The sequence below is a fragment of the Acinetobacter calcoaceticus ANC 3811 genome, from assembly GCF_000399665.1.
In the GTDB taxonomy this organism is placed as follows: domain Bacteria; phylum Pseudomonadota; class Gammaproteobacteria; order Pseudomonadales; family Moraxellaceae; genus Acinetobacter; species Acinetobacter calcoaceticus_B.
Map to the genome: position 1 here is coordinate 750,802 of NZ_KB976986.1, position 115,343 is coordinate 866,144.

The 115,343-nt window shown below is 37.5% G+C and carries 118 protein-coding genes, 1 other RNA gene, 1 pseudogene and 1 riboswitch (2 of these 121 only partly in view); of the genes and pseudogenes, 67 read left to right on the forward strand and 53 right to left on the reverse strand.

Annotated elements, in window-relative coordinates; translation table 11 throughout:
- Positions 1-187: the 5' end (the start) of an aminotransferase-like domain-containing protein gene (locus F935_RS04765; RefSeq protein ID WP_016137863.1), read on the reverse strand. 1,205 nt of this gene lie to the left of the window's left edge; the window shows 187 of its 1,392 coding nt (coding positions 1-187); the start codon lies at positions 185-187; the stop codon falls past the left edge of the window.
- Positions 188-310: 123 nt separating this feature from the next.
- On the opposite strand from F935_RS04765, the gene F935_RS04770 reads away from it, so the two are divergent.
- Positions 311-1,174: a DMT family transporter gene (locus tag F935_RS04770; protein WP_016137864.1), complete on the forward strand. Its 864-nt coding sequence runs from the start codon at positions 311-313 to the stop codon at positions 1,172-1,174.
- 2 nt (positions 1,175-1,176) lie between these two features.
- Here the strand turns inward: F935_RS04770 and F935_RS04775 are convergent, their stop codons facing one another.
- Genes F935_RS04775 through tusD form a run of 4 tightly spaced genes read right to left on the reverse strand, consistent with a single transcriptional unit; the run spans position 1,177 to position 2,572 of the window.
- On the reverse strand, positions 1,177-1,488 hold the full coding sequence (locus F935_RS04775; RefSeq protein ID WP_016137865.1) for a TusE/DsrC/DsvC family sulfur relay protein: 312 nt from the start codon (positions 1,486-1,488) through the stop codon (positions 1,177-1,179).
- Positions 1,489-1,506: 18 nt separating this feature from the next.
- Positions 1,507-1,791 (reverse strand): hypothetical protein, encoded by a 285-nt coding sequence (locus F935_RS04780; protein WP_016137866.1) that lies wholly within the window; start codon positions 1,789-1,791, stop codon positions 1,507-1,509.
- Positions 1,792-1,808: 17 nt separating this feature from the next.
- Positions 1,809-2,159 carry a hypothetical protein gene (locus tag F935_RS04785; protein ID WP_016137867.1) on the reverse strand — a complete coding sequence of 117 codons (351 nt, stop codon included), beginning with the start codon at positions 2,157-2,159 and terminating at the stop codon, positions 1,809-1,811.
- 44 nt (positions 2,160-2,203) lie between these two features.
- The gene (gene tusD, locus F935_RS04790; RefSeq protein ID WP_016137868.1) at positions 2,204-2,572 is read right to left on the reverse strand and encodes a sulfurtransferase complex subunit TusD; all 369 of its coding nucleotides are present in this window, start codon (positions 2,570-2,572) and stop codon (positions 2,204-2,206) included.
- Positions 2,573-2,637: 65 nt separating this feature from the next.
- Here tusD and F935_RS04795 point away from each other — a divergent pair, with 65 nt between their 5' ends.
- The 7 genes from F935_RS04795 (at position 2,638) to F935_RS04825 (ending at position 9,650) form a co-directional block, all read left to right on the forward strand.
- On the forward strand, positions 2,638-3,645 hold the full coding sequence (locus F935_RS04795) for an NAD-dependent epimerase/dehydratase family protein (RefSeq protein WP_016137869.1): 1,008 nt from the start codon (positions 2,638-2,640) through the stop codon (positions 3,643-3,645).
- 116 nt (positions 3,646-3,761) lie between these two features.
- Positions 3,762-5,156, forward strand: coding sequence for a class II fumarate hydratase (fumC, locus tag F935_RS04800; protein ID WP_004643127.1), 1,395 nt, complete (start codon positions 3,762-3,764; stop codon positions 5,154-5,156).
- A gap of 202 nt (positions 5,157-5,358) precedes the next feature.
- On the forward strand, positions 5,359-5,676 hold the full coding sequence (locus tag F935_RS04805; protein ID WP_016137870.1) for a hypothetical protein: 318 nt from the start codon (positions 5,359-5,361) through the stop codon (positions 5,674-5,676).
- A gap of 416 nt (positions 5,677-6,092) precedes the next feature.
- On the forward strand, positions 6,093-6,323 hold the full coding sequence (locus F935_RS18870) for a hypothetical protein (RefSeq protein ID WP_005306296.1): 231 nt from the start codon (positions 6,093-6,095) through the stop codon (positions 6,321-6,323).
- 302 nt (positions 6,324-6,625) lie between these two features.
- Positions 6,626-7,171 (forward strand): cysteine hydrolase family protein, encoded by a 546-nt coding sequence (locus F935_RS04815; protein ID WP_016137871.1) that lies wholly within the window; start codon positions 6,626-6,628, stop codon positions 7,169-7,171.
- A gap of 329 nt (positions 7,172-7,500) precedes the next feature.
- Positions 7,501-7,992 (forward strand): hypothetical protein, encoded by a 492-nt coding sequence (locus F935_RS04820; RefSeq protein WP_016137872.1) that lies wholly within the window; start codon positions 7,501-7,503, stop codon positions 7,990-7,992.
- 150 nt (positions 7,993-8,142) lie between these two features.
- Positions 8,143-8,230: riboswitch (glycine riboswitch) on the forward strand.
- A gap of 175 nt (positions 8,231-8,405) precedes the next feature.
- Complete coding sequence (locus tag F935_RS04825) at positions 8,406-9,650, forward strand: D-amino acid dehydrogenase (protein ID WP_016137873.1); 1,245 nt, start codon at positions 8,406-8,408, stop codon at positions 9,648-9,650.
- 44 nt (positions 9,651-9,694) lie between these two features.
- Here the strand turns inward: F935_RS04825 and F935_RS04830 are convergent, their stop codons facing one another.
- Positions 9,695-10,339, reverse strand: a complete 645-nt coding sequence (locus F935_RS04830) for an A1S_1983 family putative colistin resistance protein (protein WP_016137874.1) — start codon at positions 10,337-10,339, stop codon at positions 9,695-9,697.
- Positions 10,340-10,438: 99 nt separating this feature from the next.
- Here F935_RS04830 and ispF point away from each other — a divergent pair, with 99 nt between their 5' ends.
- Positions 10,439-10,930, forward strand: coding sequence for a 2-C-methyl-D-erythritol 2,4-cyclodiphosphate synthase (ispF, locus tag F935_RS04835; protein ID WP_016137875.1), 492 nt, complete (start codon positions 10,439-10,441; stop codon positions 10,928-10,930).
- Here the strand turns inward: ispF and F935_RS04840 are convergent.
- The 5 genes from F935_RS04840 to glnL all read right to left on the reverse strand — a co-directional run bounded on the left by F935_RS04840 (position 10,918) and on the right by glnL (position 16,166).
- Positions 10,918-11,442: a protein tyrosine phosphatase family protein gene (locus tag F935_RS04840; RefSeq protein WP_016137876.1), complete on the reverse strand. Its 525-nt coding sequence runs from the start codon at positions 11,440-11,442 to the stop codon at positions 10,918-10,920. The genes ispF and F935_RS04840 overlap by 13 nt on opposite strands.
- A gap of 200 nt (positions 11,443-11,642) precedes the next feature.
- On the reverse strand, positions 11,643-12,557 hold the full coding sequence (argF, locus tag F935_RS04845; RefSeq protein ID WP_016137877.1) for an ornithine carbamoyltransferase: 915 nt from the start codon (positions 12,555-12,557) through the stop codon (positions 11,643-11,645).
- Between the two features lie 112 nt (positions 12,558-12,669).
- Positions 12,670-13,323, reverse strand: coding sequence for a TetR/AcrR family transcriptional regulator (locus F935_RS04850; protein ID WP_016137878.1), 654 nt, complete (start codon positions 13,321-13,323; stop codon positions 12,670-12,672).
- 253 nt (positions 13,324-13,576) lie between these two features.
- Positions 13,577-15,070 (reverse strand): nitrogen regulation protein NR(I), encoded by a 1,494-nt coding sequence (gene glnG / locus F935_RS04855; RefSeq protein ID WP_016137879.1) that lies wholly within the window; start codon positions 15,068-15,070, stop codon positions 13,577-13,579.
- On the reverse strand, positions 15,057-16,166 hold the full coding sequence (gene glnL, locus F935_RS04860) for a nitrogen regulation protein NR(II) (protein ID WP_016137880.1): 1,110 nt from the start codon (positions 16,164-16,166) through the stop codon (positions 15,057-15,059). Before glnL ends, glnG begins: the two co-directional genes overlap by 14 nt.
- Positions 16,167-16,508: 342 nt before the next feature.
- On the opposite strand from glnL, the gene rimO reads away from it, so the two are divergent.
- The 12 genes from rimO (at position 16,509) to lpxA (ending at position 28,862) form a co-directional block, all read left to right on the forward strand.
- The gene (gene rimO / locus F935_RS04865; RefSeq protein WP_016137881.1) at positions 16,509-17,852 is read left to right on the forward strand and encodes a 30S ribosomal protein S12 methylthiotransferase RimO; all 1,344 of its coding nucleotides are present in this window, start codon (positions 16,509-16,511) and stop codon (positions 17,850-17,852) included.
- Between the two features lie 50 nt (positions 17,853-17,902).
- The gene (gene pyrH, locus F935_RS04870) at positions 17,903-18,631 is read left to right on the forward strand and encodes a UMP kinase (RefSeq protein ID WP_003652185.1); all 729 of its coding nucleotides are present in this window, start codon (positions 17,903-17,905) and stop codon (positions 18,629-18,631) included.
- An 85-nt stretch (positions 18,632-18,716) separates the two neighbouring features.
- The gene (gene frr, locus F935_RS04875; RefSeq protein WP_016137882.1) at positions 18,717-19,271 is read left to right on the forward strand and encodes a ribosome recycling factor; all 555 of its coding nucleotides are present in this window, start codon (positions 18,717-18,719) and stop codon (positions 19,269-19,271) included.
- A 4-nt stretch (positions 19,272-19,275) separates the two neighbouring features.
- On the forward strand, positions 19,276-20,028 hold the full coding sequence (gene uppS / locus F935_RS04880) for a polyprenyl diphosphate synthase (RefSeq protein WP_016137883.1): 753 nt from the start codon (positions 19,276-19,278) through the stop codon (positions 20,026-20,028).
- Positions 20,028-20,852 (forward strand): phosphatidate cytidylyltransferase, encoded by an 825-nt coding sequence (locus tag F935_RS04885; protein ID WP_016137884.1) that lies wholly within the window; start codon positions 20,028-20,030, stop codon positions 20,850-20,852. The genes uppS and F935_RS04885 overlap by 1 nt, the downstream gene beginning before the upstream one ends.
- Positions 20,853-22,049: a 1-deoxy-D-xylulose-5-phosphate reductoisomerase gene (gene ispC, locus F935_RS04890; RefSeq protein ID WP_016137885.1), complete on the forward strand. Its 1,197-nt coding sequence runs from the start codon at positions 20,853-20,855 to the stop codon at positions 22,047-22,049.
- A gap of 1 nt (position 22,050) precedes the next feature.
- Entirely contained in the window at positions 22,051-23,406 is a 1,356-nt protein-coding gene (gene rseP, locus F935_RS04895; RefSeq protein ID WP_016137886.1) for an RIP metalloprotease RseP, read from the forward strand.
- 37 nt (positions 23,407-23,443) lie between these two features.
- Positions 23,444-25,969, forward strand: coding sequence for an outer membrane protein assembly factor BamA (gene bamA, locus F935_RS04900; RefSeq protein WP_016137887.1), 2,526 nt, complete (start codon positions 23,444-23,446; stop codon positions 25,967-25,969).
- 40 nt (positions 25,970-26,009) lie between these two features.
- A complete protein-coding gene (locus F935_RS04905) occupies positions 26,010-26,510 on the forward strand; it encodes an OmpH/Skp family outer membrane protein (RefSeq protein WP_016137888.1) in 501 nt (166 codons plus the stop codon).
- Between the two features lie 4 nt (positions 26,511-26,514).
- Positions 26,515-27,585, forward strand: coding sequence for a UDP-3-O-(3-hydroxymyristoyl)glucosamine N-acyltransferase (gene lpxD, locus F935_RS04910; RefSeq protein WP_016137889.1), 1,071 nt, complete (start codon positions 26,515-26,517; stop codon positions 27,583-27,585).
- 6 nt (positions 27,586-27,591) lie between these two features.
- Positions 27,592-28,077 carry a 3-hydroxyacyl-ACP dehydratase FabZ gene (gene fabZ, locus F935_RS04915; RefSeq protein ID WP_003652176.1) on the forward strand — a complete coding sequence of 162 codons (486 nt, stop codon included), beginning with the start codon at positions 27,592-27,594 and terminating at the stop codon, positions 28,075-28,077.
- Positions 28,074-28,862 (forward strand): acyl-ACP--UDP-N-acetylglucosamine O-acyltransferase, encoded by a 789-nt coding sequence (lpxA, locus tag F935_RS04920; protein ID WP_016137890.1) that lies wholly within the window; start codon positions 28,074-28,076, stop codon positions 28,860-28,862. Before fabZ ends, lpxA begins: the two co-directional genes overlap by 4 nt.
- 58 nt (positions 28,863-28,920) lie before the next feature.
- On the opposite strand, the gene F935_RS04925 is transcribed toward lpxA, so the two are convergent.
- Positions 28,921-29,787, reverse strand: a complete 867-nt coding sequence (locus tag F935_RS04925; RefSeq protein ID WP_016137891.1) for a YbgF trimerization domain-containing protein — start codon at positions 29,785-29,787, stop codon at positions 28,921-28,923.
- 313 nt (positions 29,788-30,100) lie between these two features.
- Here F935_RS04925 and ffs point away from each other — a divergent pair.
- Positions 30,101-30,197, forward strand: an RNA gene (ffs, locus tag F935_RS18240) — signal recognition particle sRNA small type.
- A 15-nt stretch (positions 30,198-30,212) separates the two neighbouring features.
- On the opposite strand, the gene F935_RS04930 is transcribed toward ffs, so the two are convergent.
- The 4 genes from F935_RS04930 to F935_RS04945 all read right to left on the reverse strand — a co-directional run bounded on the left by F935_RS04930 (position 30,213) and on the right by F935_RS04945 (position 33,045).
- Entirely contained in the window at positions 30,213-30,695 is a 483-nt protein-coding gene (locus F935_RS04930) for a regulatory protein RecX (RefSeq protein ID WP_016137892.1), read from the reverse strand.
- A 59-nt stretch (positions 30,696-30,754) separates the two neighbouring features.
- On the reverse strand, positions 30,755-31,801 hold the full coding sequence (gene recA / locus F935_RS04935) for a recombinase RecA (protein ID WP_016137893.1): 1,047 nt from the start codon (positions 31,799-31,801) through the stop codon (positions 30,755-30,757).
- A gap of 145 nt (positions 31,802-31,946) precedes the next feature.
- Positions 31,947-32,375: an RNA-binding S4 domain-containing protein gene (locus F935_RS04940; protein WP_016137894.1), complete on the reverse strand. Its 429-nt coding sequence runs from the start codon at positions 32,373-32,375 to the stop codon at positions 31,947-31,949.
- Positions 32,359-33,045: an HAD-IA family hydrolase gene (locus F935_RS04945; protein WP_016137895.1), complete on the reverse strand. Its 687-nt coding sequence runs from the start codon at positions 33,043-33,045 to the stop codon at positions 32,359-32,361. Before F935_RS04945 ends, F935_RS04940 begins: the two co-directional genes overlap by 17 nt.
- Positions 33,046-33,434: 389 nt before the next feature.
- On the opposite strand from F935_RS04945, the gene F935_RS04950 reads away from it, so the two are divergent.
- Positions 33,435-33,728 (forward strand): hypothetical protein, encoded by a 294-nt coding sequence (locus tag F935_RS04950; RefSeq protein WP_016137896.1) that lies wholly within the window; start codon positions 33,435-33,437, stop codon positions 33,726-33,728.
- Here F935_RS04950 and F935_RS04955 read toward each other — a convergent pair.
- The gene (locus F935_RS04955) at positions 33,710-34,249 is read right to left on the reverse strand and encodes a GNAT family N-acetyltransferase (protein WP_016137897.1); all 540 of its coding nucleotides are present in this window, start codon (positions 34,247-34,249) and stop codon (positions 33,710-33,712) included. The genes F935_RS04950 and F935_RS04955 overlap by 19 nt on opposite strands.
- Before the next feature lie 29 nt (positions 34,250-34,278).
- Positions 34,279-34,500, reverse strand: a pseudogene (gene gigD, locus F935_RS04960) (Lrp/AsnC family transcriptional regulator GigD); the annotation flags it as partial.
- On the opposite strand from gigD, the gene F935_RS18245 reads away from it, so the two are divergent.
- From F935_RS18245 to F935_RS04975, 3 genes are all read left to right on the forward strand, one after another.
- Complete coding sequence (locus tag F935_RS18245) at positions 34,486-34,878, forward strand: hypothetical protein (RefSeq protein ID WP_016137898.1); 393 nt, start codon at positions 34,486-34,488, stop codon at positions 34,876-34,878. The pseudogene gigD and the gene F935_RS18245 sit on opposite strands and share 15 nt — an antisense overlap.
- Positions 34,879-35,445: 567 nt before the next feature.
- The gene (locus F935_RS04970; RefSeq protein ID WP_016137899.1) at positions 35,446-35,730 is read left to right on the forward strand and encodes a ubiquitination-like system serine protease family protein; all 285 of its coding nucleotides are present in this window, start codon (positions 35,446-35,448) and stop codon (positions 35,728-35,730) included.
- A gap of 548 nt (positions 35,731-36,278) precedes the next feature.
- Positions 36,279-37,460, forward strand: a complete 1,182-nt coding sequence (locus F935_RS04975; RefSeq protein WP_016137900.1) for a S8 family peptidase — start codon at positions 36,279-36,281, stop codon at positions 37,458-37,460.
- Positions 37,461-37,504: 44 nt separating this feature from the next.
- Here F935_RS04975 and F935_RS04980 read toward each other — a convergent pair whose 3' ends face one another.
- A complete protein-coding gene (locus F935_RS04980; RefSeq protein WP_016137901.1) occupies positions 37,505-38,959 on the reverse strand; it encodes a SulP family inorganic anion transporter in 1,455 nt (484 codons plus the stop codon).
- Between the two features lie 225 nt (positions 38,960-39,184).
- Positions 39,185-39,817, reverse strand: a complete 633-nt coding sequence (locus F935_RS04985; RefSeq protein ID WP_016137902.1) for an SOS response-associated peptidase family protein — start codon at positions 39,815-39,817, stop codon at positions 39,185-39,187.
- Between the two features lie 419 nt (positions 39,818-40,236).
- On the opposite strand from F935_RS04985, the gene F935_RS04990 reads away from it, so the two are divergent.
- The gene (locus tag F935_RS04990) at positions 40,237-41,679 is read left to right on the forward strand and encodes a glucose/sorbosone family PQQ-dependent dehydrogenase (protein ID WP_016137903.1); all 1,443 of its coding nucleotides are present in this window, start codon (positions 40,237-40,239) and stop codon (positions 41,677-41,679) included.
- Positions 41,680-41,736: 57 nt separating this feature from the next.
- Here the strand turns inward: F935_RS04990 and F935_RS04995 are convergent, their stop codons facing one another.
- The 4 genes from F935_RS04995 to F935_RS05010 all read right to left on the reverse strand — a co-directional run bounded on the left by F935_RS04995 (position 41,737) and on the right by F935_RS05010 (position 45,877).
- Positions 41,737-42,180, reverse strand: a complete 444-nt coding sequence (locus tag F935_RS04995) for a universal stress protein (protein ID WP_004791904.1) — start codon at positions 42,178-42,180, stop codon at positions 41,737-41,739.
- A 139-nt stretch (positions 42,181-42,319) separates the two neighbouring features.
- Positions 42,320-44,416: a sensor domain-containing protein gene (locus F935_RS05000; RefSeq protein ID WP_016137904.1), complete on the reverse strand. Its 2,097-nt coding sequence runs from the start codon at positions 44,414-44,416 to the stop codon at positions 42,320-42,322.
- 601 nt (positions 44,417-45,017) lie between these two features.
- On the reverse strand, positions 45,018-45,233 hold the full coding sequence (locus F935_RS05005) for a hypothetical protein (RefSeq protein ID WP_016137905.1): 216 nt from the start codon (positions 45,231-45,233) through the stop codon (positions 45,018-45,020).
- Positions 45,234-45,412: 179 nt separating this feature from the next.
- Positions 45,413-45,877 (reverse strand): MarR family winged helix-turn-helix transcriptional regulator, encoded by a 465-nt coding sequence (locus tag F935_RS05010; protein ID WP_004791909.1) that lies wholly within the window; start codon positions 45,875-45,877, stop codon positions 45,413-45,415.
- Positions 45,878-46,637: 760 nt separating this feature from the next.
- Between F935_RS05010 and F935_RS05015 the strand changes: the two genes are divergently transcribed.
- On the forward strand, positions 46,638-47,141 hold the full coding sequence (locus F935_RS05015; RefSeq protein ID WP_016137906.1) for a peptidase associated/transthyretin-like domain-containing protein: 504 nt from the start codon (positions 46,638-46,640) through the stop codon (positions 47,139-47,141).
- A gap of 117 nt (positions 47,142-47,258) precedes the next feature.
- On the opposite strand, the gene F935_RS05020 is transcribed toward F935_RS05015, so the two are convergent.
- The 4 genes from F935_RS05020 to F935_RS05035 form a co-directional block, all read right to left on the reverse strand.
- Positions 47,259-48,953 (reverse strand): fructose-specific PTS transporter subunit EIIC, encoded by a 1,695-nt coding sequence (locus tag F935_RS05020; protein ID WP_016137907.1) that lies wholly within the window; start codon positions 48,951-48,953, stop codon positions 47,259-47,261.
- Entirely contained in the window at positions 48,940-49,887 is a 948-nt protein-coding gene (gene pfkB, locus F935_RS05025) for a 1-phosphofructokinase (protein ID WP_016137908.1), read from the reverse strand. The genes F935_RS05020 and pfkB overlap by 14 nt, the downstream gene beginning before the upstream one ends.
- Positions 49,888-49,902: 15 nt before the next feature.
- A complete protein-coding gene (gene ptsP / locus F935_RS05030) occupies positions 49,903-52,758 on the reverse strand; it encodes a phosphoenolpyruvate--protein phosphotransferase (RefSeq protein WP_016137909.1) in 2,856 nt (951 codons plus the stop codon).
- A gap of 323 nt (positions 52,759-53,081) precedes the next feature.
- Entirely contained in the window at positions 53,082-53,939 is an 858-nt protein-coding gene (locus F935_RS05035) for an alpha/beta hydrolase family protein (protein WP_016137910.1), read from the reverse strand.
- Between the two features lie 140 nt (positions 53,940-54,079).
- Between F935_RS05035 and F935_RS05040 the strand changes: the two genes are divergently transcribed.
- Complete coding sequence (locus F935_RS05040; RefSeq protein WP_016137911.1) at positions 54,080-54,535, forward strand: hypothetical protein; 456 nt, start codon at positions 54,080-54,082, stop codon at positions 54,533-54,535.
- Between the two features lie 37 nt (positions 54,536-54,572).
- On the opposite strand, the gene F935_RS05045 is transcribed toward F935_RS05040, so the two are convergent.
- The 3 genes from F935_RS05045 to brnQ form a co-directional block, all read right to left on the reverse strand.
- Positions 54,573-54,815, reverse strand: a complete 243-nt coding sequence (locus F935_RS05045) for a hypothetical protein (protein WP_016137912.1) — start codon at positions 54,813-54,815, stop codon at positions 54,573-54,575.
- 266 nt (positions 54,816-55,081) lie between these two features.
- On the reverse strand, positions 55,082-55,501 hold the full coding sequence (locus F935_RS05050) for a GlcG/HbpS family heme-binding protein (RefSeq protein WP_009392680.1): 420 nt from the start codon (positions 55,499-55,501) through the stop codon (positions 55,082-55,084).
- Between the two features lie 191 nt (positions 55,502-55,692).
- Entirely contained in the window at positions 55,693-56,994 is a 1,302-nt protein-coding gene (brnQ, locus tag F935_RS05055; RefSeq protein ID WP_016137913.1) for a branched-chain amino acid transport system II carrier protein, read from the reverse strand.
- Between the two features lie 353 nt (positions 56,995-57,347).
- On the opposite strand from brnQ, the gene map reads away from it, so the two are divergent.
- On the forward strand, positions 57,348-58,142 hold the full coding sequence (gene map / locus F935_RS05060) for a type I methionyl aminopeptidase (protein WP_016137914.1): 795 nt from the start codon (positions 57,348-57,350) through the stop codon (positions 58,140-58,142).
- A gap of 40 nt (positions 58,143-58,182) precedes the next feature.
- Here map and F935_RS05065 read toward each other — a convergent pair whose 3' ends face one another.
- Positions 58,183-59,082, reverse strand: a complete 900-nt coding sequence (locus F935_RS05065) for a LysR family transcriptional regulator (RefSeq protein ID WP_016137915.1) — start codon at positions 59,080-59,082, stop codon at positions 58,183-58,185.
- A 243-nt stretch (positions 59,083-59,325) separates the two neighbouring features.
- Here F935_RS05065 and F935_RS05070 point away from each other — a divergent pair, with 243 nt between their 5' ends.
- Positions 59,326-59,649, forward strand: a complete 324-nt coding sequence (locus F935_RS05070) for a hypothetical protein (protein WP_016137916.1) — start codon at positions 59,326-59,328, stop codon at positions 59,647-59,649.
- 47 nt (positions 59,650-59,696) lie between these two features.
- Here F935_RS05070 and grxD read toward each other — a convergent pair whose 3' ends face one another.
- The gene (grxD, locus tag F935_RS05075) at positions 59,697-60,038 is read right to left on the reverse strand and encodes a Grx4 family monothiol glutaredoxin (protein WP_004643080.1); all 342 of its coding nucleotides are present in this window, start codon (positions 60,036-60,038) and stop codon (positions 59,697-59,699) included.
- Positions 60,039-60,265: 227 nt separating this feature from the next.
- Here grxD and F935_RS05080 point away from each other — a divergent pair, with 227 nt between their 5' ends.
- Positions 60,266-61,474: an aspartate aminotransferase family protein gene (locus tag F935_RS05080; RefSeq protein WP_016137917.1), complete on the forward strand. Its 1,209-nt coding sequence runs from the start codon at positions 60,266-60,268 to the stop codon at positions 61,472-61,474.
- A gap of 55 nt (positions 61,475-61,529) precedes the next feature.
- Here the strand turns inward: F935_RS05080 and F935_RS05085 are convergent, their stop codons facing one another.
- The 3 genes from F935_RS05085 to F935_RS05095 form a co-directional block, all read right to left on the reverse strand.
- Positions 61,530-61,961, reverse strand: coding sequence for a CBS domain-containing protein (locus F935_RS05085; RefSeq protein ID WP_016137918.1), 432 nt, complete (start codon positions 61,959-61,961; stop codon positions 61,530-61,532).
- A 147-nt stretch (positions 61,962-62,108) separates the two neighbouring features.
- Positions 62,109-62,483, reverse strand: coding sequence for a DUF2750 domain-containing protein (locus F935_RS05090; RefSeq protein WP_016137919.1), 375 nt, complete (start codon positions 62,481-62,483; stop codon positions 62,109-62,111).
- A gap of 389 nt (positions 62,484-62,872) precedes the next feature.
- Positions 62,873-63,106: an SEL1-like repeat protein gene (locus F935_RS05095; protein WP_003652111.1), complete on the reverse strand. Its 234-nt coding sequence runs from the start codon at positions 63,104-63,106 to the stop codon at positions 62,873-62,875.
- 217 nt (positions 63,107-63,323) lie between these two features.
- Between F935_RS05095 and F935_RS05100 the strand changes: the two genes are divergently transcribed.
- From F935_RS05100 to F935_RS05125, 6 genes are all read left to right on the forward strand, one after another.
- Positions 63,324-63,683 (forward strand): hypothetical protein, encoded by a 360-nt coding sequence (locus F935_RS05100; protein WP_016137920.1) that lies wholly within the window; start codon positions 63,324-63,326, stop codon positions 63,681-63,683.
- 104 nt (positions 63,684-63,787) lie between these two features.
- The gene (locus F935_RS05105) at positions 63,788-64,114 is read left to right on the forward strand and encodes a hypothetical protein (protein ID WP_004791944.1); all 327 of its coding nucleotides are present in this window, start codon (positions 63,788-63,790) and stop codon (positions 64,112-64,114) included.
- A gap of 120 nt (positions 64,115-64,234) precedes the next feature.
- Positions 64,235-65,347 (forward strand): signal recognition particle-docking protein FtsY, encoded by a 1,113-nt coding sequence (ftsY, locus tag F935_RS05110; protein ID WP_016137921.1) that lies wholly within the window; start codon positions 64,235-64,237, stop codon positions 65,345-65,347.
- A 186-nt stretch (positions 65,348-65,533) separates the two neighbouring features.
- Positions 65,534-66,130: a nitroreductase family protein gene (locus tag F935_RS05115; RefSeq protein ID WP_016137922.1), complete on the forward strand. Its 597-nt coding sequence runs from the start codon at positions 65,534-65,536 to the stop codon at positions 66,128-66,130.
- Between the two features lie 218 nt (positions 66,131-66,348).
- Positions 66,349-67,017 carry a YccT family protein gene (locus F935_RS05120; RefSeq protein WP_016137923.1) on the forward strand — a complete coding sequence of 223 codons (669 nt, stop codon included), beginning with the start codon at positions 66,349-66,351 and terminating at the stop codon, positions 67,015-67,017.
- A 78-nt stretch (positions 67,018-67,095) separates the two neighbouring features.
- Positions 67,096-67,620, forward strand: coding sequence for a GNAT family N-acetyltransferase (locus F935_RS05125; protein ID WP_016137924.1), 525 nt, complete (start codon positions 67,096-67,098; stop codon positions 67,618-67,620).
- A gap of 13 nt (positions 67,621-67,633) precedes the next feature.
- Here the strand turns inward: F935_RS05125 and F935_RS05130 are convergent, their stop codons facing one another.
- From F935_RS05130 to F935_RS05165, 8 genes are all read right to left on the reverse strand, one after another.
- The gene (locus tag F935_RS05130) at positions 67,634-67,933 is read right to left on the reverse strand and encodes a cyd operon YbgE family protein (protein ID WP_016137925.1); all 300 of its coding nucleotides are present in this window, start codon (positions 67,931-67,933) and stop codon (positions 67,634-67,636) included.
- The gene (gene cydX / locus F935_RS18250; protein ID WP_000270276.1) at positions 67,934-68,035 is read right to left on the reverse strand and encodes a cytochrome bd-I oxidase subunit CydX; all 102 of its coding nucleotides are present in this window, start codon (positions 68,033-68,035) and stop codon (positions 67,934-67,936) included.
- A 10-nt stretch (positions 68,036-68,045) separates the two neighbouring features.
- Positions 68,046-69,191, reverse strand: a complete 1,146-nt coding sequence (gene cydB, locus F935_RS05140; RefSeq protein ID WP_016137926.1) for a cytochrome d ubiquinol oxidase subunit II — start codon at positions 69,189-69,191, stop codon at positions 68,046-68,048.
- On the reverse strand, positions 69,188-70,774 hold the full coding sequence (locus tag F935_RS05145; RefSeq protein WP_016137927.1) for a cytochrome ubiquinol oxidase subunit I: 1,587 nt from the start codon (positions 70,772-70,774) through the stop codon (positions 69,188-69,190). Before F935_RS05145 ends, cydB begins: the two co-directional genes overlap by 4 nt.
- On the reverse strand, positions 70,774-70,968 hold the full coding sequence (gene cydP, locus F935_RS05150; RefSeq protein ID WP_016137928.1) for a cytochrome oxidase putative small subunit CydP: 195 nt from the start codon (positions 70,966-70,968) through the stop codon (positions 70,774-70,776). Before cydP ends, F935_RS05145 begins: the two co-directional genes overlap by 1 nt.
- A gap of 376 nt (positions 70,969-71,344) precedes the next feature.
- Positions 71,345-71,953 carry an OB-fold-containig protein gene (locus F935_RS05155; protein WP_016137929.1) on the reverse strand — a complete coding sequence of 203 codons (609 nt, stop codon included), beginning with the start codon at positions 71,951-71,953 and terminating at the stop codon, positions 71,345-71,347.
- Positions 71,954-71,978: 25 nt separating this feature from the next.
- Complete coding sequence (locus F935_RS05160; RefSeq protein WP_016137930.1) at positions 71,979-72,287, reverse strand: Rieske (2Fe-2S) protein; 309 nt, start codon at positions 72,285-72,287, stop codon at positions 71,979-71,981.
- A gap of 16 nt (positions 72,288-72,303) precedes the next feature.
- Entirely contained in the window at positions 72,304-73,308 is a 1,005-nt protein-coding gene (locus F935_RS05165; RefSeq protein WP_016137931.1) for an adenosine kinase, read from the reverse strand.
- Between the two features lie 433 nt (positions 73,309-73,741).
- Here F935_RS05165 and F935_RS05170 point away from each other — a divergent pair, with 433 nt between their 5' ends.
- From F935_RS05170 to F935_RS05180, 3 genes are all read left to right on the forward strand, one after another.
- Positions 73,742-75,832 carry a TonB-dependent receptor gene (locus F935_RS05170; protein ID WP_016137932.1) on the forward strand — a complete coding sequence of 697 codons (2,091 nt, stop codon included), beginning with the start codon at positions 73,742-73,744 and terminating at the stop codon, positions 75,830-75,832.
- 251 nt (positions 75,833-76,083) lie between these two features.
- Positions 76,084-79,023 (forward strand): insulinase family protein, encoded by a 2,940-nt coding sequence (locus F935_RS05175; RefSeq protein ID WP_016137933.1) that lies wholly within the window; start codon positions 76,084-76,086, stop codon positions 79,021-79,023.
- Between the two features lie 20 nt (positions 79,024-79,043).
- Entirely contained in the window at positions 79,044-80,195 is a 1,152-nt protein-coding gene (locus tag F935_RS05180; protein WP_016137934.1) for a phospholipase A, read from the forward strand.
- A gap of 42 nt (positions 80,196-80,237) precedes the next feature.
- Here F935_RS05180 and F935_RS05185 read toward each other — a convergent pair whose 3' ends face one another.
- The 3 genes from F935_RS05185 to ilvA all read right to left on the reverse strand — a co-directional run bounded on the left by F935_RS05185 (position 80,238) and on the right by ilvA (position 83,936).
- Complete coding sequence (locus F935_RS05185; RefSeq protein WP_016137935.1) at positions 80,238-81,575, reverse strand: TrkH family potassium uptake protein; 1,338 nt, start codon at positions 81,573-81,575, stop codon at positions 80,238-80,240.
- 17 nt (positions 81,576-81,592) lie between these two features.
- The gene (locus F935_RS05190; protein WP_016137936.1) at positions 81,593-82,243 is read right to left on the reverse strand and encodes a potassium channel family protein; all 651 of its coding nucleotides are present in this window, start codon (positions 82,241-82,243) and stop codon (positions 81,593-81,595) included.
- Positions 82,244-82,388: 145 nt separating this feature from the next.
- Positions 82,389-83,936, reverse strand: coding sequence for a threonine ammonia-lyase, biosynthetic (gene ilvA / locus F935_RS05195; RefSeq protein WP_171068104.1), 1,548 nt, complete (start codon positions 83,934-83,936; stop codon positions 82,389-82,391).
- Positions 83,937-84,037: 101 nt separating this feature from the next.
- Between ilvA and rpiA the strand changes: the two genes are divergently transcribed.
- Positions 84,038-84,709 carry a ribose-5-phosphate isomerase RpiA gene (gene rpiA, locus F935_RS05200; protein WP_016137938.1) on the forward strand — a complete coding sequence of 224 codons (672 nt, stop codon included), beginning with the start codon at positions 84,038-84,040 and terminating at the stop codon, positions 84,707-84,709.
- Positions 84,709-85,389: a M48 family metallopeptidase gene (locus F935_RS05205; RefSeq protein WP_016137939.1), complete on the forward strand. Its 681-nt coding sequence runs from the start codon at positions 84,709-84,711 to the stop codon at positions 85,387-85,389. The genes rpiA and F935_RS05205 overlap by 1 nt, the downstream gene beginning before the upstream one ends.
- Here the strand turns inward: F935_RS05205 and F935_RS05210 are convergent.
- Positions 85,386-86,900: a hypothetical protein gene (locus tag F935_RS05210; RefSeq protein ID WP_016137940.1), complete on the reverse strand. Its 1,515-nt coding sequence runs from the start codon at positions 86,898-86,900 to the stop codon at positions 85,386-85,388. The two genes, F935_RS05205 and F935_RS05210, sit on opposite strands and share 4 nt — an antisense overlap.
- Positions 86,901-87,084: 184 nt before the next feature.
- Here F935_RS05210 and argC point away from each other — a divergent pair, with 184 nt between their 5' ends.
- The 6 genes from argC to F935_RS05240 all read left to right on the forward strand — a co-directional run bounded on the left by argC (position 87,085) and on the right by F935_RS05240 (position 93,529).
- Positions 87,085-88,140, forward strand: coding sequence for an N-acetyl-gamma-glutamyl-phosphate reductase (gene argC, locus F935_RS05215; protein ID WP_080645536.1), 1,056 nt, complete (start codon positions 87,085-87,087; stop codon positions 88,138-88,140).
- Between the two features lie 75 nt (positions 88,141-88,215).
- A complete protein-coding gene (locus tag F935_RS05220) occupies positions 88,216-88,974 on the forward strand; it encodes a DUF6776 family protein (protein WP_080645537.1) in 759 nt (252 codons plus the stop codon).
- 9 nt (positions 88,975-88,983) lie between these two features.
- Complete coding sequence (gene clpS / locus F935_RS05225) at positions 88,984-89,397, forward strand: ATP-dependent Clp protease adapter ClpS (protein ID WP_016137942.1); 414 nt, start codon at positions 88,984-88,986, stop codon at positions 89,395-89,397.
- A gap of 9 nt (positions 89,398-89,406) precedes the next feature.
- Positions 89,407-91,683, forward strand: a complete 2,277-nt coding sequence (gene clpA / locus F935_RS05230) for an ATP-dependent Clp protease ATP-binding subunit ClpA (protein WP_016137943.1) — start codon at positions 89,407-89,409, stop codon at positions 91,681-91,683.
- A 3-nt stretch (positions 91,684-91,686) separates the two neighbouring features.
- A complete protein-coding gene (locus F935_RS05235) occupies positions 91,687-92,049 on the forward strand; it encodes a YnfA family protein (RefSeq protein ID WP_016137944.1) in 363 nt (120 codons plus the stop codon).
- 424 nt (positions 92,050-92,473) lie between these two features.
- Positions 92,474-93,529, forward strand: a complete 1,056-nt coding sequence (locus F935_RS05240; RefSeq protein ID WP_016137945.1) for a 3-deoxy-7-phosphoheptulonate synthase — start codon at positions 92,474-92,476, stop codon at positions 93,527-93,529.
- Between the two features lie 44 nt (positions 93,530-93,573).
- Here F935_RS05240 and F935_RS05245 read toward each other — a convergent pair whose 3' ends face one another.
- Positions 93,574-94,491 carry an alpha/beta fold hydrolase gene (locus F935_RS05245; RefSeq protein ID WP_016137946.1) on the reverse strand — a complete coding sequence of 306 codons (918 nt, stop codon included), beginning with the start codon at positions 94,489-94,491 and terminating at the stop codon, positions 93,574-93,576.
- A 2-nt stretch (positions 94,492-94,493) separates the two neighbouring features.
- On the reverse strand, positions 94,494-95,054 hold the full coding sequence (locus F935_RS05250; protein WP_016137947.1) for a PadR family transcriptional regulator: 561 nt from the start codon (positions 95,052-95,054) through the stop codon (positions 94,494-94,496).
- Between the two features lie 135 nt (positions 95,055-95,189).
- Here F935_RS05250 and F935_RS05255 point away from each other — a divergent pair, with 135 nt between their 5' ends.
- The 4 genes from F935_RS05255 to F935_RS05270 all read left to right on the forward strand — a co-directional run bounded on the left by F935_RS05255 (position 95,190) and on the right by F935_RS05270 (position 99,560).
- Positions 95,190-97,214, forward strand: a complete 2,025-nt coding sequence (locus tag F935_RS05255) for an NADPH-dependent 2,4-dienoyl-CoA reductase (protein ID WP_016137948.1) — start codon at positions 95,190-95,192, stop codon at positions 97,212-97,214.
- A 69-nt stretch (positions 97,215-97,283) separates the two neighbouring features.
- Positions 97,284-97,691 (forward strand): nuclear transport factor 2 family protein, encoded by a 408-nt coding sequence (locus tag F935_RS05260; protein ID WP_009392648.1) that lies wholly within the window; start codon positions 97,284-97,286, stop codon positions 97,689-97,691.
- Between the two features lie 38 nt (positions 97,692-97,729).
- Positions 97,730-98,446, forward strand: a complete 717-nt coding sequence (locus F935_RS05265; protein WP_016137949.1) for an SGNH/GDSL hydrolase family protein — start codon at positions 97,730-97,732, stop codon at positions 98,444-98,446.
- A 19-nt stretch (positions 98,447-98,465) separates the two neighbouring features.
- Entirely contained in the window at positions 98,466-99,560 is a 1,095-nt protein-coding gene (locus tag F935_RS05270; RefSeq protein ID WP_016137950.1) for a YheT family hydrolase, read from the forward strand.
- A 63-nt stretch (positions 99,561-99,623) separates the two neighbouring features.
- On the opposite strand, the gene F935_RS05275 is transcribed toward F935_RS05270, so the two are convergent.
- A complete protein-coding gene (locus tag F935_RS05275) occupies positions 99,624-100,469 on the reverse strand; it encodes a metal-dependent hydrolase (RefSeq protein WP_016137951.1) in 846 nt (281 codons plus the stop codon).
- A gap of 244 nt (positions 100,470-100,713) precedes the next feature.
- Positions 100,714-101,187, reverse strand: coding sequence for a hypothetical protein (locus F935_RS05280; RefSeq protein WP_035366066.1), 474 nt, complete (start codon positions 101,185-101,187; stop codon positions 100,714-100,716).
- A 223-nt stretch (positions 101,188-101,410) separates the two neighbouring features.
- On the opposite strand from F935_RS05280, the gene F935_RS05285 reads away from it, so the two are divergent.
- From F935_RS05285 to eno, 3 genes are all read left to right on the forward strand, one after another.
- Positions 101,411-103,048: a CTP synthase gene (locus F935_RS05285; RefSeq protein ID WP_016137953.1), complete on the forward strand. Its 1,638-nt coding sequence runs from the start codon at positions 101,411-101,413 to the stop codon at positions 103,046-103,048.
- A 30-nt stretch (positions 103,049-103,078) separates the two neighbouring features.
- A complete protein-coding gene (gene kdsA / locus F935_RS05290) occupies positions 103,079-103,936 on the forward strand; it encodes a 3-deoxy-8-phosphooctulonate synthase (protein WP_016137954.1) in 858 nt (285 codons plus the stop codon).
- Between the two features lie 61 nt (positions 103,937-103,997).
- The gene (gene eno, locus F935_RS05295; protein WP_016137955.1) at positions 103,998-105,287 is read left to right on the forward strand and encodes a phosphopyruvate hydratase; all 1,290 of its coding nucleotides are present in this window, start codon (positions 103,998-104,000) and stop codon (positions 105,285-105,287) included.
- Positions 105,288-105,501: 214 nt separating this feature from the next.
- Here the strand turns inward: eno and F935_RS05300 are convergent, their stop codons facing one another.
- Positions 105,502-106,179: a DUF421 domain-containing protein gene (locus F935_RS05300; RefSeq protein ID WP_016137956.1), complete on the reverse strand. Its 678-nt coding sequence runs from the start codon at positions 106,177-106,179 to the stop codon at positions 105,502-105,504.
- Between the two features lie 239 nt (positions 106,180-106,418).
- Between F935_RS05300 and F935_RS05305 the strand changes: the two genes are divergently transcribed.
- The 11 genes from F935_RS05305 to pcaH all read left to right on the forward strand — a co-directional run.
- Complete coding sequence (locus F935_RS05305; protein WP_016137957.1) at positions 106,419-106,841, forward strand: VOC family protein; 423 nt, start codon at positions 106,419-106,421, stop codon at positions 106,839-106,841.
- 252 nt (positions 106,842-107,093) lie between these two features.
- Positions 107,094-107,483, forward strand: a complete 390-nt coding sequence (gene ftsB, locus F935_RS05310; protein WP_004643028.1) for a cell division protein FtsB — start codon at positions 107,094-107,096, stop codon at positions 107,481-107,483.
- The gene (gene ispD / locus F935_RS05315; RefSeq protein ID WP_016137958.1) at positions 107,449-108,165 is read left to right on the forward strand and encodes a 2-C-methyl-D-erythritol 4-phosphate cytidylyltransferase; all 717 of its coding nucleotides are present in this window, start codon (positions 107,449-107,451) and stop codon (positions 108,163-108,165) included. Before ftsB ends, ispD begins: the two co-directional genes overlap by 35 nt.
- A 341-nt stretch (positions 108,166-108,506) precedes the next feature.
- Positions 108,507-109,178 (forward strand): 3-oxoacid CoA-transferase subunit A, encoded by a 672-nt coding sequence (locus F935_RS05320; protein ID WP_005305950.1) that lies wholly within the window; start codon positions 108,507-108,509, stop codon positions 109,176-109,178.
- An 18-nt stretch (positions 109,179-109,196) separates the two neighbouring features.
- Positions 109,197-109,850: a 3-oxoacid CoA-transferase subunit B gene (locus tag F935_RS05325; RefSeq protein WP_016137959.1), complete on the forward strand. Its 654-nt coding sequence runs from the start codon at positions 109,197-109,199 to the stop codon at positions 109,848-109,850.
- Between the two features lie 12 nt (positions 109,851-109,862).
- Entirely contained in the window at positions 109,863-111,074 is a 1,212-nt protein-coding gene (gene pcaF / locus F935_RS05330; RefSeq protein ID WP_016137960.1) for a 3-oxoadipyl-CoA thiolase, read from the forward strand.
- 2 nt (positions 111,075-111,076) lie between these two features.
- On the forward strand, positions 111,077-112,435 hold the full coding sequence (gene pcaB, locus F935_RS05335; RefSeq protein WP_016137961.1) for a 3-carboxy-cis,cis-muconate cycloisomerase: 1,359 nt from the start codon (positions 111,077-111,079) through the stop codon (positions 112,433-112,435).
- Positions 112,432-113,217: a 3-oxoadipate enol-lactonase gene (gene pcaD / locus F935_RS05340; protein WP_016137962.1), complete on the forward strand. Its 786-nt coding sequence runs from the start codon at positions 112,432-112,434 to the stop codon at positions 113,215-113,217. Before pcaB ends, pcaD begins: the two co-directional genes overlap by 4 nt.
- A 42-nt stretch (positions 113,218-113,259) precedes the next feature.
- Positions 113,260-114,615: a 4-hydroxybenzoate transporter PcaK gene (locus F935_RS05345; protein WP_016137963.1), complete on the forward strand. Its 1,356-nt coding sequence runs from the start codon at positions 113,260-113,262 to the stop codon at positions 114,613-114,615.
- Positions 114,616-114,630: 15 nt separating this feature from the next.
- A complete protein-coding gene (gene pcaC / locus F935_RS05350; protein ID WP_005306044.1) occupies positions 114,631-115,044 on the forward strand; it encodes a 4-carboxymuconolactone decarboxylase in 414 nt (137 codons plus the stop codon).
- 10 nt (positions 115,045-115,054) lie between these two features.
- Positions 115,055-115,343, forward strand: partial view of a protocatechuate 3,4-dioxygenase subunit beta gene (gene pcaH / locus F935_RS05355; RefSeq protein ID WP_016137964.1) — the beginning only. The gene runs 437 nt beyond the window's last position; the window shows 289 of its 726 coding nt (coding positions 1-289); its start codon is at positions 115,055-115,057; its stop codon lies off the right edge, out of view.

The window sequence follows — 115,343 nt, forward strand, 5'->3', positions numbered from 1 at the left end:
TTGATTCGATTTTGCCTAAAGCAATTAATCTTTCATACGCTTCTACAACAGTTGATACTGAAAAGCTAAGATCATTTGCTAACTTGCGAACAGAGGGTAAGCGTGCTCCGGGCATTAAAGATCGATTTTTTATTTGTTGCTCAATCTCTGAAATGACAATTTCAATTTTTGTTTTGCTCTGGTTCACGGGCTTACAATCTCAACTGTACTGGTTGTGAGTACATAACAGTTCTTTTAAATTGTACTGCTCTGTATCTGGTTTTATCACCTTAGCACAGCTTAAATTCTTCGTATAGTGACGGAGAAAATTATGAATAGGTTTATGAATGGCTGGGTAAATGGTTTTATTGGCGTGGCTATTTTTGCAGGGTCACTACCCGCAACACGTGTAGCTGTAATGGGGTTTGAACCGGGCTTTCTAACCGCAGCACGTGCGGCAATTGCTGGTATTTTAGGACTTATTCTTATATCGGTTTTAAAACAAAAGAAACCAGCCAAACAAGATTGGTGGCCTCTTGCCATTGTTGCTATAGGGGTGGTGATTGGTTTTCCGTTATTTACCGCCCTCGCTTTGCAATATATGAATGCAGCTCATTCCATTGTCTTTGTTAGTCTTTTGCCGCTTGCAACTGCAATATTTGCTGTGTTGAGAGGTGGAGAAAAACCGAATCAATTTTTCTGGATATTTGCAGTCTTGGGGAGTGGGGTTGTTTTCGCTTATATGTTTTTTATTTCTGGTGATACATCACTTGGAATAGGGGACTTTTATATGTTGATGGCGATTATTTTCTGTGGCTTTGGCTATGCAGAAGGGGGTGTACTTTCAAGAAAAATAGGCGGGTGGCAGGTCATTTGTTGGGCACTCATTTTGTCATTACCCTTCATGCTGTTTCTTACTATTTTTTATATGCCTACTTCATTCCAGAATATATCGGCATCAGCTGTAGTTGGCCTCATTTATGTGTCTTTGTTTAGCATGCTTATTGGTTTCTTTTTTTGGTATAAAGGACTTGCCCAAGGTGGTATTGCTGCGATTAGTCAACTACAACTCTTACAGCCTTTAATGGGGCTAGCCATTGCGGCAGCCTTATTGCATGAACATGTGAGCTGGTCAATGTTAGTGGTTACAGCAGCAACCCTTTTATGCGTCGCTGCTGCTAAAAAGTTTGCTTAGCTTTATAAACAATTTGCTGGTTTAGGAACACCTGCCAAACGACTTAAATGGCGGGCAACTAAACCAGTATTAAATTGTTGCTGTAAAACGGCATTATTAATATCTGGACTTACTGTTTTCATTAAAAATTTGATGAGTGGACGGGTTGCAGGAGAGTGCCCAAACTGTTGATAAAACTGACGCACAGCAGCTAAAACTTCGAAATGCCACTCGGTCAATTCAATATCAAGTGACTTGGCAAGCTCTTGTGCAACTTCAGGATTCCAGATCGTATAATCAACCAAATGACCATCTTGGTCTAATTCTAAATTCATGAAACCAGCCTAAATATATTATTTAAAAGAAATACAGCGATTAAATGTTAAAACAAGATCTGCAAATTGATCATAGTCCAATACATTTATCTGAGCTAAAGTATCCGTATCGATTAAGTCTTTTTCGATACTCAAGCATGAAACAGATGCAAACTGTTGAATCAATTTAGAAGAAAGTCGTGCAACAGAATCACCCATAAAAATAATCTGGTCACCTGCCTGATAAAGATTACCTAATTCATCAATAACATTCGGCGTATTGTGATAAGTAGATTGCACGAGATAAAGTGTTGATGGATTCATTAAATTTACACCTTCATCTACCAATATAAGACATGGTCAAAAGACTGAATGAACTCATTATTTAACTGAATAAATTCGAGCTCTTGTTCTGTTTGTTGAACAAAAGGATTTTGCTGATTTTTGCTTTCGATAAGAATCGGACTTAAATCATAAAATTCAAAGCTTTCGACCATATTTGATGCGACTTTGAAAGCATGATGAAGTTGGCTAAAGCTTAAGTCATTTTGTAAAAGGCTAAGCGCAGCATCTTTCAATAATACTTTGACTGGCGAGCCAAAGGTTGCTAAAACCATAGTAGCGGAAAGGCTTTCATTGATTTGAAGACTGGTTAAGTTGGCTTGGCTTAAAATAACGAGTACAGATTTCACACAATATACCTTTTAAAAGCAACAATCTAAGCAAACAAAGTAACTTAAAATTGAATAAGACGAGATGCTGACTGTACCGCATCAGCAAGTTCACCTAACCCGATGAGTTGAAAGTCTTTGGCAAGGTTGTAATGAGTAAGGTGATGGCGACTGGCATTTTCTGCATCGGTAATACCACGAGCGAGGGCAGCACTCACACATACAGGAAGTCGAATCGCAAGCTTTTGCCATTCATGCGTTAAATTACGCTGGTCGTCAGGAACCCATTGAAAATCATTAGCAACCTGCACGCCGTCTTGGTAAAAGAATACACGAAAGTCTTCATTTTTACTTTTGAGTGCCTGAGCAAGTCCTAAAGCATGCCAAGCATGAATGGAAGTAGGAGCAGAGGTAATTAGTAGTAATGTACTCATTGAGAATTCACTATGGTCATACGTCTAAATGGGCGTAGATGCATTAAGATAAAGGTAAGTATACAATGATTTTAGTGACAGGTGGTTTAGGCTTTATCGGTTCACACATTGCTTTGAGTCTAATGGCTCAGGGGCAAGAAGTGGTAATTGTCGATAATTTGGCTAATTCGACCTTGCAAACGCTGGAACGGCTAGAGTTTATTTCTGGTATGTATGTTCCATTTGTTAAACTTGATGTACGTAATACGCCAGCATTGAATAAGGTCTTCGAGCAATATTCAATTGATGCAGTTATTCATACTGCTGGGTTTAAATCAATTGAAGAATCTAATCTTAAACCTCTTGAATATTATAATGATAATGTCAGTTGCATCATGAGTTTACTACGTGCCATGCAACGCACAGGTGTTCGTCACTTTATTCATCTGTCTAGCCTTGCAGCTTATGGAAAATCTGGACTGCAATTAAGTGAAACAGAAGAATTTAATTATACTTATCCTAATCCCTATATTAAGTCTCAACAGATGATTGAAGAAATTATCCGTGATACTTATAAAATTGATCATGAGTGGAAAATTGCGATCTTGCGCTTATCTAATATTATAGGTGCATTTGAACATGGGGTACTCGGAGAGTATGTCGCACAGCTTCCTAAAAATATTGTACCGCTTGCCATGCAAGTTGCTGCAATGCAACGTGATTTGATTGAATTACAAGATCAAGCTGAAACATCAGATCATACGACTGAACGCAGTTTTCTACACGTTTTAGATGTGTGTGAAGCTGTGACTGCAAGCTTACATTGGCTACGTGATCAAACACATTGTTGTGAGGCATTTAATATTGCCCATGACCAAGTTCACTCTGTTCGTCAATTACTAGATGAAATTTCACAAGTAACCCAAGCTGAAATTCCGACTCAACCCGCAATTTACAAACATGTTGAGTTAGGTCAAGTTGGGGCAGACATAACTAAAGCAAAAACATTATTGAATTGGGTACCTAAACGACCGTTAAAACAAATGATTGAAGATGAATGGCGCTTTTATCAAAATACATTAAATGGAAGATAAGATAATGATTCTTATTTACAATAATGGAATGCTTGAGTACGATACTAAAAATTAACTAGCCAGAGCAAATACTTGCTTCAGCCCGTAAGTTCTTTAACCAGACAACTGAGGTTTCTATGCAAACACGAATTGAACATGACACTATGGGTGAGATTGAAGTTCCAAATGAAGCATTGTGGGGAGCACAGACTCAACGCAGCTTACAGAACTTTAAAATCGGGCAAGAACGATTACCCCGTGCCATGATTCGAGCAATGGGGCTGGTGAAAAAGGCTGCTGCAATAACCAATGCTGAACTTGAACAGTTACCACAAGATTTGAGTCAATATATTGTGGGTGCGGCTGAAGAAGTAATTGATGGTAAGTGGGATTCACAGTTTCCTTTAGTGGTCTGGCAGACGGGTTCTGGTACCCAAAGCAACATGAACTGCAATGAAGTTATTGCAAATATTGCTAACCAAAAATTAGGTCAAGTATTGGGTGCACAAAAACCTGTACATCCAAATGATCATGTCAACCGTGCTCAATCAACGAATGATTCATTTCCAACGGCAATTCATGTAGCAGCAAGTTTGCAAATCAATGAATTACTTATTCCTGCCGTAGAGCAGCTTAAAGCGACTTTGCAAAAAAAATCAGATGAGTTTCAGTCTATTGTTAAAATTGGTCGTACCCATTTACAAGATGCAACTCCATTAACACTAGGTCAAGAATTTAGTGGCTATGTCTCTCAGCTTGAGCATGGATTAGTTCGTTTGCAACAGGCATTGACAGGTTTATATGAATTACCATTAGGTGGTACAGCGGTAGGAACAGGGCTAAATGCACATCCTGACTATGCAGTGAAAGCAGCCGATCAGCTTGCTTTGCTTACAGGCTTACCATTTGTGACTGCTCCAAACAAATTTGAAGCATTGGCAGGACGTGATGCAGCTGTTTTTGCTTCTGGTGCATTAAAAACGCTTGCAGTTAGTTTAAATAAAATTGCGAATGATATTCGTTGGTTGGCGAGTGGTCCACGCTGTGGTTTCGGTGAAATCCGTATTCCAGAAAATGAACCTGGTTCAAGCATTATGCCGGGTAAAGTAAACCCAACACAAAGTGAAGCAATGACCATGGTTGTTGCACAAGTGCTTGGAAATGATACGACCATTAATGTGGCTGGTGCTTCCGGTAACTTTGAATTAAACGTATTTATGCCTGTGATTGCTTATAACTTATTGCAGTCTATTCAATTGCTTGGTGATGCATGTAATAGTTTTAATGACCACTGTGCGGTAGGAATTGAACCTAATCAGGATAAAATTGATCACTTCTTACATAATTCGCTCATGTTGGTCACTGCTTTAAACCCAGTGATTGGCTATGAAAATTCTGCAAAAGTTGCCAAGACTGCCTATAAGGAAAATAAAACTTTGAAGCAGGTTGCTGTTGAGCTTGGTTTAGTTACAGCAGAGCAATTTGATGAAGTGGTTAAACCTGAAAAAATGGTTTCACCAAATAGTAAATAATCTCTTCTAATGGCTTTTTTATTCTTAAATACTTCTGTAATATCCGCGAGTTGCTAAGTACAACAAAAGTCCTGAATGATCAGCGCAAAAAATCATAAGGGGAAGGCCTACTTGAAAAAGTAGGCTTTTTTTATACCTTGAAATATGGATGTCATATCTAGGCTTTATTTTTGCTACGTTATTTTATTTTAAGTTCAAATAAATGGGAAAAACTAAATCAATAGTTGTTTTAGCAGTAATAACTTGTACCTTGTCGGGTTGTCTACAAATGTTTCCACCTACTGTAGCTGAGCTGAATCCTGGGGTTTATCAACTTCATGCTCAAAGTAATGCATTTGGTTCAAGAAAAGCTTTGAGGGCAAAGTTAATCGGTAAAGCAGAAGAAATATGTAAAGATAAGGGTTTTGATGAGTTGGATAGCAATAACAAAATCGTAAATCATCATACTGTCTATAATTCAGGAATGCTTATTCCAGTAAATACCAAAGCAGCCGTTTTGAAAATTAAGTGTAAAGATTAATTTAAATAGAAGTTAAGCCATTAGAAAGTTAATTCTGTCAAACGTATGACGGTATAAGAAAACCAAGCAGGTATCGACTAATGGCGGGGTTTTTTATTATTAAGTATTTCTGTAATATCTGTATATAAATTTAGCGCTAAATGATTGGTGTTAGAAATCAAAAGAAGGGATGGATCTTTTCAAGCTAGCATAAATTTATATGTTTTTTGGTTTTAAATATTTGAATTATTTTATTTTTAATTCGATTTATATTGATGGAGTTTAGGTGTTATCAAATTGGAAAATGACTGTATGCATCTTTCCAATTCTAGTTTTAAACAACTTTTTCGTTAGGCTTATTTCTGGGTGAAAAGAGGAAGCAGCCTTTTTTATTAATTAAGAAAAAACATAATTTTTTAGATGGAATTTAAATATTGATGTACACAATTAGATATGTTCATCGGAACAACACTTACTATATCGCTTCGAATATCGAAGGAAATTTTATTATTCTTGAATCAATGGATTCAGAATTTCGTATGGGTCATCAAATTTCTTATGACGGAGAGAAGGTATTTAACCTTACTTTGAATGATGAAACTGATGCAGTCATTAAATTAGAGAGTAATGAAAAAACAGCATACGAATACTTACTTTCAGTTAAATAAATCAGTTTTTATGATGAATTATTTCTTTAAGAACTAGGTGCGCTTAAAAGATATTTCATACAATAAAAAGTTAAAAAGTTTTAATTTTATTGAAAAAGCTATGGTATGGTTATTTAAGCTTTAATTTTGGGCAGTTAAAACAAATGAACTGTTTATTGAATAAAATCACGACCACCACCACGACCTCTAAAGAAGGCTGCGTGTGATTTTTTATTAAAGTGACTTAATAAGATAACCAAACCCAGCCAATAATGGCTGGGTTAATTTTTCTCTGCTCATTATTGGTTTTACAGAGAAAGATTATGGAAAACCTCAGTAGTAACTCAAAATCGGCTTTACTCGTCATTGATATGCAAAATGGCCTATTTGGTGGCCAGTCTAAGCCGCATAATGCTCAACTTGTACTTTCAAATATTCTTAGCCTTATTGAATATTGCCGCTTGAATGAGACACCGATTATCTTTATTCGGCATGTCGGTGAGAAAGACACGCTATTAGATCCAAATGGACCGAACACTCAGTTGATTAAAGAGTTATCCGTTAATGCAAATACAGATACAGTCATTGAAAAAATGTATCCGAGTAGCTTTAAAAATACTGCTTTAAAAGAAGTATTAGAGAAACTTGATGTTGATGAAATCATCATTACTGGGATGAAGACTGAGTATTGTATTGATACTACTATTAGAGTTGCTTCAGAGTACGGATATAAATTGATGTTAATCTCAGATGCCCATACAACAACTGATTCAGTAGCATTAAATGCTCAGCAAATAATTGACCATCATAACCAAGTTTTAAGTAATGCTTTTGCTAAGTTAAAAACGGCAGAAGAGTTCATTTCTTAAATTTAATTTAGAAGAAAAGCGAACAACCTCATTCAAAAATCTGATTAGTTGTATCTATTAAGGTATAAGAAGCCCTACTAAAGACTAGTTGTTGGTCGGCTTTTAGCATTAACAAAAATTGAACCTGTATCAACAAGAGCTCTTTTCGGAGGGCTTTTTATCAAGACGGAGTAAGTTTCACTAATTAATGGCGAATTAGCGTTGAATAAGCTGTCATAATTGTTAAAATGCCCACCTTGTCCTGTTTTTATATTGTTTTTGTTTTGCATTTATTTTGCAAGATTGAAGATAAAGTAGTTGAAAACAGAAGCTTAGCTAAGGATTTTTGAATGCTCTCTATTTATTTAACAGATACCCAACAACATGTGCAATTTAATGATTATCCCGGTGATCAGCCTGTTAAGTTTCTGTTAAATCTTAAAAAGATTTTCCCAAGTACAGGTGACCTGTTATTGCCAGTTTTACCTGATGATAATGATTTAGAAAATGTAACATGGGAATCAACTTCAGAAGATTTTGATGTCTTTAAAAAGCTATTGGCTGGATGGGGTGTTATTGAACTCCGTTTAAATGCAATTACGGCTTATAAAGATAAAAACTTTGCGAATGAGTTGGTGAAACAAGCTCAAGCGAAACGTAAGAAAACAGCACAAAAAAATCATGAACTTTCTTTGGTTGCACTTGATTATATTTTTATGCATGAAGTTCACGCATTGATTGATGCGGAATTGGTCACTATTGGTGAGAAATTTTATTTACCAACCTTGCGTGAGCAATGGAAGGGCACAGTTTCAGACCCAGTGCTGAATGGAAAATTCTAATTAAACACAAAAGGTGAATTTATAAAAATTCACCTTTTTTATTTCTATAATTAAATTAATAACTTATAAATTGATAATTGCTGGTACAAAAGTTTACAAGAAAAGAATGCGTTTTTTTTAAAGTGGCAGATACATTGCTTATATAAATACAAAATTATTGCGGGAGAGAGGTTCGAAAGAACCCGCCGAAGGAGCAACAAGCCCGGAAACTCTCAGGCAGAAGGACTGTAATAATTAAAAAATCTGGAGAGAAGCTTAGATTTATAAGAATTGAAAATAATAACTTATAAATTATAAACTCACCGAAGGGGAAGATCTAAACGTTAAAAGGTAACGTTGGGGTCGAAACTCTCAGGTACCAATGACAGATGGGCTGTACTGATGAAATGTTTTGCATTTCTGAGGAGTCTGTTATGCCACATGTTATTGTGATAGGTGCGGGAATCACAGGGGTTACCTCTGCCTATGAATTATCACAACTGGGTTATCAAGTCACAGTGATTGATCGACATCTATATCCTGCAATGGAAACATCATTTGCCAATGGAGGGCAATTATCGGCTTGTAATGCCGAAGTATGGAACCAAAAAGCCACTGTAGTTAAAGGCTTTAAATGGATGAGACAAAAAGATGCACCGCTATTGCTGAACCCTTCATTTAGTTTGCATAAGTATAGCTGGCTCGTTGAGTTTTTATCCCATATTAAACACTATGAAGCGAATACGATTGAGACAGTCCGATTGGCATTACTGGCTCGTAAGCGCTTGTTTGAAGTTGCAGAAAAAGAGCAGCTTCAGTTTGATTTGGAAAAACGTGGCATTCTTCATATGTATCATAGTAAGGCTGACTACGAGATCGCTAAACAAGTTAATGATGTCTTGAATAAAGGCAAATTGGAGCGCTATTCGGTTTCACCTGATGAGATGAAAACCATAGAGCCATCATTAACAGGTGAATATTTTGGTGGTTATTACACACCAAGTGATGCAACGGGGGATATTCATAAATATTCAACCTCTTTGGCTGAAAAGACTAAACAATACGGTGTTGAGTATAAATTCGGTCTGGAAGTTACAGATATTAAGTGTCATCCAGACAAAGTGATCGTAAGTTGTCAGCCAAGCTCAGAGCATCCTTATCTTGTTGAATCCGATAGCATTCAGATCGAAGGTGATGTGCTTGTAGTTTGCGGTGGTGTAGGAAGTTATCAGCTCGCCGATATGATTGGGGAGCGAGTAAATGTCTACCCAGTAAAAGGGTATTCAATTACTGTGCAACTAAAAGATGAGCAAAGCGTAAAGAATGCACCGTGGGTCAGCTTGCTAGATGAGAGTGCTAAAATTGTGACTTCTCGTTTAGGTAAGGATCGGTTGCGCGTGGCGGGAACTGCTGAATTTAATGGTTACAACCGCGATATACGGGCTGATCGTATTCAACCACTGGTGAATTGGGTAAACCGTAACTTTGATATTTCAACGGAGCACGTGGTGCCTTGGGCCGGTTTAAGACCTATGATGCCTAATATGCTGCCTGTGGTGAAGCAGTCTAAACAACCTCGTATTTTCTACAATACAGGACATGGGCACTTAGGGTGGACTTTATCAGCGGCTACTGCTGTTTTAGTCGGTCAGGATATTGCTCAAAAATATCCTGCCTAGAAAGTAAAAAGCCAGTGTTCAAACACTGGCTTTTATTTTACGTACTAATCATATAATCGGTAGATTCCGCTAAAACGCTCACAGCCCTTTTGTTGGGTCTTCACATTAAGTAAAGCTTTTTGAAAATTAAACTGATATTTACAGTTGTGTTCATTATCTAAAATTTCACTTTTTTGTTCAGGAGAACTATAGGCCATTAAAGAAATCGTTTGAGTTTCTTTGCGGTTATTTGGATTGCGGTATGCTATTCCTTCAATCTTAATTTTATCCTTTGCGAGCTGATGGACCTGAATGTGAACAGGCTGTGCTGCTAGATGTCCATTTTCAAACTTAAGATAATGTTGGGTAAGCGTTTGCTTAAGTGATGCATAAAAATTTAGGTCGTCATTACGTAAATCAAACTGTTGTTGAATACATGTATTACTCTTGCATTGCTGAGTATGTTTAGACCATAACTTTTGTGTATCCTGTAAAAGCTGTAAGGGGGCATCAGTAACTAAATATGCAGAAAGATATTTATTATTGAGTTCCTTTCTCGATTCACTAAATGTTTTTGAGCAGATTTTAAGCTCAGCTCCAGAATTAGAGCAGTCTGTTGATTCTGCAAAGACAAGAGATGAACATAAACAACTCAATGTCACGGCAAAACTTAATCTTTTCAATTGATTCATATCAGTATTAGACAGCATGATCGCTTATACTTTCAGTCTACGTTGCTAGGTGTACTATAGCGAAACAGAAAGGCTGAATACAAGATTTCTTAAGTTTTTATGGAAGGTAATAGTTATATGGTTGCTCAAATTCGCATTGGACAAGGAATGGATGTGCATGCTTTTGAAGCGGGGGACTTCGTTACATTGGCTGGTATTCAAATTCCCCATACACATGGCTTGAAAGCACACTCTGATGGTGATGTGGTGCTCCATGCCCTATGTGATGCTTTGTTGGGTACTTTGGCACTCGGAGATATTGGACAACATTTTCCTGACACAGACCCAGAATTTAAGGGTGCGGACAGCCGAGTATTGTTAAAGCATGTTTACCAATTAATTTTAGACCGTGGTTATCAGTTAAATAATGCTGATATTACAGTGGCTTGTGAGCGTCCCAAATTAGCTAAGCATAATTTAGAAATGCGACAAAGCATTGCTGATGTTTTAAATGTAGATATTAATCAAATCAGTATTAAAGCAACGACAACCGAAAAACTTGGGTTTACCGGTCGTCAAGAAGGTATTTTAGCTACAGCAACTGTTCTAGTCTCTCATCACACCAAGTGATCGGCTTGTTGCAAAGACTGTTGAAGCTCAAGAGTTGCCTTACGGCCTTGTAGCTGTAAGGTAATACTATGAATAAGCCCTGTCCAAGTTTCATTGGGTTCCCAAATCTCGTGGAGTAAATCTTGAGAAGTGGGCATGTCCATATTCATATAAAACTGTCTATAGACATACATCAGGCAACTAGTACTATCGTTTTTAGTGCAGTGAATCCAGACGATTTCATTCTGAACCAAATGATCAATGAGATCGAGTACCAATAAACATTGCTCGGCAGATGGAGTCTCCCAGTCAATTGGAATATGGATATAATTTAAACCGAGGTCTAAACAAATACGATCTTCATTTTCAATATGGTTTGGTGCATTACTTACAGCGAGGTTAATGACTATACTGCAACCATATTCTTTAATCAGTTTTAGTTGTTCGATTGACGGTTGAGCCGAACTAAATAAGTGCTCATGAATAACGGAAAAAGTAGGGATTTGAGCTAATGATTGTTCAAGAGTGGTCATGATCGTACTCGGCAAGAGTAAGTTTGGCTTATTGTGTTGAATGTTATACACGATTATATCTGAGAGATAAAATACAGCTAGCTTATATATTCATCAGCCTAAACAAGAATACAAAAAAAATTATAGTAAACAAAAGAAGTCATTTAAAAAAATAAAAAAACAGCACGATAAAAGTGCTGTTTTTTAGAAAGAAATTAAGCTTATTTTAGATGTTCATTTAATAAGAATTCCATCAAAGCTTTTTGTGCATGTAAACGGTTTTCCGCTTCATCCCAGACCACAGCATTTTTATGGTCCAGCATGGTTTCAGAAATTTCTTCGCCGCGATGAGCAGGTAAACAGTGCATGAATAAACATTCAGGATGAGCAAGTCCCATTAATTTTTCATTGACTTGAAAAGGAGTAAAGGCTTTTTCACGAAGCTTCTGTTCTTCTTCTTGTCCCATGCTTGCCCATACATCTGTCACAATGAGATCCGCATTTACAGCAGCATCTTCGGCATTGTCAAAAACTTCAACACAATGACCAAACTCTGCTAAAAATTCAGGTTTAGGCTCATATCCTTTCGGCGATGCAATTTTGAGTTTAAAGCCCATCATGTGTGCAGCTTCAATATATGAGTTACACATGTTGTTGCCATCACCAATCCAAGCAACAGTTTTACCTTTAATGCTACCGCGGTGTTCAATATAAGTCTGTAAATCTGCAAGTAACTGGCAAGGATGATGGTCATCTGTCAAACCGTTAATCACAGGAACTTTTGAATAAGATGCAAAACGTTCAACAATGTCATGACCGAAAGTACGAATCATCACAATATCAAGCATACTTGAGATTACACGTGCTGAGTCTTCAATTGGTTCGCCACGGCCTAATTGTGTGTCGCGAGGCGATAAGAAAATCGCGCTACCACCAAATTGGTTAATGCCTGCTTCAAAAGAGATACGTGTACGCGTGCTTGATTTCTCAAAAATCATTCCCAATACTTTACCAACAAAAGGTTGATATACCTTATTGTCATGCTGCATTTTTTTAAGTTCGCTTGCGCGTTCTAAAATGCGATTAAGTTCTAGAGTGGATAGATCACGTAAAGTCAGGAAATGTCTTAGAGCCATGTAGCTACTCCATAATAATTGTTATGAAATACAACAATTATCTGTTGTTGGCTGGGTGGATGTGGAAAAAAAGAAGTCTACTATACTATAAGCATTTTAAAATGCAAAAGAATTAGACTTTATGATGGCCTCTTAAGAAAATATCAACACAATAGTTAATATAATCAATTACTTCTTTCTCATCAGTTGGTAAAGGCATCCCCATAATTACACGCCATTCTATATCACGTAAAATTCCAAAATACATTAACGAAGAATGATCGGGAGATGTGCAAAGAATTTCTTTAGCCTGATGGGAAATTAGCAGTGCCTGAGCAATTGTGTTTTGTATATTTTGAGCGCATTTTTCGTATAGATATTTGCTCAAAGTTGCATTGCATTGTGTTTGTTCAATAATCAAACGTAAAAAAGCGATATGTTCGGGTTGAATAATATGATTATAAAAGCGAATGAGTGTTTGAATTAAATAGTTGCGTAAAGATATTTGGGATGGTTGAAAGGGCATAGAAATATCTTTAAAGAACATTTCACGGCGATAGTCGCAAATTGCGGTAAATAAGCCATCTTTATTACCGAAATATTTATAGATAGACGCTTTTGAACCACCAGCATGATTAACAATGTCATCAAGAGAAACGGCATCATATCCTTTATCCAGAAACAGCTCGGTCGCACTTAGCAATAGAGCTAAGCGACGTTCTATACCTCTGCGTGTTTGGGGTTTTTCACATACTGAAGGATGTGACTCAAGGACTGAATCATGCATAAAATTTCATAACAACGGTTAACTTTGCTTGTTTAGTATAGCAAAACTATCTTTAAGGATGGTCATCACTATTTTTTTAGATCATCTGCTGAACAGTAATTGTCTAATTTAAAAAATAAATGAATAGAAAATATAAGCTTAGAGTGGATTTTAGAAAATTTAATGATGTAACCTGATGTTCATTTTTAAATTTAATAAAAAAATAAAGCGGCCAAGAATGTCTTAGCCGCTTTTAATTTAAGGAATAAGCTTTTTAGGCTTCGGTTTGAGTAACCTTATGTTCATCTTCTTCATCATCGTCAGCAGATTCCATTCCAAGTTCTTTTAACTTGCGAGTCAAAGTATTGCGACCCCAACCCAGTAATTCTGCTGCGTGACGTTTTCGGCCACGCGTTTGTTGTAAAGCTGCATTAATTAAGGTGCGTTCAAACATTGGCGTAGCGATATCTAAAATCTTCATTTCGCCATTCTTAAGTTTTTGAATTGCCCATTGATTTAGTAATTCATCCCAATGGTGTAAAGAAATACGTTCAAATGAAGGAGCAGGTTGCCCAGAGTCGCTATTCTTTTGTAAAGGAACTTGTTTAAGTTCAGAAGGTAAATCTTCTGGATAAACTTCACGTCCAGTAATCATGACGGTTAACCAGCGACACGTGTTCTCAAGTTGTCTAACGTTACCGGGCCATGGCAACTGTTGCATATAGTCAGTTGTTTCAGTACGTAAGATCTTTGGACTTACTCCAAGTTCTTTGCCAGCACGTGCAAGAAAATGCTGAGCTAGCATTGGTATATCTTCACTACGATGAGCAAGTTTAGGAATGTGAATCCGAATTACATTTAAGCGGTGATATAAGTCTTCACGGAAGCGACCTTCATTCACCAGTTTTTCTAAATCCTGATGCGTTGCTGCAACGATTCGAACATCAACTTTAACTGGAATATGCCCACCTACACGATAAAATTCACCGTCGGCAAGCACGCGAAGTAGTCGAGTCTGTGTTTCAAATGGCATATCGCCAATTTCATCAAGGAATAGTGTTCCACCATTTGCTTGTTCAAAGCGGCCCTGATGTTGGGTAGTTGCACCTGTAAATGCGCCTTTTTCATGACCAAATAACTCGGTTTCAATCAAGTCTTTTGGAATAGCTGCCATATTTAAAGCAATAAAAGGCTTAGCGCGGCGTGGAGAATGCTTGTGTAAGGCATGCGCGACTAATTCTTTACCTGTGCCAGATTCACCATTAATTAAAACGGTAATATGAGACTGAGATAAACGACCAATAGCACGGAAAACCTCCTGCATTGCTGGAGATTCACCAATAATTTCTGTTGATTGAAGAGGCGAAGCTGTTTTTGTGGCTTCTTGTTGTTGTAGCTTGTTGATATGCAGGATTGCACGATTGACCAAGGCTAAAGCTTCATCAATATCAAAAGGTTTTGGTAAATATTCAAATGCACCTGTTTGATAGCTTGAAACAGCAGATTCTAAGTCAGAATGTGCTGTCATAATAATGACAGGTAAATCGGGATGAGAGTTTTTGACTTTAGATAAAAAAGTTAAACCATCAATTCCAGGCATTCTAATGTCAGTTAAGATGACATCGGGAGCATCATGATGCAAACGTTCAAGCGCAGTTTGAGCTTCTTCAAAATTGGTAACGTCAAAACCTTCTTCTTTAAAGGTCTTTTCCAATACCCATCGCATGGCGCGATCATCATCAATAACCCATATTTTATTTCGCGACACGGTCTGACTCCCAAGGTAAATATAAGCTAAAAATAGTTTTTCCAGGAACAGATTGGCATTCAATCATTCCGTTATGTTGATGCATAATATTCTGTGCAATACTCAGGCCAAGCCCAGTACCTTTTGCTCGTCCAGTAACCAATGGGTAAAATACGGACTCTAAGATACTCTCAGGTATACCTGGTCCATTGTCCTCAATATCGACCCGCACGGTAGATCGATTCAGCACACCATTAATTGTGACCAGTCGTTGAATGCGGGTACGTAAAATTAGCTCTGGTTCCTGATCGATAAAGAATGTTTTGTTCTCTGTTATGGCTTGAATTGCATTTACACTAATGTTGAGCATGACCTGTATTAACTGATCGCGATCGGCATTAACATCGGGTAAAGACAAATCATAGTCACGTATAATTTTAATTTTCTTCTTTGTCTGGTTTGCAATAAGAGAGCGTACTCGTTCTAAGGGCTCGTGTACGTTCACATTTTCATAGCTTGGTAGTTGTCTGGAACCTAACATGGTGTCAGCCAAATTAGTTAAACGATCTACTTCATTAATGATGACATCGGTGAATTCAGCATAAGTCTTATCATTTAAACTACGGGCGAGTAATTGGGTTGCTCCCCGAATACCTGCAAGTGGGTTTTTAATTTCGTGTGCAACGCCACGCACGAGCTGCCTAGCGACTTGATGTTGTTGAACTAGATTTTCTTCTTTTGAAATTTTTAACATGCGGTCGATTGGATTGAGCTCGATCAACAATAATGGGTGGTAGCTTTTACCTGCATTTAATTGAGAAACTGTGTAATCCACATGAAGGTCTTTAAAGTTAACATTAATGACAGCTTCTCGACGCGTATAATGTTGTCCAGTTTTTATGGTGTTTAATAAAGCTTCATGCGTATTAAAAGTATCATCGGGGGCATGGAGTAGGTTTAAAACAGGCTGTCCTGAAGCACGAAGCAAACTAATATCAAATAGTGCTTCGCAGGCAGAATTTAAATAAAAAATATTCAAGTTACTATCGATTAATAAAATCGCAGTAGTTAAGTTGTCTACCAATAGGCGATAGTCGATAGGGTTGTGTTGATCCATTAGCGAATCGTTCCTGTCTTAAAATAGCGCAATGGCATCTTCATTGATTATCGGATTTTCACCGTTATAGAACATGAACGATGCAAAATATACGCCAACTTTGTTTATGGGTTATTTTAAAGTTTTAAGGTACTTAAAAACGCGCTGAAATCGTTCTTTATATCTTTTGATCAAAACGGATAGCTCAAGTTTAGATAATAACATGATCTAAATTGGTGCAAAGGTGAGTTTTGGTGCAAATGTTGGTTGTATTTTGGTGCATTACACAAAGAGTAGGCTTTCCACCTATGCTTGAGGCAAGAAAAGACATACAATACGCGCATTCAAGTGGAGCGCAGATTCATGAAGACCCCCAAAGTCGGTTTTGTTTCTTTAGGTTGTCCTAAGGCATTGGTAGATTCTGAACGAATTTTAACTCAGTTAAAGACTGAAGGTTATCAAGTTGCATCAGATTATGATGGTGCTGATTTAGTCGTTGTTAATACCTGTGGTTTTATTGAATCTGCGGTACAAGAGTCGCTAGATGCAATTGGCGAGGCCATGAGTGAAAATGGTCGAGTGATCGTTACTGGATGCTTAGGTAAAGATGAAGATAAAATTCGTCAAATGCATCCAAACGTTTTAAAGGTTACTGGTGCAGCAGCTTATCAAGATGTAATGGAAGCTGTGCATGAATATGTACCAGCACCACCTAAACATAATCCGTTTATTGATTTGGTTCCTGAACAAGGAATTCGCTTAACACCAAAGCATTATGCCTACTTAAAAATATCTGAAGGATGTAACCATCGTTGTACCTTCTGTATTATCCCAAGTATGCGTGGTGACTTGGTTTCTCGTCCAGTTGGTAGTGTATTAGAAGAAGCTGCTGCTCTTAAAAGAGCCGGTGTTAAAGAAATCTTGGTTATTTCTCAAGATACATCAGCTTATGGCGTAGACACCAAGTACAAACTAGACTTCTGGAATGGTCAGCCTGTTAAGACAAAATTCTTCGACATGTGTGAAGCACTAGGCCAATTGGGCATCTGGGTGCGTTTACACTATGTATACCCATATCCACATGTTGATGCGGTTATCGATTTGATGGCTCAAGGTAAAATCCTGCCATATCTTGATATTCCTTTCCAACATGCAAGCCCACGCGTTCTTAAATTAATGAAGCGTCCGGCACATAGTGAAAATACACTAGAAAAAATTAAGTTATGGCGTGAAAAATGCCCTGATCTTGTGATCCGTTCTACTTTTGTGGTCGGTTTTCCTGGCGAAACTGAAGAAGACTTCCAGATTTTATTGGATTGGTTAGTTGAAGCTCAACTTGATCGTGTAGGCTGCTTTACCTATTCACCAGTAGAAGGCGCTACGGCAAATGATTTACCCGATCATGTGCCAGAAGAAATTAAGCAAGAGCGTTACGAGCGCTTTATGCAAGTGCAGCAGCAAATATCTGCTGCCAAATTACAAAAACGTATTGGTCAAACGATGACTGTATTAGTCGATGGTTTAGAAGACGAATATCCTGTTGCCGTTGCACGTTCTTATGCCGATGCTCCGGAAATTGACGGTAATGTGTTTGTAGAAGATATCGATAAGAACACTATTAAACCAGGCGATATGTTGGAAGTCGAAATTACCGATGCAGATGAATACGATTTATTTGCAAAGTTAATTAAAATTAAATCGGTTTAATCGAAATATATTTAAAGAGCATTCAGTTTAAGAGGTTTTGGAGCAAAGTCATGGCGGAAACAATTAGCCCTCGTTATTCACGTATTCTATTAAAATTATCTGGTGAGGCATTATCAGGTAATAAAGATATGGGTATTGATGCCCAAGTTTTAGATCATATGTCACTTTCAATTGCACACTTGGTTGGTTTGGGTGTGCAAGTGGGTATCGTTGTGGGTGGCGGTAATTTGTACCGTGGTAGTCAGTTGCAAAAAGATGGTCTAGTTGGCCGTGTAACAGGCGATCAAATGGGTATGCTTGCAACTGTAATGAATGGCTTAGCTATGCGTGATGCTTTAGTTCGTCGTAACATCAGAACTCGTCTTATGTCTGCATTGCCAATTGGTACAGTGGTAGAGTCTTATTCAAGTCGTGATGCGATTCGTCATTTGAGTCAAGGTGAGGTTTGTGTTTTCGTTGCGGGTACAGGAAATCCATTCTTCACAACGGATACAGCAGCATGTTTACGCGGAATTGAAATCGAAGCGAATTTGATTTTAAAAGCGACCAAGGTAGACGGCGTTTATAATAAAGATCCAAGTAAATTTGAAGATGCTGTTAAATACGATCATTTAACTTTTGATCAGGTATTAGATGAAAAACTTGGTGTTATGGATTTGACTGCTATTTGCTTGTGTCGTGACCATAATGTGCCATTGCAAGTTTTTGATATGAATAAATCAGGTGCGTTATTGTCAGTAGTAATGGGTGAAAAAGAAGGAACGCGCGTTACTAAATAATGTACGTGTTACCAAAAGCTCTTTATACTAGCGCTAAATTAAATTTGTTAAATATATCTTTGAATAAATAAGTAAGGTAGATCATATGATTAACGATCTGAAAAAAGACAGCGAACAGCGTATGTTGAAAACTCTAGAGTCTTTGGAACTCGGGTTTGCTAAAGTTCGTACTGGCCGTGCACACCCATCAATCTTAAATGGTGTGATGGTTCCTTACTACGGTTCTGATGTGCCATTAAATCAAGTAGCAAACGTGGGTATCGAAGACTCTCGTACGCTTATTGTTCAGCCATTTGAGCGTACAATGGTTTCAGCTATTGATAAGGCAATCCGTGAAAGTGATCTTGGTTTAAACCCAATTACCGCAGATGCAATTCGTGTACCTTTACCAGCATTAACTGAAGAAACTCGTCGTGATATGCAAAAAGTTGCGCGTAATGAAGCAGAAAATGCAAAAGTTGCGATTCGTAATATTCGTCGTGATGTATTAGGTGATATCAAATCATTGCTCAAAGAAAAAGAAATTTCTGAAGATGATGAGCGCCGTGCAGGTGATGATATTCAGAAAATCACTGACAAATATGTTGCAGAAGTTGACAAGCGTCTTGCAGCGAAAGAAGCAGAATTGATGAAGGTCTAATTTTATGACCGATTCTGAAGAGTATCATCTTCCCAAGCATGTTGCCATCATTATGGATGGCAACAACCGCTTTGCAAAAAAAAATCAAATGCAAAAAGGTGATGGGCATCGGGAAGGTAAAAATGTTCTTGATCCTATCGTTGAACATTGTAAAAAAACTGGTATTCGTGCTCTAACTGTTTTTGCATTCTCAAGTGAAAATTGGAATCGACCGCAGTATGAAGTCGATCTGCTTATGAGACTTCTGGAAGAAAGTATTCATGAGCAAATACCTCGCATGAAGAAATTTAATATTGCTTTGCGTTTTATTGGTGATCGGTCCCGATTATCCTCACACTTAGTTGCCTTAATGGAAGATGCAGAGCAACAAACAGCACACCATGACACTATGACTCTCACTATTGCAATAAGCTATGGTGGAATGTGGGACATTGCTAATGCAGCAAAACAGGTTGCAAAGGCCGTTTCCCGTGGTGAATTTGGTGCTGATCAAATAAATGTTGATTTGTTCGAAAAATATGTCAGTCTAAACGATCTGCCAGCTGTGGACTTGTTAATCCGCACAGGCGGAGATTATCGCATATCTAATTTCTTGTTATGGCAAGCAGCTTATGCGGAACTGTATTTTACTGAAGCTTTATGGCCAGAATTTACAGTACAAGAGTTCGATCATGCATTGAATGTTTTTTCAGGGCGTGAACGTCGTTTTGGTAAAACATCTGAACAAATTCAGCAAGAGAAAATAGAGAATTTATAATGTTAGAGCGGATTGTTACCGCATTGGTACTTGTTGCAGTTGTTTTAGGCTGTATGTTTGCTACGCAATCACATTATCCAATGTTGGTTCTTATGATTGTTGCAGCAGGGGTTGCGGGGTATGAGTGGTATAAATTAATGCCTCGCGAAACTTCAAATGCTGTAAAACCCAAAGCTTGGTGCTACGGTCTGCTTGTTGCATTTGTTTCAGGTGTTGCCTTATTTTTCCACGATATAGCATTACTTTTGTGGTCTGCTTCAATTTTGACTTGGATTGTCAGTGTATATTGGGTTAAGTCATTTCCTGAATTTGATGGCTGGTATAATGCGACCTTGTATGTGATTGGCATAATTTTAGTCTGCGCTGCGGTAACTTCAATTTTTGTAGTATGGCAAAGTTCACCATGGTGGTTAATGTATCTGTTCTTGCTCGTATGGGGCGCAGATAGTGGTGCTTACTTTGTTGGTCGCAAATTTGGAAAAAGAAAGCTAGCTCCAACTGTAAGCCCTAATAAATCAGTAGAAGGTTTGTACGGTGGTATTATTACGACTGTAATAATAATGGTAGTTGTGCAATATCATTATCTAAATTTAACTTTAATTCAGCAAATTCTGTTTCTCATATTGTCATTAATTACAGTATTTGGTTCAGTTTTGGGTGACTTATTTGAATCAATGATTAAACGTCGTGCAGGTATTAAAGATTCTGGACGTGTTCTACCTGGTCATGGTGGTGTGTTAGATCGTATTGATTCTTTACTTGCTGCAGCCCCGATTTTTGCAACGGGAATGTATATATTAAAACTTATTGGTGTAGATTTATAGATGACACAATCTGTTTGCATATTAGGTGTAACCGGTTCCATTGGTCAAAGTACCTTAAAAATTTTAAAACAACATCCTGATAAGTATTCAGTGTTTGCAGTTTCAGCTCATAGCCGAATTTCTGAGTTAGTTGAAATTTGTAAACAGTTCCAACCAAAAGTTGTGGTTGTTCCTGAGCAAAAAGTTGCCGAATTAACAACTCTACTTGCATATAATAAATTACAAAATATTGAAATTTTGGTTGATCAGCAAGGTCTGGTAACTATTGCCTCGCATCCAGATGTTGATGTTGTTATGGCTGCAATTGTTGGCGCTGCAGGTTTGTTGCCCACTCTGGCTGCTGTGAAAGCTGGTAAACGCGTTTTATTAGCGAATAAAGAAGCTTTGGTTATGTCTGGTGAAATCATGATGCAAGCAGCACGTGATCATCAGGCATTGTTATTGCCGGTAGACTCTGAACACAATGCTATTTTTCAGTCATTACCTCATAATTATTTAGAAGCCGAAAGAAATGGGCAACCACAGCAGGGCGTATCTAGAATTTTATTAACAGCCTCTGGCGGACCTTTTTTAAACCATTCCTTAGAGCAATTAAAAGAAGTTACACCTCAGCAAGCCTGTAAACATCCCAATTGGTCTATGGGGCAAAAAATTTCAGTTGACTCGGCTACTTTGATGAACAAAGGATTAGAGTTAATTGAAGCATGCCATTTGTTTTCAATATCTGAACATTTTGTTACAGTTGTTGTCCACCCACAAAGTATCATTCATTCTATGGTGCAATATGTGGATGGTTCAACATTGGCACAAATGGGTAATCCAGATATGTGTACGCCAATTGCACACGCTTTAGCATGGCCTGAGCGTTTACAGACGAGTGTTCCTGCTTTAAATTTATTTGAATATTCTCAGCTTAATTTTCAAGCACCAGATATTCAAAAATTCCCGGCACTTGATTTGGCTCGTCAAGCAATGCGTGCGGGAGGTTTGGCACCTACTATTTTAAATGCTGCAAATGAAGTTGCTGTTGATGCATTTTTAAAGGAACAAATTGGATTTACAAATATCCCACAAGTGGTAGAGCATACTTTGCAAAAATTGGAAAATTCAGTTGCTGAAAATATTGAGTGCATTTTAGCTAAAGATGAAATAGCACGACATGTAGCGCAGCAATATATATCAAGTATAGGAGGCTGAAATGAGTGCATTATTTATGATTGCAGCAGCGGCTCTTTTACTTGGTCCTTTAATTGCAATCCATGAGTTCGGTCATTATTGGGTGGCACGAAGACTAGGTGTTAAAGTTTTAGTGTATTCCATTGGTTTTGGACCTACATTACTCAAGTGGACATCAAAAAAATCTGGCATCAAATATCAACTTTCAGCTTTACCATTAGGCGGCTATGTAAAAATGCTCGATGAGCGTGAAGGTAATGTTGCAGAACAGGATTTACCTTATGCATTTAACCGCCAAAAACCATGGAAACGTATAGCAATTGTTGCAGCTGGTCCTTTAATTAACCTGATTTTTGCTGTCTTGCTTTTCTGGATCTTATTCTTACCCGCACAAGAACAACTGAACACTAGAGTTGGTAAAGTCATACCGAACTCACCAGCAGCAACCGCACAAATGCAAGTCGGTGACAAGATTATTGCTGTTGATGGGGAAGAAACACAAACTTGGGAAAAGCTTAACTTTGCTTTGATTGACCGTGTAGGTGAGACTGGTAGTGTAAATGTTGATATAGATCGTGCAGGTACTGAAAAAAATATTGTTTTACCGATTAAAGATTTCTTAAAAAATCAAAATGAATCAGCTTTAGATGTGTTAGGTTTTTTACCATACCGTCCTGTTATTCCAGCTGTTGTTACTGAGTTGACTCAAGATGGAGCTGCAATTCGTCAAGGAATGAAAGTAGGTGATCGTATTGTTTCAATTAACGGTCAAGCCATGAAAGACTGGTTTGATGTTGTCGAGGTCGTACAACATTCTCCAGAAAAATTACTTAATATTGATGTGTTGCGTAATAGTCAATTAGTCCATTTGCAAGTCATGCCTCAAGGAAAAAAAGATAACATGGGGCAAGTGAGTGGTGTCTTGGGCGTGAAAAGTGATGCGGGAAAAATTACAATTCCTGACGAATATAAGCAAACAATTCAATATACTCCAATACAAGCTTTCGAGATGTCACTAGATAAAACTGGTCAAATCTCTAGCATGATATTGAGTTCAATAGTAAAAATGGTTAAAGGTTTAATTGGTTTAGAAAATCTTTCTGGCCCAATTACAATCGCAAAAGTAGCGGGACAAAGTGCAGAAATGGGATGGCAGACTTTTATCTCATTTATGGCTTTAATGAGTGTAAGTCTTGGAATTTTAAATTTATTACCAATTCCAATGCTAGATGGTGGACATCTGGTTTATTACATTATTGAAGCTATTCGTGGGAAGCCTGTTTCTGAACAAATACAAATGTTTGGTCTAAAAATTGGTATGGTACTGCTCGGTAGTATGATGCTTTTGGCTTTATTTAACGATTTTATGCGTTTGTAAACGTATATGGATTTATAACTTACTGGAAAAAACTGGCATGCGGCACACACATTTTTTAATGCCTTTGGCACTTGTTAGCGCTATGGCAGCGGTACAACAAGCATATGCAGCTGATGATTTCGTTGTTCGAGATATTCGCGTAGATGGCTTAGTCCGTCTTACTCCTGCAAATGTTTCTACCATGTTGCCAATCAACAGTGGCGATCGCGTTAATGAACCGATGATCGCAGAAGCAATTCGAATATTGTATGCCACTGGACTTTTTGACGATATTAAAGCATCAAGAGATAACGATACTTTAGTTTTTAATGTCGTTGAACGACCAATTATTTCAAAACTTGAATTTAAGGGTAACAAACTTATTCCTAAAGAGGCTTTAGAGCAAGGCCTTAAAAAAATGGGTATTGCTGAAGGCGAGGTTTTTAAGAAGTCAGCTTTACAAACAATTGAAACTGAATTAGAGCAGCAATATACTCAGCAAGGCCGTTATGATGCTGATGTATCTGTTGATACAATAGCTCGTCCAAATAACCGTGTTGAACTTAAATTAAACTTTAATGAAGGTACAGCCGCTAAAGTTTTTAATATCAATATTATTGGTAATACTGTTTTTAAAGACAGTGAAATTAAACAAGCCTTTGCAGTTAAAGAAAGCGGTTGGGCTTCAATCGTAACTCGTAATGACCGTTATGCTAGAGAGAAAATGGCAGCGAGCCTTGAAGCTTTGCGTGCGATGTATCTGAATAAGGGTTATATCAATTTTCATATCAATAACTCACAGCTTAATATTAGTGAAGATAAGAAGAACATCTTTATTGAAGTTGCCGTAGAGGAAGGCAGTCAATTTAAATTTGGACAAACCAAGTTTTTAGGTGATGCACTTTATAAACCTGAAGAGTTACAAGCTTTAAAAATCTATAAAGATGGCGATACTTATTCTCAAGAAAAAGTAAATGCTGTTAAGCAATTGTTATTGCGTAAATATGGTAATGCTGGTTATTACTTTGCAGATGTAAATATTGTTCCACAAATTAATAACGATACAGGTGTTGTTGACTTAAATTACTATGTAAATCCAGGTCAGCAAGTTACTGTACGTCGTATTAATTTTACTGGTAACAGTAAAACTGCCGATGAAGTATTACGTCGTGAAATGCGTCAAATGGAAGGCGCTTTAGCGAGTAATGAAAAAATTGATTTGTCTAAGGTTCGTTTAGAGCGTACAGGATTCTTCAAAACTGTTGATATTAAACCAGCTCGTATTCCAAACTCACCAGATCAGGTGGATTTAAACGTAAACGTTGAAGAACAACACTCGGGGACTACCACATTAGCGGTAGGTTACTCACAAAGTGGTGGTATTACATTCCAAGCAGGTTTGAGTCAAACTAACTTTATGGGAACGGGTAATCGTGTTGCGATCGATTTATCTCGTTCTGAAACTCAAGATTACTATAACTTAAGCGTTACTGATCCTTACTTCACAATTGATGGGGTAAGCCGAGGTTATAACGTTTACTATCGTAAGACAAAACTAAATGACGACTATAACGTTAATAATTACGTTACTGATAGTTTTGGTGGTAGTTTAAGTTTTGGTTATCCAATTGATGAAAATCAAAGTTTAAGTGCTTCAGTTGGTATTGATAATACTAAAGTAACCACAGGTGCCTTTGTTTCTACTTATGTCCGTGACTACTTGAAGGCAAATGGTGGTAAAGCAACAGGTACAGAGACCTATTGCCCAATTGATAAACAAGTTCCTATAAAAGATGAAAATGGTGTTATTACCGGTACTGCTCCATGTGATGAGAAGGACCTAAAAACTTATGAAAATGCATTTGAAGGTGAGTTCTTTACCTATAACTTAAACTTAGGTTGGTCATATAACACATTAAACCGCCCAATTTTCCCAACCTCAGGTATGTCTCATCGTGTAGGTCTGGAAATTGGTTTACCAGGTAGTGATGTTGAATACCAAAAAGCAACTTATGATGCTCAGGCATTCTTTCCTATTGGTACTACAGGCTTTGTACTTCGTGGCTATGGTAAGTTGGGCTATGGTAATGATTTACCATTCTATAAAAACTTCTATGCCGGCGGTTATGGCTCTGTCCGTGGTTATGATAACAGTACCTTGGGTCCGAAATATTCAAGTGTAAATTTACAAGAAGAGCAAAAAGATGACTCTTCTCCGGAAGAAGTGGGTGGTAACGCTCTTGTACAATTTGGTACTGAGCTAGCTTTACCATTACCTTTCAAAGGTGATTGGACTCGCCAAGTGAGACCAGTTATTTTTGCTGAAGGTGGTCAGGTATTCGATACTAAGTGTGATGTTGGTTCTTATTCTATGCTTATGAATGGGCAGAAAATAGAAAACGCTAAAAAATACTGTGAAGATAACTATGGCTTCGACTTAGGTAATATGCGTTATAGCGTAGGTGTTGGTTTTACATGGATTACCATGATCGGACCATTATCTCTTAGCTATGCATTCCCACTAAATGATAAGCCTGGTGATGAAACTAAAGAGATCCAGTTTGAAATCGGTCGTACTTTCTAAGTACGACTTGACTAAACACGAAATAAGGACACAAATTTAAATGAAAAAATTAAATATATTGATGTTAGGACTAGGTCTGACAGTTTCTGCTATGACTAATGCAGCAGGTTATGGTGTTATTGATCTTGCTAAAGTTGTTGAAAGCAGTGTTTATTTGAAACAACAAAACGCAAGTTTAAATCAATCAGTTAAACCAACCACAACTCGTCTTGAGCAGTTAGGTAAAGAATTGGAAGGTCTTCAACGTCAAGCCCAAACTCAAGGGCAAAAAATGAAAGAAGATGATATTAAAAAGCTCCAAGCGCAATATCAAACAAAACTCAATGAATTTAATTCTACTCAACAAGGTTTGCAGTCTAAAGTTCAAACTAGTTTGCAAGGAATGAACTCAACTTTTGAGACTCGTGTGAAGCAAGCAGCTGAACAATTACGAAAAGAAAATAATCTTGACTTCATTTTGAATAAAAATTCAACTGTTGCCTATGACGCTAAGTATGATTTAACTGATAAAATGATACAAAAGGTTAATTCAATGAAATAAATTAATGAAAGTGCAACAATATCGTTTAGATGAACTAGCTCACCTAGTAAATGGTGAGTTAGTAGGTACGGGTAGTCTTCAATTTCTAAACTTAGCAAGTTTAGAAAATGCGGAAACTCATCAGATTGCTTTCGTGAATGGCGAAAAGTATATTGATCAAGCAAAGACTAGCCGTGCAGGTGCGTACATTGTTACAAGCCTTATCAAAGAACAGCTTACTGACAAACAAAATTTTATTATTGTTGATAATCCTTATTTAGCTTTTGCCATACTTACGCATGTTTTTGATAAAAAAATTACATCAGTAGGTATAGAAAGTACGGCTCAAATTCATCCTTCTGCGATCGTTTCTGAAACAGCATATATTGGTCACTATGTCGTAATTGGCGAAAATTGTGTGGTCGGCGATAACACGATTATTCAGTCTCACACTCGACTGGACGATAATGTGGAAATCGGAAAAGATTGTTTTATTGATGCCCATGTCACTATTACTGGTGGATCTAAATTATTTGATCGTGTGCGAGTTCATGCAAGTACTGTAATTGGTAGTGAGGGCTTTGGCTTTGCACCATATCAAGGAAAGTGGCATCGCATTGCTCAATTGGGTTCAGTTATTGTGGGTAATGATGTTCGCATTGGTTCAAATTGTAGTATTGATCGAGGTGCACTAGACAACACAATTTTGGAAGATGGGGTAATTATTGATAACCTTGTGCAAATCGCGCATAACGTTCATATTGGTTCAAATACGGCTATCGCTGCTAAGTGTGGAATTGCTGGTAGTGTTAAAATTGGCAAAAACTGTATTCTAGCAGGGGCTTGTGGTGTGTCAGGGCACCTTTCTATTACTGATAATGTGACTTTGACTGGAATGTCAATGGTCACAAAAAATATTTCTGAAGCTGGTACTTACTCTTCAGGAATTGGATTGTTTGAAAATAGTCATTGGAAAAAGACAATTGTACGCTTACGACAATTAGCAGATGTGCCATTGACCCAAATCACTAAACGACTTGATCATATACAAGCTCAAATAGAGTCTCTTGAATCAACCTTTAATTTGCGTAAATAGAATATTATGACCGAGTCAACTACACCTAAATTTGCCATCCCTGAATTACCAATGCAGATTCAAACGATTCGTCAATATTTGCCGCATCGTTACCCATTCTTATTGGTTGATCGTGTGACTGAAGTTACTGACAATAGCATTGTTGGTTATAAAAATGTTTCTATCAATGAAGAGTTCCTACAGGGACATTTCCCAGAATATCCAATTATGCCTGGTGTTCTAATTGTAGAAGCATTAGCCCAAGTTTCAGGTGTTCTAGGGTTTATTATGAACAACGAAACGCCAAAACCAGGTTCTTTATTTCTCTTTGCTGGTGCTGAAAGAGTTAGATTTAAAAAACAAGTAGTTGCTGGTGACCAACTTGTATTAAAATCTGAATTAGTAATGCAAAAACGCGGTATCTACAAATATAATTGTACGGCTACCGTGGATGGTATTGTAGCAACAACCGCTGAAATTATGATTTCACACCAAAAAACAGAGCAGGCATGAGCAATCACGACTTAATTCATTCTACGGCCATTATTGATCCATCTGCAGTGATTGCTCCAGATGTCCAGATAGGACCTTATTGCGTTATCGGTCCAAATGTGACTATTGGTGCAGGTACTAAGCTACATTCACATGTAGTGGTGGGTGGTTTTACCAAAATTGGTCAAAATAATGAGATTTTCCAGTTCGCAAGTGTTGGTGAAGTTTGCCAAGACTTGAAATATCAAGGTGAAGAAACTTGGTTAGAGATTGGTGATCATAATTTAATTCGTGAACATTGCAGTTTACATAGAGGAACTGTGCAGGATAATGCTTTAACTAAAATAGGAAGTCATAACCTATTGATGGTTAATACTCATATTGCACATGACTGTATCGTTGGTGACCATAATATTTTTGCGAATAATGTTGGTGTTGCTGGACATGTACACATAGGCGATCACACCATTATTGGCGGTAATTCTGGTATTCATCAATTCTGTAAAATCGATTCTTACAGTATGGTGGGTGGGGCATCATTAATTTTAAAGGATGTACCTGCTTACGTTATGGCTTCTGGTAACCCAGCCCATGCGTTTGGTATTAATATCGAAGGAATGCGTAGAAAGGGTTGGTCTAAAAATACAATTCAAGGCCTCAGAGAGGCTTATAAGTTAATTTTTAAATCAGGGCTTACTTCTGTTCAAGCTGTTGCACAGATTAAAAGCGATATTCTTCCGAATGTTCCAGAAGCTCAGTTATTAATTGACTCTGTTGAAAAATCAGAGCGTGGTATTGTTCGCTAATAAAATTTATTAAAAAAAGACACTGCATATTGCAGTGTCTTTTTTTTGCTTAAAATTATTACTTATTAAAAAATTTGGCTTCTTCAGATTTTGGATACTGACTTAAAATTTTAGTTTTATATTGATTTGCTGAAGCTGCATTTTTATCGACATCTTTAGCAATACTATAGAGTTGATAAAGAGCACGAGGAGCTTTACTCGAATTTGGATATCGAGTTGCTACTACATTATAGTTCTTTTTCGCCTCATTGTAGTTTACTGGATCAGTTGCTAAATTGAATTCAGCTAACCAAAAATAAGCATTTCCCGTATAAACACTATTCGGGTGGTTTTTGATAAAGTTTTGCATTGGAGCAATCGCTTTTTTGGCTCCACCTTGCTTATAGGCATCTAAAGCTACAGTGTAAGCTGCCTTTTCAAGCTCTACAGGGTTTGATTGGTTTTGTGAGGGCGGCTGCTGAGGTGCTTCTGGTTGTGGTGGTGGAGTAGTGGAAGAGGTGCTTATTGGAGCAGCATTCACTACTTTGTTATCTGCTGTAGAGGCTTCTGTGCTTGCGGTAGCTGGAGTATCACTATTTGCAGGATTATCTGATGATGCACTTTCTGGATCAACCTTCTGATTAAGTAGTTCTAAGCGCTGATCTAAATCGGTATAGCGATTAGATAAATCTTTTTTCAATTGTTCAATATCGTTAGATTGCTCTTCTAATTGCCCACGTAAGGTGCGTACATCATTCTCTAATTGTTGGTTTTTCTGCATTAATTCCCAGTTTAAATTACTAGGTACTGAATCATTATTAGAAGAAGTGTTAGTTGTACTACCACCGCTTTGGCTTAAACCACGAGACTCAATTGGAATGTTGGCATAGAGAGAGGTAGTGCTCATTAAGGCAATAAATAATAAAGAATGCTTCATCAATCGCATGAGTATAGGTCCATAATTTTATGTAAAAGCCAACTTAAAAAAGGAATATGTAAACTATTCACTTAACTATCTAAGATTTTAATTGGTCCATGCAATTAAAACAGCAAACAATATAAATGCAAGAATAGTTTACAATCTTCAAGCATATTTTATCCAAAAGAAGATACAAGAAAGAATATAGGAGAGTGATGTATAGAAATTAATGGGTTTTTGCTGATGAATTAATCAATTGAAACATAAACTTGCTTAAAACGGTGAAGAAGGCTTGCAACTATTTTAAAAATCTCTATACTCTGTTTTGCAATGGTAGCCCCGCTGGTGGCTTCGCAATTGTACTCTGTGAACCCCGCCAGGACCGGAAGGTAGCAACGGTAGCAGATCTATGATGTGCCGAAGTTTTGCTAGTGGGGCTGCCACCATTTCTTTCAGTCCACTCTCCGTTGGACAGCTTTTATAATTACATCTAAATCAAATCCTCTATATTGTAAAAATCTAATCTGTTTTGCTTTAAGCTTTGGATCTTTTTCAACTTCTTCGCCAAATTTTTTCACTTTCAGTTGATATGCTTGTTCTATCCAGTCAATATTGTGTATATCCTCTGCGATTAAATCATTTTCGATCTGTTTTGTTTTTAAAGCTTGTTTAATACGTTTCGGCCCTTTGCCTTTGCGAATCTGGCTAGCAAGCATTTGTTCAGCAACACGTTGATCACTTTGATAATTCTTTTCAGATAATTCCTCAACAAGTTGCTGGACCTCTTCAGGATTTTGCGCATAACGAGTTAATTTTTCAATAAGCTCTGCTTTGGAATAATCTCGACGGGTCAATAAAGCAAAAGCATAAGATCGTAAACGCTGACCTGTAAGCAAAGCTCGTTGTTGAGACTGTTCTTCAGTTCTTTTGAACATAGTATTAGATTTCCCTTGTAAAAAAACGCCCCGAAGGGCGTTTTAAAGCGCATGAATAATTAAGATTCTAATAAAAGATCAGCTTCTTCTTCAGCTTCAACTTGATCAGTAGTAGTACCAGTTGTTAACAGTTGTTCACGGATATTACGTTCAATCTCTCCAGCCATTTGAGGGTTCTCTTCAAAGTGACGAATAACATTGTTCTTACCTTGACCAATTTTACTACCTTGATATGAGTACCAAGCACCTGCTTTTTGTACGATATCTTGCTGTACAGCTAAATCTACAAGTTCGCCTAGCTGGTTTGTGCCTTTACCATATAGGATTTGGAAAAGAGCTTCTCTGAAAGGAGGCGCCATTTTGTTTTTAACAACTTTAACGCGAGTTTCAGAGCCGACGATTTCATCGCCTTCTTTTACTTGACCAATACGGCGGATATCTAAACGTACAGAAGCGTAGAACTTCAATGCGTTACCACCAGTTGTGGTCTCAGGGCTACCAAACATTACCCCAATCTTCATACGGATTTGGTTAATGAAAATAACCATACAGTTTGAGCGCTTAGCATTACCTGTAATTTTACGAAGTGCCTGACTCATTAGACGAGCTTGCAAGCCCATATGAGAGTCACCCATCTCACCTTCGATTTCTGCTTTAGGGGTAAGTGCCGCGACTGAATCGACAACAATCATATCAATTGCGCCAGAGCGAACCAACATATCTGCAATTTCGAGTGCTTGTTCACCGTTATCAGGCTGTGATACAAGCAGGTTATCAATGTCTACACCAAGCTTGCGTGCATATTGTGGATCTAATGCGTGCTCTGCATCGATAAATGCACAAGTACCGCCAGTTTTTTGACATTGTGCAATCGCTTGTAGAGTCATTGTGGTTTTACCAGAAGATTCTGGACCATAAATCTCGACAATACGACCTTTTGGTAAACCACCAATCCCCAATGCAATATCTAAAGTCAAAGAGCCTGTAGACACAGCTTCAACAGCTTGAACAGTGTTGTCACCGAGACGCATCACCGTATTTTTGCCAAATTGTTTCTCAATTTGACTTAGCGCGGCTTGTAATGCTTTGCTTTTATTCTCATCCATCTCAAAAACCTCAATACTCTATGTTCATCACGTTTAACCCAAGTGGATGCATTGAATCTCAACTTGTTTCACTGGGGTAATAGTGACAGATTTTTTCTATAGCTTCTATGTGTTGTATGTGTGTGTGCGACACAACTCGACGTTTTTATTCATCACCATATGACCAATTCTGATCATTTTCCTGTTTAAACCGAATAATTTGTCGACGATCCTTTTTGCCCGGTCTATGGTCAGGTCGAGCTAGATTATGCAATTTTCGTTGGGATGCAATCAACTCCCGTCTAGCAATACTTACTTCGGTTTCTTCATAAAGTTGCTGTGCGACCGGAGCTGGACCACGTGTGTTCGAAAGAGCTTTTATCACAACAGTTTTTTTATTAAAACCTTGCTGAATAATAAGTTCCATTCCAACTCGAATTTCCTTGGAAACTTTTACACGCTCATTATTGTGATGTACTTTACCTCCTTCAATCGCTGCTTTAGCAATTGAACGAGTTTTAAAAAAACGAGCAACCCATAACCATTTATCGACACGCATGGTCTCTACAGCATCGTTTTCATGCAATTTTGACATCATTATCCTTTCTATCAATTTGATTCAATATAGACAGCAAGTCTGTAAGCCGATCTAGTGCTTTAAACTCTAAATCTTGATGCTGTTTTATATCTTTTAGACTTGAGGGCTGTGAGATAGTAAACAAGTGTTGAATACCAAATTTCTCTGCTGTTTTTAATACAGGAGCCGTATCGTCAATAAAAATCGTTTCATCTGGATTGAAGGGGTGTAATCGTTGAAGCTCTTGCCAAAAATTAATATCTTCTTTGGCATAACCTACTTGTTCACTTGATATGATGACATCGAAGAAATGTTCAATTGCAATATTATCGAGTTTTAAGCGTAAGCTTGCGCAGTCAGCATTAGTCACTAGCCAACACGTATATCCCTGTTCTTTAAGTTGTTGCAAAAGTTCAATACAGCCAGAACGAGCTTGGATTTTAGATTGAAATTCTTGTTGTAGTTTGAGTACATCAACACCTACAGTTTTACTCCAATAGGTTGATGAATACCAAACAAGAGTGTGCCGATGTGATTGATAGAATTGATATAGCTTTTCTTTGCTCTCGGAAAGGGGAAGTTGATGAGTTTTAGCATGTCTTTCAGGAAGACATTCATTCCAAATGAAATCATCAAAAGCGAGATCTAAGAGTGTACCATCCATATCAAACATTATGATTTTAGACATATTTTTAGATATCTCCAAAATCATTCAAAGTAAAATTTTTAAGACACATCTACCATATATCCTTTTAAAATCATAAATTAAACACTCAAACTAATTTAAAGCTTCATCCATTAATTTTTCTAAAATTTGTACAAATTAATATGATGGATTGGGAAGATAAATGGTTTGAAATTATAACGTGGAAATTTGCAAAACAAAAAATAATAATGAGACAGTTTTAGTAGAAAATTCTTCCTTTAAATTAAAAATATTTAAAATTTATTTACGGTTTTTAGCCCCTAGGATTAAGTTTGCTTACATAGGATACGTATTGACAAACATTTTATAAATTGAAGGATACTTATTAACGTTATATTTAAAACTATTCCTATAAGAACTTAGAGAAAGCAATGAAAATTGGATTTATTGGTGGAACCAATGACGGTATCGTAATCAATGCTGCTGATGGCCTTGATACTTATAAACTTGAATGGCACTACAAAGCAGAAAAGCATTGTGAATCACAACTTACCTTAGGGCTGAATGGACCTGAGTATGATTATTACAACTTATTAATTCTAAGAAAAAATAAAGAGGCTAAACTTTTTTATGTGCTCACCACTCTGGAGAAAGAGGAAATCGCGGATAAACTCCATGAATATTGGGAATGTTCAACCTCCGTTGGCTATGATTTTGATGAGTAAGTGTTCGTGATTTCATATAGCACATGTGCTCTTAATTCATGATGAAGAGGAACTTTAGGATGTTCGAAGTTTTTAAATTTTTGCATTCCCAGTTTTTCCATGACAGCTTGAGAGGGGGTATTAATCGTTGCGGTAAATGAAACGATTTTATCTAAATTCAGTATATTAAAACCATAATCTAAAACTGCTTTTGCTCCTTCGGTTGCATAACCTTGTTTCCAAAATTCTTTTGCAAGTCGCCACCCAATTTCCACACATGGAGAGAAGTCAAATTGTTCAGGTTGGCTGTGCAAACCAATAAACCCAATAAATTGATGACTCTCTTTTAATTCTACTGCCCAAAAGCCCCAACTTTTTTCGTGAATAAGAGATGAAATTTTTTGGATTAAATTAAGGCTTTCTTGGGGTGTTAAGAGATTTGGGAAAAATTGCATAACATCTTGATCTAAGCCCATTATTATAAATGGTTCAAAATCACTTTCTTTCCACTGTCTTAAAATTAAACGCTTTGTTTCGATCATGAGATGGCTCTTTAATTAAAAATGAGAGGTTAAAGTGGTTTTTGCACAATCTTCTGTAAAATGATCTTGGAATTAATGCTGACTACACCTTTTATTTTATTTAAGGTGTTAATTACAAAATGAGAAAAAGAACTCAAATCCTTGGTCGCAACGTGTAAAACATAATTAGATTCGCCAGTAATAATATATGCATTAATGACTTCATCAAAATTTTTGATCTGACTTAAAAAAAAGTTGTGATCATTGCTAGAGCTATAGTCAATGAACATGAGATATTGGCAGAATTTCAACGAAAAAGTTTACTTAGCTACCAAGAATATACTCATAGTAGAAATATCCAATATGGCAAACATCCAAGGTCAACCTTAGATTTATTTCCTTTAAACTATGCTCTCAATCTTTCAAGCGAAGATATCTTAAAATATAGTCCTATTCATCAGTTAAATCGAGTCACTATTCCATGTTCAATTTTCTGTGGTGAACTTGAGCTCGAAGAATTGAAATGGCAAAGCCAAAATTATTTTGAAATTAAAAAAGAGCAAGATCAGGATTTTATTTCTTTTAGCCTTATTCCTAAAAATAATCAGTATTCTATTTTAGAATACTATTTTAAGTCGATATTATTTTAAGCAGTCGAATTACAATATATACAATGTGATTGTATGAGTAATTAATTTTATAGAAAGATAAAGTGTGAGGTGAATCACATCTTAACCTATTTTTTATAGAAATTATTTATTGTTGTTGACCTAACAGTGGAACTTAATTAGATTAAAAAGATAGTGCTTTCTCACTAAACAATAAATTGTTTAGCTGTTGTTTAGTTGAGTTTTAAGTCCGTAGCTTCCCAAGATGCGGACTTTTTTATTTTAATTTTAAAAACAATAAGATCAGGGGTTATTTTTGATATGGCTGTAATTATCTATCCAATGATTAATATGAATGAATAAGATAGACCTGTCATAAATAAGAAATAAACTAGGATTTTTTTCATGATTTAACTTGAATTATCATTTAATAAGTAGATTAATTAAAATATAAGCTGACTTCTCATTCATGAATTTGTCATATAGGCTTGATAAATTATAAGAAAATAAAAAGCTATAAAAAATAATTAAATAATATATATAGCATTTGAAAGTAATTGATTTAGTCGGCTCTCATGAGTTGGTTTTTTTATTTATAAAGGAGCCTTTATGAAAGTACAATATTTTGAAGGCGGCATGTATAAACATATGTGTCCAGGTTGCGGTTATCTTCACTATATTCCTGTACATTATCCTTTTTCTAATGGTAACCAATGGAATTTTAATAATAATTTGGAAAACCCAACTTTTGATCAACTCATAAGTATGTATGGGCATTGTAGTTACTTTATTAAAGGTGGCTTTATTGAGTATAGCGTTAATTGTAGACATCATTTAGCAGGATGTACGGTTGAATTGCCAGAACTAAAATTAAAAAATTATAGGTTTTATTAATTTTACTACTTTTCTTATATATTTAAGATCATTTAAAAACTTATAAACTCGGTAAGTAGTAGAGGCTTTAGTAATATATATTTACATATTCTATACTGAATATGTATAGTTAAAGAAATTGTAAATTTATTTTGGTTGAAGCTAGTATTGAAATTTGAAAAAATTTATATAACTCACTGTTTTATATTTTATTTATGGATATCTGGAAATTTTTAAGAAGTTTTAACACCATATGGAACATATCTCATTATTTCTACATTTATATTGTTTTTAATGATTATATATTTTTACATTATACATCCTAGCTAATCTAAATTATCAATAGAGTAAAATAATCTTCCATTTTTTAATTTATTTGAATTGTTTCTCACTTTTAATAGAAAAGGATAAGAGTGTTGTATAGATCCAAGTTTTATGAAAATATGACTTGGTTATAATACATGGAGAATGTAATAAAAATTCCTTTCTAAAAGATTTTAGGCTCTCAATATAAAGACTGTACTGATCATAACAACGATATCTGAAGCAAAAAATATGGAGATTTTTTTATGAAATTTTGCCAAATATCGGCTGCTTTCTTATCAATGGCCGCCGTCAACCTAGTCCATGCAGCACCAGCTACAACAAATTCTGTATTAAGTACCTCTGAAGCAAAAGGAATTATTAAAAACCAATATATTGTTATTCTCAATAAGGATGTTGGTCCTTCTAATGATTTTGCACAAAGTATTGCTAAACAACATGGGGGAAAGATATTACAGACTTATGATACTGTACTTAAAGGATTTGCAATTTATTTACCCGATGTTGCGGGTACTGCTTTTGTTGAAGCTATGAAAAAAAATCCCAAAGTTCTTTCAGTAGAAAATGACACAGTCATGAAAATTGATGCAACTACACAAAGCAATCCAGATTGGGGCTTAGATCGTATTGATCAGAAAACTTTACCTTTAAATTCCGCTTATTCATATTTGCAAACAGGCTCGGGCACAATAGCTTATATTGTTGATACCGGAATATTATCTACACATCAACAGTTCTCTGGACGGGTATTAAGTGGCTATACCGTGATATCTGATGGAAATGGTACAACGGATTGTAATGGACATGGTACTCATGTAGCAGGAACAGTGGGTGGCAGTACTTATGGTGTGGCTAAAAATGTAAATTTGGTACCAATACGAATTTTAGGATGTGATGGGTCTGGTGCTTCGAGTAACGTGATTGCGGGATTAGATTGGATATTAAAAAATGGTAAAAAGCCAGCTGTGGTGAATATGTCTTTAGGCGGCGATGCGAACACATCCTTAGATAGCGCAGTAGAAAATTTATTTAATAATGGTTATGTGATGGTTGTCGCTGCAGGAAATTCTAATGCAGATGCATGTAGTTCTTCTCCAGCAAGAGTGGGTAAAGCAATTACTGTAGCTGCTACAGATAATACTGATACACGAGCGAGTTATTCTAATTATGGAAGCTGCGTTGATATTTTTGCGCCAGGAAGCCAGATTAATTCTTCATGGATTGGAAGTAATACGGCAACTAAAGTTTTGAATGGAACGTCAATGGCTACTCCACATGTTGTTGGTGTCGTAGCTGAAATGTTGCAAAGTACACCTACAGCAACACCTCAGACAATCTCAACTAATCTTTTAAATCAAGCAAGTAGTAATGTGGTAAAAAATCCTTCTGGTAGCCCAAATCGATTGCTCTATAAATCTTCTCAATAAAAAGTAATTCTTTAAATTAGGAAAAGGTCCCGAAGGACCTTTCTTTAGATTTTTGCATGAGTACCATATTTATCAATCATGATTGAGCTGGCTTCATTTAAGCCTCGTACAGTAACCTGAATACCATTCTTTTGAAATTTATTTACTACTGAATCTAGCATTGCAACTGAAGTCACATCCCAAATATGAGAGTGGGTAAGATCAATAATAACTTCTTTAATTTCTTCTTTAAAATTAAAACGTTGCATAAATTTTTCAGATGAACTAAAAAATATTTGACCTCTTAATTCATATAGACGAGCTTGATCTTCGAATGAAGTTTCTATATGAATATCATTTTCAAGTTTATTTGCTAAGAACAGTGCCGAAAGTAATACGCCAGTTAATACACCTAGCGCTAAGTTATGGGTAGCAACCACTACAATAACGGTAGCGATCATAACGACATTACTACTTTTAGGATTGGCTTTAAAGTGGATAACTGACTTCCATTCAAAAGTACTGATTGATACCATAATCATGACGGCAACCAGAGCAGCCATAGGAATCACTTTTAACCAATCACTTAAAAATACAACTAGAATAAGTAAGAATATGCCTGCGCAGAAAGTTGATAAGCGTGTACGACCACCCGATTTTACATTAATCATTGATTGACCAATCATGGCACAACCAGCCATGCCGCCCATAAAACCTGAAGCAATATTTGCTATACCTTGACCTTTACACTCTTGAAATTTGTCACTAGGCGTATCTGTCATTTCATCAACAATTGTTGCTGTCATCATTGACTCAAGTAAGCCAACTGCGGCAAGGGCTAATGAGTATGGAAGAATAATAAGAAGAGTTTCTAAATTCAAAGGAATATTCGGAATTAGAAATATCGGTAAAGTGTCTGGTAATGACCCCATATCACCAACCGTTCGAACGTCAAAACCTAAAAAAATAGCGAGTAATGTGACTACTACAATACAAATAAGAGGTGAAGGAAAGAACTTTCCAATTTTGGGAATATAGGGGAATAGATAGATAATTCCTAAGCCGATTGCTACTAATAAGTAGACATGCCACGTCACACTTACCAATTCTGGTAATTGAGCCATAAAGATGAGTATGGCGAGAGCGTTAACGAATCCAATAACCACCGATTTGGAAACAAAACGCATGAGTTTGGCGAGTTTGAAATATCCTGCCAAAATCTGTATGGCGCCAGTTAATACTGTTGCTGCAAATAAGTATTGAAGCCCATGGTCCTTTACGAGCGTTGTCATAACTAAAGCCATTGCGCCTGTAGCCGCCGAAATCATAGCGGGACGACCACCTACGAAAGAAATAATAACGGCAATACAAAAGGATGCATATAAACCGACTTTGGGATCTACACCCGCAATAATTGAAAATGCAATTGCTTCTGGAATTAAAGCAAGACCCACAACAAGACCGGAAAGAATATCTGCGCGGACATTAGAGAACCATTGTTCTCGGACATTCGATAACATGAGAAATAGCCTAAGTTCTAAATTTTGAAAAGGCTAGTGATGTGATATATCAACACAAGCGACTACACCACATCACTAAACAATGATGAGTTATTTACAATGATAAGGGTAAATAAACTTAAGGTGGCGTAAGTGTCATGATGATAGGGAGTTTGAGGCTTTTAAAAGTGGCCGAAGAATAGCATAAGTTTTTAAGGTTGACTAACCTAAGTCGACTAAACCGTTTTAATCATCATTTTTCATTTCAGCTTTCGGCATTGAGGCAAATTCATTGGCAGGCATATTTAAGAAAAAGTCTTTTGCTTCAGAATGAGTGCAGTTGAGCCAATCAATTCTGAGATGATCTGGTATCACAATAACCGAGCGCTTTTCATCATCCGGTTTATGAAATTGTTTCATAAAAGGGTGATGATCAGCATTGATTGTTAATAGCGACATTGATCTAACTTTCTGTTCATCAATAAGTGTTTCCTCAAAGATCGCAGCCAGTGTAAAAGGTTGCCCATCTTTCCGGAAAATACCATACCAATGTGCTTTACCATTGATATATTTAGGTTCATAAATAGCTTCAACAGGAATTAGAGCAAATTGGTTATTTAACCAAGCATGTTTAAAAGAGCGCTTTTGTTGAACGGTCTCTGTTCTTGTATTATAGGTTGCATACTTGAATGAGATTTCTTTGGCATAAGGAGGCAGCATTCCAAATTTAGCTTTTCTCCACTCAAGCTTATTTTCGTTCGATAAAATGATTGGACAATCATCGCTTGGGAAAATATCCATCTTATATTCAAAAGTGGGTTCAAATAACTCTAATTGATTGGCATGTGATTTCTTAAGAGGTTTAAAGTTTGCACACATAAGACACCTTCATTGTAAAAATAGCTCTCAATTACAGCTTCTAACTTTTAGTCTTTAGTGATGTATATTTTTATAATTAGAATTGTCTCTTTGAGTATTAATTTTTAACTATCAATTACTTCGTTAATAAGTGTTTATTTTTAAAAATGCACATTTCAAAAAATATTAAGATATAAATTAATAGATAAAGTATAAAAAATAGATCAATCTTACGTTTAAGTTATTCATCTTAAAGATGACTTTATGCGAGTGTTCATCCATTTTGGATAGCTACTTTTATGCAACAGAGCCTTTCAGAAATTTAGATTTTAATAGATTCGTTATTCATCATAATACAAATCATATAGAGAACTCGTACAAACCCTTTATTAGAGGTTTAAAAATTCTCGGAAAATTTTGACAATTTATAAGGTGGACACATGAATAAACATTTATTGGCTAAAATTACGTTACTAGGCGCTGCTCAGCTACTTACGCTCAACTCTGCATTTGCTGATGTTCCTCTCACTCCATCTCAATTTGCTAAAGCAAAAACAGAAAATTTTGACAAGAAAGTTATTCTATCCAATTTAAATAAGCCACATGCTTTGTTGTGGGGGCCTGATAATCAAATTTGGTTAACAGAGCGGGCAACGGGCAAGATTTTAAGAGTGAATCCAGAGTCGGGCAGTGTAAAAACAGTTTTTCAGGTGCCTGAGATTGTAAATGATGCTGATGGACAAAATGGTTTATTAGGCTTTGCCTTCCATCCTGATTTTAAAAATAATCCTTATATCTACATTTCAGGTACATTTAAAAATCCGAAATCTACAGATAAAGAATTACCGAATCAAACGATTATCCGTCGATATACCTATAACAAAGCAACAGATACGCTTGAGAAGCCAATAGATTTATTAGCGGGATTACCTTCATCGAAAGACCATCAGTCAGGTCGTCTTGTCATTGGTCCAGACCAAAAGATTTACTATACGATTGGTGACCAAGGGCGTAACCAGCTTGCTTATTTGTTCTTGCCAAATCAAGCACAGCATACGCCGACTCAACAAGAAGTGAGTGGCAAAGATTATCATACCTACATGGGTAAAGTACTACGCTTAAATCTAGATGGAAGTATTCCAAAAGATAACCCAAGCTTTAATGGGGTAGTTAGTCATATCTATACGCTCGGTCATCGTAACCCACAGGGCTTAGCATTCACTCCAAATGGTAAGCTGTTGCAATCTGAACAAGGTCCAAACTCTGACGATGAAATTAATCTCATAGTTAAAGGTGGTAACTATGGTTGGCCAAATGTAGCGGGTTATAAAGATGACAGCGGTTATGCTTATGCAAATTATTCAGCAGCAACCAATAAAGCACAGATTAAAGATTTAGGTCAAAATGGTTTAAAAGTAGCAGCAGGGGTACCAGTAACTAAAGAGTCTGAATGGACTGGTAAAAACTTTGTACCGCCGTTAAAAACTTTATATACCGTCCAAGATACCTACAACTATAATGACCCGACTTGTGGGGATATGACCTACATTTGCTGGCCAACGGTTGCGCCGTCATCTGCTTATATCTATAAGGGCGGCAAAAAAGCAATTTCTGGTTGGGAAAATACATTATTGGTTCCATCTTTAAAACGCGGAGTTATTTTCCGTATTAAATTAGATCCAACGTATAGTGCGACTTATGATGATGCTGTGCCGATGTTTAAAAGTAACAACCGTTATCGTGACGTGATTGCAAGTCCAGATGGGAATGTTTTATACGTGTTGACTGATACTGCCGGAAATGTCCAAAAAGATGATGGCTCTGTAACGAACACATTAGAAAACCCAGGGTCTCTGATTAAATTTACATATAAAGCTCAGTAACACAGGCACTTAAAAAACCGATCTACATAAGATCGGTTTTTTTAGATTAAGAAAAAACTATTCAGTTACGACTAATACCGGTAAATGAATTTCTCCTAAAAGAGCTTGAGTCACACTTCCTAAGAAGAACTTTTTAAACCCTTTTCGACCATGAGAACCAATAACTAACAGGTCTGCTTTGAGTTCAGTCGCTGCTTTAATAATTTCTGTATGAATTGTTTGACCCTCAACAATTTTTGTTTCAACAGAAATTCCATGTTGGCTAAATTGTTCTTTCGCTTGGTCTAAAATACCCTGAATAGATGCTCTAGCTTTATTAAAATAATCCTGAGCTAATTCTGTACTATCAATGAATTCTACAGAAATAAAAGGATCTATAGTAAGCGCATATACTAGAGTCACTTTACTACCAAAGGCCTTAGCAAGTGTTGCTGCATGATTGACAGCAATGAGTGAAGTAGGAGAACCATCGACTGGAACCAAGATATGGTGATAACTCATATATTGCTCCTTATTGCCCTATGACAATGTAGGGTGCCAAAACACCGATTTATTATCTTTATGCTTATATTATGAACAACTTTTTAAGAGTTATTGTTTATTTTTAGTATGAATAGCGGCGAAAAAGTGATTAAAGATTTTATCTTAAAGCATGATAATGACTTTCTAAGTAAGGTTGATTCTGTTTAAGTATTGAAATGACTTGATTGGCATCTATAGCAGATTCAAACAAGAATCCTTGGCCTATACTATATCCAAATTGTCGAAGTAATTCTTCTTGTTCAGGAGTTTCAATTCCTTCTGCAATGAGTCCCAGTGATAAATTTGGAGCAAGTAATCCGATTGCTTGGACAATCGCATATATTGATGGGTCATGTTGCATCTTTTGTATAAAACTACAATCTACTTTTAAACTGTCAATTGGATAGTCACGAATATGGGTAAGTGATGAGAAACCTGTACCAAAGTCATCTAACGCAATATGTACGCCATGTTGTTTTAATTTATTAAGTGCACGGATCACATATTCTGAACCTCGGTCGCCCAGCATATGCTCGGTGACTTCTACTTCAATATAATGTGTTGGAATTTGAAATTGATTGATCTTTTTCAAGAGCCGCTCAGCATAGTTGTCTCTTAAAAACTCAACAGGTGCGGCATTGAGCGAAACAGGAAGAGGTTTAATGCCAAGATCTATCCATTTTGCGATATCACGTAAAACTTGATGTTGCATCGTTTCACCGATTTTACTCGCTAAATTATAATCTTTAAAAGCTTCTGCAATTTGTGATGGATAGCCTCTTTGAGCTGAAGTTGTATGCCATCGTAATAAAGCTTCAAAACCTACAACACGATGAGTTCTTAGATCTACTTTAGGTTGATAGTAGGGCTGAATAGTATGATGACGAATAAGCTGACGTGCTAAATTAAGCTGAGAAGCCACAGTCTCGGTCATTTGCATCATGCATGGATCATACATGCGAATGCCACCGCGACCACGCGCTTTTAAGTCATGCAATGCCATATCTGCACAACTAAGTAAACCTGATTGATCTACGGCATCTTGAGGATAGATTGAACAACCAATACTCATTCCACCATTTAAAACATTACCTAAATAGGTAATAGGTTGATTTAGCTGTTGAAGTAAGATTGCGGCTAGCTCGCGCACATCATTTTCAGATTTAAGGTTATTAATAATAACCGCAAACTCATCTCCACCTAGTCGTGCAACAAAGCATTTTTCATCATCAACACAATGACTAAACCGTTTGGATAAGACTTTTAAAAGATGGTCGCCTGCGCTATGCCCTAATGTGTCATTAATATGCTTAAAATGATCAAGATCAATTAATAGTAACCCCACACTTGTTTGGCTATCTTTTGAAGATGCAAGTGTACGTTTAAGTTGAAATTTAAATGAACGCCGATTACATAATCCGGTTAGTTCATCTCGTTCACTCATATTTCTAAGCTGATTTTCTGTCAAATGCTGTTGAGTAACGTTACGTGATACACAAAGTATTTGTATGATTTCACCATTTTCCCGATGAATCGGAGTCAACATATTATCCCAATATTCGGGGTCCTGATCTGGTAAACAGCTCATTCCAGCGAATCTGGCAACTTTACCTTGAAGGGCTTTTTTTAAAGCGACGCGTCCACGTTTACGAATATGAGGTGGCAAAAGCTCAAGCCATTTCATCCCAAATTTTGTTTCATCGACAGGAACCCCTAAAGCGAGGCATCCTGATTTATTCATATGAGAAACTGTGCCATCTACATTTAATACCTTAATGCAATCTACACTGATGTCTAACATTTGATTTTGTATTTCAATATTCTTTTGCAAGTTTTGTTGCTCTTGAATATCGTGATCAATATCTAAAAAGCTGACATACCATTCACTCGCTAGAGAAGAGCCGCGATATTTGGAGGCTTGAATGGAAAGTTTGCACCATCTATATTGATTGCCACTTTGTAAAAGTCGGCATTTTAATTCTATTCTTTTTTGCAGGCGAATTGCTTCGAGCCATCTATTTTTGACTTCGTCTAAATCGACAGGAGATATAAAATCTAACCATTGCTGAGGTAATGGAGAAAAAGTATCCTGCCAATATTCTGTACACTCTACATTGCAATATAATATCAAGCCATTTTCATCACTGACCCAAGTCGGTAGTGGAATCTGCTCAACAATAAAATGCTTTTGAGTGTTGTTCGACATTGAAGTCATAACATACCTAGAAAGATTGTATGGGCGGGTAATCTATTTATCAGTCGTTATTGTAATCTTTCTGTAGTACCCAAAACAGCAATAAATAAATTTCACCTGTCTTTTTTTTGAACTAAAATTGAAGTCTTAAATAAATTATATACTTAATATTTAATTTATGTTTTTGTTATTTATTAATTTTTATCTGTGTTAAGTTAAAAAAAGATTTATGCTTATTTTTGTAAAAAACTTATTAAAACAGAAGCTTATAGTTGTCTTTAGAAACCTATCTTAATAGAGTGAATGAAAATAAATTATAAAAATGATACGAAGTAAATGACGATGCTTAAAATTTTAATAAAACAAAATTTAACCAAAATATATAAAGAGGGAAAGGTTTTAAAAAGTTTGAATAAATACAATAACCACCATTAAGTTTACAAAAGTAATATGAAATAAAGGCTTATATTATCGTAAAATTCTTTTTATCAAGAAGGATATATATTTCCTTTTTGTGCATTTTATAGCCTACATTTTCCCCAAGATGTAGGTTTTTTTTATTCCTAATTTTTGATTTTATAATTTCAAACGATTAAAAATAAAAAAAAGCCAAATGGCTTTTTTATACAGTTTCAGGTTTTTGCAACTCTTGTTGAATATAAAGATTCATATAATATTGTTCAATATAATCATCAGCATAGTTGTTTGCTAAAGTTTTTGTTGCCACTTGTTCATGTTTTAAATAGCAGTTTGATTCGAGATCTTTTTCAAGTACCCACCATTGACGGTTAATACGACGCACTTGAAACTTGTCACTTTTGTATTTTCTTTTAGCCATTTTCAAAAATTTGCTATTCAGTTGTTGAAAGAGAATTTCTACTGGAGTTAAGGACTCAAGTCAACAGATGAGAAGTTAATTGCTTATTTTATGTGAAGTGTTGTTTCTCTCAATACCTAAATAAGGCATTAAAATAGAAAAGCTCTCCTAAGAGAGCTTAATAAGATATCTATTTCATATTAACGAGAAAGATTCTTTAAAAGTAATTTTAAACTTTCCATCATTTTTTCTAATTGCAAAGGGGTGATACCTTCGAAAGATTGTTCGAGTACTACGCTGGTTAGATCATTAATCTTATTGATCATTTCAGTACCTTTGTCTGTAAGTACTACGCGGGTGATTCGACCATCGGTCTGGCAAGAATAAGTTTCAACCAAACCTTCATCTTTTAAACGATAAACAATCTTGGTGGTCGTCGACATTTTTGAAATAATCATATCTGAAAGTTCAGATACACTCGCATGGGGCTTACTACTTAAAGCCAACATAATGCGTCGACGTGAGTTATCTAAGCCATATTTTTTTAAAGCATTATCAATGTTTTGTACATACTGAGCATGTACTTGAGTAATCCAATAATATGGAAAATCTTCAAGAGTAAAAGATTCTGTTGTAGGTAAAAAACGCGCATACTTCTTTGTCATTGACTTTTCCCCATACCTTGGTGGATCGCATTTCTGGTGAACTATCTTTAATAGTTGAAAAATATAGTTTCATCAAGCAAGTTATATCAGGACTTTCCTTGGTGAGCAAAATTTATATAGCTAAATTTAACAATGACATGGTTTAGAGGTCCTTATCTTGATAAACATCTCTATACTTTGCATAAACTACAAATACTCTTCTTCTATAGTCAAAAGTTTGTTGAAAATTAATGTGGCCTGATAAGTCAGCACCATTAATTCCTTAAAATCTTTAAACAGATATACAAGATTGCATTTAGGCTTGCTTGATCGTTAATTGAACGATATTTGCTTACCAGCGCATCGTAGAAAAAAAATTATGATTTGAACGTGGCATTGAACGAGATAGTTTTTGTCTCTAAAGTCATAATTATGAAAAATCAAGATATTTAAATAATAAATATTTATAAATATCATATGTTTAATTTGTTTTGAGGTCAGTGAAATTTACCATACATTTAACATGAATCATCTCTTATTTAGTGAAATAAATTTGATTTATTTATTAAATTATTGATTTTTATATATAAAATTAAATGGCTAGAGGAATGATTAACCATATATTTTTAGCTTTTTTGTCTATAAATTAAATTTTTAATAGCTCTTACTTTAGATGATTGCTTAATTGTTACTCTAATAAATTGTATTTTAATTGTTATTTTTTGTTTCATTTACTATAGTGCGCATTCCAATAAATACTGATAAAACTTTTGGCTTAATCATGAAAAAATTATTACTTACTTCGTTGATTGCTTTAACTTTGGGAATTAATGGTTGTGCAACTATTGTTTCTGGTTCTTCACAAACAGTCACTTTCACTAGTGTTCCAGAGTCTGCAACAATTGAGATTAAAAATCGTAAAGGAGTAAAAATCCATACTGGTCAAACTCCAGCTACTGTAAGCTTGAAAAAAGGAGCTGGTTATTTTAAACCTGAAAGCTATCAGGTGAGTTTTAGTAAAGCAGGTTATCAAAGTAAAACTGTAGAGGTTACTGGGACATTAAGTGGTTGGTATTTTGGTAATATTCTTTTTGGCGGTTTAATTGGAATTTTGATTGTAGATCCTGTAACGGGTGCAATGTTTAAATTAGCTCCAAAAGATGTAAATACAGTTTTAGATTCTCAGAATTTATCTTCTAAATCGCAAAAAGAGCCTACTTTAACTGTAATGTTGGCAGAGGACGTGCCAACACAGATTATGGCAAGAGCTATTCAAATTAAGTGATATGAATAATATAAAATTGATTGTTGAATACTCTTCAATTTAAGCTTTTTTAATTAAGCATATAAAACTTATAAAAAAGGGAGAATTTATATTCTCCCTTTTTTAATTATGCAGTGGTCACAATTTTTTCTTAACAATCGCATAGCTTATACCTGTAACGATACTACCTGCTGCAATGGCAGCGAGATATAGCCAAGCATGGTTAATTGCATTTGGAATCAAAAGAACAAATACGCCGCCGTGAGGAGTAACTAATTCACAATGGAATAAGGCAACAAGTGCTCCAGTCACAGCGCCACCTAAAATACACGTAGGGATTACACGCATTGGGTCTTTAGCTGCAAAGGGAATAGCACCCTCTGAAATAAAACATAAACCTAATACGAAAGCAGCTTTTCCGGCATCTTTCTCTCCTGTACTAAATTTATTTTTAGCTATGAAAGTCGCAATGGCCATACCAATAGCAGGGACCATACCACCCGCCATTGTTGCTGCCATTGGCATATAGGTATTTGTTGTCAATAATCCCACAGTAAAAGCGTAGGCTGCCTTATTGATTGGACCACCTAAATCGATACACATCATGCTTGCTAATATAATTCCCATTAACACAGCATTTGTTGTACCCATATTATTTAGGAAGTCTTTCATTAGCTCGAAAATATGTGCTACAGGTTGTCCAACCACGTAGAACATAATTAGACCAACAAATAATGTACCTAATAAAGGAATAATTAAAATCGGTTTAAGTGCTTCTAAACTTGTTGGAAGTTTAAGTTTTTTAGCAATAAATAGTGCGATATAACCCGCAAGAAAACCTGAAACAATACCGCCTAAAAAACCTGCTTGTAGCTGAGAGGCAAGTAAACCACCAATTAAGCCTGGTGCAAGACCTGGGCGATCAGCAATTGAGTAGGCAATATAACCCGATAACATCGGAACCATAAGCATAAATGCGGCAGCGCCAATTTGTTTTAATATGGAGGGTAAGCTACCTGCTTGTTCAGCAGCATTTAGACCAAAGCATAAGGAGAGAGCAATTAACAGACCTCCAGCCACCACCATAGGCAACATAAAAGAAACACCAGTTAAGAGATGTTTATATACGCCAACTTTTTCGGTTTTATCTTTATTTTCAGTCGATGCTTGTTGCTTACCTTGTTCTAAAACTTGTGCATTGCTGATTGCTTCAGCAAAAGCTTTATCTGTTTGTTTTAGAGCAAAGCCAGTACCACACCGATAAACACGCTTACCTACAAAACGGTCTGTGTTAACTTCAATGTCAGTCGCAAGAATCACAATGTCCGCTTCAGCAATAGCTTGAGCTGATAAAATATTTTTTGCACCAACAGAACCTTGTGTTTCTACTTCAATCTCATACCCAAGCTTTTCTGCACCTTGTTGTAAAGCTTCGGCAGCCATAAAAGTATGTGCAACACCCGTAGGACACGCAGTGATTGCTACAAACTTTTTAGTAGTAGTTACTGCCAAGTTATTATCGCTTAGCCAATCTTGAGCTGGCTTAAAATGATCTAAGGCATTTTTAAAAGCTGTGTGAGCATCATTTTTTATCTCTTCAATGCTAATAAAAGATAATGGATGTGTACCAAAACTATTAAGATTTTTCGGGCGTTGTCCAACAACAATGACTTGATCAAAGTTTTCATTCGCATCGAATTCATCAAGCGAAATAATGTTATTTGGATAACCCTGTTGGGATGCAACCTGTGAAAGTTTCCGAGCTAAAATCAAGGCATTGACTTGCTGTTGCGGACTATTAATGACAAATAATAAATGTTTAGCAGTTAGCATCAGATTCACTCAATGAATTGATTATAGTTTGGGCTTTTAACTGTTTTAGCGTTTCGACATTGGGAGTACGAAAGCCAATTTGTGTGACAGCATGGCTTGCGATTGCAGTAGCAGTTTTTAATGTTTCTTCAGCAGAGAAGCCATTTATTAAGCCATGAATCATGCCTGCTAAAAGAGAGTCACCCGCACCAACGGTACTTTTAACGATCACTTTAGGGGCTTTGGCATGAAACGGGTGAGTGTCGTGTAGCCAGTTTACACCGTCTTCGCCCATCGAAATAACGACATGCTCAATTTTAGCTAAGTTTTCAAAAAGTTTTTTTTGTTCAGCATAAGTCGCGGCAGGAAGCTGATAACTTTCTACTAACTCATCTGTATTTGGTTTAATCATCCAAGGCTGGCACTCAATTGCAGCGACCAATGCTTTACCACTTGTATCAAGTGCAACTTTTTTCCCTTGCTGTTGAATGAGCTTAATAAGTTGCTGTAATTCATCAACACTAAAACCTTGTGGAAGGCTCCCAGCAATGGCAACTACATCTACCTGTGGCAAAATCATTTCAATTTTTTGAAAGAGGTTCTTTTTATCTAGTTCAGAAACTAAGAAACCTTTTCCATTTAAATCGGTCATACGCCCAGAATGTTCAGCAATTTTTATATTTTGACGAGTCTCGCCTTCAATATAAATAAACTCAGGTTGGAATTGAGCGTCTTTAAAATGATCATCAAAAATTTGTTTGTTCGTCGTTCCCAGAAAGCCAGAAACGATAACTTCATGCCCCAAATCTTTTAAAACCTGTGCAATATTTAATCCTTTGCCTGCTGCATGGATTTCTACAGATTCTTGGCGATTTACCTCGCCAATCTGTAACTCATTGAGTTGTATCGTTACATCAATTGCAGGATTTAAAGTAATTGTTAAAATTTTAGCCATTACTGTTCCTAATCTTTAGAATTCTTGTTCGGATAACTGACGTACAGCAGTAGCGCTCTCACATTCTAGTGCGCGTTTTGCAAGCGATTGAGCTTGGCTGTAGTTAAGTGTACGAATTTGGGCTTTTACTAAAGGAATACTATTTGGAGACATGCTGAGCTCATCTACGCCTAATCCCATAAGAATCGGTACAGCTTTTGGATCAGCTGCGAGTTCTCCGCATATACCCACCCATTTGCCATGTTTGTTCGCAGCTTTTACAGTGTGATCAATCAATTGCAAAATACTTGGGTGGAGGCCGTCTGCTTCAGCCGAGAGGATAGGGTGACCACGGTCAATAGCTAAAGTATATTGGGTTAAGTCATTTGTTCCTATACTGAAAAAGTCTACCTCTTGAGCAAGAATAGGCGCAAGTAAAGCAGCTGAAGGAACTTCTATCATAATACCAACTTGTAAGTTGGCGCATGGATGTACAGCTTTAACCTCGTCAAGAATAGCCTTCGCGGTACGCCATTCTTCCACACGGCCAATCATTGGAAACATGATTCGTAAAGGGCGGTCATCAGCAGCTTTAAGCAAAGCGGTAAGTTGTTGACGTAACAGCTCTGGCTGTCTTAGTGTCAAACGAATACCTCTTAGGCCTAAAAATGGATTTTCTTCTTCAGCAATTGGAAGGTAAGGAAGTGGTTTGTCACCACCTACATCAAGAGTACGTACTACAAGTGGGCGACCAGCAAGGGCATCTAGCACAACACGATAATCTGCTTCTTGGGTCGCTTCACTTGGAGCACTGCTATGAGCCATAAAAACAAGCTCTGTTCTAAGTAAGCCAATTGCTTCGGCCCCACATTCTACTGCGTGGGCTGTAGCTTGAACTTTTCCTAAATTGGCAGCAACTTCGATTTGATGTTGATCTAGGGTAATCGCAGGTTCTTGGCTGTGACGCTCAGCTTCTTCACGAATTTTTTGTTGAAGCTCTCGTTCTTGTTTTGCTTGTACGATTTGCTGAGTGTTAGGGTTTAATACAAAAGTTCCTGTATCTCCATTAATTAAAAGAGAACTCTTTTGTTCAATATCTAGTACTTGATCACCAGCACCAACAATTGCAGGAATACCTAAAGCACGAGCAACAATAGCGCTATGTGCACTTGCACCACCAACAGCTGTCAAAATACCTGCAACTCGATCTTTATTAAGGCGAGCCACATCACTTGGGCCAACATCATACATGATCAAAATATAAGGCTCTTTAGGCTCTTCGATGATAACTTCGCCACAGAGTTGAGCTAAAACCCGATCGCCAATATCACGTAAGTCTGTAGCACGCTCAGCCAGTAAACGATCTGGTAAAGCTGCTTGCTCTTTAGCTGCTGCTTCAATATGTTCATGCCAAGCAGCAGGAGCAGAAAGGTTTAAGTTAATCTTTTGATAAACACCATTAATAAGATCTGGGTCGTCTAGCATTTCCAAATGTGCTTGGAAAATTTGCTTAATTTCAGCTACTTCAGATTTTGCAATAACTTGGTGAATATTGTTTTTAACTGCGTGAAGAGCAATATCAAGTTTTTCTTTTTCTGCTTTAACACTTAAGCCCATACGTTCATATTGGTAAACCTTAGGTTTGATGACATGTACGGGGCCAAAAGCTAGACCACTAGAAGCCGGAATACCTGTATTTGTACTCAATGTTTTCGGCAATGACTTTACTGTTTGAAGCGATTGAGCTTCTTGGGTATCTGAAGATTGAATTGGTTCAACCTCTTCTCCTAAACCTTGTTGCACAGCCTGAATAACTTTATCTAAAGCTTCAACAGCATCTGTTTCTGGCTCGGCAATAAAACGTAGGGTCTGGCCACGTTTACATCCTAGAGCTAATAAACGAGTCAAGCTTTTAGCTGAAACAAAATTACCATCGTCCACCGCGACCTGAATATCACCTTGAAAACTTTTAGTTAAGTTCACCAAATGAGTCGCTGGTCGAGCATGTAATCCATGGGCATTGGCTAATACAACTGAACGATGAGGCCAATCTGGAATAACATCTGCACCAATAATTTTAGCAATCTCATTTGGTGCTTGTGTTTGATCTAGCTGTGCGACTTGTTCTGGATTAAATAAAATATCAATCAGTCGGTTAAATCTTTGACTATCTAACTGCTCATTGGCAGCAATGCAGACGAGTGTATTTAGTTTTTTTCCACCAACATCTAAAGCATGGCGTGGCTTTACGATACTGATTGCTGGCTGTTGAACAAACTTACTGCTAGAAATAGACCAGATCTGGTCTTGTAACTGGATAACTTGATCTGGCTCAAGTGAGCTTAGAAAACCACATTTTACGAAATTATGTTTTTTTAGAATTTGAGAGGCTGACCACAACAAGTCTTCGATATCTTGAGATTCAATTTCAGTTTGAATTAAATTTTCGTGTAGAGTTAAAGATAAGGGTTGAGCTTGTAATAGTTCAATAATTTGCTCAGGTTGAGTCGCATTTTTTACCTGTTCACTTACATCCTGCATTAACGCTCTAGTTAATATTTGTAGTACTTGTAAATGCTCATCAGATTTTGCTGCAATAACAACAGCTAAATAAATCGTGTTTTCCCCATCCCATATTATTCCTTCAGGGAAGTGAGCTAACCGAATACCTGTTTCTAAAATAAATTCACGAGATTGAGGTGTGCCATGTGGAATAGCAATTCCTTGGCCCAAATAGGTAGCGCTTTGTTGTTCGCGATTGATGAGTCCTGTTACATATTCAGGTGTAACTAACCCATCTTTTACTAAAATATCTACTAGACACTGTAATGCATGCTTTTTATCAACAGCATGTTGATTCATATGAATATGTCGAGGCTCTAGTGCTAGCATACTTATCCTTGAACAATTTCTTAGGTTTTAACTAAAACAGAAAAAAAGAAGCTGTTTGTATTAAAATAGGTTGGTTTACCTGTTTTTAAACAACAGCTTCAGACAAATTACCATAGCAGAACTTTAAGTTTATATCGACGTATTTACGTAAATAATGCTTATTAAAAATACAAAGGAATCACGTCTTAATATATTTTAGTTTCTTATGGTAACTATAAATTTAATAAAGTTATTTTATAAAAAGGGGACTGCTAATAATAAAAAAAACCTCTACACCGGATTACGGGCATAGAGGCAAAAACTAAATGATAGAATTTAAATTACTATTGAATTTCTTGCTCTAAGAGTGACCACAGCTTTTGATGTGATTTTTTAAACATTAACATGTGCCCAATTGATTTATAGCCGAGTTTTGTCGGGTTCAGTTCTAGCATTTTAGTAGACGCATTCGGATATAAACTTAATAAATCTGCAACATTGTGTTGAGTGGCAATTTCATCATCACTTGCCCAAATAGAAGTAATAGGGCAGATAATTTCACTATGAAAGTCATGAAAGATAGTTTTACCAATCGCATTTTTCACATAGCCTGGATGACTGCAAAATTCTCTCCATTGTTGTGCGACTTTTTTTGGTAAGTTTTCACCCATTCCAATAAATTGAGTAGCACCATAACCTTTTAACGTACTAGAAATTGGGAAGATAACGTTAAACATAACAGGGGCCAGAAACTTGGTTTTACCTTTGAGTCCTTTTACATGGCCTGTAGAACCTGCCACCGCAACAACTTTTGCTACTTTATGAAAATTTGGCACAATTCCTAATAGTTGCCCACCCGCACTATGGCCAAGAAGAGTAACTTTTTCTGCTTGGGTTTTTTTCAATAAAGTTTCAATTGCGCAAGGGATATCAAGCGTTCCCCAATCATTAATACTTGCATCGCTTTGCTTTAACGGCCCATGCAATGAATCGCCAATGCCACGGAAATCAAAGCTTAATACTTCATAACCTTGTTGGCTTAACCATGTAGCAAAAGGATGATAAAAGTTTTTAGTAATACCTGTAGCTGGACAAATCAAAACGGGATTTGCCGACTTTTTTGATTGAGTTGGATAAAATTGTGCAGCAAGTTGATAACCGTCTTCGCAGGTCATCCAAAATGATTCAAAAGTGTTATCCATAATATTACTTAATGATTGCTTATTAATGACTTTAATTTACATGAGTTCCAAAACGATACTTGATTAAAGTGTGACTATAAAGTCAAGATTTATGCTATACAGCTCATTAAATTTTAATAAAACGAATAATTGGGAAAAAGATGGATTTACCGAAAGCTGTACAGTTAGCGATTGTGTTTAGTGGCATATTTTTATGGATAGGAATGTTCACTGGGGTGTGGAAATATTGGCAAATACGCCGTTCAGAGTTACATCGTGCCCACTATTATGTTGATATCGCTCATCGCAGCAGTTTACTTTATGCGGCTGCCAGCCTAATTCTTGCTGTACTGAGCTATTTTACTGTTTTAAATGAAAATATTGCTTTGAGGTGTGTACTAGCAAACGTCTTGTTTTTTAGCTTTTCGATATTGATTTATATAGTACACGGTTATTTACAGGACACGACAAATCAATTCAAAACTCCACATCGGTTAGGCAAATTTAACTTACCTTCGTGGTTAATGTCTTTAATGATGGTGGGATTGATTGTGACTGAGTTATTGGCTACAGCTATTTTAGTTATTGGAACAATTTTTTTATTTTTGGGTATATAAAATGGATGATGGCTCATCCATTTTTTAAATCTTACAATTATTGTTGACTAAGACGTCGCTTGGCTAATTTTCGCATCTTATGATCGACAAAGGCCCACAGACAAAATATGAAAGAAACCACCATCGCATACATAAAGTATTCGGGTTTTAGATTTCCTTTAATCATACCTTGAAACAGTAAAGTCAGCATAAGAGCAAGCGGTGTCACTCCATAAACAACTGAATCTTTGCTGTTCAGAGTGTTAATGAAGACTTGTTTGTTGAAATGTATTGATAACATCTCCATCCCTCCTTGTGGTTGCGCTAAAACCTAATGTTTTAGTCAAGAATAAGTTTTAAGCTTAATGTTGTACTGCTATTTTTAATTCAATTCAATAGCGAATAGAAAATTTTTTAAGCAGTTTTATAAAAACCTCTGTATTTATAAAAGCTTAAGGTATTAAAAAAGTAAATATTAAATATTTTTGTAGGAAATACTTATTTCTTTTGGAAAGAGAAACTATTTAAGTGAAAAGTAGATTAATTTCTCTTTCCTATCAATTTATCTTAGCTATTTTGCTTTTTAAAAAAGGTATCAATTGCATGTTGAGCAATTTCTGCATCTTCAAAAGATTGAACACCCGATACACCAATAGCACCTAAAATTTCACCTTCGTGAATAATTGGTTTTCCACCTTCTAACATGCCTTGAGCGCTAGGCATACTTAAGAAACCAAGACGGCCACTTTGCAGAAGTTCTTCATAAAATTTTGACGGTCTACCTGATATTGAAGAGCATTTTGCTTTTTCTAAACATAAGTGTGAACTTAAAGGAGAGGCGCCATCTAAACGTTTCATGAGTAATAAGGAGCTTGTTTCATCAACAATAGCAATGCTTACTTTAAAGTTGTGTTCAATTGCATATTTTTGAGCTTCTTCCATTAAAAACTCTGCATCTGCTAATGTTAAGTAATATTTAGTTTTCATTGTTGCTCTTCTTTCCTGAGTAAGCTAAAAATTATTTTAGTGTAATTTTACAGTAAAAATTGATTATTTCTATTGTTGATTTGTCATTAAAAACTAGTGTGGAAATAAAATGCTGGTTGGGTAAACACAGCATTCTATTCAATATATAAAATCATGTTTGGATAAAACTCGATTTCAAAAAAGCCACTAGATTAAATATTTTTGAATTTAACTTTGTCGATAATTACGGTAATTGCAAGAACAACTAAAGATGGGATCAACCAAGCTAAGTTTTGTTCATTTAATGGTAAATGTTGAAGAAATTCAGGTAAATAATCACCGAAACCTGCAACTTTAAGACCATCAATAATACCGAAAATTAAAGCAATACTCGTTACTGAACCGACAATAAAAGAAGGTTTATGCCAAAATTTCCAGAAGAAGCTCAGCATAATCACCACAATTGCTGGTGGATAGATTGCACTTAAGACAGGTACTGAAATAGCAATCAGTTTAGTTAATCCAAGATTCGAAATAATGAAAGAGAAACCAACTAAAATAAATACTAAAAGCTTGTATGGTAATTTCGTTAACTGAGCAAAGTACTCACCACACGCACAAGTTAAGCCAATTGCTGTAACCATACACGCTAGAAAAATTAGTCCAGTTAAGAATAATGAACCCATATTTCCAAAAGCATGCTGAACATATGCATGTAAAATTACCGCACCATTTGCTGCATTTGGTGCTACTTCGTGGCTACCTAGACCTAATTTGAACAAGCTCAAATAGACTAAAGTAAGACCGGCACCTGAAATGAGGCTGGCAATAATTGCATATTTGGTCACTAACTTTTTATCAGTTACACCACGTGAGTAGATCGCTTGAATAATAACGATACCAAATACTAGTGCGCCTAACGTGTCCATAGTGAGATAACCATTTACGAAACCTTCAGAAACTGGAGATGTAACGTAATGGTTAATTGGAGCAGGTACGTAACCAGAAGGTATCATGACTGCTGCAATGCCTAAAATTGCTAAAGCAATAATTTTTAGCGGGGCAAGCACATGTCCAACTGTGTCCAATAACTTGTTTGGATAAAGTGAAACTATAGTTACAAATGAAAAATAAATTGCGCTATAGATTAAAAGACTGCTACTTGAGGTTCCAAAATAAGAAGAAAAACCAATCTCATAAGAAACAGTAGCTGTACGTGGGGTAGCAAATAAAGGGCCGACTGATAAATAACAAACCACAGTTAAAATCAGACTCGCTACTCGACCTAAGGGGGAGCTAATAATTTCAATGGAACCCTGCATACGAGAGAGTGCCATAATAGTAATTACGGGTAAACCAACAGCAGTAATCAAAAAGCCCATTGCAGCTAGCCATACATGATCACCAGCTTGTTGAGCGACGATGGGAGGAAAGATAATATTGCCAGCCCCAATAAAAAGGGCGAAGGTCATAAAACCTAAGGCAATAATATCTCCAGTGCGAAGATGTTGCATAAATTGAATTTAATAAAAAAGAAGGAATTTTAGAGCAAAAGTAATCATGATCAAGCGCTAATTTATGTGAAAAAGCTTTTTTTCGGGTGGTTAAAACGATATATAGAGTTATAAACGTTTGTTTGGTTAAAGTATGTACTTGAAAAGCCATTAAAAGGCTAAAAGAACTTCTTTTTAAGTTCTGACTTTTCATAAAAAATATGTAAGAATAAAAACATAAATTTTTATTGTGAATGCTGAATATTTAAGCATTTTAGGCTTTTGGTCTGACTTATATTCATCCTAAAATATTTTGAATTACCTTAGGTTTTTGTAGGGAAGGGCATGTTTCTTGTCTGCGAGGATAGAATTGAATGAGAGCTTCTACTGTTACGATTAAAACTGAACAAGATCTGGAAAAATTAAGAGTTTCTGGGCGCTTGGCTGCGCAAGTTTTAGAAATGATAGGGGCCTATATTAAACCGGGCGTATCTACTGAATATTTAGATAACCTTTGTAATGACTATATTGTAAATAATTTAAAAGTTATTCCCGCTAATGTGGGATATCACGGTTTTACAAAAACGATATGCACTTCAGTCAATGAAGTTGTTTGCCATGGGATACCATCGCCGAATAAAATTTTAAAAGATGGCGATATTATTAATATTGATGTCGCAATTATTAAAGATGGTTATTTTGGTGATACGAGCCGCATGTATTTTGTGGGTAATGTAAATCCACAAGCGAAAAAATTAGTTGATACAACTTATGAGGCGATGGTTGCAGGTATTCACACTGTTAAGCCAGGAGCGACATTGGGTGATATTGGTTATGCTATTCAGTCGGTTGCTCACCGAGAAGGCTATAGTATTGTTCGAGAATATTGTGGACATGGGATTGGTAAGGTCTATCATGAACAACCTAATGTTTTACACTATGGACAGCGCGGGCAAGGCTTGGTCTTAAAGAAAGGAATGGTTTTTACCATTGAGCCAATGGTGAATGCAGGTAGACCGCAAGTGAAAGAGTTAAATGATGGATGGACCGTCATTACTCAAGATCATTCATTATCTGCTCAATGGGAACATATGGTTGCAGTAACAGATACTGGCTTCGAACTATTAACCCCATGGCCTGAAGGTGTGGGTAATTATCCTGCAATTTAAAAATATAAAAAAGTTCGATAAATTATCGAACTTTTTTGTTTTAACGCTCAGAAAGATGTTCTACTAAATAATCAATAAATACTCGAACAGCAGGTAGCAATCCTCGGCGTGATGGATATACGGCATGTAATATTCCATGAGGCGCTTTCCATTCAGGTAAGATTTGTATAAGTTGCCCAGATTTCAGGAAGTCTTCAGCTGCACTTTCTGGCAGTAATGCGATACCACAGTTCTGACTCGCCAATTGCGCCAACATATGTATGTTTGTGCCCATTACAATAGGGCTAACTTTGACTTTCTTCTGTTGATTGTCAGGTCCATGCAAAATGAATTGTTGATCAAGGTGATCTTCAGACAAGCTTAAAATACGATGTTCACTGAGTTGCTCTGGATTTTTGATATCTCCAAACTCATTTAAATAGGCTTGGCTTGCGAATAGGCTTTGTTCTATAAGCGCAAACTGTCGAAGAACTAAACTTGGATCATCATCAAGTTTTGAGCGAACTCGTAATGCGATATCAATTCCTTCATTAATAACATCTACTCGGCGATTACTGACCATTAGTTGCAAACGAATTTCTGGATATTTTTTTAAGAAAGCAGGTAGGATTTTTGGAAGTTGATTCTGAGCAATATCAACGGGCACACTAACCTTTACTACACCCCTAGGTTGAATACTTAAATGATCAACTAAGTCATGGGCAGCTTGCGCCGCATTCATCATGACTTGAGCATGTCTATAAATATCCATCCCAATATCTGTAACAGCAAAATGACGAGAACTACGCTGGATTAAGCGAACCCCCAAGTTTTCCTCTAAGCTGTAAACGCGGCGACTTAATTTTGATTTTGGTATATCCGTTACGCGCTCAGCGGCACTAAAACCCCCATGCTCAACAACAAGAGCAAAACAATAAAAATCATCAAGATCAGTGAGCATTAAAATATCCTATTTCTGCAACAACCATGATTTTACATCATTATTTTTGCAACGATAATTCTTATGCTAAGTTTTTTGTAAGTAGGAGATAAATTCATTATTTAATTGATAGAAAGAGTTTTGAAATTATATTGTAATTACCTTGTAATTCGAATGTAGGTATTTGAAAAGGCTTTATAGGTTGTCTATAGAACTATTTAACAATTTCTTCTACACTATATTTTTCTCTACTTTTCAAATCTAATGCCTTATCAATTGATAGAACTTAACGATGCCTCTTCAAATATTGAGTGTCCATTTTGCAAACAAGCGATAATTGACTGGGCACAAGAACAGTATGTTCAGCCATGTGAGCACACTTTATTTATTGCTATGGATTTAGGATTCGAATTTGTTGCAGATCGATTTGAAGAGTGCATGAGTCAGAGCGTGGATGAGTTACACGAAGATCCAAATATGAATATTTTTGAAGCTCTAACGACAACATCTTATGAAAATTTGATTGTTTTAAAATCTGATTTAGGTGTGGAAGGTTTATTTCGCTATGTTGGGGTAAGCGATCTTTAAAATTGAGAGTATAAAAAAGCCAATCTATTGATTGGCTTTTTTATTATTTACGCTTCTGGTGCAGCGCTATATTGTTCAACTAATGGTTTTAATTCGCCATTTTGGAACATTTCAAGCATGATATCGCTACCGCCAATAAGTTCGCCATTTACCCAAAGTTGCGGGAATGTAGGCCAATTCGCAATTGCTGGTAAGATTGCACGAATATCAGGATTTTCCAGAATATTTACATATGCAAATGGACGACCAATTTGACTGAGCGCCTCTACAGCACGTGCAGAGAAACCACATTGTGGAAACTGTGGAGTGCCTTTCATGTAAAGTAAAACGGGATGCTTCGCAATTTGATCGCGGATTAACGCTTCAGTATCACGTGCTTGTTCAGTCATAAATAGATCCTCAACTAATCTAGCAGCATTATAGGGGGTGTTTATGTTGCTTTGCAAACCACCTGAATACTTAAAGTTGCATTGAATATTCAATATTTTATTGTATAAACCGAAGTGATAGCGAAAAGCGGACGAAATTTTAGATAAATGATTGATGAGACTTTTCATCAGAGCCAGTTTTTGTTTATATAAACCCTTCTTAAAACCTCATGCAGACAGAGTTCGTTATGACTGATATTACCCTAGCTCCAATACAACCTGATCAACCATCACACTTAATGGCTACTTATGGTCGCCAAGCGATCAGTTTTGTACGAGGCCGAGGGGCATATCTATATACTGAAGATGGCACAGAATATCTAGATGCCTTAACTGGTATTGCTGTATGTGGTTTAGGTCATGCTCACCCAGTTATTGCAGAAGCAATTGCTGAACAAGCTGCAACACTTGTGCATACCAGTAATCTATTTGAAATTCCTTGGCAAACTGCCGCGGCTCAGAAGCTTGCTGAAGTTTCTGGTATGGAAGAAATCTTCTTTTCAAATAGTGGTGCTGAGTCAAATGAAGGTGCAATTAAGATTGCTCGTAAATTTGGTACCCAACAAGGTGTGCGTTTGCCAAAAATTATTGTGGCTGAACAATCATTTCATGGCCGTACTTTGGCAACACTTTCAGCAACGGGCAATAAAAAAGTACAAGACGGATTTGCTCCTTTGTTGAATGATTTTATTCGTGTGCCATTTGGTGATGTGCATGCAATTCAAGAAGCCGCTTTGCAGCATCCAGATATCGTTGCAATTTTGATTGAGCCAATTCAAGGTGAGGGTGGTATTAATACTGCTCCTCAAGGCTTTAGCTATCTTGAAGAAGTGCGCAATATTTGTAATCAGCATAATTGGTTAATGATGCTAGATGAAATTCAAACAGGTAATGGACGTACTGGTAAATATTTTGCATATCAGCACACCAATATTGTGCCTGATGTCTTGACGACTGCGAAAGGACTTGGGAATGGTTTTCCAGTTGGAGCAGTAATGACACAGGGTAAAGCTGTGGGTTTATTAGGACCTGGCAGTCATGGTTCTACGTACGGTGGTACTGTATTAGGTTCTCGTGTGGTTTATACGGTAATCGATACAATCCAAAAAGAGAATGCTGTAGAAAATGCGGCAGTAGTAGGACGCTATATTGTTGATCAACTTCGCGCACAGTTAGCAGACAAGAATGTTCAAGTGCGTGGTTTTGGGATGATGATTGGTATTCAATTACCTAAAGACTGTGCTGAACTCGTTGCGATTGCTCGTGATCAACACAAGCTTATTATCAACGTTACAGCAGGTTCTGTGGTTCGCCTTTTACCGCCTATTAATATGACTCAAGCACAGGCAGATGACTTATTAGAGCATTTAGTCGCTTTGATTAATAATTATCTTTAAATTTTAGTATGAAAAAAATGGGCTCTTATAGAGGCCCATTTTTTATTTCAAATCATTAACCAGAGATATACTGTTTTAACTGTTCAATTAAGTTTTTCTGATCTTCCATTGCTGCTTTTACCAAGTCACCAATAGAGATAAAACCAACTAATTTTTCATTGTCTAATACAGGTAAGTGACGTAAGTGGCGATCTGTCATGAGCTGTAAACACTCTTCAACTGTGTTGTTTAGGCTTACTGTAAGCACTTTAGATGTCATAATTTCAGCAACTGTGGTGCTATATGAAGAACGTTCCATCAGCGTCACTTTTCGCATGTAGTCACGTTCAGATAAAATTCCAACAACTTTTTCACCTTCGGCTACGACTAACGCACCAATTCCTTTATCAGCCATGATCTTAATTGCTTCAAGGACAGTGGCTTCTGGAGAAATTGTAAAAATATCTTGCTCTGATTTGTTTTTGATTACTTGTGCAACGATTGTCATTTCTTCTGTCCCGTGTTTTATCATTTTGTTTTAAATTAGCCTGATTTTATAAAAATGCAAAGACTTGATAGTCATTCAAATACAAGTTTTACAATCAAACGTTCAAAAAGCATTCTAATAATTATGGTTAAGAACCTAAAGAAAACTTTAGGTTCTTAACCAGTGCGGATGTTTGAAAAAGAAATGATGCATTTGCTGTGTAGATAACTTCAACTTACGATGAGAAGAATTAAACAAAGCTGGTGTAACATTGAGTCGAGTTAAGGTTGGTAATAAAGACTCGTGAAAATCCTTAGGGGTAATTCTTCTCGGCTTGTAATGTGGCCAGTGTTCTTTGGCATAGCGGTGAGCTTGCAATCCATTGAGCCAGAAAGGAAAAATAAAGTCTTCCTGGTCTGATTTAATTGCCCAGCCTTCATGAAATAACCCCCAAAGAACTCCGCAGTACATCATGGTTCTTAAAATATAAATCTTAATCATCAAGTCTTTTGAAACCGGTTGTAGATTGCTTAAACTATTCATTGTCAATTTAATGGTTCGTAACTTGTCTTGCTTATTATAGAAAAAATAGATGACATTTCAGTTTAAACAGGTATCAAATCGTAAACAAATATTCCCAGTTAAGAAAAATTCGTCTTGAGCCACGATTCAATTGGTGAAGTAAAGCTTTAGATAAATTGATAATTTGGGGCTTTTATGGGTATAAAAAATGCCATCTGAGCAAAACAAAGCGATTAAAGCGTTGGTGAAGCGCAAGAAGAGATAAGGGGTGAATTGGTTTATATCAAATTTTTACAGACATAAAAAAACGCCACCTGAGCCATGACTGAAGTGGCGAAGTAAGGCTTTAGATAAATTGATAACTTTTGATTTTTACGGGTATAAAAAAACGCCACCTAAGTGACGTCTCTTTATGCTTGCATTGTGGCTAACTTTTGCCAATATTGTGCTTTAAGTGAGTCACGTTCAACACGGAAACCTTGATAATACAATTCTGCTAAGAATAGAGCAGCTTTACCGTGCCCAGCGCGAGCAACTTCTTCTAACTGTGTAACTGCATCTTGAAAGTTCATTTGAGAATGAATAGTGTTTACTGCAGTTGCGTATACATGTTCTAAATCATGATGAGAGATACGTTGAATCATATAAAACTCCTTATTGTAATTATGATTACTTTTTTCTAAAGGCTGCTGCCTTTAAATTAATTTAACTTAGAATTATTAAACTAATATTACAAATTGATGGATTTGTCAACTATTTGCGCATTTCGCTTAGTTCACTATTAGGATACATGATTAAACATTATTCACAAATAATTTTGATTAAAATCAATATGAGAATAAAAGACAAGGAGAATAAAATATGACAAATACAATCGACGGCTTTGTTTTTGACACTCCTCCTAAAGAGGAACAAATCATAGAACTGGCCCATTATCACCGTAAATTATTAGATGAAGCTATCTTTCATGAGGAAATCCATTTAGGGGATTATTGCCTTGCACAGCGCAAAAGGGTGTTTGATTTTGCTGGGCATTTGGAACCCACCCAAAAAAGCTGGTTTTATCAAGTTTATGATGGGGAGCTTCGAAAAATTGCTGATGAAGACGAGTTGCATCCAGCAGATGCAGAAGAAGGGTTAAGTATTTTTGCTATGTTTTTAGTCTTAGTGATTATTGCAGCAATTTTATACTTTTCCGTCATTCGTTCACTAATAAGTTAAGCATACTCATACTATCCAGTAAGGTACGATTATTAACCTTACTGGATGTTTGATCTTGTACTTATGAGTATTGACCCCTACACTACACTAATTCGAGGTAGGTCATGCTCATATTCAAACAAAATTTTCTTAAATTAAAGTCTGAGTTAAAAGTTGATCAATGTTTTAACCTATTTGTGGTTATTGTCATTGGCTGTATTTTTGTGCTGTCATATTTAGCATTACTTCGGCCTATTAGTCCGGATCAATATCAACGAATTATACAACTTTCTCATCAGGCGACTTATCCAAGAACTCAAGACATGGCTGAGTTACTTATAGCTCAGTCGGAAATTCATCGGGCAGAGTATTTAAAGTTAATGCATGCTTACCAATTTGAAGGTGCTCATATTAAGCAATATCCGGCACTCGCTCAGGAAGATACTCAGTAAATGAGTGAATCAGGCTAAATCTTGGTTTACAAAGCTTTTTGAGCACTATTGTGGCAGGCAATTTTTTGAATTTATGCTAAACTTTATCTTTTTAAACGCGCTGCTTTTCAAGGAATCCGCATGGAGCAACAATCGAATATGCAAAATAAATTCTTGATAGATGCTGAGATCGGTGATGACGATGTCACATTACCTAATTTACCTGCTATCGATGTTCCCATCGTTGAATCTCCTGTTAAATCACAAGAAAATATTGAAGTTGCCAAAGTTGAATTGGCTTCTACAGATACCGAAGTTGAACAACCAAAATCTGGTTTTTTTGGCCGGATGAAAGAAGGTTTAACCAAAACTCGTCGTAATTTCGCTGATGGTATGGTCAATATCTTGATCGGCGGAAAGGAAATTGACGATGAGTTACTCGAAGAAGTCGAAGAGCAATTATTGGTTGCAGACATTGGTGTCGAAGCAACTAGAACGATCATTACCAATTTGACAGAGCGTACAGCTCGTGGTGATTTGATCTATTCCCACTCTCTATATAAAGCATTACAAGAAGAGTTGGTTGCTTTGTTGGCTCCACGTGTTAAACCTTTGCATATTGACCCTAATAAATCGCCTTTTGTGATTCTAATGGTTGGGGTAAATGGCGTTGGTAAAACCACAACAATTGGTAAATTAGCAAAGCGTTTGCAAGGTGAAGGTAAAAAAGTAATGTTGGCTGCTGGGGATACATTCCGTGCTGCAGCGACAGAACAATTACAGATCTGGGGTGAGCGTAATGATATTGCTGTTGTAGCCCAAGGTCACGGAGCTGATAGTGCCTCTGTTATTTTTGATGCCTTTGAGAGTGCTCGTGCTAAAGGAATTGATGTATTAATCGCAGATACAGCAGGTCGGTTACATAATAAAAGCAACCTGATGGAAGAACTTAAAAAAGTTAAACGCGTAATGCAAAAAATTGATGCAACTGCACCTCATGAAATTATGTTGGTGGTAGATGCGGGTACAGGTCAAAACGCGATTAACCAAGTGCAAGAGTTTGACCAGACTGTAGGTTTAACTGGTATTACAATTACCAAGTTAGATGGAACTGCAAAAGGCGGCGTGCTATTTAATATTGCAAGTCGTACTCATGTACCAATTCGTTTTATTGGCGTTGGTGAAAAAATTGATGATTTAAGACCATTCTCGGCGAAATCATTTGTTGCTGCACTATTTGAAACTGATAAATAACTGGTTATCAGTAGTAAAAAGCTTCACTAAATGGTGGAGCTTTTTTATATGTATATCTTTTTTTATTGTTGCGAAAATAAAACGAACTGTCATATTTTTAATGCTGATTATAAAAAATGAGTTCAATACACTGTATTCATTCCCAAACAACGACCCATGGTCAATCAATAGGTAGGAAATAACAAAATGTCTACTTTCTTAGATAAAATTAAAAATCGTCGTACAATTTATGCAATTGGTAAAAATGTTGCATTAGATCGCACTAAAATCGAAGAAACTATCCGTGAAGCGGTTAAACATAGTCCATCATCATTCAACTCGCAATCTTCACGTGTGGTGACACTTTATGGTGAATCACATGCTAAATTTTGGAACTTAGTTCGTGAAGCATTACGTAAAATTGTTCCTGCAGATTCTTTTGCTGGTACAAATGCAAAAATTGATAGCTTTGTAGCTGGTGTTGGAACTGTATTATTTTATGAAGACCAAGCTGTTATTAAAAGCTTACAAGAGCAATTTGAATTATATGCAGACAACTTCCCAGTTTGGTCTGAGCATTCAACTGCAATTGCTCAGTTTGCGACTTGGACAGCACTTTCTGAGCTAGGCTTAGGTGCTTCTTTACAGCATTACAACCCGATTGTTGACGCTGATGCTGCTGAAGCATTTGATGTACCTGCAACTTGGAAATTACGTGCTCAATTAGTATTTGGTTCAGTTGAAGCACCAGCAGGCGAAAAAGCATTTATTAATGATGCTGATCGTTTTAAAACTTTCAATTAATTGAAAGATAAAATAGGGCACCTATTGGGGTGCTCTTTTTTTATGGGCTTAGAATTAATAAAAAGCTTAAATCAAACAGAAATTGATAAAATTCAAATGTATATTTAATAATAATAAAACAGAAAATTAGCCGAAAAATACTCTGTCATAAAATAGTCACAATCATATTGCATATTGCTCATGATTTCATAGCTTATCAAATATAGAGAAAGAGACAGATGACTTTAAGATTAAGTGTTGCTGCAATTGGTTTATTACTCAGCGGTTCAGTATTTTCAGCAGTTGCGATTACAGCACCAGAGGAAATTGTAATCCTTGCTGTGAATGGTCAAGAAGTCAATTCTGGGTTATTTCGTTCATCTAAAAATAATTATAAAGTCGATGCGGGTGAAACCAGCTTAAGTGTGCGCTACCAAGAATATTTTGAACATTTAAATGGTGAGCATGACATTGTTAAATCTGGCGTAGTTACAATTCAAACGCCTACATTGCAAGACGGGAAAACTTATAAGCTTTCGATGGTAGATGTACCTAAAGATTATGAAAATGCGAAAAAATATGCTGAGCAGCCAACAGTTGCTTTGTACAGTGCAAATAATGAATTAATTGTGAAACAAACGGGTGCAAACAATGAAGCAAAACCATGGTTTGCAACTGGCTTACTAGGTAAGGTAAGTGATTTTACGACTAAATCATCTAAACCACAGCCTGAGGCCGTGTATGCATCGGCTAAACCTACTTACTCTCAGGTTGTACCAGCTCCAACGTCTATGCCGGTAACGGGTGTAGCACAAACGAATGATCAACGTTTAGTGGAAACTTGGCAGAAAGCCTCTAAAGCCGAGCGTCAAAAATTTATGGCATGGTTAGCTGAACAATCAAATTAATAAATTGCTATTTTAAATAAAGCCGATTTAATATCGGCTTTATTTTTAGAATTTTTATAAATAGCCTAAGTATACTTTATGACTAATTTAAATTTCCGTTTAGCTCAATTTGCCGATATTCCACAACTCGTAGATTTAATTAACAAGTCTTATCGAGAACAACAAGGTCGAAGTTGGACAACAGAGCTTGAGTGGGTAAAAGGACAACGTATTACAGAGCATCAATTAGAAGAACAGCTACAATTAGTGAATTCGACATTATTGGTAGCGGAAACTAATCCTTCTAAAATTGTTGCATGTATTGGTCTCACATTTGAAAATAATCAGGTTGAGGTTGGGACGTTTTGTACGGATCCTCATGTTCAAAATATGAGAATAGGCCGATCTGTTTTGGAATATGCAGAGCAATATGCATTGAAAGAAGATCCTCATCTGGTCAATGCTGTCATGTATGTGTTGGATGTTCGTTCAGAATTGATAGCTTATTATGAACGACGTGGATATATGAAGACGGGTAATGAACAGCCGTATCCAGTTGACGCAGATGTAGGGGTGCCAATGGTACTTATTAAATTAATTGAAATGAAAAAAGACCTCAAATGAGGTCTTTTTTTGTTTAGGTTAGAAACCAGATGTAATAGCCTAAAAGCATGAGAGGCCATGCTATCCATGGGCTAAATAGCCATTTCCATAACCAGAAGTTAGGTACGAAACCTACTCCGTAAATAAACCCACCAGAAATACCGATCATTACCAACATGAGTTGACTATGATTGTAGTGTCCGTTGGCATCTAACATCAGTGAAGGGTAAACCAACAAAATTGCAGCAAGAGGCAATGCCAACAGAAAAGAAAGGGCCATCGCAAATGCTTGAGCTTTTCGATGATTTGATGCTGTCATTGCTTTTGCCATCATTTATTCCTCATCTAGATTTTGATGATGTTCGATATAAAGTGCACTGAGTACACCTGCAAAACATGCCATCAAAATGCCAAGGATCCATGCGAAATACCACATTTGCTTCTCCTTAATACAAGCTATGCGAGTTTGACTCGATGTGTTTGTTGGTAATGACGCCCCACATTTTGTAATAAGACCAACTGGTATAGATCAAAATGAGTGGTACAAAAATGCCAGCAGCGACTGTCATCACGCCTAAAGTAAGGTGGCTTGAAACAGCATCCCACATCGTCAAGCTAGAATTAGGATTAATGCTAGATGGAAGTAAGAATGGGAATAGTGCAAAGCCTGCTGTTAAAATTGCTCCGACAATCATTAAACTTGTGCCAGTGAAACTTAAACCTGCTTTTGCTTTTGATGAGGCAAAAATTGCGATGATTGCGCCTAAGATTGCCAGAACTGGAGCAACTTTAGTCACTGGATAGATGCTGTAGTTGTTCATCCAGCCAGGGTTGCTATTGGTAACCACTTCTTTAGCTAAAGGGTTGAGTGCAGCATTTGGATTAATAGCAACTGCATAGCTATAACCGGGTACTTGCCCAAAATACAGCCATGCCCCCATAACAAGAAAACAGATTAAAAATATAGCTGCCATGATCTGCGTTGCTTTGGCAGAGCGCTGTTTTAAAGCGTCGTCTGTACGCAACATGAGCCATGCACCACCATGCGCACAGAGCATAGATAGACTGACAACACCACAAATTAAAGCAAATGGGTTGAGAAGGGCAAAAAAGCTGCCTGTATATTCAGAGCGTAGCGTGTCATCTAAACTAAATGGTAAGCCCAGAAATAAATTACCGAAGGCAACACCAAACACAAGGGCTGGAACAGCACCACCAATGCACAGGCCCCAGTCCCAAGAATTACGCCATTTTGTGTTTGCAAGTTTTGAACGGTAATCAAAACCTACTGGTCGCAAGAAAAGGGCGAATAAAACCAGCAGTAAAGCCCAATACATACCTGAGAAGGCTACCGCATATACCATTGGCCATGCGGCAAATAGTGCACCACCCGCCGTAATAAACCAGACTTGATTCCCATCCCAGTGCGGTGCAATCGTATTGATCGCAGCACGGCGTTCGCTATCGGTTTTTCCAACAAAAGGCATGAGAGCCATGGAACCCATATCGAAGCCATCGGTCAGAGCGAAGCCGATCAGTAGTACGCCAACTAACACCCACCAAATGATTTTTAATAGTTCATATTCAATCATGATAAGGCCTCCCCATTAACTGCGGTTTTCGGTTCTTGCTTTTCAAAATGATATTTACCAGTGTGCAAAGAGCTTGGTCCTAGACGAGCAAATTTAATCATTAAGTACATTTCAATAATTAAAAGTGCGGTATAGAACGCTGCTAGCGCAAGAATCGAACCCCATACATCACCAGTACTTAAACTAGAAGTAGATAGGTGGGTTGGTAAAATTTCACCAATAGACCATGGTTGACGGCCGCCTTCAGCTACATACCAACCAGTTTGTGCAGCAATCCAAGGAAGTGGCAGACCAAACAATGCATATTTAAGTAGCCAAGGTTTATTTTCAGCATTTCTTTTTGCTACAGCCCAAGTTGCTAAAATGAAAAGTAATAGCATTAAGAAGCCAGAGGCAACCATTGCACGGAAAGAGAAAAATAGCGCTGTAACATTTGGAACAGTATCTTTTACAGCAGCTTTAATATTTTGCTCGCTTGCATCAACTACATTTGGTGCATATTTTTTAAGAAGTAGGCCATAACCTAGATCTTTTTGATTTTTTTCAAATGAAGCCAATAACTCTGGTGAGCGATCACCTGCACGTAACTTTTCAAGTTCAGCATAGGCAAGCATACCGTTGCGAATACGGACTTCATGCTGTTGCATGAGGTCTTTAAGACCAGTAACTTCTTTGGTTGTTGAACGAGTTGCAATTAAACCTAATGCGTAGGGAATTTTAACTGCATAATCTGTCCGCATTTCTTCATGATTTGGTACACCAAACAAAGTAAACGGAGCAGGAGCAGGGTGGGTATCCCATTCAGCTTCAATCGCAGCGAGTTTAGTTTTTTGAACATCACCTAGCTCATAGCCAGATTCATCACCTAACAAAATCACTGAAAGTGTAGATGCAAGACCGAAAATTGCCGCAATTGCAAATGAACGACGTGCGAAAGGAAGGTCACGTTTTTTAAGCAAGTAGTAGCTTGAGATGGCAAGTACAAAAATTGCACCAGTTACATAACCTGCAGATACAGTGTGTACAAATTTAACCTGAGCTACAGGGTTAAAGATAAGTGCGCCGAAATCAACTAATTCCATGCGCATCGTTTCAAAGTTGAATGCAGCACCTACTGGGTTTTGCATCCAACCATTAGCCACTAAAATCCAGAGCGCTGACATGTTAGAACCTAGTGCAACTAACCATGTTACGCCTAGATGCTGAACCTTAGTTAACCGGTCCCATCCAAAGAAAAATAGACCAATAAATGTCGACTCAAGGAAGAATGCCATCAGGCCTTCGATTGCTAATGGAGCACCGAAAATATCACCAACATAATGTGAGTAATAAGCCCAGTTTGTTCCAAATTGGAACTCCATTGTTAAGCCAGTCGTAACCCCTAAAGCAAAGTTAATACCAAATAATTTTCCCCAAAATTTAGTCATATCTTTGTAAATTTCTTTACCAGAAATGACATAAGTGGTTTCCATGATGGCAAGGATAAATGCCAAACCTAAAGTTAAAGGGACGAAAAGAAAGTGATACATTGCGGTCATCGCAAATTGAAACCGCGAAAGATCAACCACGCTTTCAGAAATCATCAACGTGTCTCCTTAATGTTGGAAATGTTATCGCCAGCAATATGCTCAGCGACCTGATTGTCGAAATTTTTGGGGATGGTGGGAGCATCAAACCAAATATGTTTAATCATTAAAAGAAGCACTATTTTTATTATTAGAATAATAGTGATTTCTTTAATTAAACGACTATTAAGATTTTTAAAATAAAGGCTCATAAATTAAACCTCATTTGATAATAATTTTATTATTAATCAAAATATAATAAAAATAAACATTAAATATATTTAAAATGAATATTTAAATAATTAGTTTATATAAAACAAGTACTTGTTATTTTAAAATAAATATCATACTAAAATGGTTTGAATTGATTGTTAATTCCAACTAAAACACTTGTAAATAAAAAATATAAAGTTTATTAAAATAGTTTGTTTTAATTTAATACCAACTAAAATGGTTGTATATAATATTTATTAACTTTATTTCCAACTAAGGTGCTCGGAATAATAATTAATTAATTAAATAAATAAGAAAATAAGGGCGCAATAAAGCCTGCAAAAAGCAATAATGGACTACAACAATTATTAAGAATTAATCGGGTGCAAAAAGATCGTTGGATACAGAGATTTTTTTGGCCACATAATGGCTTTTATGCACTCTGACAAGAATGACTTGGGAGTGTAATTCGAGTTCGCCATATTCTGGTTCTACTTGAACATAGTGAAGTTGGCCAAATTCATCACGTACGCGTGCTTGAGCAGAAAAACCAGGTCTGGCATTACCACTTGAAATAGTAGCTAATCGACCTAAGAGGTTATAGTTAGTATGAGTAAGCTTTGGCTTAATTACTTGGTCAAGGCAGTGAATCATGAACACAGTAAAAAAGATTGCGATGACTAGTGCGGGGACGATTAAATAAAATGGTGAAATAAAGTAATGCTGTATTGCGAAGAAAGAGAGTTGTAAAAAGTAACCTGCATAACTGAAATTGATGAGTAAAAAAACGAAAATTAAAGCTTTAGAAAATTTAACATTAAGTAGCGGTGAGTTAGAAAGCCAATCCGGTGCAATTTTTTTGAGTAACTGACTTGGACGGAGTCCAATATACATACCAATGGTTTCTACCACGCTGAGCAATATCAAAGCCACTACACTTAAGTGAAATGGCATAAGATAATAATTGAAAAAGAAATCAGCCATGGCAGAAACTCTAATGTTTATAGCTTCAGTCTACGATATAGATACCGCCATCTGAATGTACTTTAAGCTCAACTTTATTTAAAAAATCACCTAAACAAGGACCTGAAATACATTCGCCAGTTTCCACAGAAAATAAAGCACCGTGGGTAGAGCATTGGATATATTCTTTGTCTTGATCTAGAAATTGATTTTCTAAATATTCAAGCTCAGTTTGTAGGTGAGGGCATAAATTCTGATAAGCATAGAATGCGCCGTCACGTTGCGTAACGAAAATAGTAGTTCCTTGTAAAGTGTCAAAAGCCCTAGCTTCGCGCTCAGGAACTTCTTCCGTCATACAGATCCTTTCCATTTCAAGCACATTCCTTCTGAAAATTTTCAAGAAGTTTAGCATAATCATTAACAGCTAAACGTGGACCAAATTGAGAGACTACTTCACTCGAAATTAAGATAGCTAACTGAGCTGCCGCATTCAAATCTTGATGGTAATTTAGGGCATATAGGAATGCGCCTGCAAATGCATCGCCTGCACCATTTGTGTCAACGGCTTCAACATGACGTCCAGCAACATGGAAATGTTGAGCTGGGTTAGAAACTAAAGCACCTTTAGCACTTTGTGTAATGACTACTGTATGATTTTTAAAACGTAATTGAGCCAGAGCATCTTCTACGGATGTTGTATTTGTATACATTAAGGCTTCTTGTTCATTACAAAATAGTAAATCTACGCCATCATCCATAAGTTCTTCCAAGCCTTCGCGAGCGTATTGCACCATCGCAGGATCTGAAAGAGATAGGGCGATTTTAACGCCATTTGCTTTTGCAATTTCTCTTGCTTGTTTTACAGCTTTACGAGCCGTTTCACTTGTAGAAAGATAACCTTCAATATAAAGCCATTTTGCTGTTTTTAATGGTTCAAAATCGATTTGATCTTGAGAGAGTTCAGCTGTAATACCCAAATAGGTGTGCATTGTGCGTTCAGAGTCTGGGCTAATGAGTACCATACAGGTACCAGTTACGCCTTCGCTAATCGATTTTGGTGTGGTCTGGATGTTAGCTTCATTTAGACCTTGCAGATAAATTGCACCTAAATCATCGTTACCAACGCGGCAACCGTAAAAAGCGCTTCCACCTAATGCACTGAAAGCTACAGTCGTATTTGCCGCTGAACCACCACTTGCTTGACCTTTGTAGTCTTGGTGCTGTTTTAACTCTGCATAAAGAGCAGATTGAGTGTCACCATCGGACAACTGCATTGTGCCTTTTTGCAGGCCTTGTTGATTCAGAAAATCATCAGACACTTTAAATTCTTGGTCGATTAATGCATTACCAATTGCAAAAAGATCTACAGTTGCCATATGTGTTGTCACAAATAAAAAAATCAGATTGCTAAGTTTACACCATTGCTTGGATTTGCTGTAGTTTGTTGAATAAAATTCAGTTAATTCAAAAATTAGAAGGGAAAATATTGTTGTTTAAATACTATTAAGATCATAAGTAGGTCAGCTCAGGCATTTTATGAGCATCTTCATTATCAACTTTAAGGAATTTAAAGATGGCTATGGAGAGAGGTCCGTTACTTTATTAAAAAATGGGGGGCTAGCGGAATAAATACACCTCATAGTAATTCTTTTTTTAATAAGATGATTTTTAAAGTTAGGGCTGATTTAACAAGGCCATTGAACTCATAGTTTTAATAAATATTATCAATTAATAATGATTCTTGCTAATATTTACAAATACAGTGTATTTCATTGAAACTTCGCATGAAATTTTTCGTAGCGAACTTACATGAAGCGTTCTATTTTATTTATTTCATCAGTTGGGGTTATGACAAGCCATGTATATGCCGTAGAGGCAGACCAACAGGCTGTAACGAATCTTCCAACAATTTCAGTAAAAGCTGAAAAGGGACAAAGCTTAAAACAAGAAGTGGGACAAGCATCAACTGCAACTAAAGGACTTATGCAATTAAAAGATGTTCCTCAAATCGTAAATGTGGTGCCTAAACAAGTTTTAAGAGAACAGACTGTAACCTCCATGCAAGGTGCCTTGCAAAACGTTGCTGGTCTGAGCTTTAGTGTAGGTGATGGGCAACGTGATCAGGTCATGATTCGTGGTTTCTCTGCAATCACAGATAACTATGTAGATGGTATTCGTGATGATGCATTGTATTTTCGCGATATGTCGAATGTTGAGCGTATTGAAGTATTAAAAGGGCCTGCTTCTGTATTATATGGACGTGGTTCTGCTGGTGGATTAGTTAATAAAATTAATAAGAAACCAACGGATGAATCTTTGCGTGAAGTGAGTCTGATTGGTGGTATAACAGGGCAACGCCGTGCAGAAGTCGATGTGAATGAAAAAGTAGCAGAGAATGTTAAGGTTCGTTTAACTGGCGCAGTTGAAGATTCAGATGGTTATCGTGATCAGGCCTTTTTAAAACGCCAAGCGATTGCTCCATCTTTACAATGGGATATTTCAGACAAGACAAAGCTTTTAATTCAGGCTGACTATTTGCATGATGACCGTTTAGCAGATCAAGGTTTCCCGACCGATCCAATTACAGGTAAACCAGTTAAAACAAACCCTAAAACTTTTTATGGTGCATTAAACGGTAAAGAAGTTGGTGATGTTGATACTGAAATTTCAAGCCAAACCATAAGCTTAGATCATGAGTTTAATGATAATCTAAAATATCATGGTGCAGTTCGTCATTATAATTATTCATTAGACCGTCAATATAGTGTTGATTCACATCCCGCTGATAAGTCACAAATTACTTTGACTCAAAATAAGCGCTTACGTAATGAAGATGGCGTGTATGTTCAGCAAGAATTAAGTAGTTTATTTAATACAGGATTTTTAAAGCACAATACTTTGATTGGTGCGGAGTATAGTAAGCAGCACAAAGATGAAATACTTTGGCAAGGAGCTAAAACCACAACTGATTTGTATAATCCTGAATTAGAGTATTGGGCTCCTATTAATACAGGCTCAACAGCTGCTCGTAATAACAACAGTAATACCTTTGAAAACTACGGTATCTATTTACAAGATTTAATGACAGTTACAGATCAGCTGAAAGTTTTAGTTGGCCTACGCTATGATAATTTGTCACAAGATCGTAATGATAAAGTGAAGTCTCAAATATTAAATAGAACTGATAACACCTATTCTCCAAGAATCGGATTCGTTTATCAGCCAGTAAGCAATATTTCCTTCTACACTTCTTATAACCGATCTTTCCAGCCTTTGGCTGATTCATTTGTTTTATATAAAAACAGTGATGATTTGAGCCCAACAAAAACTGAAAATATTGAGGTTGGTGCGAAGTGGGATGTAAATGATCAATTGAATGTGACATTGGCTTTGTTTGAAATGAGTCAGACAAATATTCAAAATCAAGACCCTACAGATTCAACACTAGCAGTATTAGCAGGTGAGCAAAAAACCAAGGGTGTTGAATTATCGGTAGCTGGTCAATTAACTGATCAATTATCAGTATTAGCTGGCTATTCTTATATGGATGGTAAGATTGAAAAATCGGCTATTGGATTGACAGGCAATCATTCTGCGCTTACGCCAAACAACACTGCTAACCTGTGGTTAAAATATCAAATTAATGATCATTGGTATGCGGCGGTAGGCGGACGTGGTGAATCATCACGCTTTAGTGCGCCAGATAACAAGAATGTTTTACCAGGCTATGCTGTTGTAAATGCAGCATTAGGTTATCAAAGTGAGCGTTACGATGTGAACTTCAACTTAAACAACCTGTTTGATCGCGATTACTTTGTTTCTGGACATAGCGGAGCCAATGATTCAAATATGATGGGCGATCCACTGAATGCTCAAATTGCACTTCGTTATCGTTTTTAAGTAAAAGTTTTTCTAAAAGCTCATCAACTTGATGGGCTTTTTTATTTATTGGGTAATATATAAATAGAATTAAAAGCTTTTGTTCTGGTAGGATAAAACGTTCATGGCTATGTGCTTGATATCAAAGCCGTGCCAATGAAAACTAATACTCAACAAAAACATAGTATTTTACTTGGCTTTTGTTCGCCAATCTCAAGCTGACTCAGGCTATAATGAGACTTATTCACTTATCCGATATGTTAGGAGATCACATGACTGTAGATGTCACTGAAACCATTTCTCAAACTGTTCACCCTGCGTTTCAGTTGCTACGTCAGCACCATGTAGAAGCATTAGATATTTTAGTGTCTGAATATAAGCATAAAGTCACAGGTGCGGTGCATTATCACTTGGCAACTGACTATGATGAGAATGTATTTCTTGTTGCTTTTAGAACACAACCTATGGACTCTAAAGGCACGGCACATATTTTAGAACATACCGCTTTGTGTGGATCTGAAAAGTTTCCGGTACGTGATCCGTTCTTTTTAATGATTCGCCGTTCTTTAAATACGTTCATGAACGCATTTACAGCAGCAGATTGGACTGCATATCCATTTGCTACTCAAAACAAAAAAGATTTCCAAAACTTACTCTCTGTTTATCTTGATGCGGCATTTGCTGCTAATTTGAATCCGCTTGATTTTGCTCAAGAAGGTATTCGTATTGAACTAGAAAATGGGCAACCTGTTTATAAAGGTGTTGTTTTTAATGAAATGAAGGGTGCGATGAGTGCACCGTCTGACCAACTTTATCATCAGTTGGCTCATCATTTATTTCCTGAAACGACCTATCATTACAACTCAGGCGGTGACCCGAAAGATATTCCTGATTTAACGTATGAGCAGCTAGTCGATTTTTACAAGGTACATTACCATCCAAGTAATGCTGTATTCATGACCTTTGGTAATCAAACAGCCTATGAGTTGCAAGAGCAATTTGAAAAACTGGCTCTACATAAATTTTCTGCTGGAACAACTCTATATTCTAAGCCCGAAAAGCGTTTAGCTGCGCCAATTGAAGTAACAGAAAACTATGGTGTTGATAGTGATGATTTAAAAGATAAAACTTATCATGTTCTATCTTGGTTATTACCAGAAGCAAATGAAGTGAAATTGCGTTTGGGAATGCGTTTGGTTGAAGGAATTTTGTTAGAAAATTCAGCTTCACCACTACGTCATTACCTAGAAACATGTGGTTATGCTCAATCAACAGGTCCATTAATGGGCGTAGATGACAGTAATTTTGAAATGACTTTCTACTGTGGTGTTCAAGGTTCAAACCCAGAGCATGCGCAAAGCTTTAAAGATGGTGTTTTAAATATTCTACGTGATGTTGCTGCAAAACCAATTGATAGTAATTTAGTCGATGCAATTTTGCATCAGATTGAGTTGCATCAACGTGAAATTAATGGTGATGGTACACCTTATGGCTTAAGTTTAATTTTAAATGGCTTAAGCGGTGCGATCCACCACAATGACCCAATTCAAATTTGGGATGTTGACAGCGCAATTGCACAAGTTAAAGAAGAATTGAAAGACCCAATGTGGTTATCAAATCTGATTCAAACGCATTTGCTTGACAACCCACATCGTGTTCAGATGACTCTAGTTCCAGACCCAACTAAGTCTGTAAAAGAGCAGGAAGCAGAAAAAGCACGTTTAGCCGCTATTGGTGAAAAGTTAACTGACGCTGATAAGGCTGAAATTGTCGCTAATACCAAGGCTCTAGAGGAGCGTCAAGATACTCCAGACAACCTTGAACTATTACCAAAAGTAGGTTTGGAAGATGTGCCTGCTGACTTGCATATTGTACAGGGTCAATTACGCGAAATTCTTTGTAATCGTATGGATACGCCGTTGAATTTGTACCATGCTGGTACGAACGGTATTTACTATCAACAAGTACTTATTCAAATTCCTGAAGATATTGTGAAGTCACCTTATTTCAATTTGCTTTCTATCTTGATGGGCGAAGTGGGTGCAGGTGAATATGACTATCTTGAACTACAAAACTTACAAACAGCTGTAAGTGGTGGTTTAGGAATGGGCGCTTCATTGCGTAGTAAGGTTGATGACAAAGATAAAATTAGTGCTTGGTTAACGTTAACGACTAAATCGTTGACTCAGAAGTTTGATGCCATTCATTTATTAAAATTAGCATTTGAACAGCTTCGATTTGATGAGAAAGAACGAATTATTGAGTTATTGCAACAACGTAAAACACGTTGGCAATCTCGCTTATCTGGAGCGGGCCATAGTTATGCAATGCAAATTGCGTCACGTAATATGAGTGCATTGGCTCAACGCGACTATCAAAACACTGGTTTAGGTGCATTAAACTGGTTAGGCGAACTTGTTACTAAGATTACTCAAGACTCTGCTGCATATGATGATTTGATCGCAGAATTAAAATGTATTCATCGTAAATTATTGCAAGCGCCTAAACAGTTCTTGCTTGTATGTGAAGAACATCAGTCTGAACGTTTGGTTGAAGAAATCCAAAATGTTTGGGATAAACTAAACGTTGATGCAACTGAAACAAAATTAACTCACGTAGAACAGGCAAATGACAATAATCATGAAGCATGGTTAATTCAGGCAAATGTTCAGTTCTGTGCTTCAGCTTATCAGGCGGTAGATGTGTCGCATCCAGATGCAGCTCCGTTAATGGTATTGGCAGCTTATTTACGTAATGGGTTCTTACACAGCGCCATTCGTGAGAAAGGCGGTGCGTATGGTGGCGGAGCAAGTTATGATGGGAATGCATGTTCATTCCGTTTCTATAGTTACCGTGACCCACGTTTAGCAGAAACTTTTAAAGACTTTGAAGCAAGTGTGCAATGGTTATTAAATACGGAACAACAGCCTCATCAGCTTGAAGAAGCGATTCTTGGCCTAGTTGCAAGTATGGATAAACCAGGTTCACCAGCGGGTGAGGCGATTACTGCATGTTATGCATTGTTGCATGCAAGAACACCAACTTTCCGCCGTATCTTACGTGAGAGATTGTTGCATGTAACATTAGATGATTTACAACGTGTTGCTCGTCAATATTTAGTTGAGCAAACTCCTGTAAAAGCTGTAGTTGCACCATTTGCTAAACGCGATGAATTGCAGCAATTAGGCTTTACCATTCAACAAGTGAATTAAAATAAAGATTGGAGATGAACATGGCGTTCAGACAATTTGAACGCACATCTTTACAGCTAAGCATGGGAATCGTGCTTAGCTGTTTGTGTGCGTCTGTGACATATGCTGACACCTTGGCACCTGTAACCCCCGCGACAGTAGATGCATGTGTTGCTCTTGCTTCGAATGCCGATCGTCTGGCTTGTTATGACTCTGTATTTAAACCGTCAGCTTTACCAGTTATTCAAGCTGCGGCTGTACCAGAGCCTGTTAAAAAAATTGATGCACCTGCTGTTCCACCTGAAACTTTTAAAGAGAAGGTTGTAGATACAGTGAGTAATATCAAAATAATTGGTAAAGCGCCGAAACTTGAACCTACTACATCTTTGTTAGATCAACGTTGGGAGTTGTCTGAAAAAAGTAAATTAGGGGTCTGGAATATTCGTGCTTATCAGCCAGTCTATTTACTACCTGTATTCTGGACCAGTGACAAAAATGAGTTGCCACATAGTCCAAACCCAAATAATACGGTGACAGAAGATCAAAATCTGAAATCAACAGAAAGTAAATTTCAGATTTCTTTAAAGACCAAAGCTTGGGAAAATATTTTTGGCAATAATGGTGATTTGTGGGTGGGTTATACCCAGTCTTCACGTTGGCAAACATTTAATGCTGAAGAGTCTCGTCCTTTCCGTGAAACGAATTATGAACCTGAAGCAAGTTTAATCTTTAGAACAAACTATGAATTGCTTGGTTTAGATGGGCGTCTGCTTGGGGTTACCTTAAACCACCAATCAAATGGTCGTTCAGATCCATTATCTCGTAGCTGGAACCGTGTGATTTTTAACGTTGGATTAGAGCGCGGTAACTTTGCTGTAATGCTTCGTCCATGGATTCGTCTTGAAGAAGACAGCAAAGATGATAATAACCCAGATATTGAAGATTACGTTGGTCGTGGTGATTTAACAGCATTTTATAAGTGGAAGGAAAATGACTTCTCTTTAATGCTGCGTCATTCACTGAAAGGCGGTGATGATTCTCATGGCGCTGTTCAATTTGATTGGGCTTTTCCAATCAGTGGCAAACTGCGTGGACACTTCCAGTTGTTTAATGGTTACGGTGAAAGTTTAATTGACTATAATCATCGAGCAACCTACGCAGGCTTGGGTGTTTCACTCATGAACTGGTACTAAGTTTTTACTTGTAAAAATGCCGCTTTAAAAGCGGCTTTTTTATTATCCAATTTGAATGTTGGCTTGAGCGTGTTTGAGCCGACTTTTTTTCGGTGTGGCGATTAAATAAGCCAGTGTTAATGGGCCGAGTCGTCCAGCAAACATCAACAAGCTTAAAATGAATAAACTACCATTATGCAGATCTGGCGTGATTCCACGAGAAAGCCCTACAGTACAAGCCGCGGAAACAACCTCAAAAAGCAAATTCATAAAATCTGCTTTAGGTTCTAAAAGCAAAATAATAAAGAATCCCATGAAAATGAGTATGCTCGTAATTGCAGTTACAGCTAAAGCTTTATACGTCGTTTCGTGTGCGACTGAATGATTAAATATTCGAATTTCATCTGTACGACGTAAAAAAGAAATAACACTGAGCACTAAAATGACAAAGGTTCCAACTTTGATTCCACCAGCTGTACTGAGTGAACCACCTCCAATAAACATAAGCAACATCATGAGTAAAGAGCTGCTGTTGGTCATTGCACCTGTATCAATAGTATTAAATCCTGATGAGCGCGGAACAGTGGCTTGAAACCAAGCATTTAAGGCTTGATCACCTACACTGAGCATTCCTAAAGTATGGGGGTTTTGAGCTTCTAAAGCCCAAATTAAAATAAAGGCAATCAGGTTAATCACTGTAATAGTTGTAAGAATCAGCTTGCTATTTGGGGTAAGTTTTTTCCATTTTTTATTTTGCTTAATGTCCATGAGAACTAGAAAGCCAAGGCCACCTAAGGTGTAAAGTATGCTAACAGTTATACAAATAATATAGTTGCTTTGAAAACTGATTAAGCTATTAGAAAATAATGAAAAACCCGCATTGTTAAATGAGGAAATACTGTAAAAAATCGCATAGTACAATCCACGTGCAAAACCGTAAGTTGGTGTAAAAGCAGTCGTGAGAATAATTGTACCGATAAGCTCAAAAATAAGAGTGTAAGTAACAACTCCTTTAGCAACAAACGTCACCTTTGAGAGGCTTGTCTGACCGAGACTATCTTGAGCCATCATTTGTTGTTTAAGACCAACTTTGGGTGACAAACTTAATGCAGCTAAGATGGCAAAAGTCATAAAACCCAAACCACCAGATTGAATCAACAACAAAATAATGGTTTGTCCGAACAGGGTAAAAGACTCATGAATATTTAAAACAGATAGACCAGTAATTGTGACTGCTGAGGTGGCTGTAAAAAGCGCGTCCATCCAGCTCACATGACCCGTATTGGCAAATGGCAGTTTTAGTAATAAAGTGCCAAAAATAATAAAGCCCAGAAACCCTAGTGCCAAGAGTGAAGGAGGGCTTAAATTTAATGTTTTATGGGGCTTGGGATATATAGACATATTCTAGATTTCGCCTCTTATAGGAAGCAATTAGAAAGTTTCTTTAACTGCGGTAAATGACCTTCTAAAATAAGAATATCATGCGTTTGCAAGGTGAAATTTTCTTCGGTCTCAAACAAAATTTGTTGCTGTCTTTTTACGAGCAATGTTTTAACCTGTGGTGCTTGCTGCATAATGCCATATAAGTTAATGCCATTAAGCTTTTCGGGAATTTCAATTTTTATAATGTAGTGGTCATCTTCTAAAGACATATAGCGACTCACCATTGGATAGTTCAGCGCTTGGGCAACTCGTACCCCCATATCTTCTTCAGGATGAATAATTTTATTAATATTGAGGTGCGACAAAATGGTGTGATGGGCTTTGGTTTTTGCTTTTACCCAAACTTTGTCCATGCCTAAATTTTTTAAATTCAGTACACATAAGATACTTGCTTCAATATCCTCACCAATTGCGACCACAACTGCATCACAATTTTGAATATTGAGTTCATCAAGTACATGTTCGTCGGTCGCATCGGCAATGACGGCATGAGTTAAAACGTTGGCAAGATTTTCAACATTCTTTTTTACCGTATCAATGCCAATAACATCATGATTTAATTTTGTGAGCTCTTGAGCAACAGTTGCTCCGAAACTCCCTAAGCCAATGACTGCAAACTGTGCCATATTGGTCCTTGTTTCCTGATTAGATGTTTATTTTTAAGGATATTTTCTTTGAGATAAAGAGAGGCAATGTAAATATGATGGGAATATTAAAAGAATTATATGAATAAGCCGACAAATTTGTCGGCTTATTCATCAAAATTGAAGATTATTTCAAGAAACGTTTGTAGCCGACATTATTCGTAATTTCTGCATACGGATAACTAATCTGCTCAAGAGTTTCAATTAGACCATCAGGGTTCTGTTTCGCATCAGTTGCTTGTAAACCGACTAAAACACGTCCTTCTGCTGCGCCATGATTACGGTAATGGAACAACGTAATATTATGGGTTGGGCCTAAACGAGTTAAGAAGGTTAAAAGGGCACCTGGACGTTCTGGGAATTCAACGCGGAACAATCTTTCATCATCTATATTTGCATGACCGCCAATTAAATAACGAATATGTAGTTTGGCAACCTCATCATCAGACAAGTCATCCACCACATAATTTTGTTGCTTTAATTGTTCCAAAATTTCATGACGCTCTGCATCACCACCTTTTAAGCTAATACCGACGAACACTTGCGCTTCATCTGTATTGTTTGCTCGGTAGTTAAACTCAGTAATATTACGACCTTGTAAAGCACGGCAGAAGCCTAGGAATGCGCCTTTTTCTTCAGATAAAGTAACAGCATAGATCGCTTCACGTTGCTCACCTAACTCAGTACGTTCAGCAATATAACGTAGACGGTCAAAGTTCATATTGGCACCGCATACAATCGATACCATATTTTTATTGCTGATTTTATGTTCGGTAATATATTTCTTGATACCAGCAAGGGCCATTGCACCAGATGGTTCAACAATGCTGCGGTTTTCGTCAAAAGTATCTTTAATGGCAGCACAGATTTCATCTGTGTTTACTGTCACAATATCAGGTTCAACAATTGGGCCTGAGTTATCAGATTTGCGCAGACGAATAATGTCAAATGGTAAAGCACCAATTTGAGCAACGGCAGTACCGTCTGCAAACAAGCCTACATGTGGCAAAATTACGCGCTCATTGGCTTCCAAGGCTGCTTTTAAACATGCAGACTCTTCATATTCAACACCAATAATTTTTACATGGGGTGCAACTTCACCCAGGTAAGCTGCTACGCCTGAAATTAGGCCGCCACCACCTACAGCAACAAACACATATTCTACATCACGCCATTGACGTAAGATTTCATTTGCAATTGTGCCTTGGCCAGCTATCACAAGTTCATCGTCATAGGGTGGAATGAATACAAGGCCTTCAACTTCGGCACGTTGTTGTGCATATTTATTTGCTACATCAAAACTATCGCCATGTAACACAACTTGACCACCCAAGCGTTTAACTGCTTGAACTTTAATGTCAGGAGTCGTGCTTGGCATAACAATGATTGCTGGAACTCCTAAACGTTGACCTGATAATGCTACACCTTGAGCATGGTTACCAGCAGATGCACAAATTACCCCACGTTCGAGTTGTTCTTTAGGTAATTGGCTAATACGGTTATAGGCACCACGTAATTTAAAAGAAAAAACAGGCTGTAAATCTTCCCGCTTAAAACGAATTGTATTATTTAATTTTTGACTAATTCGTGGAGCTGCTTCGAGAGGCGTTTCAATTGCAACATCATAAACCGTTGCTTGTAAAATTTGTCGTACCACACGAGACAGCATGTTCATCTTCCCTATAACAGTTTAAAATAGGAAATTATTGTAGCAAACCCTTGTGCATTTGCGCCGATTATTGGTGCATAAATGTCAAAAAATAGTTGAGTGATGTCATGAGTCTATATGCAACCCAAGATGAAAAGAAACAAGCTGCTGCGAAAGCTGCTTTAAAACACTTGCCCAAAGGTGGCATTTTGGGGGTTGGGACTGGAAGTACCGTAAACTTTCTCATTGATTTATTGCCTGAATTACAATTAGAAGCAGCTGTGGCAAGTTCTCAAGCAACTGCTGATCGTCTTAAAAAACTAGGCATCGAAGTTGTAGATATGAACCATGTAGGTGGTTTAGATGCCTATGTTGATGGTGCAGATGAAATTGACCGTCATATGCATATGATTAAAGGTGGCGGTGCTGCATTAACACGTGAAAAAATTGTAGCTTCAATTGCTAAGAAATTTGTTTGTATCGTTGATGATTCAAAATGGGTTGATCAACTCGGACATGACTTTCCACTTCCAGTAGAAGTTATTCCAATGGCTCGTTCTGCTGTGGCTCGTAAATTGGTGAGTTTAGGTGGTGACCCAGTTTATCGTGAAGGTGTAGTAACAGATAACGGTAATGTGATTTTAGACGTATTTAATCTTAATATTTTAAATGCACTTGATTTAGAAAAAACCATTAACAATATTCCGGGTGTTGTGACTAATGGTATTTTTGCTTTAAACCCAGCAACGATTGCAATTGTTGCAACCAATAATGGTATTGAAGAGCGTACTGCACAGTAATGTCTGTGGAAATGCCAGAAATTAAAATTGTTCGTCACGTAAGGGCAAGAAAATTGCGCTTACGTGTTGAACCTGCTTCAATCCGCCTGACGGTTCCTGGGTTTTGTAGTAAAAAACAAATTCAGCTTTTTTTAGCGCAATCTGAACAATGGTTGATCGAGACGTGGAATAAACAACAAAACGTTCAATCGGCTTCCATTGATATTCCTTCAGAAATTTATTTTTTTAATAAAGAGCAACCGTTTCAGGTCATCGTTCAAAAGCAGCATCGAGTTTTTCAATTCGATTGGGAAAGAAGTTGTTTATTTATTAAAGATACGCAGCCATATTTGGCATTACAAAGTGCAGTGATTGCTTTTGCAAAACAAGAATTACCCGAGCTTTTAAAAGAATTAAGTGAACACACTCATTTGGTTTATCGGGAATGTACAATTCGCCGTCCGAAAACTCGGTGGGGAAGTTGTAGTAGTCAGCATAATATTATGCTACATGCAGGCTTAGTGCTCATGCCTCACGAAATTACTCGCTATGTCGCTATTCATGAGTTAGCTCACACTAAACATTTTGATCATAGTCCTGCATTTTGGGCAGAAGTTGAAAAATACGATCCTTATTTTCAAAAACATCGCAGACAACTTAAATCAAATCCGTTGCCTGCATGGTGGTATGTCTCAAATTAACTAAAACTACATTCTAGTTGTGGTGTTTGTAAGTTATCTGGTGCTTTTCGGCTATCTAGACCTGCTTTTGCACTCAAGATTTTATTTGCTTTAATTGATAATTGTATAAAGTTGTATTGCTGCGTTGCGTTGTTTGGTTCGGCTGAACTTGAGTTGAGTAAATAACTTGAGCTTGCAGCATCTATTTGCAATAAATTATCTGTACTATCGGCGCTTAAAGCAGAGCGATAAGTCTGTGATCCTTTAATAAGTTCGATTTGACCATTCGCACGGAAATTAAGCTGGCAACCTGTTGCAGTATCTTCGTAATGACCAACTAAATAGTCTGTAGCTGGTAGTTTTGGGTCAGACAGATTAATGCTAGTCAAACCTTGTTTACAAGGATATGCAGAGCCGTTACAGGTCGCTGTAATACCGCTAAAACCAACTGCACGTCGATAATCACCAGCACCATCTATGCGGAAAAAGTCAGTCGTATTTCCGATAGGTACGACCCCTGAATATAGTTTCTTTTGTAGTAGATCATAACCTGTCTGATCTAAACTCTGGCTATTTGCCAATTTTAAAGTGGCGGTTCTTAAATTGGTTGCAAAATTATCGCGTGTAGCTTTTTGATTAGCGGCGATATCTAACAGTGTATTTTTGACTGGATCAATATTATCTGGAGCAGAATTGAAAATAGGGGTGAAGGATGTTTGATCTCCATGAAGTTTTTTCCCATCTAAAAAGCCATCTTTTAAATCGGTTGCCAAACTTTTGATGAGCTCTTGGTATGTGGTTGTTCCACTATGAATCGTTGACCAGTGTTGTAAGTAGCCAAAGCTAAGATAACTATCCACATATGTACTAGGTTTTTTAGTTGAGTACTGCAATAAAGTTAAAACTGTAAGGGAATTGGCTGGAGTTAAACTTGGAATATCGGCATCTTTGAATGCATTAAGAAGTGATCTATAAACATCTTGAGAAGCTAAATCTACATGCAATTGCTCAATGCGGGTTGGGTCAATCGTTTCTTGAGGGAGTTGTCCTGAGCGTATAGCAGCTCGTTGGTAAATCGCTTCACTACTTGGGCTGATGAATAGGGTTCTGCCACTTACACTGTTTGGTGTAATAAACGCATGATAAACACCAGAGAAATTTTGGTATGTTGAAGTAATGGGATCAAATACTTGAGATGAATTTTGAGTCGTAATTTCTACGCGATATAAACGACTTAATTTAGCGGTAGGAATTTTGACATTAAAGCTGTTTAAACTTGCAATTGAAGTATCTGCTAAAACAGAGTTGGTAGTGTTGTCATATACTTTGAGTTGGATATTACGCATTTCTACAGGGGATTTAACAGTAACATCAGTTGTTGTCTCTGGAGTAGGGTCAACAGGTGTTGGAGTGCTTGGTGAGTTACCACTACTACTGCCTCCACCTCCGCAACCAACAAGTGCAGCACTTAAAATTAATGTGCTTAAGCCAAGGTAAGTGCGTAATTTTGTTTCTTTTGATTGATGAAGCATCCTAGCTCTCCAAAATTAAATCTGATATTTATTTGCTGATATTTGTTTAGTTCTGACAGTTGAATAAGTGCTATCTAATTGTCGCTAAAATTAAAAAAATTAAAATTACCAAGCATGAAATGGTTTTGTAAGCTTGGACATCCTGTCATACTACAGCACAAGTATAGATTCAAAAATTGAGGTAATGCACGTGATTTCTGTCGGAATTGTTGGTGGAACGGGTTATACAGGCGTTGAACTATTACGTATTTTATTACGACATCCTAAAGCGCAGGTTCGAGTTCTTACTTCACGTACAGAAGCGGGCAAACCAGTTGCAGATATGTTCCCTAATTTACGTGGACATACTGATCTTCAATTTTCTGATTTAAATATTGATGATTTAAAAAAGTGTGATGTTGTATTTTTTGCTACACCTCATGGTGTTGCAATGCAGCATGCAAAAGAATTGATTGCAGCAGGTACTAAAGTAATTGATTTGGCAGCTGATTTTCGTTTGCAAAATCTTGAGCAGTTTGAGAAGTGGTATGGCATGGAGCATGCCTGCCCAGACGTTTTAGAAAACTCAGTATATGGTTTGGCTGAATTAAACCGCGAAAAAATTAAACAGGCGCAAGTTATTGGCAACCCTGGTTGCTATCCAACTACTGTTCAATTGGGTTTAGCACCACTTTTAAAATCAGCACAAGCATTGATTGAAACAAAAAACATTATTATTGATGCAAAGTCTGGTGTTTCTGGTGCTGGTCGTAAAGCAAGCTTAGGCATGATCTATAGTGAAAATGCTGATAACTTCAAGGCCTATGGTGTTGCGGGTCACCGTCACCATCCGGAAATTGTTGAAGCATTAGAGAATATTTCTGGGCAAAAAGGTAGTTTTGAAGGGCTCTTATTTGTTCCTCATTTAGTTCCAATGATTCGCGGTATGCTCAGCACAATTTATGTCGATTTGACAGAAACTGGAAAACAAACTGATATTCAGGCATTGTATGAGCAATTTTACGCAAATGAAAAATTTGTTGATGTGATGCCTGCTAACAGTTCGCCTGAAACACGTAGTGTGCGCGGTGCGAATGAGCTTCGTATTGCTTTATATAAGCCGCAGCCGAATAAACTTATTATTCTTGCGGTACAAGATAACCTTGTGAAGGGTGCATCTGGTCAAGCTGTACAAAATATGAACCTTATGTTCGGCTTTGATGAAGATGAAGGCTTACAAGGGATTGGTTTATTACCATAAAAAACTCTTTTTTGCTTCACACACATTTAAATTTCGATTTAAATGTGTGTCTTGACTCTGATCTTAAACACTGAGATGACGATGCAAAACTCTGGACAGACGACTTCAGCAGAAAGTTCGTTGCAAAAGAAAAATTTTTTAAATACCAATAAACCTTTGTTTATTGGCGCGGCTATTTTAATGAGTGGTTGTCTTGCGCTCGGCTATACAATTGGGCACCGTCAAGGTTTAACTGTTGTAGGTTACGATGCAGATGCAGAGCAATTGGTTGAAGTGGTGCAAAAGCAAAAAACAGCTTTAGATGCGGTTAATAAAAGCCTGAACGCTGCGGTACAAGAGCGTGATGTTGCTGTAACAAATGCAAATGATCTGTTTGAAGCTCTTAATCAGGCCAATGCTGATAAAACGCAGCAAGAAGGTATGAGTAATATTTACCGAGATATCTTGAGGCAGCGTGGTGGTTTAAGCTTGACCATTCAAAATTTGGCGATCAAACCTCTGCCTGAAAATGCTTATGAATATCAGTTGGATCTCGTGCAGGTGAGCCCAAGTAAGCGCCGTGCTTCAGGATCAATTGAGATAAGACTCATTAAAGATACTGAAGTTTTGGTTGTACCACTTGAAGCTAAAAGCTTTAACTTTACTGACTTTGAGCGCTTAACAGGTCGTTGGACAATGCCTAAAGGTTTTACACCTCAATTTATTGAGGTACGTTTAACAGGCGGTTCCGATACACCAGTTATTAAACGTTTTAGTTGGCAGCGCGGTAAACCTGTCGAAACATCTTCTGCTTTCGTGGCAGAAATTCCTCAAGCTGAAGCAAATTCACAATAGTAACATCCTATGCGAACAAATAAGCGTCAAACAAACTTAAAAGATATCAAGGCTTCTTTTCAGCAGTCTGGTTATGTCGATTGGCACTTCCATCCACGCTTAAGTGATTCGCAAAACGAAGATCATGACGGAGAGGTTGTTGTACAAACAGCACCTCCTGAACTCAAGCGTCCGCCGTTATATGCAGTCTTATTAATGAATGACGATTACACGCCAATGGACTTTGTAATTGAAATTTTACAACAATACTTTGCAATGAATCTTGACCAAGCGACTCAAGTAATGCTAACAGTACACTATGAAGGTAAAGGTATTGCTGGGGTATATCCAAGAGACATCGCGGAAACCAAAGCAAACCTTGTTAATAATTACGCTCGATCGCAAGGTCATCCATTACTTTGCCAGATTGAGCCTAAAGCATAAGGGGGTTACATGCTCAGTCGTCAATTAGAAGTATCATTACGTTTGGCTGTTAGCATGGCTCGTCAAAAGAGACATGAGTTTCTTACAGTTGAACATTTATTATTAGCACTACTCGACAACGATTCGGCTGTGAATGCTTTAAAAGCATGTGGGGCTGATATAGTTTCTTTACGTAAAGAATTAGAAGAATATGTAGAACAACATACTCCTAAGCTTGGCGAAAATAGCGAGCAAGCGCCTCATCCAACAGAAAGTTTCGACCGCATTTTGCAACGTGCTATTTTCCACGTGCAATCAAGTGGCGGCGATCGTACTGTTGAAGGTGCGGATGTTTTGGTCGCAATGTATTCAGAGCGTGATTCTTTTGCTGTGTATTTGCTTAAACGTCATCAAATCAATCGATTGACATTGACTCAATACTTGTCTCATGGGACACGTAAAGATGAAGTGCAAGTTGAAGAAGAAGTCGAAGATATTGAAGGTGAAACGAGTACGGGCAATGCAGGACCATTAGAGCTTTATACGCTGAACTTAAATGTTGAAGCGCAAAAAGGCAAAACTGATCCACTTATTGGTCGTGAAAAAGAAATTGAGCGTACAGCACAAATTCTTTGCCGCCGCCGCAAAAACAACCCATTACTGGTAGGTGATCCGGGCGTTGGTAAAACCTCGATTGCTGAAGGTTTGGCATGGTTAATTGTGAATGGTAAGGCACCTAAGCCTTTAAGTCAGGCTGAAGTCTATAGTTTAGATATTGGTGCACTAGTTGCTGGGACTAAATATCGTGGTGACTTTGAAAAACGTTTAAAACAATTGCTTAATGCTTTGAAGAAAAATCCAAATGCGATTTTATTCATTGATGAAATTCATATGATCATTGGTGCAGGCTCAAGTATGGGCAGCACAATGGATGCTTCGAATTTGATTAAACCTGCTTTGGCTAATGGTACTTTACGTTGTATCGGTTCAACGACGTTCCAAGAATATCGTCAGGTTTTTGAAAAAGACCATGCGTTATCACGTCGTTTCCAGAAAGTTGATGTTAATGAGCCAAGTATTTCTGAAACAATTGATATTTTGCGTGGCTTAAAATCTAAATTTGAAGATTTCCACCACGTGCAATATGACGATAAGGCACTGGTATCAGCTGTAGAACTTTCTGCCAAATTCATTAATGATCGTTTCTTGCCAGACAAGGCAATTGATGTGATTGACGAAGCTGGTGCTCAGCGTCGTTTGAAAGCTGAAAGCGATGATAGTTTGATTACGGTAGAGAATATCGAAGATATCGTTTCTAAGATTGCTCGTATTCCGCCTAAAACTGTCTCTAAAGATGATAAATCAGTGCTTGAAAATCTTGAGCGTGATTTAAAACGCGTTGTGTTTGGTCAAGATGAGGCGATTACCGCGTTAGGTTCAGCGATCAAGTTATCTCGTGCTGGGTTGAAATCACCAGATAAGCCAGTAGGTAGTTTTGTTTTTGCTGGCCCAACAGGTGTGGGTAAAACCGAAGTGACTAAGCAACTTGCGAAGTTGTTAGGTGTTGAGCTTGTGCGTTTCGATATGTCTGAATATATGGAACGTCATGCAGTTTCACGTTTGATTGGTGCACCTCCAGGTTATGTGGGTTATGACCAAGGCGGGCTGTTAACTGATGCGATTCATAAGAACCCGCACTGTGTTTTATTGCTAGATGAAATTGAGAAAGCACATCCAGATGTGTTTAATCTATTACTACAAATCATGGATCATGGTGCTTTAACGGATAACAACGGACGTAAGTCAGACTTTAGAAACGTTATTATTGTTCTGACTACGAATATTGGAGCAGAAAGTATTTCTCGTGCGAGTATTGGTTTTACTGAGCAAGATCATAGTTCTGATAACCAAGAAGCAATGAAACGTGCATTTTCGCCAGAGTTCCGTAACCGTCTAGATAGTGTTATTCAATTCAAGTCATTACCAACAACTGTGATTGAGTCTGTGGTTGATAAATTCTTAACAGAATTACAAGCACAACTAGATGACAAACAAGTTGTGCTTGATGTCGATCAAAGTGCTCGTGATTGGTTGGCAACAAATGGTTATGACCGCTTGATGGGCGCACGTCCAATGCAACGTCTCATTCAAGAACACTTAAAGAAACCACTAGCTGAAATGATTCTGTTTGGCGAACTTGCAGATCATGGTGGTAATGTGGCTGTATCAGTGAAAAATGAAGATGGCAAAGCTGTAGGATTAAAACTTGAAGTTTTTGAAGATCATCATACGGCAGAACCAGCGTAACTTATGTTAATTGATAGTCTTGCGATAACCCGAATACTGAGTGTATTCGGGTTATTTATTATCACAGCAATTGCTGAAATTCTTGGTTGTTATTTCCCTTATTTGATTTTAAGAGAAGGCAAGTCTGCTTGGCTGTGGCTACCTACAGCTTTAAGTTTGGCTGTCTTTGTCTGGTTGTTGACTTTACATCCAGCGGCTTCTGGGCGCATTTATGCTGCATATGGCGGTATTTATATTTTTACTGCTCTCATGTGGTTGCGCTTTGTGGATCAGGTTGGATTAACAAGATGGGATATAGTGGGTGGTCTAATCGTGCTTTGTGGAGCTGGCTTAATTATTTTACAGCCTCAAGGGCTGATTCGTTAAGACAATGAGTGAATCAAATCTTAAACGTGAAAATAAAAAGTTTTTTAAAAAAAAGACTTGTCAAAGCCCTCAACAATGCGTATTTTAGATTTAAGGAACATTTTTTTTATATTTGAGATAAAGATGTTAAATCTATCTGTGAACACTAACGCATATTATTATTTTTGGCAATTTAGATAGTTGCCTGAGCGTATTCGGGCATGAGAAAGTTGCCCATCACAGTTAATACCTGATCGGCAACCCCGATCAGGTTTTTTTATGCTTTATCTTTTTTGAATCGAGGAACTTAAAATGAACAACATGACTTATTCATACTTTAGCAACTTTTATTGGTTTTACTTTTGCTTACCTTTACCAACGAATAGATCCAAAACGCTCAAATAAATGATCGGACTGAATAGATTGCAGTCCCAAGGAAAGACCAATGAATGCCCTAAATACTTTATTGACACAAAGCAATACAAAAGAAACACCAGTTAGTTTACCTCTCCAGTTAAAAGCAAAATATCCGCTTGCACACTCTTTCGTGCGTCAAATTGCCGAACATCGCCAAACTATTCAAAATATTCTTATCGGCAAAGATCCTCGGTTAATGGTAATTACAGGGCCTTGTTCAATTCATGATCCGGTTGCAGTACTTGAATACGCTGAAAGATTGCAAAAATTACAAGAAAAAGTAAAAGATCAGATTTTTATCGTGATGCGTGCATACATTGAAAAACCTCGTACAACCGTGGGTTGGAAAGGTTTCATGTACGATCCAAATTTAGATGGTTCATCAAATTTACAACTTGGTTTAGAAAAGTCTCGTGAACTTTACCTGCAAATTATTCAAAAGGGTTTACCAATCGCGAGTGAAATTTTAAGTCCAATGGCGACTGGTTATTTTGATGATTTATTGGCTTGGGGCGCAATTGGTGCTCGTACAAGTGAGTCTCAGATTCACCGTGAAATCTCAAGCCACATGCCATACAGCATTGGTTTTAAGAATGGTACAGATGGTTCAATTCAGATTGCATTAGATGCAATCCAGTCAGCACAAAATGAGCATCAATTTTTAGGAATGAATCAACAAGGTTTGCCTTCAGTGATTCAGAGCGCTGGCAATCCATTACCACATTTGATTTTGCGCGGAGCAAATCATGGGCCAAATTACGATTTAGCTTCAATTCAGGCTATACGAGAAAAGCACAAACAAAATCTTCCGGCATTAGTTATTGACTGTAGTCATGGCAATAGCAGTAAAGATCCGTTGCGTCAGCCAGAAGTTTTACAGCAAATCGTTGCTGAACGTTTAAAAACCCAAGTAAAGGGTGTCATGATTGAAAGTCATTTGGTTGATGGTAGCCAAAAGATTTCTTGTGATATGACTTACGGGCAGTCAGTAACTGATGGTTGTTTAGGATGGGAAAAAACAGAGCAACTTTTATTAAGTGTTTCTGAGCAATTAAAAGTGAAAGAGTTAGCTCATTCTGCTTAATCATTTGTCGGTTAAAAAAGGGATCTACGAATAGATCCCTTTTTTTAAGACGCATGTTTTATTTCTGATAAGAATGTAGTGATTTCGTGCCCAAATTTTTTCGGCTCGGTTAATAACGGTGTATGGCCTGAGCGTTCAAAATATATAGCTTTTGCATGTTTAATACTATGTGCAATGAGTGTCTGTCCAGTTTCTGGATAAAGCGTCGAGTTGCGACCAATAAAGAAGGTTGTTGGGCATTGTAATTGTTGAATGGCTTCACGATAATCTTCATTGTGATAAAGATAATTTTCGACATACCAAAATAAATAATCTAAACGTTGAATTGGTAATAAATATTTTTGTAGAAAAGGCTGTTTGAGCGCTGTTTTAAAAACTAAAGGACTAAAGGGATTGCTGCTTTGTAACTCAATAAAATCTACCCAAAGACGAACCAGTTCTTGTCGATCTGGAAGCGCTAATTCATAAAGATATTTAGCATTTTTATGCTGTGATAATAATTGATAGATATCATTTAATAATTGTTTGAACTGGGGATGTAGAGGGCCAAATAGACCATATTCCCATGTTGAATCGACAGATATTTTTGGTGTTTGATCGATATGCAAATAGGCTTTTAACTGCTGAGCCAAATGAGCATGTTTCATACCATGCATGGCTGTCGTGGCACCCATTGAATAACCCATCAAGATAAAGTTATCGAGTTTTAATTGTTCTATTAAATGGGCGACATCTTGCCAGTGGCTAGAAATTGCATCTTGTTCAGGGATTGCACAGTTCTTTGAACCCCCAAAACCACGCCAGTCAGGAATAATAAACTCATATTCTTTACGGTTTGCATAAATAAAAGGGAGCCATTGCCAGCTTTGCATGCCAAGACCAGATAAAACCAAAACTGGTTCACCACGACCAACACGACGTACAAATAAATTTTCCCGATCGGGCATGGTGTAATATGGCATGACTATTCTCCGACTACGCTATCTTGAGCAAAGCGTTTTAATTGAGGGATGACTTGTTCCAACCATTTAATCCATTCACTTTCCATCGTAATCCCAAGTTCTAAGATCATTTTGTGAATGTATAACACACGGTTATCTAGATCATCGTTGTCTTTAAAATCCTTATCATAAATACTTTGATAAAGTTTCAGTTTCTCTTGATGTAAACCAAGATGTCTTAACAGCTCAGGTAATATCTGATTATTGCTCAATTGTGCTTCAGCACGCAATCTAACCATTAAATCATCACGAAGCTGTGCAGGTTCACTTTGTTGAGTCATCCATGAAGCTAGCTCGATACGCCCCAGTTGTTCAACTTGATAAGTCTTTTTTCGACTATTTTCCATTTCATTTTCTAACGTTGAGACCCAACCTTTTTTGAGCATGTGGTTGAGTTCACGATAAATTTGCTGATGGGTAGCATTCCAGAAAAAACCGATTGAACGATCAAACCGGCGGGCAAGTTCGAACCCTGTACTTGGTCGTTCAAGCAAACTGGTTAATAAAACGTGAGGAAGTGACATGGCAATCCGGTTTGTAAGCAAAAGTAAAGTGTGACTGATGAGATTATGCAACATGTTGCATAAAAGTCAAAATTTGATTATAAATTAATGCAACAAGTTGCATTAGCAAGCTTATTGCTAGCCAAAGGAGAAAATATGTCAGCTTATCCGCATTTATTGAAGCCACTTGATTTAGGCTTTACTACTTTAAAAAACCGTGTGCTTATGGGGTCTATGCATATTGGTTTAGAAGAAGCACCACAGGGATATGAACGCATGGCTGCGTTTTATGCTGAGCGTGCAAAAGGTGATGTGGGTTTAATTGTAACTGGCGGTGTTTCTCCGAATGATGATGGTGTTGTATTTAGCCATGGTACGAAGTTGGATACAGTTGAAGAAGCTGAAAAACATAAAGTGATTACCCAAGCTGTTCATGAAGCTGGGGGTAAAATTGCAATGCAGATTTTACATACTGGGCGTTATTCTTATCAGGCAAATAACGTTGCTCCTTCAGCAATTCAAGCACCGATTAACCCAATTAAGCCAAAAGCTCTAAGTTCTGCTGAAGTGCAGCAGACCATTGATGACTTTGCAAACTGCGCCAAACTTGCTCAGTATGCAGGTTATGATGGTGTGGAAATCATGGGTTCTGAAGGTTATTTAATTAATGAGTTCATTGCCGCGCGTACGAATCATCGTGATGATGAATGGGGCGGTAGCTATGAAAACCGTATTCGTTTTCCTATCGAAATTGTAAAACGTACACGTGCTTTAGTAGGTGAAAACTTTATCATTATTTATCGTCTATCGATGCTTGATTTAGTTGAAGGTGGTTCAAGTATTGAAGAAGTGATTCAGCTTGCAAAAGAAATTGAAAAAGCAGGTGCAACTATTATTAATACAGGGATTGGCTGGCATGAAGCTCGTATCCCAACAATTGCGACCAAAGTTCCTCGTGCTGCGTTTACGTGGGTTACTGAAAAACTTAAAGGTGAAGTCTCTATTCCTTTAGTTACTTCTAACCGAATTAATACACCAGAAATGGCTGAACATGTGTTGGCATCAGGTCATGCTGATATGGTGTCTATGGCACGCCCAATGCTTGCTGATGCTGAGTTTGTTTTAAAAGCAAGTGAAGGCCGTAGTGATGAAATTAATACATGTATTGGTTGTAACCAAGCTTGTTTAGATCACATTTTCTCAATGAAAATTGCAACTTGTTTAGTGAACCCGCGTGCATGTTATGAAACTGAACTTATTTTTAAAGATGCACAAGTTCAAAAGAATATTGCTGTTATTGGTGCAGGACCTGCGGGTTTAAGTTTTGCTGTATATGCAGCTGACCGTGGGCATCAAGTTAAAATTTTTGAAGCAAGTCATCAAATTGGTGGTCAATTTAATATTGCAAAGACTGTTCCTGGAAAAGAAGAGTTCTATGAAACCTTACGCTACTTCGCTCGCCAAATTGAGTTACGACCAAACATTGAATTAATTCTGAATCATAAAGCAACTTATGAAGAGTTGAGCCAAGCAAATTTTGATGAAATTGTGGTCGCAACTGGTGTAACGCCTCGTCAATTACAATTTGAAGGTATTGATCATCCTAAAGTACTTAGCTACTTACAAGTCTTAAAAGAACGTGTACCAGTGGGACAGCGTGTAGCCATTATTGGGGCGGGTGGTATTGGTTTTGATACGGCTGAATATCTCACTCACGAAGGTGAAAGTGGCAGTTTAAATCCAGAAAAGTTTTATGAAGAATGGGGAATTGACACTCAATATGAGCATGTAGGTGGTTTAAAACAGCCAAAAGTTGAGACTTCTGAACGAGAAATCTATTTACTGCAACGTAAGACTGCTGTTGTAGGTGCTGGTTTAGGTAAAACTACAGGATGGATTCACCGTGCGGGCCTTAAAAATCGCCAAGTTAAAATGCTTGCAGGCGTTCAATATGACAAAGTAGATGATCGGGGCTTACATATCACTATAGATGGGCAACCAAGTGTGCTTGAAGTTGATCATGTTGTGATTTGTGCGGGTCAAGAATCTTTCACTGCAATGTATGAGCAATTAAAAACAGATGGAAAAAATGTTCATTTAATTGGTGGTGCTAAAGAGGCAGGAGAGCTAGATGCAAAACGTGCAATACGTCAAGGTGCTGAACTAGCAGCGGTTCTATAAATTTTGTGGGGCATTTCTTGATATGGAATGCCCCTTACTTCATTGATTAAATTACAGGATAAAATAACAATGACACTTGAAACAACAAAACAGTCTTTAGAAAAATGGCATCACATGATTCAGGCAGGTAACTTGTCTGATCTAAATGATTTACTGGCAGATGACGTAGTTTTTCGTTCACCAGTTGCCTATAAACCGTATGAAGGAAAGCAGGTCGTTTTCTTCATTCTTACCAATGTCATTCAAGTGTTCGAAAACTTTACTTATCATCGTGAGTTTTATACTGAAGATGGCGAGAATGTAGTGCTTGAGTTCAGCGCTAATGTCAGTGGCAAGTCATTAAAAGGTATTGATATGATTCGTTTTAATGAACAAGGCAAAATTATTGATTTTGAAGTAATGATTCGTCCTATGAGTGGCTTAGCAGCATTGGCTGAACAAATGGGTATAAGAATTGCCAAGTTTCAACCACAATAATTTTAGTAAATAGCCTAAGTAAGATAGAGACTAATAGAATGTGGTTAAAACTTTCAACTTTAGCATTGTTACCTGTACTTTTTGTGCAGGGAACAAAGGTTCGTAAGAATATACCACGCTTGCTAGAAGCCAGTGGTGAAAGAGAAGGCATGGTTGGCAAGGGCAGACCATTGTCTCTGCTTATTTTAGGAGACTCTGCTGCAGCGGGAGTTGGTGTTGAAACACAACAAGATGCTTTATCTGGCGCAATTATTGCTGAGTTACAAGATCAATATTTGATAAGTTGGAAGCTTCACGCAAAAACAGGTGATACTACTAAGCAGGTTTTTCAAGCTTTACAGCATTTAGAACGGCAAAATTATGATGTTGTTGTTACGTCTATTGGCGTTAATGATGTGACAAAATTAACGTCAGCAAATTCATGGATAAAACAACAAAAGCAATTATTTGAATATATACAAGCACGTTTTCAGCCTAAACTCATTATTGTTTCAGGTGTTCCGCCCATGCAACATTTTCCAGCTTTACCCAATCCATTGGCTTGGTTGTTTGGAAAATATGCGGAGCAAATGAATCAAGTATTATATAAATGGGTAGAAGCACAAAACCAATTTAGATTCATTCAATATGATATTGAAAGTTTTCAAGCGTTGAATCTGCCTATGGCAAGTGATGGCTTTCATCCGAGCAAAGAAATTTATGCAATTTGGGGACAGCAGGTTGCAGCATTAGTGCGGCAATCATTTAACTCATAATCAGAGGTCGTGATTGGATATGGGCATATCTACTTTAAATAAAATTAAAGCTTTCGGTTCGGAATTGTTTGACTCAGTACTCGGTGCTGAACAGCCAAAAGTCTATTATGACCCACAAGGGAAAATTAAAGATGTTTTGGATAAGTTGCCCCAACTTAAGCAGAAATATCGTCCTACGCCATGGTTAACTAACAATCATGTTCATCTTTTATATTTCGATATTATTAGAAAAAAAACCATCAAGCTTGAATATGACCGTATTGACCAGCTCAGCATGAAAGATGGTGGCGTAACTGCAATTGCATGGTATGGCTCTAATCTTCCGGAAGATACTCCTACAGTTGTTATCATGCACACCATTACAGGGACACCTGAAAGTATGCGTGAATTAGTGAGAGATATTCATCAATATACGGGATGGAGAATAGCACTATGCTTACGCCGTGGGCATGCGGGCTTACCTATGCCTGTACCACAGATTTCTCTTTTTGGGTCAACCAGTGATCTTAAAGAACAGCTCACACATATTCAAAGTTTGTTTCCTGAATCAGATTTGTACGCTGTCGGTTCCTCTGCTGGCACAGGATTATTAGTTCGTTATTTGGGTGAGCAAGGCACTGATACACCATTTAAAGCTGCTTTTGCAATGTGTCCAGGCTACAACACAGAGATTGGGTTTAAAAATGTTCACCCGTTTTATAGCAAAATGATGACTAAAAAGTTGTTCAAATATTTTATTCATCCTTATCAAAGTACATGGAAGCAGGTTGCTTCTTTAGAAAAAGTTCTTGCAACGACGAGTCTTGAAGAGTTTGAAAAAGAATACTTTGAAATGGCAGGCTTTCAGGACTATCAAAGTTATTGTCAGGCAATTAATCCAATTTATGTATTTGAAAATGTCAAAATTCCATTAATGATTCTTAATGCTGAAGATGATCCAGTATGTTCTATTAAAAATTTAGAGCCGTATAAAGAAACTATTCAGCAAATGAGTAATATTGCAGTGGTAACCACTAAAAAGGGAAGTCATTGTGGTTTTTATGAAGGTTGGAAAAGTACTTCATGGGCAGCCAAATTAATATCGAATTATTTTATGGTTGACCATAAAAAGTAATGGTATTGCCGTAATTGATTAAATAAAGCCCATTCAATAGATGGGCTTTATGACTTGATTAGGTCAGGATAAAAGTAATTTTGAATTTTTTAGTCCAATTTTGATTTTAGTGCTGGCAACGAGGTCTTTTTCGTCAGTTTGGTTGGGATGAAAATCAAAGCGATAATAGTCAAAAAATTTCGGAGTTAAGACTCTATATTGTGTTGCTGCAAAACCAAGAAACTTACGCCAAGATTTAAAATTAAGAAGTTGGCGATCCCGTTTCATAAGAACGAATTGATAAGATGTTGAAAAGCCGGTAATTAAAAATAAACTTAAAGTGAAAACAGTGATACGTGGGAGATATGCACTCAGTCCATTTCCATATAAGTGTTCATAGAGATCAAAGGCCACAGCTTTATGTTCAGTTTCTTCAATACTGTGCCATAACCATAAATTACGAATAGTTGAGTCAGTCATTAGTTCATTAATAGACTGCATCATGCTAACCACAAGTACTGCTGTGTAGTGTTCAAGACCGACCGTTACAAGCAGGTTCCATTTTTTACTAAAAACTTTTTCAATACTCTTTAAAACAAGACCCGTTACTTTTTCTAAAGATTCGGGATCTAAGCCATGTTGTTGGGCACTCACATGAAAAGCATGATGTTCTTTAGAATGCATTGCTTCTTGGCCAATAAAAGCACTGATTTCGCGATCTAGAAGTTCATTTGACTTTGCTTTGGCACGTAATGCTCGAACTGAACGAACAAAATATGATTCACCTTCAGGAAACAATGTAGATAAACCTGTAAAATAATGTGTAAAAGTGGGTTCGTTATTACACCAATAGCGAGGTACATTTTCAAAATTATAGTCCATACGACGGACTGGAAATGAGGCAGGTACTCGATTTGATACAGTATTCATTTTAAGCTCCAATCTTCTTTTAATTAAAGTTCCAAAAAGGAACTTGATAAAAAATTACATCTCAGAATATGGAACGTCAATGCTTTTCTAGATGAGAGAAGGAGATTGTCCTAAATTGATATCTAGGAAAACTTTAAAGACAAATTGGAATAAGAAAAGTAAGACTGATTATTGAATTGATAGTTTTAATAATATTTGAAAAGCCCAAATCAACTGTTCAATTTGGGCATATTCGTACGAGAACTTAGTTTTTAAGCGCTGGTGTAGCAGCAGCAATTGCAGCGGCAACAGCATCATCTTCAGTTTGAGATGGTTCTGCTGGCTTAGCTGGTTTTGACTGAGCTTTTTCAGGCTTAGGTTCTGCTTTTGGCTCAGCTTTAGGTTCTGGCTTAGGCTTCGGCTCTGCTTTAGGTTGTTCAGAAACAGTTGTTTGTGAATTTTGCTCAGAATGGGCAGGGCGAGTTTCACTACGAATTACAGTTGTAGTATTCGCAGTTTCCTCATGATGAACTTCAACTTGCGTTGGTTCCTGAGTTTGAGCTTCTTCAGTTTTAACACTTTCTAAAGACTCAAATTTTGCAGGTTCAGCAGGCTTAGGTTCTGAAACAGCAGTTTCAACCTTTTCTTGCTCTTCTTCAGGTGTTTCTTTTTTGACGCATGCGGTTAACAATAGTCCAGCCGCAATTGCAGCGCAGATTAAAAGTTTTTTATTTGCCATTGCCCTAAACAACATTTAATTGAGGAGCTCGCATTATAACAGCAAAAGAGAATGAAAAAATCATGTGAGATTGACCTAATTTTTTATTAAAAATGCTGATAGAATAGCCAGTTGTTTAATGATCTTTGAATTGGTGCGGTTTGACTTTGCTTTATAGGGGCAGAGTACAGTAAAATTGCCCAACATTGTAGGCCGATTTCGGCTTGATTGTACGAGAAACTTAATGACCCATTTTATTTTTGTTACTGGTGGTGTGGTTTCATCGCTAGGTAAAGGTATTTCTGCTGCTTCAGTTGCTGCACTTTTGGAAGCCCGTGGCTTAAAAGTCACAATGGTTAAAATGGATCCTTACATTAATGTCGATCCGGGGACAATGAGTCCTTTCCAACATGGTGAAGTTTTTGTCACAGAGGATGGTGCCGAAACTGATCTAGACTTGGGTTATTACGAACGTTTCTTACGTCGTGCTAAAATGACCAAACTGAATAACTTTACCAGTGGCCGTGTTTATCAAGATGTTCTAAATAAAGAACGTCGTGGTGATTACTTAGGTGGTACGGTTCAAGTTATTCCACATATTACAGACAACATTAAAGAACGTGTACTTCGCGCAGGTGAAGGTTACGACGTTGCAATCGTTGAGATTGGTGGTACGGTTGGTGATATCGAATCACTTCCATTTATGGAATCAGTTCGTCAGTTAATGGTAGAGCTTGGTCATAAACGTACCATGTTAATGCATTTAACATTGTTGCCTTATATCAAATCTGCGGCTGAGTTAAAAACCAAGCCAACTCAACATTCAGTGAAAGAGCTTCTTTCAATTGGTATTCAGCCAGATATTTTAATCTGCCGTACTGAATATGATGTAGATGTTGATACTAAACGTAAAATTGCATTGTTCACTAACGTGGAAGCGCGTGCCGTTGTGGTATGTAAAGATGCGAAAACGATTTATCAAATTCCACGTACATTCTACGAACAAAACGTTGATGACTTGATCTGTGAACGTTTTGGGTTTAATGATCTTCCAGAAGCTGACTTAACCGATTGGGATAATGTAGTCGAAGCATTATTAAATCCTGAATACACGGTACGTGTTGCGATGGTTGGTAAATATGTAGAACTTCCCGATGCTTATAAATCTGTGAATGAAGCACTTTTACATGCTGGTATCCAAAACCTTGTGAAAGTACAGATTGACTATGTCAATGCTGAAGAACTTGAAACTCAAGACGTTTCTATTTTGCAAACAGCTGACGCAATTTTAGTCCCAGGTGGCTTTGGTGAGCGTGGTACTGAAGGCAAAATGAAAGCTATTCAATATGCACGTGAAAACAAAGTTCCATTCTTGGGTATTTGTTTAGGCATGCAATTGGCTGTAATCGAATATGCACGTCATGTTGCAGCAATGCCAGAAGCATCTTCTACAGAATTTAACCGTTCTACAAAGTATCCATTGATTGGTTTAATTACCGAATGGTTAGATGAGCGTGGCGAGTTACAACAACGCAGCGTAGAATCTGACTTGGGTGGAACTATGCGTTTAGGTGCACAAAAATCTGAATTGGTTGAAGGCACAAAAACTCGTGAAGTTTATGGTAAAGCAGAAATCACTGAGCGTCATCGTCACCGTTATGAAATGAATAATCGTTTCATTGAGTCGATTGAACAAGCTGGTATGAAAATTTCTGGTTACTCTACGGCACAACATTTGGTTGAAACTGTAGAAATTCCTGAACATCCTTGGTTTATTGCTGTACAATTCCACCCGGAATTTACAAGTTCACCACGTGATGGACATCCATTATTTGCTAGTTTTATTGGCGCTGCGAAAACTCAGCATCAAAAAAGTAAATAATGCGATTTTAAATAAACTGGGAAAGTTTAAATGTCACAATTAAAACCACAAGAAGTTGTACGTTTAGGCGATATACAAATGGCAAATCATTTGCCATTTGTATTATTTGGCGGAATGAACGTACTTGAATCAAAAGATTTAGCTTTCGAAATTGCAGAAACTTATGTTGATATTTGCAAACGCTTAGATATTCCTTATGTATTTAAAGCAAGTTTCGATAAAGCAAATCGTTCTAGTCTGCATTCATTCCGTGGTCCTGGACTTGAAAAAGGTATTGAATGGTTAGGCGATATTAAAAAGCATTTTAATGTGCCTATCATTACTGATGTTCATGAACCTCATCAAGCTGAAGCAGTGGCAGAAGTAGCTGATATTATTCAGTTACCGGCTTTCTTAAGTCGCCAAACTGATCTTGTTGAAGCGATGGCAAAAACACAGGCTATTATTAACATTAAGAAAGCTCAGTTTTTGGCACCTCATGAAATGCGTCATATCCTGAATAAATGTTTAGAAGCAGGAAACGATAAACTTATTCTTTGTGAGCGTGGTTCAGCATTTGGCTATAACAACCTTGTTGTAGATATGCTTGGCTTTGACATCATGAAAGAAATGAATGTTCCTGTTTTCTTCGATGTAACACATGCGTTGCAAACTCCTGGTGGTCGTGCTGACTCGGCAGGTGGTCGTCGTGCTCAAATTACAACTTTAGCACGCGCTGGAATGGCAACAGGCTTGGCTGGATTGTTCTTGGAAGCTCATCCTGACCCAGAACATGCAAAATGCGATGGACCTTGTGCATTACGCATGTCGCAGCTTGAGCCGTTCTTGGCACAAATAAAAGAATTGGATACTTTGGTTAAAGGATTCAAAAAGTTAGACACCCATTGAGTTTTTACTCATTTACGCTGCTTTAATCGCAGCTCATATTCATTCAACAGAGGAATTGTTCATGAGCCAAATCGTTGACATCCGTGCACGTGAAATTTTGGACTCTCGTGGTAACCCAACCATCGAAGCAGACGTAATTTTAGAATCTGGGGTTGTTGGTCGTGCATGTGCACCATCTGGTGCTTCAACTGGTTCTCGTGAAGCTTTAGAACTACGTGACGGTGATAAATCACGTTACTTAGGTAAAGGCGTTAAAACTGCGGTTAACAACGTAAACACGATTATCCGTGACGCTTTAGTGGGCAAATCAGTATTTGAACAAAAAGACATCGACACTACGATGATCGAACTTGATGGTACTGAAAACAAAGAAAAATTGGGTGCGAATGCAACTTTAGCTGTGTCATTAGCTGCTGCGCGTGCTGCTGCTGATGAAAAGAAAATTCCTCTTTTCCAATACATCGCTGACTTACGTGGTCAAACGATTTTGACTATGCCTGTACCAATGATGAACATCATCAATGGTGGTTCGCATGCAGACAACAACGTTGATATTCAAGAGTTTATGATTGAGCCAGTAGGCTTCACTTCATTTGCTGAAGCATTACGTGCTGGTGCTGAAATTTTCCATTCACTAAAATCAGTTTTAAACAAAAAAGGTTTAAACACTGCTGTAGGTGATGAAGGTGGTTTTGCACCAAACTTGCGTTCAAACGAAGAAGCAATCACTGTTATTCTTGAAGCTATCGGTCAAACTGGTTACAAAGCTGGTTCTGACATTATGTTGGCGCTTGACTGTGCATCTTCAGAATTCTATAAAAATGGTCAATATGTTCTTGCGGGTGAAGGCAATAAAGCATTCACAAGAAACCAATTCTCTGACTATTTAGCTGGCCTTGTAAACCAATATCCAATTATTTCAATTGAAGATGGTTTAGATGAATCAGATTGGGAAGGTTGGTCTTACTTGACATCTATCCTTGGTGACAAAATCCAATTGGTTGGTGATGACCTATTCGTTACAAACCCTAAGATTTTACAACGTGGTATTAATGAGAAAGTAGGTAACTCTATCTTAATCAAATACAACCAAATTGGTACGTTGACTGAAACTCTTGATGCAATTTACCTTGCTAAAGAAAATGGTTATACAACTGTAATTTCTCACCGTTCTGGCGAAACTGAAGATTCAACTATTGCTGACTTAGCAGTAGGTACAGCGGCTGGTCAAATTAAGACTGGTTCACTTTGCCGTTCTGACCGTGTTTCTAAGTACAACCAATTACTTCGTATTGAAGAATTGACTAAAGCTGCTTACCGCGGTAAAGCTGAGTTTAAAGGTTTAAACTAATCTTTAAATAAAAAGTTAAAATTAGTTTTTTAACATTTTAAGGTGCTATTTCTCTCTTTTAATGGGAAATAGCACCTTTTTTAATTTATAAAAATAAGTTGGTTTTTCATTTTCTATTACTTCTTTTATTAAATCTCAAAAATGCAAAATTCTATCTGTTACAGTTTTTTGCAAAAAGCTAATATCTGATATTTATAATACTCAATTGTTTTTATTATCCTAGACGACGGGTTTTTAACGACTTAGCCCAACTATGGTGTTTGCAACGAGAACACTCTTGATCGAGTGTATTTAGAATTTTAGTTTCGCCACATTTCATACATGAATAAAAAGTATTGATTTTAAGTACGTCAGCTTTGCAATAAGCATCAGGGAATAGGGGGAGTCCCCATTGTACCTCTTCATCTTCATAGTACAATAAACTGAGGATGCCATCAGACTCTAATAAAGCTGTTCTCACTTGGCCCAAATGTTCAACATTTTGTTGGCGCATCTCTGAGAAAAACTCATCATGTGAATAGGATTGTTTTTGGAAATCTTTGTAGACTAAAAGTCCATCTTTAACCACGCAGAGAGCCTTTCCTTCTAATAGATCTTCAATTTTTTTATGCTTCACCATCGCCCAAGTTACAAGACGATAGAGAAAAAGAATAACAATAAAAGCGACTAAAGCATGCGCGATAGGTAAGTCCTTGGTAAACATGGGGTCACCAGCAGCAGAACCTAAACATAAAATAATTGCGAGTTCAAAAAGGGAAAGTTGGCGAATACCTCGTTTACCTGATAGTCTTAAAAAACTAATAATAATGATAAACATGACGAAACATCGAACCAAAATTTCTAGAACGAAGGTCCAGGTCGTGTCACCTATGAAAATATTAAAAAAATCCATTTTTTCTCCTTTTAATAGGCGGAAGAAGTCTTTATAAAATTCTTAGCAAATTAAAAATATAAAAAATATACTTTTTAAGTAGTTATTGGTTAAAAATATAAGAATTTTGTGGTGTTATATGTTTGTATTTCTGATTTATTTAAGCTGTATTTTTATGATTTAAACTTTAATTAAATATATATTATTTAGTTAAACACGATATAAGTGAATTTTACTTTAAAATAACTAGGTTAATTATAATGCATCCAATAAATATTCTATTTGTGGCAGGTTATGGTCCTATAACTTGTGATGATAATACGAGTAAGCAATTATATTTAAATACTTTAGGTTTGCCGCTCAAGAAAATGGAAGGTAATGAATCTTATATGTTAGTTGATGAAGGTAGTCTAGAAGGTGTAAAACACTTTGCTTTATGGCCTTTATCTCAAGCAGCTGATTCTTGTTTTGGCCAAAATATTTGGCCCACTCATTTGAATATTCCTCAAAGTTGGATCGAATTTGAGGTTGAAAATTTGAAATTGGCATCAAATGAAATGATCTCAAAAGGTTATGAACTTCTTGTAAATAATAGACTGGAGCCTTGGGGACAAGCTGTTACACGATTCTTAAGTCCTGAAGGAATTTTAATTGGTTTGACCGTAACCCCATGGTTAAGGTAAATACTTTTGGTTTGTAGGATAGCTAAAAATTATGGGGTGAGATTGATTTATAAGCAATTGTACTTATAAATATTATTTCCCTTTCAAATTCCATTCTTTTTTGACAAAATGAAACATGTCACAATGGTCAATTAAAGTAATATGCCCATTAATAATTTTGCTTAAATTTTTGCAGGAATTGCGCATGCTACTTGTTAATTACTATACAATACAAACTCTTAACGAAAGTTTTTAATTAAAAATCTTAATGATATGTTAGAAGTATTTCGATCCACTTCAAGCAAACTGATATTGCTACTTGTTATTGTTTTAGTAGCTATACTGCAATATCAATTTTGGTTAGGTGAGGGTGGCTATATCCCTCATCAAGCTCTCATGCAACAAATTCAGCAACAAGCTGAGGTAAATGAAGAGCTTAAAGAACGAAACCGTATTTTGGCGGCAGAGGTTTTTGACCTGAAAAATGGTACAGAAGCAATAGAAGAACATGCCCGTCTTGATCTTGGTTTGGTTAAACCTCACGAGACATTTGTTCAAATGAGTACAATCAGTACCCATTACAAACCTATTTATATTGACCCGAACGCTAAAGTTGATTTGGAAACGAATGAGACACCTGCATCCCCAGATATCCCAGACTAAATTATGGGCAGTGATTCCAGCTGCAGGATCGGGAAGTCGTTTTTCTAAAACTGAATTGAAGCAGTATCAATATATTCAGAATAGGACTGTTTTAGAACATACGATTGGCCGTATAAGCCAACTTCCGTTAAATGGTTATGTTTTGGCAATTGGTACACAAGATACCTTTGCTCAGACTCTCGCATTTCAAAATATAGATAAGGCGCATTTTTGCATTGGTGGAGCTGAGCGAGTTCATTCAGTGTTAAATGCGTTAAATCATCTTTTAAATTTTGCCGATGAAAATGACTGGGTTCTTGTGCATGATGCGGCTCGCCCTTGTGTAACCATTGATTGTTTAAGTGCACTTGTGGCAAATGCAATTGAATCAAATGAGAGTGCTATTTTAGCAATTCCTGTTCGTGATACTTTAAAGCAGGTTAAGTCAGGCAATCAAATTGATAAAACAGTCAGCCGAGATTTATTATGGCAAGCTCAAACTCCTCAAATTACTAAAATCGGTAAACTCAAAAAAGCAATTGAATATGCTTTAGAAAATAACGTCACTATTACCGATGAAGCAAGTGCTCTCGAGTATATGGGTGAGACTGTACAGGTCGTAATGGGGCGTTCGGATAACATAAAAATTACCTATCCTGATGATTTAGAACTTGCACGTTTGATTCTGCAATCTCAGTCTTAATTCTATTATTTTTAACTTGCTTGGATGATTCGCTCGCCTAAGCAAGTTTTCTACATATCTATTTATAACCACTCATATTCTTTTACATTGATAAGTTTTAGGATTTATCAAGATCGTACAACTACCTTAGATAATGTTCGATCATCGAACAAAAATTATTTATACCGAACAAAACCATGGTTTGATAACTAGATCAAATTATAAAAATTATCAAGAATGTCTAAAAGGGAAATCTAAGGGAAACACTCAGGATTGAGTGAAATATTTATCTGTTCATTCTACCTCAGTGTGCCTAAATCTCTTATCTATTTCTTCCTGAATGAGCACAATGGAGTTGTCTAATGATTGACAAAAGTAAGTCCTCTCTTAGCGAGGTACTATCGCAGATTAAAGATGGTGCAACCATTCTGATTGGTGGTTTTGGTACCGCAGGACAACCCGCTGAACTCATTGATGGACTAATTGAACTGGGTATTAAAGACCTGACCATTGTGAGTAACAATGCCGGTAATGGCGATTATGGTCTGGCTAAACTGCTTAAAGCTGGTTCTGTTAAAAAAGTAATCTGTTCTTTCCCACGTCAGTCAGACTCTTATGTGTTTGATGAATTGTACCGTGCCGGAAAGGTAGAGCTTGAAGTAGTACCACAAGGTAATCTGGCATGTCGTATTCAGGCAGCAGGTATGGGACTTGGCGCTGTGTTTACCCCAACCGGCTTTGGAACACTTTTAGCTGAAGGCAAAGAAACTCGCCAGATTGATGGTAAAGATTACGTACTCGAATATCCGATCAAGGCTGATTTTGCCCTGATTAAAGCTTATAAGGGCGATCGTTGGGGCAATCTGGTTTACCGTAAATCTGCCCGTAACTTTGGCCCGATTATGGCCATGGCTGCCGATGTCACCATTGTTCAGGTTTCTGAAGTAGTTGAGCTAGGTGGACTAGATCCAGAGCACATCATCACCCCAGGTATCTTTGTACAGCACGTTGTACAAGTACAGCCCGCACAGTAAGCAATAAGGAGAAATAACATGAGCTACCAGAAACTCAGCCGTGACCAGATTGCAAAACGTGTGGCACAAGATATTCCAGATGGTGCCTATGTAAACCTAGGTATTGGCTTACCAACCAAGATTGCAAGCTATTTACCTAACGACAAAGATATTTTTCTTCATTCTGAAAATGGCCTGTTGGCTTTTGGCCCGCCACCAGCAGCAGGTGAAGAAGACCCTGAACTGATTAATGCAGGTAAAGAGTTTGTGACCATGCTTGAAGGCGGCAGCTTTTTCCACCATGGCGACTCATTTGCAATGATGCGTGGTGGTCACCTTGATATTGCCGTGCTGGGCGCATTTCAGGTTGCTGCGAATGGTGACTTGGCGAATTGGCACACGGGTGCACCGGATGCGATTCCTGCGGTAGGTGGTGCGATGGATTTAGCTGTAGGTGCTAAAAAAGTATTTATCACCACAGATCACGTGACCAAGCAAGGTGAGCCGAAGATTGTGGCTGAGCTGAGCTATCCGGTAACTGGAAAAAACTGTGTAGACCGTATTTATACCGATCTTTGTGTGATTGACGTGACCCAAGATGGTTTAAAGGTGCTTGAAAAAATTGAAGGTCTTAGCTTTGATGAGTTACAGGCTTTAACTGGTGCAACTTTGATTGATGCGACTCAAGGGTAAGGAAGTAGGGAAATGACATTAAAAAACGCTTATATCATCGATGCCATCCGTACTCCATTCGGCCGTTATGCCGGTGGTCTTGCACCTGTCCGTGCCGATGACCTTGGTGCTGTGCCGATTAAAGCTCTCATGCAGCGCAACCCAAATGTAGATTGGGAACAGGTCGATGATGTGATCTATGGCTGTGCCAACCAAGCTGGTGAAGATAACCGTAATATCGGTCGTATGTCAGCACTACTTGCTGGTTTACCGTATCAAGTACCAGCAACCACCATTAACCGTCTCTGTGGTTCTTCACTCGATGCCATTGCCATTGCTGCCCGTGCCATTAAAGCCGGTGAAGCAAACTTGGTGATTGCAGGTGGTGTGGAAAGCATGAGCCGTGCACCTTATGTGATGGGTAAGTCTGACAGTGCTTTTGGCCGTAGCCAGAAGATTGAAGACACCACCATGGGCTGGCGTTTCGTTAACCCAAAACTCAAAGAATTGTATGGTGTAGACACCATGCCCCAGACTGCCGAAAACGTGGCTGAACAGTTCAACGTGAATCGTGCAGATCAGGACCAGTTTGCCTTGGTGAGCCAACAACGCACCGCAAGCGCGCAAGCCAAAGGCTTTTTTTCTAAAGAAATCATGGCAGTTGAAATCCCTCAGCGTAAGGGTGATGCTGTTGTGATTGATACCGATGAACACCCACGTGCATCAACCACGCTTGAAGCTTTAAGTAAACTTAAACCTGTTGTCAAAGCAGAGGGCACGGTCACTGCGGGTAATGCTTCAGGTATTAACGATGGTGCTGCTGCACTGCTGATTGCTTCTGATGAGGCAGTTCAAGCTTACAACCTCAAACCACGTGCGAAGATCATTGCTTCAACAGCAGTGGGTGTAGAACCACGCATTATGGGTTTTGCTCCAGCACCAGCGATTAAGAAATTACTTAAACAAGCCAACCTGACTTTAGATCAGATGGATGTGATTGAGCTGAATGAAGCCTTTGCTGCACAGGCTTTGGCCGTGACCCGTGATTTAGGCTTGCCAGACGATAGCAACAAGGTAAATCCAAACGGTGGTGCCATTGCATTAGGCCATCCACTTGGTGCATCAGGTGCACGGCTCGTGACCACAGCCTTAAACCAGCTTGAACAAACAGGCGGTCGTTATGCCTTATGTTCAATGTGTATTGGTGTAGGTCAAGGCATCGCTTTGATTATTGAGAGAGTCTAATCATGAGCCAGTTATATGCCAGCTTGTTTTATCAAAAAGACGTCACTGACATCTTTAGTGACTCATCTTTAATCACATATATGATTCAGGTTGAAGTTGCGTTAGCTCAAGCACAGGCAAAAGTTGGCGTGATTCCTCAAAATGCGGCTAATACCATTGCCCAAGTAGCTGAGCAGGCACTAGAAAAGTTTGATTTTCCAGCGCTGGCTTTAGCAACTGGCTTAGCTGGAAATATCGCAATTCCATTTGTAAAACAACTTACGGCAATTGTTAAAGATGTAGATGAAGATGCTTCACGTTATGTGCATTGGGGCGCAACAAGTCAGGATATTTTAGACACAGCTTGTATTTTGCAATGCCGCGATGCGTTAAACATTGTGGAAGCACAACTTCAACTCTGCTACACCACTGCATTACAACAAGCTAAGCAATATCGCCATCAAGTCATGATTGGACGTACATGGTTACAGCAAGCTTTGCCAATCACTTTAGGGCATAAACTCGCTCGTTGGGCTTCTGCATTTAAACGTGATTTAGATCGTATCCAAGCCATGAAATCACGCGTATTCACTGCTCAGTTAGGTGGGGCTGTGGGTTCGCTAGCTTCTTTGCAAGATCAAGGTTCAGTTGTGGTCAGTGCATTTGCTCAAGAGCTGAATCTGACTGTACCGACAAGTACATGGCATGGTGAGCGCGACCGTATTGTAGAAATCGCAAGTGTGCTTGGCATCATTGTCGGGAATACCGGCAAGATGGCACGTGATTGGTCGCTCATGATGCAAACAGAAATTGCAGAATTGTTTGAACCAACTGCAAAGGGTCGTGGTGGTTCATCGACTATGCCGCATAAGCGTAATCCAGTCGCAGCAGCCTCAGTACTTGCAGCAGCAAATCGTGTACCAGCACTTATGTCTAGCATCTATCAAAGCATGGTGCAGGAACATGAGCGTAGTTTAGGCGCGTGGCATGCAGAATGGTTAGCAATCCCTGAAATTTTTCAGCTTTGTGCTGGAGCATTAACTCGTACTGGTGAAGTTTTACAAGGTTTCGAAGTTAATGCTGAGCATATGCAGCAGAACCTTGACTGTACCAACGGGTTGATTATGGCAGAAGCTGTCATGATGGCACTTGCTCCAAAAATTGGACGTTTAAATGCTCATCATGTTGTTGAAGCAGCTTGTAAAACAGCCGTGGCTCAAAAGCAGCATTTATCTGAGGTTGTTAGTCAGTTAGATGAAGTAAAAGAACATTTTACTCAAACAGAAATTTTGGAAATATTTAAGGCAGAAAACTATTTGGGCAACATTCAAGCTCAAATTGATGCTGTTCTGCAAGAAGCACAAGGAGGAGATATAAAGTGAAACAGCTTATAACTAATCGACAAGGTAAACAGCTCGCTGTATATACCGATGGATTAAAAGATGCTCCAGCACTTGTGTTATCTAACTCGTTAGGAACAGATCATGGAATGTGGCAGCCGCAAGTAAATGAGCTTAAAAGTCATTTCAATGTCATTACATACGACACACGTGGTCATGGCGAAAGTGATGTGATCGCCGAATCATCTTTACAAAATTTAGGTGAAGATGTTGCTGATATTTTAGATGCCTTAGATATTGAAAAAGCTCATTTTTGTGGAATTTCTATGGGCGGAATTACAGGGCTTTGGTTAGCTATCCATTATCCAGAGCGCTTTCTAAGCATTACTGTCGCAAATTCGGCGGCAAAAATTGGACAGGCTGAGGCGTGGTTGAGTCGAGCAGAATCAGTAGAACAAAATGGACTGGCTGAATTGGTTAAAACTACGCATACACGTTGGTTTAGCGAAAAATTCGACTATCAACATAATGTGGTTGCACAAACGACGATTCAAAGTCTGGCAAACACACCAGCACAAGGTTATGCCAATGCGTGTCGGGCTTTAGCACATGCTGATTTAAGAGATGAAATTACGCAAATCCAAGTTCCGGTATTGCTTATTGTAGGAACGGCAGATCCTGTGACCACAGTAGCAGATGCTGAGTTTATGCAGAATGCTATCAAGAACAGTCAAATTGCTAAATTGGAAGCATCTCATCTTTCTAATATTGAGCAACCGCAAAGATTTACTCAGGAATTAACTAGGTTTATTCAGCAACTCTAATAGCTTAGTCGTTTAAAAGGAATTGGCCTTAAGGAGGCAAATATGGCGTCTCAGGATTACGCTGCACCAAATAAAAGTATCGATGCTCAGGTACTCATTAATGATGCTCCACTCAGTAAGTATCAATGGATGATCGCAATCATCTGTTTCTTAATTATTTTTACTGACGGTATCGATACTGCTGCAATGGGTTTTATCGCTCCAGCATTGGCTCAAGACTGGGGCGTTGATCGCTCTCAGTTAGGCCCAGTGATGAGTGCTGCACTTGGTGGAATGATTATTGGAGCTTTGGTTTCTGGCCCAACAGCTGACCGTATTGGTCGCAAAATTGTTTTAGCCGTATCAATGCTGATTTTTGGCGGTTTTACCTTGGCATCTGCTTATGCAACTAACCTAGATAGCCTTGTCGTTTTACGCTTTTTGACAGGTATTGGTCTGGGGGCAGCGATGCCAAATGCTACCACATTATTCTCTGAATATTGTCCAACACGCATTCGTTCACTACTGGTGACATGTATGTTCTGTGGCTACAACTTAGGTATGGCAACAGGTGGCTTTATTAGTAGCTGGCTCATTCCAACCTATGGTTGGCACAGTCTATTTTTGCTTGGTGGTTGGTCACCTTTAATCTTAATGATTTTAGTGATTGTGTTTTTACCTGAGTCATATCGCTTTTTAATTGTTAAAGGTAAAGACCCTGAAAAAGTACGCAAAATTTTAAATCATATTGCGCCAACTCAAGTTCAAGACGTAAGCACTTTTTATGTTCCTGAAGAGAAAACTGAAACAGCTCAAAAGAAAAATGTCTTTGGAATTATGTTTTCTAAACCATATGCGAAAGGAACACTTTTGCTTTGGTTGACTTATTTCATGGGCTTAGTGGTTGTTTACTTGCTTACAAGCTGGTTACCAACACTCATGCGTGAAACTGGTGCTTCAATGGAGCGTGCTGCATTTATTGGTGGTTTGTTCCAGTTTGGTGGTGTGGTGAGTGCATTGTTTATTGGTTGGGCGATGGACAAATTTAACCCGAACCGAGTCATTGCCATTTTCTACTTTGCCGCAGGTCTATTTGCGATTGCTGTTGGTCAAAGCTTAGGAAATTCAACATTACTTGCTGTATTGGTTCTTTGCGCAGGTATCGCGATTAATGGTGCGCAATCTTCAATGCCAGCATTAAGTGCTCGTTTCTATCCAACGCAGTGCCGTGCAACGGGTGTCTCTTGGATGACAGGTATTGGACGTTTCGGTGCGGTATTTGGTGCTTGGATTGGTGCCGTACTACTTGGTAATGATTGGTCGTTTACTGCCATTCTCAGTTTATTACTAATTCCAGCGACTGCTGCGGCTGTTGCTGTATTTGTTAAATCACTTGTTGCGCATACCGATGCAACTTAATAGAGGTCTATCACAATGAATGATGAACAACGCTACAAACAAGGCATTGAAGTGCGGACTGAAGTTTTGGGTGAAAAGCATGTTGGTCGGTCTTTGCAAAACTTAAATGACTTTAATCAAGATTTTCAAAATTTTATTAGCCGTTATGCATGGGGTGAGGTGTGGTCTCGTCCGGGCCTACCGCGTCATACACGTAGTTTAGTGACGATCGCAATTTTATTGGCGCTTGGCCGCGAAGATGAACTACGCATGCATTTACGTGCTTGTTTCAACAATGGTGTAACCAAAGAAGATTTAAAAGAGTTGATCTTACATAGCTCGCTCTATGCAGGTTTACCTGCTGCAAATGCTGCAATGCATATGGCCGAAGAAGTCTTTAAAGAGTTGGGAATAGAAGTCAACTCAGTTGCAGCAAAAGAACAGGATTAAGGAGATAAAGATGTCACAACATAGCTGGGGTGCTTACGCCCAACGTAATACAGAAGACCATCCACCTGCATATGCAGAAGGTTATAAGACAAGTGTTTTACGTTCGCCAAAAAATGCATTGATTTCTATTAATGAGACTTTAACTGAAGTTACTTCACCGCATTTTTCTTCAAATTTGTTTGGCCCAAAAGATAACGATTTGATTTTGAACTATGCCAAAGATGGTTTACCAATTGGTGAGCGTGTCATTGTTCATGGTTATGTCCGTGACCAGTTTGGTCGTCCTGTAAAAAATGCAC

Bases quoted from the DNA above. Each gene is read 5' to 3' on its own strand.
- cydB (WP_016137926.1), bottom strand. From the start codon at position 69,191: ATGATTGAATATGAACTATTAAAAATCATTTGGTGGGTGTTAGTTGGC.
- F935_RS05345 (WP_016137963.1), top strand. From the start codon at position 113,260: ATGGCGTCTCAGGATTACGCTGCACCAAATAAAAGTATCGATGCTCAG.
- clpS (WP_016137942.1), top strand. From the start codon at position 88,984: ATGCGAACAAATAAGCGTCAAACAAACTTAAAAGATATCAAGGCTTCT.
- argC (WP_080645536.1), top strand. From the start codon at position 87,085: ATGCACGTGATTTCTGTCGGAATTGTTGGTGGAACGGGTTATACAGGC.
- ispF (WP_016137875.1), top strand. From the start codon at position 10,439: ATGGTTGCTCAAATTCGCATTGGACAAGGAATGGATGTGCATGCTTTT.
- pcaF (WP_016137960.1), top strand. From the start codon at position 109,863: ATGACATTAAAAAACGCTTATATCATCGATGCCATCCGTACTCCATTC.
- F935_RS04770 (WP_016137864.1), top strand. From the start codon at position 311: ATGAATAGGTTTATGAATGGCTGGGTAAATGGTTTTATTGGCGTGGCT.
- map (WP_016137914.1), top strand. From the start codon at position 57,348: ATGAGAGCTTCTACTGTTACGATTAAAACTGAACAAGATCTGGAAAAA.
- F935_RS04940 (WP_016137894.1), bottom strand. From the start codon at position 32,375: ATGTCAAAATTGCATGAAAACGATGCTGTAGAGACCATGCGTGTCGAT.
- F935_RS04780 (WP_016137866.1), bottom strand. From the start codon at position 1,791: ATGAATCCATCAACACTTTATCTCGTGCAATCTACTTATCACAATACG.
- F935_RS04905 (WP_016137888.1), top strand. From the start codon at position 26,010: ATGAAAAAATTAAATATATTGATGTTAGGACTAGGTCTGACAGTTTCT.
- F935_RS04830 (WP_016137874.1), bottom strand. From the start codon at position 10,339: ATGCTGTCTAATACTGATATGAATCAATTGAAAAGATTAAGTTTTGCC.
- F935_RS04985 (WP_016137902.1), bottom strand. From the start codon at position 39,817: ATGTGTGCAAACTTTAAACCTCTTAAGAAATCACATGCCAATCAATTA.
- F935_RS05275 (WP_016137951.1), bottom strand. From the start codon at position 100,469: ATGAATACTGTATCAAATCGAGTACCTGCCTCATTTCCAGTCCGTCGT.
- ftsY (WP_016137921.1), top strand. From the start codon at position 64,235: ATGGAGCAACAATCGAATATGCAAAATAAATTCTTGATAGATGCTGAG.
- brnQ (WP_016137913.1), bottom strand. From the start codon at position 56,994: ATGCAACATCTTCGCACTGGAGATATTATTGCCTTAGGTTTTATGACC.
- F935_RS05235 (WP_016137944.1), top strand. From the start codon at position 91,687: ATGTTAATTGATAGTCTTGCGATAACCCGAATACTGAGTGTATTCGGG.
- argF (WP_016137877.1), bottom strand. From the start codon at position 12,557: ATGGCTCTAAGACATTTCCTGACTTTACGTGATCTATCCACTCTAGAA.
- cydX (WP_000270276.1), bottom strand. From the start codon at position 68,035: ATGTGGTATTTCGCATGGATCCTTGGCATTTTGATGGCATGTTTTGCA.
- F935_RS04980 (WP_016137901.1), bottom strand. From the start codon at position 38,959: ATGTTATCGAATGTCCGAGAACAATGGTTCTCTAATGTCCGCGCAGAT.
- F935_RS05175 (WP_016137933.1), top strand. From the start codon at position 76,084: ATGACTGTAGATGTCACTGAAACCATTTCTCAAACTGTTCACCCTGCG.
- F935_RS04825 (WP_016137873.1), top strand. From the start codon at position 8,406: ATGCCACATGTTATTGTGATAGGTGCGGGAATCACAGGGGTTACCTCT.
- F935_RS05000 (WP_016137904.1), bottom strand. From the start codon at position 44,416: ATGACTTCAATGTCGAACAACACTCAAAAGCATTTTATTGTTGAGCAG.
- F935_RS05165 (WP_016137931.1), bottom strand. From the start codon at position 73,308: ATGGCAACTGTAGATCTTTTTGCAATTGGTAATGCATTAATCGACCAA.
- F935_RS05065 (WP_016137915.1), bottom strand. From the start codon at position 59,082: ATGCTCACTGATCTTGATGATTTTTATTGTTTTGCTCTTGTTGTTGAG.
- rimO (WP_016137881.1), top strand. From the start codon at position 16,509: ATGAAGACCCCCAAAGTCGGTTTTGTTTCTTTAGGTTGTCCTAAGGCA.
- F935_RS05080 (WP_016137917.1), top strand. From the start codon at position 60,266: ATGACTGATATTACCCTAGCTCCAATACAACCTGATCAACCATCACAC.
- F935_RS05035 (WP_016137910.1), bottom strand. From the start codon at position 53,939: ATGGATAACACTTTTGAATCATTTTGGATGACCTGCGAAGACGGTTAT.
- glnL (WP_016137880.1), bottom strand. From the start codon at position 16,166: ATGGATCAACACAACCCTATCGACTATCGCCTATTGGTAGACAACTTA.
- F935_RS04975 (WP_016137900.1), top strand. From the start codon at position 36,279: ATGAAATTTTGCCAAATATCGGCTGCTTTCTTATCAATGGCCGCCGTC.
- F935_RS04930 (WP_016137892.1), bottom strand. From the start codon at position 30,695: ATGTTCAAAAGAACTGAAGAACAGTCTCAACAACGAGCTTTGCTTACA.
- F935_RS05190 (WP_016137936.1), bottom strand. From the start codon at position 82,243: ATGGCACAGTTTGCAGTCATTGGCTTAGGGAGTTTCGGAGCAACTGTT.
- F935_RS04805 (WP_016137870.1), top strand. From the start codon at position 5,359: ATGGGAAAAACTAAATCAATAGTTGTTTTAGCAGTAATAACTTGTACC.
- F935_RS05305 (WP_016137957.1), top strand. From the start codon at position 106,419: ATGCATCCAATAAATATTCTATTTGTGGCAGGTTATGGTCCTATAACT.
- clpA (WP_016137943.1), top strand. From the start codon at position 89,407: ATGCTCAGTCGTCAATTAGAAGTATCATTACGTTTGGCTGTTAGCATG.
- F935_RS05105 (WP_004791944.1), top strand. From the start codon at position 63,788: ATGCTCATATTCAAACAAAATTTTCTTAAATTAAAGTCTGAGTTAAAA.
- pyrH (WP_003652185.1), top strand. From the start codon at position 17,903: ATGGCGGAAACAATTAGCCCTCGTTATTCACGTATTCTATTAAAATTA.
- frr (WP_016137882.1), top strand. From the start codon at position 18,717: ATGATTAACGATCTGAAAAAAGACAGCGAACAGCGTATGTTGAAAACT.
- ptsP (WP_016137909.1), bottom strand. From the start codon at position 52,758: ATGCTAGCACTAGAGCCTCGACATATTCATATGAATCAACATGCTGTT.
- lpxA (WP_016137890.1), top strand. From the start codon at position 28,074: ATGAGCAATCACGACTTAATTCATTCTACGGCCATTATTGATCCATCT.
- F935_RS04955 (WP_016137897.1), bottom strand. From the start codon at position 34,249: ATGATCGAAACAAAGCGTTTAATTTTAAGACAGTGGAAAGAAAGTGAT.
- F935_RS05170 (WP_016137932.1), top strand. From the start codon at position 73,742: ATGAAGCGTTCTATTTTATTTATTTCATCAGTTGGGGTTATGACAAGC.
- F935_RS05015 (WP_016137906.1), top strand. From the start codon at position 46,638: ATGAAAAAATTATTACTTACTTCGTTGATTGCTTTAACTTTGGGAATT.
- F935_RS05185 (WP_016137935.1), bottom strand. From the start codon at position 81,575: ATGTCTATATATCCCAAGCCCCATAAAACATTAAATTTAAGCCCTCCT.
- F935_RS05125 (WP_016137924.1), top strand. From the start codon at position 67,096: ATGACTAATTTAAATTTCCGTTTAGCTCAATTTGCCGATATTCCACAA.
- F935_RS04840 (WP_016137876.1), bottom strand. From the start codon at position 11,442: ATGACCACTCTTGAACAATCATTAGCTCAAATCCCTACTTTTTCCGTT.
- F935_RS18870 (WP_005306296.1), top strand. From the start codon at position 6,093: ATGTACACAATTAGATATGTTCATCGGAACAACACTTACTATATCGCT.
- F935_RS05255 (WP_016137948.1), top strand. From the start codon at position 95,190: ATGTCAGCTTATCCGCATTTATTGAAGCCACTTGATTTAGGCTTTACT.
- ilvA (WP_171068104.1), bottom strand. From the start codon at position 83,936: ATGAACATGCTGTCTCGTGTGGTACGACAAATTTTACAAGCAACGGTT.
- pcaC (WP_005306044.1), top strand. From the start codon at position 114,631: ATGAATGATGAACAACGCTACAAACAAGGCATTGAAGTGCGGACTGAA.
- F935_RS05320 (WP_005305950.1), top strand. From the start codon at position 108,507: ATGATTGACAAAAGTAAGTCCTCTCTTAGCGAGGTACTATCGCAGATT.
- F935_RS05160 (WP_016137930.1), bottom strand. From the start codon at position 72,287: ATGACGGAAGAAGTTCCTGAGCGCGAAGCTAGGGCTTTTGACACTTTA.
- uppS (WP_016137883.1), top strand. From the start codon at position 19,276: ATGACCGATTCTGAAGAGTATCATCTTCCCAAGCATGTTGCCATCATT.
- F935_RS05205 (WP_016137939.1), top strand. From the start codon at position 84,709: ATGTCTGTGGAAATGCCAGAAATTAAAATTGTTCGTCACGTAAGGGCA.
- tusD (WP_016137868.1), bottom strand. From the start codon at position 2,572: ATGAGTACATTACTACTAATTACCTCTGCTCCTACTTCCATTCATGCT.
- F935_RS05070 (WP_016137916.1), top strand. From the start codon at position 59,326: ATGCCTTATCAATTGATAGAACTTAACGATGCCTCTTCAAATATTGAG.
- F935_RS05005 (WP_016137905.1), bottom strand. From the start codon at position 45,233: ATGGCTAAAAGAAAATACAAAAGTGACAAGTTTCAAGTGCGTCGTATT.
- F935_RS04995 (WP_004791904.1), bottom strand. From the start codon at position 42,180: ATGAGTTATCACCATATCTTGGTTCCAGTCGATGGTTCTCCTACTTCA.
- pcaB (WP_016137961.1), top strand. From the start codon at position 111,077: ATGAGCCAGTTATATGCCAGCTTGTTTTATCAAAAAGACGTCACTGAC.
- F935_RS04950 (WP_016137896.1), top strand. From the start codon at position 33,435: ATGAAAATTGGATTTATTGGTGGAACCAATGACGGTATCGTAATCAAT.
- F935_RS05250 (WP_016137947.1), bottom strand. From the start codon at position 95,054: ATGTCACTTCCTCACGTTTTATTAACCAGTTTGCTTGAACGACCAAGT.
- F935_RS05260 (WP_009392648.1), top strand. From the start codon at position 97,284: ATGACACTTGAAACAACAAAACAGTCTTTAGAAAAATGGCATCACATG.
- rpiA (WP_016137938.1), top strand. From the start codon at position 84,038: ATGAGTCTATATGCAACCCAAGATGAAAAGAAACAAGCTGCTGCGAAA.
- F935_RS04970 (WP_016137899.1), top strand. From the start codon at position 35,446: ATGAAAGTACAATATTTTGAAGGCGGCATGTATAAACATATGTGTCCA.
- F935_RS04990 (WP_016137903.1), top strand. From the start codon at position 40,237: ATGAATAAACATTTATTGGCTAAAATTACGTTACTAGGCGCTGCTCAG.
- F935_RS05095 (WP_003652111.1), bottom strand. From the start codon at position 63,106: ATGATTCAACGTATCTCTCATCATGATTTAGAACATGTATACGCAACT.
- pfkB (WP_016137908.1), bottom strand. From the start codon at position 49,887: ATGGCTAAAATTTTAACAATTACTTTAAATCCTGCAATTGATGTAACG.
- recA (WP_016137893.1), bottom strand. From the start codon at position 31,801: ATGGATGAGAATAAAAGCAAAGCATTACAAGCCGCGCTAAGTCAAATT.
- fabZ (WP_003652176.1), top strand. From the start codon at position 27,592: ATGACCGAGTCAACTACACCTAAATTTGCCATCCCTGAATTACCAATG.
- F935_RS04885 (WP_016137884.1), top strand. From the start codon at position 20,028: ATGTTAGAGCGGATTGTTACCGCATTGGTACTTGTTGCAGTTGTTTTA.
- lpxD (WP_016137889.1), top strand. From the start codon at position 26,515: ATGAAAGTGCAACAATATCGTTTAGATGAACTAGCTCACCTAGTAAAT.
- F935_RS05180 (WP_016137934.1), top strand. From the start codon at position 79,044: ATGGCGTTCAGACAATTTGAACGCACATCTTTACAGCTAAGCATGGGA.
- ispC (WP_016137885.1), top strand. From the start codon at position 20,853: ATGACACAATCTGTTTGCATATTAGGTGTAACCGGTTCCATTGGTCAA.
- fumC (WP_004643127.1), top strand. From the start codon at position 3,762: ATGCAAACACGAATTGAACATGACACTATGGGTGAGATTGAAGTTCCA.
- F935_RS05220 (WP_080645537.1), top strand. From the start codon at position 88,216: ATGACGATGCAAAACTCTGGACAGACGACTTCAGCAGAAAGTTCGTTG.
- F935_RS05040 (WP_016137911.1), top strand. From the start codon at position 54,080: ATGGATTTACCGAAAGCTGTACAGTTAGCGATTGTGTTTAGTGGCATA.
- F935_RS04925 (WP_016137891.1), bottom strand. From the start codon at position 29,787: ATGCGATTGATGAAGCATTCTTTATTATTTATTGCCTTAATGAGCACT.
- F935_RS04820 (WP_016137872.1), top strand. From the start codon at position 7,501: ATGCTCTCTATTTATTTAACAGATACCCAACAACATGTGCAATTTAAT.
- F935_RS05020 (WP_016137907.1), bottom strand. From the start codon at position 48,953: ATGCTAACTGCTAAACATTTATTATTTGTCATTAATAGTCCGCAACAG.
- F935_RS05050 (WP_009392680.1), bottom strand. From the start codon at position 55,501: ATGAAAACTAAATATTACTTAACATTAGCAGATGCAGAGTTTTTAATG.
- ispD (WP_016137958.1), top strand. From the start codon at position 107,449: ATGAGACACCTGCATCCCCAGATATCCCAGACTAAATTATGGGCAGTG.
- eno (WP_016137955.1), top strand. From the start codon at position 103,998: ATGAGCCAAATCGTTGACATCCGTGCACGTGAAATTTTGGACTCTCGT.
- F935_RS05270 (WP_016137950.1), top strand. From the start codon at position 98,466: ATGGGCATATCTACTTTAAATAAAATTAAAGCTTTCGGTTCGGAATTG.
- F935_RS05010 (WP_004791909.1), bottom strand. From the start codon at position 45,877: ATGACAAAGAAGTATGCGCGTTTTTTACCTACAACAGAATCTTTTACT.
- F935_RS04945 (WP_016137895.1), bottom strand. From the start codon at position 33,045: ATGTCTAAAATCATAATGTTTGATATGGATGGTACACTCTTAGATCTC.
- kdsA (WP_016137954.1), top strand. From the start codon at position 103,079: ATGTCACAATTAAAACCACAAGAAGTTGTACGTTTAGGCGATATACAA.
- F935_RS05210 (WP_016137940.1), bottom strand. From the start codon at position 86,900: ATGCTTCATCAATCAAAAGAAACAAAATTACGCACTTACCTTGGCTTA.
- bamA (WP_016137887.1), top strand. From the start codon at position 23,444: ATGCGGCACACACATTTTTTAATGCCTTTGGCACTTGTTAGCGCTATG.
- F935_RS05115 (WP_016137922.1), top strand. From the start codon at position 65,534: ATGTCTACTTTCTTAGATAAAATTAAAAATCGTCGTACAATTTATGCA.
- F935_RS05240 (WP_016137945.1), top strand. From the start codon at position 92,474: ATGAATGCCCTAAATACTTTATTGACACAAAGCAATACAAAAGAAACA.
- grxD (WP_004643080.1), bottom strand. From the start codon at position 60,038: ATGACTGAACAAGCACGTGATACTGAAGCGTTAATCCGCGATCAAATT.
- F935_RS05100 (WP_016137920.1), top strand. From the start codon at position 63,324: ATGACAAATACAATCGACGGCTTTGTTTTTGACACTCCTCCTAAAGAG.
- F935_RS05120 (WP_016137923.1), top strand. From the start codon at position 66,349: ATGACTTTAAGATTAAGTGTTGCTGCAATTGGTTTATTACTCAGCGGT.
- F935_RS05045 (WP_016137912.1), bottom strand. From the start codon at position 54,815: ATGTTATCAATACATTTCAACAAACAAGTCTTCATTAACACTCTGAAC.
- F935_RS05245 (WP_016137946.1), bottom strand. From the start codon at position 94,491: ATGCCATATTACACCATGCCCGATCGGGAAAATTTATTTGTACGTCGT.
- F935_RS05130 (WP_016137925.1), bottom strand. From the start codon at position 67,933: ATGATGGCAAAAGCAATGACAGCATCAAATCATCGAAAAGCTCAAGCA.
- rseP (WP_016137886.1), top strand. From the start codon at position 22,051: ATGAGTGCATTATTTATGATTGCAGCAGCGGCTCTTTTACTTGGTCCT.
- F935_RS04850 (WP_016137878.1), bottom strand. From the start codon at position 13,323: ATGCATGATTCAGTCCTTGAGTCACATCCTTCAGTATGTGAAAAACCC.
- F935_RS04795 (WP_016137869.1), top strand. From the start codon at position 2,638: ATGATTTTAGTGACAGGTGGTTTAGGCTTTATCGGTTCACACATTGCT.
- F935_RS05085 (WP_016137918.1), bottom strand. From the start codon at position 61,961: ATGACAATCGTTGCACAAGTAATCAAAAACAAATCAGAGCAAGATATT.
- F935_RS05300 (WP_016137956.1), bottom strand. From the start codon at position 106,179: ATGGATTTTTTTAATATTTTCATAGGTGACACGACCTGGACCTTCGTT.
- F935_RS05145 (WP_016137927.1), bottom strand. From the start codon at position 70,774: ATGATTTCTGAAAGCGTGGTTGATCTTTCGCGGTTTCAATTTGCGATG.
- F935_RS05265 (WP_016137949.1), top strand. From the start codon at position 97,730: ATGTGGTTAAAACTTTCAACTTTAGCATTGTTACCTGTACTTTTTGTG.
- F935_RS05155 (WP_016137929.1), bottom strand. From the start codon at position 71,953: ATGGCTGATTTCTTTTTCAATTATTATCTTATGCCATTTCACTTAAGT.
- F935_RS04815 (WP_016137871.1), top strand. From the start codon at position 6,626: ATGGAAAACCTCAGTAGTAACTCAAAATCGGCTTTACTCGTCATTGAT.
- F935_RS04775 (WP_016137865.1), bottom strand. From the start codon at position 1,488: ATGAATTTAGAATTAGACCAAGATGGTCATTTGGTTGATTATACGATC.
- cydP (WP_016137928.1), bottom strand. From the start codon at position 70,968: ATGAGCCTTTATTTTAAAAATCTTAATAGTCGTTTAATTAAAGAAATC.
- F935_RS05090 (WP_016137919.1), bottom strand. From the start codon at position 62,483: ATGAATAGTTTAAGCAATCTACAACCGGTTTCAAAAGACTTGATGATT.
- F935_RS05285 (WP_016137953.1), top strand. From the start codon at position 101,411: ATGACCCATTTTATTTTTGTTACTGGTGGTGTGGTTTCATCGCTAGGT.
- ftsB (WP_004643028.1), top strand. From the start codon at position 107,094: ATGTTAGAAGTATTTCGATCCACTTCAAGCAAACTGATATTGCTACTT.
- F935_RS05280 (WP_035366066.1), bottom strand. From the start codon at position 101,187: ATGGCAAATAAAAAACTTTTAATCTGCGCTGCAATTGCGGCTGGACTA.
- F935_RS05325 (WP_016137959.1), top strand. From the start codon at position 109,197: ATGAGCTACCAGAAACTCAGCCGTGACCAGATTGCAAAACGTGTGGCA.